Below are 113,271 nucleotides of genomic sequence, written 5' to 3' on the forward strand. Positions count from 1 at the left end.
AGTGTCGACGAGGGCGAAACCGCCAGAAGCTCGGGCGAGCCGCAGTGAAAGTCGATGCAGGTGCCGTCGGCATCCATCTCGAGCACCAGTTCCGGCGTCGCCGCGAGGGTCGCGCGCAGCCGCTCCAGCGTCGAGGCCTGCTCGCTGCGCGACGCCTGAAGCTCGCATTCCGTCCGCCGCCGACCCAAAGCGGCCAGAATGCCATCGGCCAGCGACTGGATCAGCCACAAGTCGCGCGTCGAGCCACAGCTGGGCTGCTGGATATAGTCGAGCGCAATCAGCCCGCTCAACGTAGCGTCTTGCAGCATCGGAATGACCACCGACGAGCGAATGCCACGCACCTCAAGCGCCGTGCGCAAAGGCCCTGCCGGCAGAGAGCCAACGTCCTGCAAGGCCATGGCTTCGCCCGCCGCAAAGGCGTCAGGGTCACGCACCAGACACTCCAGCGGCACGACAGCGCCGTCCTGCAGCGGGCCGTGACTGGCGCACCAGCCGGTGCCTTGGGGCTGGTACAACACGCCGCAATCGGCACGCGCCATCACGCAAAGGCGCTGCAAGATCTGGGTGATTGTTGCATCGAGGTCGCCCGGACTGCTACGCAAAAGCTGCCCCAGAGCGTCAATGACCAGCTCTTGGGCAGTGTCAGGAGAGCGGTGAGAAGGGCTCGATTGCCGAGAACCATCGTCCATCGGGTACTTTTCCAAAGGCGAACACGTTAAACGAGCATAGCAGGGTCTCCGGCAGCTTACATCTTGAATTTGCCTGTTTCTGTGACTCTTGCGTAAAGGCCTCACAACAGCCACGCTGGCGCAGCAAGCCCGAGGTCCGCATGACAGCCCCACCGCCACCCCACGCAGCACCCCCGGCACCGGCCGATGTCCCGGCCGATGCTGCGGCACGCCGCGCGGTTGCACCGGTGATCTGCTACCCGACGCAGGCGTTAGCGCAGCCGCCGCTGGACCTGTATGCGCAGGCGCGCGCGCTGGCCCGCCCGATTTCGCACTGCCATGTGCCGGCCCGCGACGGGGCGGCGTTCCGGGTTCCGGCCGGCGGGTTCTTTCGCATCACCTGCACCGGCGGGCCGCAGGTGGGCGATCTGAACCTGTTCAACGCCACCAACCCGCATGAGCGTTTCTACTCAGGCAAAACCCGCGCTCTGCATGGCACCCACCTGAACGTCGGCGACAGGATGTGGTCCGGCTTTCCCTTCCTGCGCCCGATGGCAACGCTGGTCGCGGATACATTGGGCTGGTACGGCGTCGATGACTTCGGCGGCAGGGTGCATGACGTGATCGGTTCGCGCTGCGATCCCTACACGCATTGGCAGCTGTCGGGGGGCGATCAGTATCACCATTGCTGCCATTCGAACCTGACCCGGGCACTGGCCGCCGAGGGCGTCCAGGACGCGGAAGCGCTGGTGCATGATGTGCTCAACGTCTTCATGTGCACGGGGTTTACGGCAGATACCGGGCAGTATTTCATGAAAGCCAGCCCGGTGCGTCCCGGGGATTATCTGGAATTCTTTGCCGAGATCGATCTGCTGGGGGTGCTTTCGGCCTGCCCGGGCGGCGATTGCGGGGCCGAGCATTCTTCGGATGCCGCGTCGTGTCATCCGCTGTTGGTCGACGTCTTCGCGACGCCGCCGCAGGCGCTGGCCGGCTGGACGCCGCCGGAGCCCAATGGCTACGACCGCAGCCACGGGGCGTAGGCGCGGTTTCGCCCTCGGCCGAGACGGCTGTCGCCGCCGCGCCCTCGGGCGACCGGGCAGGGGGGCCTTGCCCCCCTCTTGGCCTGCGGCCAATTCACCCCCCAGGATATTTAAGGACAGATGATAAGACTTCGTTAACCCTGTTTCATTTTCTGTCTGAAAGCATCCACGGGGGGATTTTAAAGGGGGCGCGTGCGCCCCCCTTTAAGCAGGTTTGGGCGGCAGCCCACGCGGCGCGAGGGGGCTCGATGCCCCCGAGCGCCGCAGTTCCTGGCTCACCGTATGTCGCGGAAGCAGCGGAAGCCGAGGTGATAATTCGCATGGCTCGAGCGCGACAGCACGCGCGTGCCGTGCCAGAAGGGCGCGCGCCAGCGGGCCCAGTGTTCATGCGCGCGGACCTGATCCCAGATGAACCACGAGCCCTTCATCTCGGTCACGCCCAGCGAGGTCGACCCGCGCGAGGCCATCTGATCCGGCGCCAGCGGCAGGTTCATGTGTTCTGCCGCATTGCCGTCGATGTCATAGACCCCCAGCGGCGAGTGGCATTGCGGGAAGCTGCCCGCCGGATAGGTGTTCGACCCGCAGCCCGAAAACGACCCGCCATTGCAGCCCGGCGTCTTGGAACTGCCCGTCGCGCAGACGCCCGAGCGCCACTGGCCGATCGAAAACTGGTTCGACTGGTTGGCGTAATGCCGGTTGTGCCACGCGCGCATCGCCTGTTGGCTGCCCAGCTGGAACTGGTAGTCCGGCGGCAGGAGCTGGCCGGCGGCAGCTCCTTCCCATTCATGCGCATCGCCGATGCGTGCGCCCTCGGCGGCGCAAAGGGCCACCACCTGATCCGCGCGCACCCAGGTCACCGGGTAGGCCAGCGGCACGTTGGGATATTCGAACATGAACGCGCAGACGCTTGCGTCTTCGGGCGTCTCGGTTTCGGGGTTGTAGAGCGGCACTTCATAGGGATGCCCGCAGATCCGCTCAAACCGCGCGTTGCGATAGGCGCGGCGCACCGAGTCGACACTGCCGCCTTGGCGCTGTGCTGCCTGTTCCGGCGTCATCGGATGGCGGGTCACGGCCGGGTTGCCCTGACCCATGATGTTGGACTGCGCAAAGATCGCGCGGATGCGCTCGATCGTGGCGCCGGAGAGCCCGCGCCATTCACGCATCTCGGCGAACATCGTTTCGTTATTCTGCGCCAGGCTTTGCGCCTGAGACGTCACCGGCGTCAGGGCAAGACCCAGAACCAGTGCCAGTTTAACCAGCGGTTTCATGAAAGTGTCCCCTCTCAGCGGCGGAGCAGATAAAAGAAGTCGCGGTTGTCGGAAAACTCGATGAAGCGGCCCATCGGTGTGCCATCGCGGTGGCGCGAGTCGCTTTCGGCCATGCGGCGGTCCAGGTGCACGATCGAAAACTCTTCGGACCCCGGCAGGCGCGGATAGATCGCCGAATAGGTCAGGTCGAGCGAGTTCATGTCGAGCAGCATCGCCATGTCGCAGTGATAGGCCTGAAACACCCGCGTCATCGCCGAGGGTGTCGCCGACATGAACACCGCATAGATCAGGAACTGCCGGTCATCGACCGTGCGCATGCACACGCCCGAGCGCAGGGTGCGCAGCTGCGCCTCGGCGCTGCCTGACCAGTTGCCGCCCATCCAGCTGCGCACCTGACTGCCCGGCACGCCCACGCCGTCAGCGTTACGCTCGACCAGCGGCGTGCCGTTCTGGCGGGCAAAGCGGATATGGGGCAGCATGAAGTCCAGCTGTTCGGACCAGATGTCCATGTGGACCGTGCCGTCCTGCAGCACATAGAGCGTTGCCAGACCCGGCTGCAGCCGCGACAGCACCACCCCGTTGACCACAAAGCCGTAATGGTGGCCGTGGTTGGTATAGGCGTAATCCGTCAGCCGCCACGCACCATGGTCGCGCTTGAAGCCCCCGGCGAAGATCCCCGCCAGACGGTCCATGAACACCGGGTTCATCATCCCGGTCATCTGCAGCGGTTCGACCGTGCCAAAGCCATCGGGCCCCGGCAGGTTATAGTCGCGGCCTGCGCCGGAAGGGCGGGGCGACCAGTCAACCTCGGGGTGCGAGGTGCCGATCTCGTAGCGCAGATCGAAGCGCGACATGTCGAAGGCCCACATATGCACGTCCGAGCGGTTCTCGACCCCGTCCATCCCGTTCGCCCCGGGCACCGCCATCACCTCCTGGCTCACCATGCCGGGCTGCACGGTGCTGGCGTAAATGCCCGGCGCGTTCTGCACGGCATACCAGGCGCCTGCCTCCATTTGCGTGCTGTCGGCACCGACCAGATCGACCCGCAGGTTCGAGCGCATCACCGGATGCGCGCGCAAATCGGCCTGACCCAGCGCGTTGACCACCGAGCCCGCTTCGGCCTCGTCCATGGTCTGCGCGGTGGTGAGATAGGCGTCTTCATACAGCGTGTCCTTGATCACGTTGATCAGGCTTTCGCCGAAGGGCACGTAATCGCGCAGGAATTCGGTCACTGCCTCACGCGTGGTGCGGCTGCCCGAGCCGCGGTTGCGCAAAAACATCCGTTGCTCGCAGATCGGCGAATAGGGCAGCCCGCTGTCGCGCGCGCTTTCCAGATCGCCCTCCCACGGCGCACAGCTCACGGTGCCCGCTTCGCTCTCGATGACCAGCGAGCGCCCGTCCGCGCCCAGCGAGACGGTGAACAGCTCTGGCGCTGCGTTCTCCAGATGCCATGCGCGCGCGCTGCGCCCCTCGCCGGTTTCCAGCACGAACCACGCGTTCACATACGGATTGAGCGAGGTCAGCCGCAAGGGCGTGCCATCCGCCCCGATGCCGGTCAGTTCAGCGCGGAACGGCTGAAATTCAACGACGCTGCGACGGTAATCTTCGCGGAAATCGGCAAATTGCGCGGCGCGGGTCGCGGCGGGGGCATACCAGGGGGCCATGGTGTCGGCGCCAGCAGGCAGAATCGTGGCCCCCAAGCCCAGCGCCGCAACGGTTGCAGCAGCGCCCAGGCGGGCCAGGAAGTCTGTCGTTGTCAATGTATTGCTCCTGAAAATCGAGTTTCCCCGCACCGGGCAGGGCCTATTTTTGCCACGTTGCAACAATCCGTCGATTCAGGCAACAGGGCCGCCCCAACTGTGATGCAGTCTCAACACATGGTGATCAAAGGGGACTTGACGGCAAGAAGCAGCCGAGACGTTTCAGTGGTTTGCATACAAAGGTATGCCGATTGATTTTCCCGCGCGCTCTGGCTAAGAGGGCGCAAACCCATGCAGGAGAGTGCCGCCATGACCGCCACCCGCACCGAGACCGACAGCTTCGGTCCGCTGGAAGTTCCCGCCGACAAATACTGGGGCGCGCAGACCCAGCGCTCGATCCTGAACTTTCCCATCGGCTGGGAGCGTCAGCCGGTGCCGATCATCCGCGCGCTTGGCGTGGTGAAAAAGGCCTGCGCGATGGCCAACAAAGAGCTGGGCACGATGGACGCCCGCATCGCCGACACCATCATCGAAGCCGCCGGCGAAGTGATCGACGGCAAGTTCGACGACAACTTCCCGCTGGTGGTCTGGCAGACCGGTTCGGGCACCCAGTCGAACATGAACGCCAATGAGGTGATCTCGAACCGCGCGATCGAGATGCTGGGCGGCGAGATGGGCTCGAAAAAGCCCGTCCACCCCAATGACCATTGCAACATGGGGCAGTCCTCGAACGACACCTTCCCGACCGCGATGCATGTCGCCATCGCCATGCAGGCGCGCGATGTGCTGCTGCCGGGGCTGCGCAAACTGCACGATGCGCTGGCTGCCAAGTCGGAAGAGTTCAAGGATATCATCAAGATCGGCCGCACCCACACGCAGGATGCGACCCCTCTGACGCTGGGTCAGGAATTCGGCGGCTACACCCATCAGGTTAAGAAGGGCATCGAGCGGGTCGAGTCCTGCCTTGGTGACATCTACGAGCTGGCGCAGGGCGGCACGGCGGTCGGCACCGGGCTGAACACGCAAAAGGGCTGGGCCGAGATGGTCGCCCGGAACATGGCGCAAATCACCGATCTGCCCTTCGTCACCGCCCCCAACAAGTTCGAGGCGCTGGCCGCGCATGACGCCATGGTCATGTTCTCGGGCGCGCTGAAAACCGTCGCCGCCTCGCTGTTCAAGATCGCCAACGACATGCGCCTGCTGGGCTCCGGCCCGCGCTCGGGTCTGGGCGAGCTGATCCTGCCGGAAAACGAGCCCGGCTCGTCGATCATGCCGGGCAAGGTCAACCCGACGCAGGCCGAGGCGCTGACCATGGTCTGCGCGCATGTCATGGGCAATGACGCGGCGGTGGGTTTTGCCGGGTCGCAGGGTCATTTCGAGCTCAACGTCTATAACCCGATGATGAGCTATAACGTGCTGCAATCCATGCAGCTCTTGGGCGACTCGGCATCGGCCTTCACCGACAACATGGTGGTGGGCACGCAGGCCAACATCGCGCGCATCGACAAGCTGATGAAGGAATCGCTGATGCTGGTCACGGCGCTGGCCCCGACCATCGGCTACGACAACGCCACCAAAGTCGCCAAGACCGCGCATAAGAACGGCACGACGCTGAAAGAGGAAGCCATCGCTCTGGGCTTCGTCGACGCCGAAACCTTCGACCGGATCGTCCGGCCCGAGGATATGATCGGCCCGAAGGGCTGATCTGACGCGAAAGACAGGGAAGGGCGGTCCGTGCGGCCGCCCTTTTGCATGCGCAGGAACCGCAAGGCCTGTCCCGGCGTTTGACATTCACCGGGGCTGCGGCAACATGACCCCCGCAGGGTGGAGAAACCGAACATGCAATGGCGCGGCAAGAGAACCAGCAGCAACATCGAAGACCGCCGCCGCTCAGGCGGTGGGCGCCGCTCGGGCGGGTTGCCGGGCATCCGCATCGGTGGCGGTGGCGGTCGGCGCGGCGGTGGGCTGGGCATCGGTGCCACGATCATCGTCCTGCTGATCGGCGCTTATTTCGGTGTGGATGTGTCAGGCCTTGTCGGCGGTTCGGGCAGTGGCCCGGTCGCCAGCGCGCCGCAGCAAAGCGGGCCGAACACCATCGACGACGATCAGGAAGCCTTTGTCGCCACCATTCTGGCCGAGACCGAACAGGTCTGGACGGGGATCTTCCAAAGCTCGGGCCAGCGCTATACGCCCACCACGCTGGTGCTATATCAAGGCGGCACCGCCTCGGCCTGTGGCATGGCGCAATCGGCGATGGGGCCGTTCTATTGTCCCGGTGACCGCAAGGTGTATCTGGACACCGACTTTTTCCGCGTCATGGAGCAGCAGCTGAACGCGGGCGGCGAGTTCGCCAATGCCTATGTCATCGCCCATGAGGTCGCGCATCACGTCCAAAACCTGACCGGCATTCTGGGACAGGTGAACGCCCAGCGCGAACGCGCCAGCGAACGCGAGTCGAACGCATTGTCCGTGCGGATCGAGCTGCAGGCCGATTGCTACGCCGGGGTCTGGGCGCATGGTGCCGCCGACCGGCTGGCGGTGACCGAGGCCGACATCCGTCAGGCGCTGGCCACCGCCGCGCGCATCGGTGACGACGCGTTGCAGCAGGCATCAGGGGGCCGCGTGGTGCCCGACAGCTTCACGCATGGTACGTCCGAGCAGCGCCAGAACTGGTTCTTCGCTGGCTACCGCGCGGGCGATCCGGCGCAATGCGACACGTTCCGCGCTGCGAGCCTGTAATGGCCAAGGTGATCAACCTGCGCACCCGGCGCAAACAGGCCGCACGCGACGAGGGCAGGGCGCAGGGTGCCGTTTCCGCTGCCAAGCACGGGGTGAGCAAGGCGCAGGCCTCGCTTGAGGCGGCGCGGGCCGACAAGGCGCGGCGCGATCTGGACGGGCATAAACGCGAACAGGACTGACACGGCTCGGGCAGACAGCGGGTCAGGGTGCGCGTCGGACTTCCTCTGCGCTGACGCTCACGGCATCCCTGAAGACGCGTATAGGGCAGCAGGCCCGTTCGGGCGAAGCTCGCCTTACAGGACAGTCCACCTTGAGAATGTCGGGATGGATGACGCGACGCTCATAGCAGCAATTAACCCAAATAGGGGATGCAGCTTTTGATCTGCCCTCGAAAGATGTCTGGAACAGTCAATCTTTGGAGGCCTTTATGGATCGTCGACTTTTTACCGCCAGCGCATTTGCCACTTTTTTGGGGGGCACCGGATTTGGTGTGGTCGCACTGAGCCCGCGTGCGGCATTTGGGCAACGTCGTGACGTGAACCCGATTGCGACCGTTTCGGTCAGAAGCGCGCGGTTTGAGGCCACGATTTATCAAGGACGCACCGCGAGCGAGGCGTATCTCATGACGCGCTCGGGCGGGCGCGAGCAATGGCAGGTGATCACGCTCCCAAGCGGTGCGCAGCAAGCGGCGCAGGTGATGCTGAATGAAGGCGGGGTGACGCTGACCGTTGGCGCCGGGGCTGCGAGTCAGGATCTGCAAGCGGCGTTTCGGATGCGGGGCGCGGACCTGCAGTTCACTCTCAGCGGCGGCGACAGTCGGTTCGACGGCGTTGTGAGCCCGGTTCCGGGGGCCGAGCCATCCGATCAGTTTCTCGGACTCATCATCGCGATGATTATTGGCGCGATCCTACCCTTTGTGTTTACACACGGCATGATTGCGATCGACGATTACATTCAGTCGAGATCGCGCTGCCGGGGCGTCGGGTGCTCGATGCAATATCCTCCTGCCCGCTATGTGCCCAGCCCAATTCGCTGATGTGCCAGAGCCACCGCCAGACTGTCTAACACATGGCATGGCGGAAACCGGCATGATGTTCTCCGCGGCCAGCGAACGACTGGCCGCGGGGAGGCTTAATCCTTCCAGCGCTTTGTCGGTGAACGCACCGCCGGTACGGATGCCCGATAACTTCGCCGTGAGGAAATTTCAGGGGATTTTCGGAGTTAACCATCGTCCAGCGGTCTCAGCGGCTTTGCTGAAGCGTCGGCGCGGCGCGGCGGTCCGTACACTCGGTCACCGCGCTCAGATCGCGACCCGGGATCAACCGCGCCAGCAACGCGCGCCCCGCCGCCCCGCGCGGATCATTGCCCAGACGGACCAGCAGCGGATCCGTGCCGTCAAACACCATCTGCAGCGGCAGATACCCGGCGCCGCCGACCTGTGGCCCCTGAACCCCGGCGCAAAGATCCAGCCAGACCAGCGGCGCGGTCGCCTGTTCCAGCGCCGTCTGGGCCGAGATGAAATTGCCGGTCGAATAGATCACCGGAACAACGCCCGCAGGCCCGTCGATCATCTCCCACGGTTGGGGCACATGCGGATGCGTCCCGATCACCGCCATCGCCCCGGCCTGTACCAGCGCACGGGCGAGGCTGCGTTGCTGCGCGTCCGGCTCCAACGCGTATTCCCGGCCCCAATGCGGGAACACCATCACCCCGGCACCGCGCGCAACCTCCGCCCGCACCGTCGCCAGCAGCCCCGCCCGGTCGTCGTAACAGCGCGGCACCTGACCGCGCGGATCGGCAAGGCCGTTGGTGGAAAAGCTGCAGCCGATCAGCGACACCACGCCCACTGGCGTGCGCAACCGCAGCGGTTGCCAGCGCGTCTGGCCGCCGCGAGCCGACCCGACATGCGCCATGCCTCCCGCATCCAGCGCATCCAGCGTCGCCTCCAGTCCCGCCGGACCCCGGTCCAGCGCATGATTGTTGGCCGTTGTCACGATGTCGACCCCGGCCTCTCGCAACGCCGAGATCAGCATCGGGTGATAGTTGAACACCGGATATTCGGTATAAACCTCGCCATCGAACACCGGCCCCGGATCGGCCACCCGCCTCCCGCCGCGCGCAAAACCGGCGGCGACCGGCCCCTCCAGATTGGCCAGCGCCAGATCCGCGCCCCGCAACAGGGGCACCGCCGCCGCCCAGAGCGTCTCGAACCCCCGCGCATAGCCGCGCCAGGCCAGCGCCTGATGCACCAGCACATCGCCGACAATCGCCAGACTGACATGCGCACCGCCCGAACAGCTATTCACCGCAGGCAGCGCGCGCGGCGCACAGACCTGCGCGCCAACGGGCGAGGCAAGGCAAAGGAGAAGGGCGAGCAGACGCATCGCCCAACAGGACCATCTCCCCCAATCCCGTCAACCGCGCCCATCATCTGTCCCCAAATATCCACGGGGGTTTCCAAAGGGGGAGCGTGCTCCCCCTTTGGCGAGGGGGCCCGGGGGGCGAGCAGCCCCCCGCCTTCTCTAAAAGCAACGGGGCGAGTAGCCCCCCGCCTTCTCTAAAAGCAACGGGGCTGCGCGCGCCCCCCGCCTTTTTCCGCAAACAGGGGGCGCGCGCAGCCCCCGCTAAACCCGGTGCAGATAAAGCTCGTACTCAAGCTCGGGGATCGCCCGCGCCACCCGCGCATATTCCGCCGCCTTCACGGCGGTGAAGGTCCGGTGCATCTCGTCCCCCAGCGCGTCCTTCAGGAACGCCGATCCCTTGGCCGCCTCTATCGCGCTGCGCCAGTCGCGCGGGATGCCGCCCGCGTTGCGGTCATAGCCATTGCCGGTCGTCTCGGCCCCCGGATCACACCGCTGCGCGATCCCCAGCCGGATCCCGGCCAGCACGGTCGCGGCGACCAGATAGGGGTTTGCGTCCACCCCGGCAGGCCGGTGCTCGATGCGCCGGGCCTTGCCATCGCCTGCCGGAATGCGCAACGCGACGGAGCGGTTGTTGACCCCCCAGGTCGGCGCGACGGGTGCATAGGACTGGTTGGCAAACCGCCGCCACGAATTGGCGTGCGGGGCAAAGACCAGCATCGATTCGCCCATGGTTTGCAACAGCCCGCCTATCGCGTGGCGGATGGTGTCCGTCCAGCCCGCGCCGGGGGCTTCGGCGAACACATTGCGCCCGGTCTCGTCGCGCAGCGACACATGCAGATGCATGCCCGAACCTGCATGATCTTCCATCGGCTTGGCCATGAAACAGGCCACCACCCCATGCCTGCGCGCCTGCGCGCGCACGATGCGCTTCAGGCGCACCAGATCATCCGCCGCACGCAGCGGATCGTCGCGGTAGCGCAGGGTCAGTTCGTATTGCCCCGGCGCGTATTCCGAGATCAGCGTCTCGGCCACGATCCCGGCCAGTGCCGCCCCGGCGTAGATGTCATCAAACAGGGGCTGCATGCCGATCAGATGATCGACCGAATACACCTCGGTCCGCGTCGAGCGCCGCCCGTCCACCACATCACCCGCAGGCTGCACGCGGCCCTGACCGTCGCGCTCGGGCGCGAGCAGGAAGAACTCCAGCTCGAACGCTGCCGAGGCGTGCAAACCCATCGCCGCCAGCGCCTCGACCTGCCGGTTGAGCGCATGGCGGGGGGCCGACAGCATCGGCGTGCCGTCCAGATGGTACTGGCCCAGCAGCAACTCGCCGCGCGCCGGGTCGGTGCCTTGCTGCGCCGTCAGCGATCCCGGCACCGGCCAGGCGCGCAGATCGCCGTCGCCTGCCTCCCAGATCAGGCCGGTTTCCTCGACGTCCTCGCCGACAATATCCAGCCCAAGGATCGAGATCGGCAAATGCCGTCCGCTCTCATAAATGGCCATCAGCTCATGGCGCCGAATGATCTTGCCGCGCGCGATGCCGTTGGAATCGTGGAGCAGGATATCAACGGCCTGCACTTCGGGGTGAGCCTCGAGAAAGGCGTGCGCTTCGGCAGGGGTGGCACCCGAGGGGCAGGTCTGGGTCATGCGGTCAACTCGCTGAGGATTTCATCAAAACCGGCAATCAGCCGGTCGATTTGCCGCTGTCTGGTCACCGGCGAGACCAGCATCATGTTATGGAAGGGCGCGATCAGGCAGCCGCGGTTGAGCAGACCCAGATGCAGCGCCGCCTCCAGCTGCGGCGCATGGGCGGCAGCGGCGTCCGCGCCATTGCGCAGCGGGCCGGGGGCGCAGATGAACTCGACACGCGCGCCGACCCGCGCCACATGCCAGGGCAGGGCGTGATGCGCGATGACGCCGCTGAGCCCGCGCGCCAGGCGCCCTGCACCGGCCTCCATCGCCGCATAGGCCTCCGGCGTCATCACCTCGGCCAGGGTAGCCTCCAGCGCGGCGAATTGCAGCGGGTTGCCCGACAGGGTCGTGCCCATGCCTGAATGGCCCGACGGGCGCGCGGCATCATAGGCGGTGAAGGCCTCGGCCACCGCCTCGGTCATGCCCCAGACCGCCGTCGCCACACCGCCCGCCACGCATTTGCCGACGACGAACAGGTCGGGTGACAGCCCGTGTACGCGGGTATAGCCGCCAAGCCCCGAGGATTGCGTGTGCGTCTCGTCGATGATCAGCAGCGTGCCGTAACGCTGGGTGAGCGACTTGAGCCCGCGGTGAAATCCGGGCGCGGGCAACACCATGCAGGAGTTGGTCATCACGGGCTCTGTCAGAACCGCCGCCACCTCGCCACTGGCAAGGGCCGCCTCAACGGCACCCAGATCGTTGAATTCGACGCAGACCGCCTCGGCCGCGATGTCGAACACCTGACCGACCAGGCCGGGCCGCGCCACCGTCCGGCCGCCCTCCAGCGCCACCATCGTGTCCTGCAAGGTGCCGTGGTAGCAGCCGTTGAACACCAACACCTTGCGCCGACCGGTCACCGCCCGTGCCACGCGCAAGGCGTTGCGGTTGGCGTCGCTCGCGGTGGTGGCGATCTGCCAGACCAGAGGGCCAAAGCGCTCGCACAACAACCGCCCGGCGCGCAACGCGGCCTTGGAGGGCAGCATATAGGTCAAGCCGCACCGCGCCTGCCGCCGGATCGCCCGCGCGACCGGGGCTGGCGCGTGCCCGAACATCGACCCGGTATCGCCCAGACAGAAATCGTCGATCTCGAACCCGTCCGCATCGGTGAGTCGCGCTTTCTGAGCGCGCTTGACGACCAAAGGAAAGGGCGAGGGCCAGTCACGCATCCAATGCATCGGCACACCGCCGAGCCATGCCTGCGCGCCCTGATCCAGCAAGCGCCGGGTCTTTGGCCGCGCACGCGCAAATCGCGCGCTCTCGCGGTCCTTGAACGCATCGAGACGCTCTGGCGATACGCCATGGATCGGCAAGTGGGGATCAGGGGACATGGGACTCTCCAGCGCAATAAATTTGATCATATTGTACCGCGCGAAACTTGCAATGGTCTGCTTGGCCCGCGTGCAGCGCCCGATTGATACCGGGCAAGGGGGCTAGCCCCCCTCTGCGCGCAAGCGCGCATTCACCCCCAGGATATTTGCAGAGCAAAGAGGGGCATTAAGGCTTTGTTAACCTGCTTCTTTGCTCTGCAAATATCCTCCGGGGGATCCAAGGGGGTGGAAAACCCCCTTGGCCTAGAGTGCCGCCTGGACCCGGTGCCCGGGGGCATAGACCAACCGCACCCAAGTGATCGGCCCCTCGCCGCGGGTTTCGCGGTCGAGAGCCAGGAGTGCGTCGCCTTCACGGCATCCCAGTGCGCGGGCCAGATCCAGCGTCGCCGACACGGCGTGGAACGCCAGCGTTCCTTCGGCGAAGCTGACATTGCCGACCAGCCATTCATTGGCGCTGAGTGTCTCGAAACTGACCCCCTCGACCAAGACCGGATTGAGCCAGCGATCCTCGAGGCAAAAGCCCGCGCCGTCAGCGGTATGCAGGGCGGTGACATGCCGCAGCGGTCCGTCGCCCATCCGGCTGCGCAACCACTCGGGCGCGGGTTCCAGCCTGTCGCCCAGCACGCGGTATCCGGGCACCTGACCGCGTGCCTCGATATCCTGACGGATGATCGCGATGCTGAAGGTCGCCTTGCGCACCGGCGTCAGCGGGACACGGGTGCCGCCCTTTCGGCGGCGCTCCAACAACCCGGCCTCGGCCAGATCGCGCAGCGCGCGGTTTACCGTGGCGCGCGCGCAGCCCAGTTCCTCGGCCAGCGCGGCCTCGTCCGGGATGCGGTCCCCCGGTGCCCAGATCCGCGCGCGGATGCGTCGCAGCGCCTCGTCGCGTACGTCCTGCCAGCCGGTTCCACCGCTCATCACACCGCCTTCAGCCGTCGCATCACCCTGCGGTACCCCGCTTCGATCGCGTCACGCGCCACATGCCGTCCGGCCTGCACCACAGGCCGTCCGCCCGACCAGACATCGCTCACCGCACGGTCGTCGCCCGCAAAGATCCACGCATCGAGCAGCGCATCGCCCGCGCGTCCCTCGAGGTCAACCCCGCCCGTGTCCAGCGCCAGCAGATCCGCCAGCGCGCCCTCGCGCAGCGCCCCCGCATCGCGCCCTGCCGCCTGCGCGCCCCCTTGCGCCGCGCCGTCCAGCAACACCCGCCCGGTCGAGTGCTCCACCGTCGCCAGTGCCGCCCGCGTATGGTCGCGCAGGCGCTGCGAATGGTCCAGAACGCGCAGCTCCTCGCTCAGCGTGATGCGGATGTTGCTGTCCGATCCGATGCCGAACCGCCCGCCTGCCTGACCCCAGGCCACGCCGTCAAAGATCCCGTCGCCCAGCGAGCTTTCGGTGATCGGGCACAGCCCCGCAACCGCCCCCGTCGCCGCCAATGCCAAGGTCTCGGCCCGCTGCATCTGTGTGCAATGGATCAGACACCAGCGCGCATCCACCGAGGCATTCGCCAACAGCCACTCCACCGGCCGCGCGCCATGAAACGCCTGTACTTCCTCGACTTCCGCGATCTGTTCGGCCAGATGCATGTGCAGCGGCGCGCCGGGGCGCAACGCCGCGCAGCCTGCCAGCTCCTCGGGCGTCACGGCCCGCAGCGAGTGTGGCGCGATGCCCAGAGCCGCGTCACCGGGCAGGGCGCGCAGCGCCGCCTCGGCCCCCTCGACCAGCCGCGCGAACCCGTCCAGATCGTTGCCAAACCGCACCTGACCCGGTCCCAGCGCCCGCCCGTCGCAGCCGCCCTGACTGTAGAGCACCGGCAGCAGCGTCAGCCCGATCCCGCTTTGCTGTGCGGCCGCCACGACCCGCGTCGCCATCTCGGCCCGGTCGACGTAAGCCACACCGCCGGGCGCGTGGTGCAGATAGTGGAACTCGACCGAGGCGCCATAGCCCGCCTCCAGCATCTCCATTTGCACAAACGCCGTGATCGCCTGCACGTCATCGGGCGTCAACTGGTCCAGAAACCGGAACATCAGCTGGCGCCATGTCCAGAAACTGTCCTGCGCCGAGGGGCCCCGCCGTTCGGTCATCCCCGCCATGGCGCGCTGAAAGGCATGCGAATGCAGGTTGGCCGGCGCGGGAAGCAAGACGCTCAGCCGCTGGTCGCCGGGGACCGGGGCCACGCCGGTCTCGATCCGGGCGATGCGGGACCCGTCCAGGGTGACCGCGACGTCGCGCGCCCAGCCCGTGCTCAGAAGCGCCTGTTCGGCCCAAAGTCGGCTCATGCGGATTCTCCGTTGACGGCGTTATTAAGTATATACATATTATCCGCATCCCTGACGGAGTCGCAAGATGGAATCGCCAGACCTGATCCTCTCGAATGCCCGCCTCGCCCCCGGTTTTGATGACCGGCGTGGTGCCGTGGCGATCGGCGGCGGGCGCATTCTGTATGCCGGGCCCGAGGCCGGACTGCCACTGGACGGCCCGCGCCGTGACCTTGGCGGGCGGCTGGTGACGCCCGGTCTGATCGACTGCCACACGCATCTGGTCCATGGCGGCCACCGCGCGCGCGAGTTCGCTTTGCGGCTGGAGGGGGCGAGCTATGAGGCGATTGCGCGGGCAGGGGGCGGGATCGTCTCCACCGTTTCCGCAACCCGCGCGGCCTGCGAGGACGCGCTTTATGCACAGGCTGAACCGCGTCTGAAGGCGCTGCTGGCCGAAGGGGTGACAACGGTCGAGATCAAGTCCGGCTATGGGCTTGATACTGATACAGAGCTGAAAATGTTACGCGTTGCCAGAGCTTTGGGTCAACGCCTCCCGGTTCGTGTGCTCACCACGTTCCTCGGCGCTCACGCCTTGCCGGAAAGCCATAAAGAAAAGCCAGACGTTTATTTGTCTGACATCTGCATCCCCGCCCTGCGTGCGGCCCACGCCGAGGGCCTTGTCGATGCCGTCGACGGCTTTTGCGAGGGGATCGCCTTTACCGCCGACCAGATCGCCCAAGTCTTTGACGTCGCGCTTGAGCTGGGCCTGCCGGTCAAACTTCACGCCGAGCAGCTCTCCCACCTTGGCGGCACCGCGCTCGCCGCCCGCTACAACGCGCTCAGCGCCGATCATGTCGAATACGCCACCGATGCCGACGCCCGCCTGATGGCTGCCTCGGGCACCGTTGCCGTCCTGCTCCCCGGTGCCTTCTATACGCTGCGCGAGACGCAACTGCCGCCCGTCGCCGCTTTCCGCACCCACGGCGTCCCGATGGCCGTCGCCACCGACGCCAACCCCGGCACCTCGCCGCTGACCTCGCTGCTGATGGCGATGAACATGGCCTGCACGCTGTTCCGCCTCACCACCGACGAGGCCCTGCGCGGCACCACCGAACACGCTGCCCGCGCGCTGGGGCTGACCGACACCGGCCGCCTTGCCCCCGGCCTGCGCGCCGATCTGGCCGTCTGGGACGTGCACGACCCGGCCGAACTGGCCTACCGCATCGGCTTCAACCCGCTTCACACCCGTTTTCTGGAAGGCCGCGAATGCTGACCCTGACCCCCGGCGCCACCACGCTCGCCCAGCTCGAAACCCTGTTCCGCCAAGGTCTGCCCGCCCGCCTGTCCGACGACTGCCGCGCGCCTGTCGCCGCCGCCCACGCGCAGATCCAAGCCGCCGCGCAGGGTGAGGCTGCGGTTTACGGCGTCAACACCGGCTTTGGCAAACTCGCTTCGGTCAAGATCGCCGCGCGCGACACCGCCACCCTGCAGCGCAACCTGATCCTCAGCCATTGCTGCGGCGTGGGCGAACCGCTCGACGCGGGGACAACCCGCCTGATGATGGCGCTCAAGCTGCTCAGTCTGGGGCGCGGAGCCTCGGGCGTGCGCTGGGAAGTCATCGCGCAGATCGAGGCGCTTCTGGCCCATGGCATCACGCCCGTGGTCCCGTCACAAGGCTCGGTCGGCGCGTCGGGCGACCTCGCGCCGCTGGCGCATATGACCGCCGTGATGATCGGCGCGGGCGAGGCGCTGGTAGACGGCCAGCGCATGAACGCCGCGCAAGCCCTTGAAAGGGCAGGGATCGCGCCGTTGACCCTTGGCCCGAAAGAGGGCCTCGCGCTGATCAACGGCACGCAATTCTCCACCGCGCTGGCGCTGACCGGCCTGTTCGACGCCTGGCGTCTCGCACGTGGCGCACTGCTCACCGGGTGCCTGTCCACGGATGCGATCATGGGCTCGACCGCGCCGCTGCAAGAGGCGATCCACGCCCTGCGCGGTCACCGGGGCCAGATCGAGGTTGCCGCCACGATGCGCGGGCTGATGGCCGGATCGGTGATCCGCGAGAGCCACCGCGACGGCGACACCCGCGTGCAGGATCCGTATTGCATCCGCTGCCAGCCGCAGGTGCTGGGCGCGTCCATCGACCTGCTGCGCTTCGCGGCGACGACGTTGGAAACCGAAGCCAACGCCGTCACCGATAACCCGATCGTCACGCCGGAGGGCATTCTCTCTGGTGGCAACTTTCACGCAGAACCCGTTGCTTTTGCTGCTGATATCATCGCTTTGGCTCTGGCCGAGATCGGCGCGATCGCGCAGCGCCGTGTCGCGCTGATGGTGGATCCGACGCTCAGCCACGACCTGCCGCCTTTCCTGACGCCCGAGCCGGGCCTGAATTCGGGCTATATGATCGCTGAAGTGACGACTGCCGCTTTGATGAGTGAAAACAAACACCTTGCGAACCCTTGTTCAACCGATTCCACCCCTACCTCTGCCAATCAGGAGGACCATGTCAGCATGGCCGCCCATGGCGCGCGGCGGCTGGGCCGGATGAACGCGAACCTGTCGGTCATTCTGGGGGTCGAGGCGCTGTGCGCCGCCCAAGGCATCCACTACCGCGCGCCCCTGACCACCGCGCCGCGCCTTGGCCAAGCCATCGACGCCCTGCGCGCCCATGTCCCGCCGCTGGCCGCCGACCGCTACCTCGCGCCCGAGATCGAGACCGCAGCGTCCCTGATCCGCACCGACGCATTGGCGCAGGCTGCCGGGCTGGAGTTCGACCTGTGACCCCGGTCGAGGTATTTGAAGGCGACAGCCCGCTGATCCTCGGCCTGCCGCATACCGGCACCGATCTACTGCCTGAGATCTTCGCCAAGCTGACCCCGCGCGGTCAGCTTCTGGCAGATACCGACTGGCATATTCACACACTGTATGAAGGGCTTATCCCCGACGCCACCACCGTGCGCGCCACGTTCCACCGCTACGTCATCGACGCCAACCGCCCGCCCGACGGCGAAAGCCTGTACCCCGGCCAGAACACCACCGGGCTGGTCCCGCTGACCGATTTCGACGGCGAACCGCTCTGGCTGACGGCGCCGGATGCCGCCGAGATTGACGCCCGCAGGCAAGCCTACCATGCGCCCTATCACGCCGCACTGGCAGCGCAGGTAGCACGCGTCAAGGCGCGGCACGGGGTGGCGATCCTGTATGATTGCCACTCGATCCGGTCGCGCATCCCGTACCTGTTCGACGGCGTGTTGCCGGATTTCAACATTGGCACCGTGGGCGGCACGTCCTGCGATCCGCTGATTGAGTCTCAGGTTTCGGATCATTGCACCGAAGCAATGGGTTACACCGCGATCCTCAACGGTCGCTTCAAGGGCGGCTGGACCACGCGGCACTACGGCCACCCCGCCCAAGGCGTACACGCCATCCAGATGGAACTGGCCCAATCCACCCATCTGGCGACCGAAGCACCGCCCTTTGCCTATGACCGCGCCAAGGCCGAGGCCCTGCGCCACCACCTGCGCGCGATCCTTGGCGATCTTGTCGCTCTCGCCCCCAAACTTCGCGCTGCAACGCGCTGAACTTACGAGGTTTCCGCCATGACCAACCCCCGCCACAACACCCGCGACATCTTTGCCCCGACCGGCCCCGAGATCACTGCCAAATCCTGGCAGACCGAGGCTGCGATGCGGATGCTGATGAACAACCTGCACCCCGACGTGGCCGAGAACCCGCATGAACTGGTGGTTTATGGCGGGATCGGACGGGCGGCACGGACGTGGAAGGATTTCGATCAGATCGTCAGCAGCCTGAAATCGCTGGAGAATGATCAGACGCTGCTGGTGCAGTCCGGCAAGCCGGTCGGCGTGTTCCAAACCCATGCCGATGCGCCCCGCGTGTTGATCGCCAACTCGAACCTCGTGCCGCATTGGGCGACGTGGGACCATTTCAACGCCCTCGATAAGAAGGGGTTGATGATGTATGGCCAGATGACCGCCGGGTCGTGGATTTACATTGGAACTCAAGGCATTGTGCAGGGAACTTACGAGACATTTGCGGAGGCCGGACGCCAGCATTTTGGCGGCGATCTGACCGGAAAATGGATCCTGACCGCCGGTCTGGGCGGCATGGGCGGCGCGCAACCACTGGCGGCAGTGATGGCCGGGGCCTGCTGTCTGGCGGTGGAATGCGACGAGACCCGTGCCGATTTCCGCATCCGCACGCGCTATTGCGACGCCAAAGCCCATACACTGGACGAGGCGCTGGCGCTGATTGCCGACTGGACCGCCAAGGGTGAGGCGAAATCGGTCGCCCTGATCGGCAATGCCGCCGACATTTTCCCCGAACTGGTGCGCCGGATGAAAGCGGGTGACGTGCGGCCCGATATCGTCACCGATCAGACCTCGTCCCACGATCCTGTCCATGGATACCTTCCGCAAGGCTGGAGCGTCGCCGAGTGGCGCGCCAAGCAGGAAAGCGATCCCAAAGCGGTGGAGCGCGCGGCGCGGGCGAGCATGAAGGTCCAGGTCGCGGCGATGGTGGATTTCTGGAACGCGGGCGTGCCGACGCTGGATTATGGCAACAATATCCGTCAGGTAGCGCTGGATGAGGGGTTGGAGGATGCCTTTGCCTTTCCCGGTTTCGTGCCCGCCTATATCCGGCCGCTGTTTTGCAAGGGCATCGGGCCGTTCCGCTGGGTGGCGCTGTCGGGTGACCCCGAGGATATCGCCAAGACCGATGCCAAGATGAAAGAACTCTTCCCCGACAACACCCATCTGCACCGCTGGCTGGACATGGCCGCCGACCGCATCGCGTTTCAGGGCCTGCCCGCACGGATCTGTTGGATCGGGCTGGGGGACCGGCACCGGGCGGGTCTGGCCTTCAACGAGATGGTGCGCAAGGGCGAGCTGAAAGCGCCGGTGGTGATCGGGCGGGACCATCTGGATTCAGGCTCGGTCGCCTCGCCCAACCGCGAGACCGAAGCCATGCAGGACGGCTCGGATGCGGTGTCGGACTGGCCGCTGCTGAACGCGCTGCTCAACACCGCGTCAGGCGCGACCTGGGTGTCGCTGCACCATGGCGGCGGGGTTGGCATGGGGTTCTCGCAGCACTCGGGCATGGTGATTGTGTGCGACGGGACGGCGGATGCCGACCGGCGACTGGCGCGGGTGTTGTGGAACGATCCGGCGACCGGGGTGATGCGCCACGCGGATGCGGGGTACGAGATCGCGCTGGACTGCGCGCGGGAACATCAGCTGGCGCTGCCAGGGATTTTGTGAGGGCAGGTGCCGGGGGGCTGCCGCCCCAGGTTTACGGGGAGTGCGGGGGACTGCCGCCCCAGGTTTACTGTTAGTGCGGGGGGCTGCCGCCCCCGGGCCCCCGCTTCAAGGGGGACGCACGCGCCCCCTTGAAAATCCCCCCGTGGATATTTTCGGACAGAAAATGCGCTAGAGCGTGACGACGACATTGCCGTGTTTGTGGCCGGTTGAAGCGTGCAGGTGCGCCTGTTGGATGTCGGTCAGAGGCAGCGCTGTGATCGGTGGGCGGTAACCTTGGGCGTGGAAGGCCAGCGCGCGCGTGAGGGCGGCTGGGGTTTCCTTTGTGACGCCCGCGAGAAGCTGGTGCGTTCCGCGCCGTGGACGCAGGTTCGCGCCGAGTTGGCCCTTCAGGTCTGCGGTGATCAGGGCAAGGCGGCCACCATCGGCCAGCAGCGGTTTGGCCCGGGAATAGGGCAGGGTGCCTGCCACATCGAGAACAACGTCAAAAGGTCCGGCGGGCAAGGGCCGGGCGTAATCGGCGGTGAGGTCGGCGCCGAAGCGACGGGCGAAATCGTGGTTCGCGGGGGAACACACAGCGGTCACCTGCGCGCCCAAGTGTTTGGCCAGCCAGACGGCGGCGATACCGACAGCACCGCTGGCGCCGTTGATCAGAACCCGCTCGTCAGGCTGCAGCTTTGCCTGGTCGAGGAGGAAATCCGCAGCGGTGAGCAGGCCGAAGAAATACCCGGCGGCCTCCTCGGGCGTCAGCGTGTCGGGGCGGCGGGTCAGCCGACCATCTGCGGGCATGGTGCAATACTCGGCCCCCGCGCTCAGGCGCATGCCCGGCGTGATGCCCATCACCGCATCGCCGACCGTCCAGCCGGTGACACCGTCGCCCAAAGCCGCCACAACACCGGCAAACTCACGCCCCTGAATGGGGCGGCGCGGGCGGGTCAGGCCGAAGATCAGCCGCATCAGCCCGCCCATGCCGCGGGGTACATCAAGACCGCGGATGCGGGCATCGCCCCGGGTGACGCCAAAAGCGGCGGTCCTGATCAGCAGCTGCCCCGGTCCGGCCACCGGGCGCGGCAGGGTTTCGATTGCCATCACCTCGGGCCCGCCATAGCGGCGGGCGGTGGCGGCGCGCATGGTTTCACTCGACATAGGTAAACACCTCCTCCAGCGGGCGCTCAAAAGCCCGGGCTATGCGAAACGCCAGATCCAGCGTCGGCGCGTATTTGCCCGCTTCAAGGGCGTGGATCGTCTGGCGGGTGACACCGACGCGCTCGGCCAGTGTTTTTTGCGTCATCTCGCCCGCGTCAAAGCGCAGGCGGCGGATGGTATTGGTAATCTGCGCCACGCTTCAGCCCCCAGCCCATAGCGCAGCAGCTTGGCGGCATTGCCGCTCAGATCGCCCAGGGCGAAGGCGCCCAGCATCAGGTTCAGCGCCAGAAAGGCGCTTGCCCCCCAGGCCAGTGCCGCCAGCGCTGCAACGAAGCCGGCCGAGATGACGATCGCCGTCACCTTCCAGCCCCAGCCGGTGATCATCCGGTCCCGCTCGTCGACCAGATCATCGAATTTGGCGCGGGTGGTGGCGTGATAAACGACGGCCAGCAGGACGGTAACCACGATGCTGACACCAATCGAAGCGGGGATCATCCACAAGACCTGACGCGCCCAGAGGGTCAACCCCTCGGGGCCGTCGAACGCGCCGGCGGCGTGGCGGGTGACGATCATCCAGGCGAACAGCGCCACCACGATCAGGGACGATACGAGTTCAGCGACGATGCTGCGTTGGGTGAAGGACATGGGGGCGCCTTTGGTGTCGAATCAACGCGACATCAGGTAATGTCAGGCGTACACAATGTAAAGTGAAACGTACACAACACAGCCGTGATCCCGTCCCCCCTTGACCAGACCGGGCTTTCAACCGACTTTGCGCACGCCTCGCGCAGAGCCCTGCGCCCCCTCGCCGGAAATCCCGTCTCATGAGCGCCAAGACCCCGCCCTTCGCCGCCTTCGAATGGACGATCGCCTGGCGCTACTTGCGCGCCCGCCGCGCCGAGGGCGGTGTCAGCGTGATGACCGTGATCTCGCTGGTCGGCGTCGCGCTGGCGGTGTTTGCGCTGATTGCGACGCTGGCGGTGCGGTCGGGCTTTCGGTCGGAATTTGTCGATACCATCCTGGGCTCGAACGCCCATGCGACGGTGTATTATTCGACCAGCGTGACCGAGAACGGCCAGACCAGCCGCACCATCGACGACTTTGCCGATCTGGCCGAGCGGCTGGCGGCGGTGCCCGGCGTGGTCGGCACGGCGCCTCTGGTCAAGGGACAGGTCATGGCGACCAGCGATGGCCGCAATGCGGGGGTCGAGGTGTTCGGCATCCGCTATGACGATTTGCTCACCATCCCACGCATCGCCCATTCCGACCGGGCGCGCGGCGACATCACCCGGTTTGATGAGGGGATCGCCATCGGTGAGGGCGTCGCGCGTGAGTTGCAGGCGTCGGTCGGTGACCGCATCCGCATCATCTCGCCCGAGGGGGCGCGCACGGCGTTTGGCACCTCGCCGCGGGTGAATGCCTATGAGGTGGTCTATATCTTCAGCGCCGGGCGCTATGATATTGATCGCACACGGGTTTACCTGCCCTTCACCGAGGCGCAGAGCTTTTTCAACCGCGACGGGGTGGCGGATGAGATCGAGGTGATGCTCGAGCGCCCCGAAGACGTCGAGTCGATGGTCTATCCGCTGATGCAAGCCGCAGGCCCGCGCGCCATGGTCTGGACGTGGCGCGACAGCGCCGGGTCGTTCCTGCGCGCGCTGGATATCGAGGATAATGTGATGTTCATCATCCTGTCCATTCTGGTGCTGATCGCGGCGATGAACATTATTTCCGGGCTGATCATGCTGGTGAAGAACAAGGGCCGCGACATCGGCATCCTGCGCACGATGGGCCTGTCCGAAGGTTCGATCCTGCGGGTGTTTTTCCTGTGTGGCTCGCTGGTGGGGGTCGTCGGCACCGGGATCGGGGTGATCGCGGGGTGCCTGTTTGCGCTTTATATCGATCCGATCTTTGGCTTCGTGAATTACCTCTCGGGTGGGGGTGTCTGGGATGCGTCGATCCGGGGCATCTATGCGCTGCCGGCGGAGCTGAGGCTGGTTGATGTGCTCAAGGCGGTGTCGCTGTCGCTGGGTCTGTCGTTTATTGTCACCATCTTCCCGGCCCGTCGCGCGGCACGGATGAACCCGGTCGAGGCGCTGCGCTATGAGTGAGACAACGCTGCTTCTGGACGGGATCTCGAAAAGCTACAAAGGCGCTGTGGGCGGGCCGGTGACGGTGCTCAAGGAAGCCTCGATCGCGCTGAAACGCGGCGAGGTGGTGGCGCTGGTGGCCCCCTCGGGCGCGGGGAAATCGACGCTTCTGCATATCGCGGGGCTGCTGGATACCTGCGATGCCGGGCGGGTGGTGATCAACGGGACCGATATGACCAGGCTGGGCGACAACGCCCGCACGGCGGCGCGGCGGCAGCAGGTCGGGTTCATCTATCAGTTTCACCATCTTCTCCCTGAATTCACCGCCGCCGAAAACATCATCCTGCCGCAACTGGCCAATGGCGTGCCCAAGGCCCAAGCCCGCGACCGCGCCGCCGACCTTCTGGCCAGCGTCGGCCTGTCACCGCGCGCAGGGCACCGGCCCGCGCAGATGTCTGGCGGCGAGCAACAGCGCGTGGCTTTCTGCCGGGCGATGGCCAACCAACCCAGCGTGCTGTTGGCCGATGAACCCACGGGCAATCTGGACCCTGACACCTCGGATCAGGTGTTCAGCGTGCTGATGGAGCTGGTGCGCGACACCGGGCTGTCGGCGCTGATCGCCACGCATAACCTGCAACTGGCTGCCAAAATGGACCGCGTTCTGCGGCTGGATGCGGGCAGAATTGTCACGGCGCAGGCGTAGTTAAGCGAAAAACCGCCTGAAATCTTGACTCCTCCCCCTGTGATTACCGAACTGGACCCAGGCGCTGCCACGCCTTTATGAGTCCCAGTCTTCAACCGGGGGGTTGATATGAAGTTAATTTTGCAGGCCGTTTTTGCGGCCAGTGTCTTTTTTGCGCCGATTTCCGCCAAAGCCGAAGCCATCGTTGCCCGCGTCAGCGTCGAGGCGCAAACGATGCATGTCTATATCGACGGCATGCTGCGCTATGAATGGCCGGTGTCCACGGCGCGGTCGGGCAAGTACACGCCGCGCGGCGAATGGACGCCGCAATGGCTGTCGCGCTGGCACCGCTCGTCGCTCTACAACAACGCGCCGATGCCCTACGCCATCTTCTACAGCGGCGACTATGCCATCCACGCCACCGACGCCGTCAGCCGTCTGGGCCGCCCCGCCAGCGCTGGCTGCGTGCGCCTGCATCCTGACAACGCATCGTTGCTGTTTGCGATGGTGCAGGAGCAGGGCATGGAGAACATGCGTGTGGTCGTCGTCGACTGAGGTTTGAGTCCCGATTGCAAAAGGCCCGCGACCCTGATCTTGGGCCCGATCTGGGGTTCGCCTTTTTGCTCTACCCAAGGTTTCGCGGTTTCCCTATAGTCCAAGTGGATTTGCTGACACCCACCCCGAGGGAGAGTTCATGCGCTGCCCGTTCTGCGGAAACGTCGATACCCAGGTCAAAGACTCCCGTCCCGCCGAGGACCATGTGTCGATCCGCAGGCGGCGGTTTTGCCCGGCCTGTGGTGGCCGCTTTACGACCTATGAGCGCGTGCAGTTGCGCGATCTGGTGGTGGTGAAATCCTCTGGCAAGCGCGAACCGTTTGATCGCGACAAACTGGAACGGTCGATCCGCATTGCGATGCAGAAGAGGCCCATTGAGCCGGAACGCACCGAGCAGATGATTTCCGGCATCGTGCGACGGCTGGAAAGCATGGGCGATACCGACATCCCCAGCCGGGTGATCGGCGAGATCGTCATGGAAACGCTGGCCCGCATCGACACCGTGTCCTATGTGCGCTTTGCCAGCGTCTACAAGAATTTCCAGGCTGCGGATGATTTTGACAAGTTCGTATCGGAACTGCGTCCGCCGGTTCTGAACGAGGATTGAGGGGGCAAGGGGGGCCTTCTGCCCCCTCTTCGGCTGACGCCGAATTCACCCCCGAGCGTATTTTTAGCAAGATGAAAAGGCGCGGTTATGAGCGAGACCGATCGCAGATTCATGCGTATGGCGCTGTCACTGGCGGCGCGCGGGTTGGGCAGTGTCTGGCCCAATCCGGCGGTGGGTTGCGTGATCGTCAAGGACGGGATCGTCCTGGGGCGCGGCTGGACGCAGCCCGGTGGGCGGCCGCATGCCGAGGTGCGCGCGCTGGCGCAGGCGGGGCGCGCGGCGCGCGGGGCGACGGTCTATGTGACGCTGGAACCCTGCGCGCATCACGGCGTGACCCCGCCTTGCGCCGAGGCGCTGATTGCCGCCGGGGTAGCGCGGGTGGTGAGTGCCTTGACCGACCCCGATCCGCGCGTGGCGGGGCGCGGTCATGCGATGCTGCGGGCGGCGGGAATTGCGGTGACCGAGGGTGTGGAAGAGGCGGCAGCACGGCAGGCAAATGCCGGGTTCCTGAGCCGGGTGACGCAGGGCCGCCCGGTGGTGACGCTGAAGCTGGCGCTGACGCTGGATGCGCGGATTGCCACCGTGACCGGCGCCTCGCGCTGGATCACCGGACCCGAGGCGCGTCGCCGTGTGCATCTGATGCGTGCCACGCATGATGCGGTGCTGGTCGGCGCGGGCACGGCGCGGGCGGACGATCCCGACTTGCGCATCCGCGATCTGGGCATTCTGCGCCAGCCGGTGCGGGTGATTGCCGACAGCCGTCTGGGGCTGTCGCCCGACAGCCGTCTGGGGCGCAGTGCCGCTGACAGCCCGGTCTGGATCCTGCATGGTCCGCAAGTGCCCATCGGTGCGCGCGCGGCATGGGTCGAGCGGGGGGCCGAGCTGATTGTCTGTCAGATCGACGCGATGGGCCGGATCGACATCGCCGATGCGCTGACCCAACTGGGCGCGCGCGGGCTGACGCGTGTGTTGTGCGAAGGCGGGGGCGGGCTGGCGGCGTCTTTGGTGCGCGCAGGGCTGGTGGATGAGCTGGCGGTGTTCAGCGCGGGGCGGCTGTTTGGCGCGGATGGCACCGCAGGGCTGGCCTCACTTGGCGTCACCCAGATCGGTGCCGCCGAGTGGAAACTGCTCAGATCCGAGCCCGTGGGGGACGATTTGCTGCACCATTGGCGCCGGGTTGCGCCCGTCGCCCGACCGCGCATCCCTTGAAAACGTTAACCTTTTGGTGACTCATTCCCAAAAGCGCCCAAGTCGGCGCAAACTTGTGCCACACTGGTCGCTCAAGGATACGGCATGGGAGTGTTACAGGATGTTGAATTTTCCATCCGTTGGTACCAGATATGTTTGTGAACGGGATCGCCCGCACCCATCCCTAGGGGCAACACGGGCGACTGAAACGAGTTGAGGTCAGGTATGACGAACCCAATCAAAGCCTACGCAGTCCTGCCGCTGCGCGATATGGTCGTGTTTCCGCACATGATCGTGCCGCTGTTTGTCGGTCGCGACAAGTCGGTGCGCGCGCTGGAAACCGTGATGCGCGACGACCAGCAGATCCTGCTGGTGGCGCAGCGTGATCACGCCGCCGAAGATCCGGGCGCGGATGGCATGTATGAGGTTGGCGTTCTGGCCAATGTCCTGCAACTGCTCAAGCTGCCCGATGGCACGGTTAAAGTGCTGGTCGAGGGGAAAACCCGCGTCAAGATCGGCAGTTTCGTCGAGAATGAAAACCATTTCGAAGCCGAGGCCGAGGTGCTGCCCGAGGCTCTGGGCGACGCCGATGTCGTCGAGGCGCTGACCCGCGCCGTCTCGGACGATTTCGAGCGCTACGCCAAGATCAAGCGCAACATCCCCGAAGAAGCGCTGACCGCCATCTCGGATGCCGGGGAGCCCGCGCGTCTGGCCGATCTGGCCGCTGGTCATCTGGGCGTCGACGTCCCGCGCAAGCAGGAACTGCTGGAGACGCTCACCGTCGCCGAGCGGCTGGAAAAGATCTATGGGCTGATGGAGGGCGAGATTTCCGTCCTGCAGGTCGAGCGCAAGATCAAGAGCCGCGTCAAGTCGCAGATGGAACGCACCCAGCGTGAATACTATCTGAACGAGCAGATGAAGGCCATTCAGAAGGAGCTGGGCGAGGGCGAGGATGGCGCGAACGAGCTGTCCGAGCTGGAAGACCGCATCAAGACCACCAAGTTCTCGAAAGAGGCGCGCGAAAAGGCCGAGGCCGAGCTGAAAAAGCTCAAGTCGATGTCGCCGATGTCGGCCGAAGCCACGGTGGTGCGCAACTATCTGGACTGGCTGCTGGCCCTGCCATGGGGCGTGAAAAGCCGCGTCAAGAAAGACCTCAACCGGGCGCAGATGGTGCTCGATCAGGACCACTACAGCCTTGAAAAGGTCAAGGAGCGCATCGTCGAGTATCTCGCCGTGCAATCGCGCTCGGCCAAGCTGAAGGGGCCGATCCTGTGCCTCGTCGGGCCTCCGGGCGTGGGCAAGACCAGCCTGGGCCGGTCGGTGGCGAAAGCTACGGGGCGCGAGTTCATCCGCATCAGCCTTGGCGGCGTGCGCGACGAATCCGAGATCCGCGGCCACCGTCGCACCTATATCGGGTCGATGCCCGGCAAGATCATTCAGGCGCTGAAGAAGGCGAAGACCACCAACCCGCTGATCCTGCTCGATGAAATCGACAAGATGGGGCAGGACTTCCGTGGCGACCCGGCCAGCGCGATGCTCGAGGTGCTTGACCCCGAACAGAACGCGACCTTCACCGACCACTATCTTGAGGTCGAGTATGATCTGAGCGACGTGATGTTCATCACCACGGCGAACAGCTACAACATGCCCGGGCCGCTGCTGGATCGGATGGAGATCATCCCGCTCTCGGGCTACACCGAGGACGAAAAGGCCGAGATCGCGCGCCGTCACCTGATGCCCAAGGCGATCAAGAACCACGGGCTGCGCAAATCCGAACTCAGCGTGTCCGATGACGCGCTGACGGCGATCCTGCGCCATTATACCCGCGAAGCCGGGGTGCGGAACTTTGAGCGTGAACTGAGCAAGATCGCGCGCAAGGCCGTCACCCAGATCGTGCGCAAGCAGGAAAAAACGGTCGAAGTCACCGCCGAAAACCTGTCCGACTATCTGGGCGTCGAGCGGCATCGCTATGGTCTGGCCGAGAAAACCGATCAGGTCGGCGTGGTCACGGGTCTGGCCTGGACGCAGGTAGGCGGCGATCTATTGCAGATCGAAGCGCTCAAGCTGCCGGGCAAGGGCCGGATGAAGACGACCGGGAAACTGGGCGATGTGATGAAGGAATCCATCGACGCAGCGTCGAGCTATGTGCGCTCGATCAGCCCGCAGATCGGCGTCAAACCGACGATGTTCGAATCGATGGACATCCACGTCCACGTGCCCGACGGCGCCACGCCCAAGGACGGGCCCTCGGCCGGTCTGGCCATGGTCACGGCCATCGTTTCGGTGCTGACCGGGATCCCGGTGCGCAAGGACATCGCCATGACCGGCGAGGTTACGTTGCGCGGCAATGCCAGCGCCATCGGCGGCCTGAAGGAAAAGCTGCTGGCGGCGCTGCGGGGCGGCATCACCAAGGTGCTGATCCCGATCGAAAACGCCAAGGATCTGCCCGAGATCCCCGACAACGTGAAAGCGGGTCTGGAAATCGTGCCGGTCAGCCACGTCAGCGAAGTGCTGCAGCACGCTCTGGTGCGCCAGCCCGAGCCGATCGAGTGGGATGAAGCCGCCGAGGAAGCAGCCCAAGCCGACCGCATGGCGCATGCCCGGGCCCATGGCACGGGTGCCACCGCGCATTGAGCGGGCTTGAACGCTGAAAGTGCCCGCCCCCGCGACGCCGGGGGCGGGTTTTTTCGTGCAGCGTTCTGCCCGCCACGGGGCCGCGCGGCGCTGCTTGCGGCACCCCCTCTGATGCCGGGACATTTTGCTGCCCCAACCCGCGAAAACCCTCTTGAGCCTGCCCGCGTGAGCAGCTAAAGACGCGCACGGGGGCGATTAGCTCAGCGGTAGAGCGCTTCGTTCACATCGAAGATGTCAGGGGTTCAAATCCCTTATCGCCCACCATTCCCCTTCTTTGTTGCGCCGGGTCAGCCTGCGCGCGCTTGCCGCGCGGGGTAGGGTGCGCTTCAGCGCACCAATCCTGCCACGGTGCGCTGAAGCGCACCCTACCGCTGCGAAACCGGCAGCCCCTTTTGATGACCTCTTGCGCGCGTCGTGAGGCGCGCTACGCTCGGTGCAAACACAGCAAAAGAGCAGGGTCATGGTCACGATATACGGGGTGCTGCGGTCACGGGCGACGCGGCCCATCTGGCTGATGAAGGAACTGGGCGAAGCCTTCGACCATGTCCCGGTCATTCAGGCGTACCGCCTGTCCGACCCGCAGGCGGCTGATGCGCCCTTCAATACCGCGTCGCCGGCGTTTCTGGCGATCAACCCGCAAAGCCAGATCCCGGCGATGACCGATGGCGATCTGGTGCTGACCGAATCCATGGCCATCGCCCTGTATCTGGCGCGCAAATACGGTGGGCCGCTGGCGCCGGCCTCAGTGGCGGAAGAGGGCGAGGCGCTGCAATGGGGCTTTACCGCGATCTCGGCGATCGAAGGCCCCGCGCTCGACATCCTCTATACCTACGCCGCCAAGGCGCAGGAAACGGCGGAAGGCCAGGCCAGACTTGCGACACTGACCCAAACGCTGGCGCGACCGATGGCCCGGTTGAACGCGCATCTCGCGGCCCATCCCTATCTTATCGGCGACCGCTTCACCGTGGCCGATATCCTGATGGCCGAATGCGTGCGCTACGTGCAACCACACGGTCCCGCCATGGCACCCTATCTTGCCGTGCAGACATGGATCGACCGGCTGCATGCGCGCCCGGCCTTTGCGCAGATGATGGCCGAGCGCAACACCGAGCCGATGTAGTCCCGGCTCACAGGCTCGCCAGAAACCCGTCGATCAAGCGGCCGATGGCCTGCCAGTCAGGGGCCGGGCGGGTGAATTCATGGTTTGTGGCGATCTCTTCATAGCGGATCGCCGCTGACAGCGTGACCTGCGACAGCCGCGTCGGCGTGCCATAGACATCCTGCTGGCCCTGCACGATCAATGTGGGCGTCTCCAGCGTGGCAAGATGCTGGTAGCGATGCGGCTCGTCGGGGCGGTTGGGGTTCTTGAACGGATAGCCCAGCACGATAATGCCGCTGATCAGCCCCGGCACATCCGCCGCCAGCTGCGTCGCCGCCACCCCGCCCGAGGACCGCCCGACCACCACCGCGCGCCGCCCCGGATGCGACAGGATCTCGGCCTTCAGCGCCGCGATACGCTGGGGCAGGGTGATCCAGCGCCCCGGCGTCACCCGCCGCGCGACAAGATCGGCGAACGGCACAAGCTCGACGGGCCGCAGCGCGACAAAGGCGTCTTCGATATACTGGTCGGCAGGAAAACTATCGCCCATCATGCTGTAAAACAACGCCGCCTCGCTCACATCCGCTCTCCGCTCCGGGCCACCGACCCCAGTTTGCGCATCACCGCCCCGGCTGTCCATCGCACCCGTGCAAGCGGGCCACGATCAGCCGTGGTCACGCGCCCGCGTTCCCCCTATACCTTGCGCCCCCATCAAGCGAATGGTCTATTGGGCGGCAACTCATCAAGACCAAGAATCGAGCAGTGCAATGACCGATTTCCTCTCGGGCCAGCCCGAAACCTATGACGCCTCCTCAATCGAGGTGCTCGAAGGGCTGGAGCCCGTCCGTAAACGCCCCGGCATGTATATCGGCGGCACGGACGAGCGCGCGCTGCACCACCTTGTGGCCGAGATCCTCGACAACTCGATGGACGAGGCCGTCGCCGGCCACGCCAACCGGATCGAGGTCGAACTCCACGCCGATTACTCGCTCACCGTGCGCGACAACGGGCGCGGCATGCCGTTTGATCCGCACCCCAAATTCCCCGGAAAGTCCGCGCTGGAGGTGATCCTGTGCACCCTGCACGCGGGTGGCAAATTCTCGGGCAAGGCGTATGAGACCTCGGGCGGTCTGCACGGCGTCGGGGCCTCGGTGGTCAACGCGCTCAGCGATGTGATGATCGTGCAGGTCGCCCGCGACCGCAAACTGGTCGAGCAGCGCTTTTCACGCGGCATCCCGCAAGGCCCGGTGGTCGAGATCGGCTCGGCCCCCAACCGGCGCGGCACCACCACCACCTTCCACCCGGACGAGCAGATCTTCGGCCAGCTGCGCTTTCGCCCGGCGCGCCTGCTGAAAATGGTGCGCTCCAAGGCCTACCTGTTCAGCGGCGTTGAAATCCGCTGGAAATCGGCGGTCGAGGATGCCGACACGCCGATGGAAGCCATCTTCCACTTCCCCGGCGGTCTGGCCGATTACCTGAACGAACAGCTGGGCAAGGACTTCACCTACGCCGACAAACCCTTCGCCGGGAAGGTCGGCTTTCAGGAGAAATTCGGCGTCCCCGGCTCGGTCGAATGGGCGATCAACTGGACGCCTGCCCGCGACGGCTTTGTGCAAAGCTATTGTAACACCGTGCCCACGCCCGAAGGCGGCACGCATGAGGCGGGCTTCTGGGCCGCCATCCTCAAGGGCGTGCGCGCTTACGGCGAGCTGGTCGGCAACCGCAAGGCCAAGGACATCACCCGCGAGGATATGGCGGCGGGCGGCTGCGCGCTGGTCTCGACCTTTATCCGCGAGCCGGAATTCGTCGGCCAGACCAAGGACCGCCTCGCCACCACCGAGGCCGCGCGTCTGGTCGAGGGTGCCGTGCGCGACCATTTCGACAACTGGCTGGCCGGTGATCCCAAATCCGCCGGTGCCATCCTTGACTACCTGATCCTGCGCGCCGAGGAACGCCTGCGCCGCCGTCAGGAAAAGGAAACCCAGCGCAAGACCGCCACCAAGAAACTGCGCCTGCCCGGCAAGCTGGTCGATTGCTCGGCCACCAGCCGCGAAGGGACAGAGCTGTTCATCGTCGAGGGCGACTCGGCCGGTGGCTCGGCCAAGATGGCCCGCGACCGCAAGAAACAGGCGCTCTTGCCCCTGCGCGGCAAGATCCTCAACGTGCTGGGGGCGGCGTCCGGTAAGATGGGCGCGAACGCCGAGATCAACGATCTGTGTCAGGCGCTTGGGGTCTCGATGGGCACCAAATTCCGCGTCGATGACCTGCGCTATGACAAGGTCATCATCATGACCGACGCCGACGTCGACGGCGCGCATATCGCGGCACTCTTGATGACCTTCTTCTTCACCCAGATGCGGCCCATGATCGACCACGGCCACCTGTATCTCGCCTGCCCGCCGCTGTTCCGCCTGACGCAAGGGGCCAAGCGCGTCTATTGTCTGGACGAGGCCGAGAAAGAGGAATGGCTGGCCAAGGGGCTGGGCGGCAAGGGGAAAATCGACGTGTCCCGCTTCAAGGGTCTGGGCGAGATGGACGCCAAGGACCTGAAAGACACAACGATGAACCCCGAGTCCCGCAAACTGATCCGCGTGTCGATTGACGAGGATATCCCGGGCGAGACGGGGGATCTGGTCGAGCGGCTGATGGGCAAAAAGCCGGAACTGCGGTTCCAGTATATTTCCGAGAACGCGCGGTTTGTTGAGGATGTGGATGTTTAATGACGGATTAAAAGTAAGTTCCAGGCGGAGATAAAGAATGGTAAATGATGCGGCGCGTGGAGACCTAAGCAATCTAATCGGCAGAGCGTTAAGTGCTTCAAATTCCACTGACGAAGGCCCGTTATCAAAGGCAGACTATGATGAGCTGAACTCGCTTTCTGTGGTATTGCAGGAATCGCTCCCAAAGCAGTTCTCGCGTATTCTGAGAGAAGAAGGGTACGCATTTAAGAGTTATCAACAAAGAGAGCTTGGGGAGCGCTTGAAGCGGTCGATAGATTTTTTGAGAAGTACGGAGAGCCTGTCTCAGAAAATGAGCAGTTAAGTCTTGATCCATTGTATTCTTTGGAAGAACCGGAAAGAATTAAAATTCTTGATCTATGTACCGCGATGCGCAAGATTATATTTGTTTCCGTGTTCTTTGATGATCCGCATAAGACGCGATTGCTGAATCGCATTGCAGCTATTGAGCGGGAAACTCACCGGAAAAAAGGTAGGCTTGATGTAGTGCTTGGCGGGGTTGTGGATATTGGTGATGCGCTCGGAAAGTTCGGTGAGAAAGTTGAGCCTTTGACGAAACGTATTCAAGAGATAGCGCGGATAGCGCGCGGAGGCTCGCGTGAATATGATCAAATCCCCGCACCAGAAGAACTGAAAAAGCTACCGGCACCCGACAAAACTGACTCAGAATAGCCTTTGGCTTGGATTCGTGCAGCCAGCCGTAGGATGCGCATTCATTGCGCACCATCCCCACGCCGGATTGGTGCGCAATGAAGGCGCGCCCTACCTGTAACACGCTTTGATCTGGCGGCCCATTTGCCGCAAGCTGTGCCGTCATCCCGTAGGGCGGGGTTCACCCCGCCATGTCGTCGTCGGATGGTGGGGTGAAACCCCACCCTACATCCAACCCATTCGGTTTTTCTTAACCCCTCCCTGCCACCCTCGGGCTCATCACCCTTGGGGGCCCCATGCGCCTTGTCCTGCTGTTCATCGTTCTGGCGACGCCGCTCTACGCCGACCCTTGCGCCGATCACTTCCGCGCCGGGCTGCGGGTGGCCCGGCCGCTCGACGTCTGGCTGGCCGAAACCGAAGCGACGCTCTACGCCGGTCTCGACTGGGTGACCCGCGCCCGGGTGATGGAGCGGCTGGAGGCGCGCTCGGCCGTCACCAGCGCCTGTCAGGAGGTCGCCACCCTGCGCCGCGCTCTGCACGCCGCGCAGGATCGCCTCATCGCCGCGCAGCGCAGTTTTCAGCTGGCGTCGGCGCTTTGTTGGGACGTCAACCGCGCCCGCGCGCAGGGCAATCTGGCGTCGCTGGATGACCACGCCACCGCCCTGCGGGATCTGGCGGGGTACATCGCATCGCTCGACGAGCGATGTCCCGGCTGATCCAACCCCGGCGACAGCCGTTGCCACAAGGTTAACGCGACCTGCTAACGGGTTGAAAACACGCAACCCGCTGCTCTGTCCCATCAGGGGACATCACCGTGGCACGATGGTTTTCCCCACCGGCCACAGCGCGAACCCGGCCAGCTTCAGATGCGCCCAGGCGAAGGGCAGGCCGATGATCGTCACCGCCATCAGCACCGCCGAGATCAGATGCCCCAGCGCCAGCCACCACCCGGCCAGCACCAGCCACAGCACGTTCCCCAGCGTCCCCAAGGCGCCCGTGCCGATATCCGGCCCCGACACCTCGGTCCGGTCGACCGCCTGCATGCCGAAGGGCAGCAGGCAGTACCCGGCCATCACCACCGCCGAGCGCGCCCAGGGCAGCCCCACGATACTGATCGCCATCAGCAGCGCCGCGAACAACCAGCCAACGGCCATCCATACGCCGCCAAAGACAAGCCACAGAACATTCAGGATCAAACTCATGCCGGGTCTCCTTTCTCATCACATGGGGACGCCGCCGCGCCGTTCAAGCCATCTTGACCCCGGCACGGCCCCGCGCTAGCCCCCGCGCATGGCACCCGCACCCCTTTTGCAACTCTCCGGGATCTCGCTGACTTTCGGCGGCAATCCCTTGTTCGACACCCTCGATCTGGTGATCCAGCCGGGCGACCGTCTGGCGCTGGTCGGCCGCAACGGGTCGGGCAAATCGACGCTGATGAAGATCATGGCCGGTCTGGCCGAGGCCGACAAAGGCATCCGCGTGCTCACGCCCGGAACGACCGTCGGCTATATGGAGCAGGACCCCGATTTCAAGGGTTTCGCGACCTTGGGCGATTACGCGCTGTCGCAGCTCGACCCGTCCGAAAGCTACAAGATCGAGATTGCCGCCGAAGGCTTGGGCTTTGATCCCGATGTCGCGGTCGAGACCGCCTCGGGCGGTGAACGCCGCCGGGCTGCACTGGCCAAGCTGCTGGCCGAAGCGCCCGAGCTGATGCTGCTGGATGAGCCGACCAACCACCTCGATATTCAGGCCATCGGCTGGCTGGAAGAACGCCTGCGCGAAACCCGCGCGGCCTTTGTGATGATCAGCCACGACCGGGCATTTCTGAATGCGCTCAGCCGGGCGATGCTGTGGGTCGACCGCGGGCAGGTACGCCGGCTGGAGCAGGGGTTCGCCGCGTTCGAGGATTGGCGCGACAAGACCTGGATGGAAGAGGACGACGCCCGCCACAAGCTGGATCGCAAGATCAAGCACGAGGCGAAATGGGCGGTCGAGGGCATCAGCGCGCGGCGCAAACGCAATCAGGGCCGGGTGCGCGCGCTGCAGGAGCTGCGCTCGGAACGCTCCAGCCAGATCCGCCGTCAGGGCACCGCCGCCATGGCGCTGGATGCCGGGCAGCAGTCGGGCAAACTGGTGGCCGAGGCCGTGGGGATCTCGAAAACCTTCGACGGTGTGCCGATCCTCAAGGATTTCAGCCTGAAGGTGCTGCGCGGCGACCGGGTGGCCTTTGTCGGCCCCAATGGCGCGGGCAAAACGACGCTGCTCAAGATGCTGACCGGCGAGATGGAGCCTGATGAGGGCACGATCCGGCTGGGCACCAATCTGGATATGGCGCTGTTCGACCAGACCCGCGCGCGGGTCGATACCGAGATGACGCTGTGGGAGAACCTGACCGGCGATCCCGAAATGCGGGTCAGCGGGCAGGCCGATCAGGTCATGGTGCGCGGCGTGCCCAAGCATGTCGTGGGCTATCTCAAGGAATTCCTGTTCGACGAGGCGCAGGCCCGCGCCCCGGTGCGCAGCCTGTCGGGCGGTGAGCGGGCGCGTTTGCTGCTGGCCAAGATCATGGCGCGCGAGAGCAACCTGCTGGTGCTCGACGAGCCGACCAACGATCTGGACGTCGAAACGCTCGATCTGCTGCAGGATATCCTGGGCGAATACCCCGGCACCGTGCTGCTGGTCAGCCACGACCGCGATTTCATCGACCGGGTGGCGACGACAACGCTGGCCTTTGAAGGGCAGGGCAAGGTTGTCGCCTATGCCGGGGGCTGGTCGGATTACCAGGCGCAAAAGGCGCTGACCGAGCCGAAGCCGGTAGCGGACAAAGGCGGGTCCAAGCAAGCGGGAAAGGCCGGTCAGAAGTCGGCCAAGTCCACGGCGGCGCCGGTCAAGGGACTGACGTTCTCCGAGAAGAAGCGCCTGGAAGCGCTGCCCAAGGACATCGCGCGGCTTGAGGCCGAGATCGGCAAGCTGACCGAGCTGTTGTCAGACGCCGCGATCTACACGCGCGAGCCGGTCAAGGCCTCCAAGGCCAGCCAGATGCTGACCGAACGTCAGATCGCACTGGGCAAAGCCGAGCAGGAATGGCTGGCGCTGGCCGAGCGGGATGAAGGTTAAGGCGCTGGTTTGTGCCACTTTCGGCGCACCAGCACCCACCCCAGCAACACCGTCACGGCAAGGGAAGCCATCAGGCCCGAGGCGTTGCTCAACGCCTCGCCGATTTCGGTGATCGAGCCCCCGGCCAGATACCCGACACCGACATAAACCAGCACCCAGACGCATTCCCCTGCGATCCCGGCGGCGGTGAAATGGAGCCATGTCATGCCTGCGCCCCCGGCCAGCAGGTTGACATACGGCCCCAGAACGCTGAACAGCCAGCGCGACAGGAACACCGCCACCGCGCCGCGCCGATTGACCGAAAGCCGGGCGCGTTCGAGGACGGCTGCGCGGGTGTGATTCTGGTTCAGCCAGACTGCGGTGCGTTGATAGCCGACCCGTCCCAACTGATACCCGGTCTGATCGCCCAGAATCGCACCGATCAATGCCGCGCTCATGGCAGGCACCAGGTCCAGATCGCCTGAGGCGGCAAAGGCGCCGGCAGCCAGCATCATCATAGAGGAGGGCACCGGCACCGCCAGACAGGACAGGAAGGTCACGATGGCCAGCGCCGTGGCGCCCCAGTCCGCGACCAGCGCGAGCATCCACTCAGTCATGTCCATGCTCACGATACGCATGGATACCATCCTCGATCCGCGCGATCAGCACCGACAACGGGATGCCCTCGTCTCGCGCGATCATCTCAAGGCTGCGGCGCGGACGGTTGTTGCCGGTCACCCCGGCCGCCTCCATCATCACCGCGCGCGGGACGTCCCACGAGCGGCCGACATAGCCAAGGGGCATCCAGCCTTCCATCGTCTGATCGATATGGGCAGGGTTGGTCCAATAGAGGGCGTTAAGCGCCAGCCGGGCGCCAAAGAACAGCGTCAACCCCAGCGCCAGCACGAAAGCTGCACGCAGCAGCCAGCGGATCTTGGGGTGTTGCTTGGGCATGTGGGCCTTAGGGTTGGGCGGAGTCCCGGGGGATCAGCCGGATAAAGGGCACGCCCCAGGGGCGCGCGACGGTGAGCATTTCAAAATCGAACAGGGCGAGTTCGGGTTTCACGCGCTCATCCAGAAACGAGGTCTCAAGATAGCGGCGAATGGTGTCGCTGTCCCAGTCCTCGGCCCCGTCGGGGACGCGCAGATACTCATACGAAGACAACAGGGTGAATCCGTCGGTATAACTGTCGCGCAAAAGGCGGCCGTGATGCAGGGCGTCCAGACTTTGGGCGTCGCCGGCAAAGACAAAACCGTGACGGACCGGGAAGTCGAAGGTGAAATTGATCATCCCGTCGCCAAATTCCATCACGCGCGGGTTTGGCTCCTGTCTGCGGATCGCGGCTTCTGTCTGCGCCCGCGCCAGCCAGAAATCGCGTTGCGCCGGTCTCAGCGCATCGGTGGTCAGCGTCGCCGACCAAAGGCTGGCATGCAGCAGGCTCATCCCGCCCAGCACCAGTGCCGCAAGGGCAGCGGTCCCGCGCGACTGCAGGCGGCGGGCGACAGGAGCAAGCAGGATTGCCGCCCCGGCGCTCATCATCGCCATCGACAGGGCGTAGTACCAGGTCGCCTGATGCCAGTAGTTGACGTTGACGAAATTATAGAGCGCTTTCAGAAGGATGCCGATGCAGATCCCGGCCATCAACGGCGCCCAGGTCTGCCCGCGGTAGCGTTTCAGGATCGCAAAGAGGAACCCGGCGGCAAAGAGCGCGGGGATCACCAGTTCGACCACCCGGAACGCCCCGCCCAGCAGGCCCGCGCGGTCGGCGGTGTAGCTGGTCAGCGCCGCGCGCAGATCGATAAGCGGGGCGAAAAACGTCGCCAGCGTAACCCAGGCATTCTGCAACAGCGCGCCTTCTCCCTTGGCCGCGCCGCTGACCGGGGCGAGCATGCCCGTGGTCCAGACCGACCAGCCAACATAGAGCGCGACCGCGATGGCGGTGGGCGCGACAAGGAGTGCGGCGTCGGTGATGCGGCGGGCAAAGGGGCGGCCGGGCCAGAAGGTGACGCACAGGGCGATCCCGGCGGGCACGAAAATCTCATCCAGCCGGGTCAGGACCAGCGCGGCGATGACCAGTCCGAGGGTCAGCGGGTGAGTCGTCCGCCGAGCGACCAGCCAGAGCAACAGGCCCGAGATCAGAAAGGCCAGCCCCGCCTCCATCCCGTCGAAGAATCCCCAGACCGGCAAATTGTGCAGGCTCTGGCCAATGGTCAGGTAATAGACCCCGGGCACCGTCAGCAGCGCCAGCAGCCACGAGCCGGTGAAGCGCTGGATCGCCGCCCCCAGCGCCAGCACGCCGCCCAGTGTGCAGGTAATGGCGCTCCACGCCACAAGGGTCATCGCGCCCAGCGGGTCGCCGGTCATCGCGGTGGCAAGGCGCACCCAGACCTGCCACGCCGGGTGAAACCCGTTGGTCGGGCGCAGGCCGTCAAAGCTCATCGCCGGTCCCTGCGAGGCCTGGCCGATCCCCAGATAGAGATAGGCGTCGCCGGCCAGAAACCAGAAGGGGGCCATCGCCCCCATGGTCCACGCAACAACCAGCGCGGGCATCAATGTGGTAAACGACGCAAAGGCAAGAAAGCTGATGGCACGCATAACGAGGTCTTTGCAGTTTGGCAGGCTGGAATGGGGCAGGGTACGACCGATGGACGGTCGCAGCATCGAATTAACCAGATGCAGGCCGTGCCGAAAACCCCGGACGGCAGTGGCAAGTGCGCCAATTGTTTCAACATCTGACAAAGCCCGGAGATTCAGGAAACATTCTGGACAGGTGAAGGAATTGCGGGCAGCATCGCGGCATTCCTGGGTCTGTTCGATGCTGGCGATCTTTTGTGATCATTGGGCCGGCGGGCCAAGACAGGAGGTATTAACGCGATTGGAGGATCGAATGATCAAACGTTTCAAACTGTTCATTGCTGCGGCTATCGCCGCCACGACGCTGGGCGGTGTTGCGACCACTGCCGCTGCGCAAAACTTTTCGCTGGCCCCGTCCTATGGCAGCGCCACGCTGAACGCAGGCTTCCTGCCCGATCCGCGCTCGGTCCGGGTGCGCGCCGGAGGGGATTACCATTTCGGCGGCAGCGGCGGTTGTCCGGGGGGCGGCTGGTTTGCCAATGCGCCCGATTTCCGCCTGCACTACCGCGCCGGGGGGTTCCCGCTGACGATTTATGTCAGCGCGCCGGGTGACACGATGTTGCTGATCAACGATCCGTCGACAACCTGGTACTGCAACGATGACTACAACGGGCTTGACCCGCTGATCCGCTTCTCGAACCCGCGGTCGGGCCAGTATGATATCTGGGCCGGGACCTATAACCGCTCGCGCGTGCGCAACACGATGATCTATATCAGCGAGCGGTGATCGCTGGTGACCCATGCGAAAGGCCGGGCGATTGCCCGGCCTTTTTGCTTGCAGATAAGGAGCTTAGCCCAACAGTGCGAGGATCCGTTCGGCCTCTAGCGCGCAAGGCGTCAGCGCGCTGGTATCCTCGCCGGGGAAGAACCGGGCGCGGGTCGCGGTGGGCATCGGCGCAGGCATGTCGATGATCACGCGCGGCGCCCCTTTGGCGGCCAGACTGGCGTTTTCAGCTGCCCAGGCACGGGCAAAGGCGATCTGCGCGGCCTTCGAGGCGCCGTAGGCGCCGAAGAACTTGGTAACTCCGTCACCATCATGCCAGCTCGGATCGTCAAAGAACAGCGCGGTGCCGCGCGGGCTGGGACGCAGAAGCGGCTCGATCAGCGGGATCAGCGCGCCGGTCGCCCGGACGGTGACATTGATCGTCTTGTCCCAATCCTTGGCCGCGACATGCCCGGCGGGGGACAGCGGCGGGACATGGACGGCGCAATGCGCCCACAGATCGACCTTGCCCCAGCGTTCATAGATCGACAGGCAGATCTGGCGCATCGCGTCGTCATTGGTGATGTCGACAGGCACAAGCGTGGCGCTGCCGCCCTTGGCCTTGATGCGGTCGTCCAGTTCTTCCAGGGCACCGGTGGTGCGGGCGAGGGCGACGATATGCCAGCCGCGCGCCCCAAGCGCCTCGGCCAGGGCTGCGCCCAGACCGCGCGACGCGCCGGTGATCAGCGCAATCGGGGCCTCAGGGGCGGCGGTTGATTCGGGTGTGTCAGGGTTCTGGCTCATGCTGCGCTCATGCCATCGCGTCCCGTGCCATGCAAGGCGGCGATGGGAAGCGCCCGCGACAAGAGGCCGGAGAGCGCGGATTCGCGCCCGGTCCCGTTTGCGAAGTTTTGAAATTTGCAGGTACTGGGGTTTGCAAAGTCAACGCGCAGTAAAGTGGCCGAGGTCGCGCGCGCCGCTTGACCCGACCGCGCCGACACCGGATAAACACATCAACTTGGACCGACGAACAGGGAGACCCTCATGGCCCAGCAAACTCTTCTTCAGGCCTCTTTTGGCACGCAATCGCTGCTCACCAAATTGCTCGCCGTTGTTGGCGGCTCTGCGGTGATCGCTCTGGGCGCGCAGGTCAGCGTACCGATGCTGCCGGTTCCGATGACCCTGCAAACGCTGGCCGTGCTCATGGTCGGTCTGGTCGCGGGCTCGCGTCTTGGCGCGGCGGCGGTGCTGACCTATCTGGCCGAAGGTGCCATGGGTCTGCCGGTGTTCTCGAACGGTGCTGCGGGTGCGGCCTATCTGTTCGGGCCGACCGGTGGCTTCCTGATCGGCTTTGTTGCCATGGCCTATGCCGCTGGCCTGCTGGCCGAGCGCGGCGTGGCGCGTGGGTTTCTTGGCACGGCTCTGGGTGTCGCGGCGATCTCGGCGCTGCTGTATGTGCCGGGCCTGATCTGGCTGACCGCTGTGACCCCGCTGGATCTGGGCGGCGCTGTGTCGCGCGGGATGCTGCCGTTTCTGGCCGGTGATCTGGTCAAGTCGGTGATCGCGGCGCTGATCGTCACGGGTGCCTGGACCACGCTGCGCGCCCGTCGCGGCTAAACTGCCGCCGATTGCCTGAAAAACAGCCCCCGGACGCCGCGCGCGTCCGGGGGTTTTTGCATGTCTTGCGGGGGCCTTGGCCGCGTGTCATCAACGGGGGAAGAAAAGGAGATTGCCCATGTCCGATACCCCTTCGCTGGTTCGCCGCACGCCGTGGCCGGCCAGCGCCTCGCGCCCGGTGGTCACGCCGCTGCAGCCCTCGGTGGTCTATGCCTCGCCCGATCCCGATACGCTGGACGCGCAATACGCGGGCACCAATCCGGGCTTTACCTATGCGCGCGAAGGGCACCCCAACGCGCAGGTGCTGGCCGAGAAAATCGACATGCTGGAAGGGGCCGAGGGCGGGTTGATCACCGGCTCGGGCATGGCGGCGGTGACGGCGGCGCTGATGGGTGTGTTGAAAGCGGGCGATCACGTTTTGGGCGGCGATCAGCTTTATGGCCGCTCTTTGCGGCTGATGGGGCAGGACCTGAACCGCTTTGGCATCGCGACCTCGCTGGCCGATTCGACCGATGCGCGGGCCTTTGCCGCGGCGATCCGGCCGGAAACGAAAATGATCCTGCTCGAGGTGGTGTCGAACCCGACGCTGCGGGTGGCGGATATCGAGGGCATCGCAGCGGTGGCGCGCGAGCGGGGGGTGTTGCTGGCGATCGACAACACCTTCACCACGCCGCGCGGGTTCCGGCCGTTCGAGCATGGCGCGGATATCGTCATTCATTCGGTGACCAAGATCCTGTCAGGGCACTCGGACGCCACGCTGGGCTATACGGCGACCAAAGACCCGGCGCTGCGCAAGGCGATCTATGATTTCGCCGTGACCACGGGGATGACGCCCAGCCCCTTCGATTGCTGGCTGGCCGAGCGCGGGCTCTATTCGTTCGAGCTGCGTTACGACCGGGCCGAGGCGAATGCGGCGGCGCTGGCCGATCATCTGGCGACGCTGCCGGGGGTGAAGAAAGTGCTGTATCCGACGCGCTCGGACCATCCGGACCAGAACCGCGCGGTGTCGCTGCTGGGTGAGCGCGGCGGGCATATGGTGAGCTTCGTGATCGAGGGCGACCGAGCCCAGGCCAACGCCCTGACCCGTGGCGCGCCGGATCTGGCCTTTGCGCCGACGCTGGGCGACATCGGCACCACGCTGTCGCACCCGGCCTCGTCCTCGCACCGGGCGCTGGCACCCGAGGCACGGGCGGCGCTGGGGATCACGGAAGGGTTCTTCCGGGTGTCGGTGGGGATTGAGGATATCGGGCTGCTCAAGAGCGAGTTTTCAAAGGCTGTGGCGGCATCGCAGGCGGTTTGAGCCTATCGGCGCCGGGGGCTGCCGCCCCAGGGCTACTATTGGTTCGGGGGCTGCCGCCCCAAGGCTTACTATTGGTTCGGGTGGCTGCCGCCCCCGGGCCCCCCGCTTCAAGGAGGGTACACGTACCCTCCTTGAAAATCCTCCCGTGGATATTTTTAGACAGATGATAGACAAAAGGCGCGCCTTGTCCGGGCGCGCCTGTTGGATTGATGTCGTACTGGCGGGTCAGTTGGCGAGGGCGAGGAGCTGGCGGTTCGAGATCGTGCCTTCGGCGCTGACCAGCCCGGCAAGGCGGCTGTCCGAGAGCAGATCGCGCAGATCCACGGCGCGGCCATTCATATAGGCGCGGCGGGCGACCAGCCGGATGCCGTGGCTGTAATCGGCGTATTGCGCGCCGTGGACGGTGCTGAGCGGCTGGATCGCCTGTCCGTTGCGCCGGTGCCAGCCATAGATGGCGACGCGGCCCGGATTGGACTGCAGGCGGTTGGTCAGCACGAGGTCTTTCTTGTGACCCGAAACGAGTTGTCCAAGATGGCCGCCTGCCTGACGGCGCTGGCCTTCGACCGTGGCGTTGTGGCGCAGGAAGTAATTGGTCGAGGCCATCTGTGCAGTCGGATCCATCGGCGCGGGGCTGAGGTGGATGGCGGCTTGCTGGTAGATCGCGTCGACCATGCGGGTCGTCGGCAGCACCATGTCGAAGCGTTCAGCCACGCGCATCGCAGCGGGCAGGCCCAGTGGCACGCGGACGAAATCGCTGTCCGAGCCGACGGCGAGGTAATCGGGCGTGACGCAGATGGTGACGCGGGTGGGCTGGCCGTTCGCGCCGGTGCCGTTGAAGGTCACGGGCACCAGATCACGCAGAAAATCGGGGATATTGCCGGCGAGAACCTCGGAAATGACCGCGTTGTCACGCTCGCCACCGCCGGTGCCGGTCAGCCGCCCGATCACGCTGCTGCCGTCACCGGCGCTGCGCGCGCGGCGAGGGATGGCGCGGGTGAGGGTGCTTTCGCAGCGGTCGGATTGCCCGGCGATGGCCGAAGTCAGCGGCGGAACCGAGAGCGACGGGGCGGGTGCCTGCGCGCGCGGCGTGATCGGTTGTGGCGTATCGAGCGAGGCGCTGGCGAGACGGGTCACGGCCTCAGGGCGCGGTTGTGGAAGGCGTGAGCGGATCAGGCTGGTTGAGTCGCCGCCGAGGCTGGCCAGAACGATCTGTCCGGGCGCGGCCTGGGTTTCGGCGGGCGCTGTATCGGCCACCGGCGCCGTGAACGGCCGCGCGCGCGGCATGGGCGAATGCGTCGGTGCGCGCAGGGCGGCGAGTTGTTGGGCGTCGAGTTGCTGGGCGTCGAGCGGCGGCACTTCAGTGGCCACGGCGTCGGGCTGCGGGGCAACTTGCGGGCGGGGCGGGGGCACCGCGCGGGGTGCCCGCAAAATAATTTGTGCCGGGGCGGGAACCGGAACGCGTGTGGTGCGTTCCCCTCGTGTCAGCAAGCTGCCTTCCGGCGCAGCGACGACCTCGGGGGCTGCGGTTTCCGAGGCGTCAGCTGCCGGGGCGGCAGGTATCGGAGGTCGGACAGGCTGCGGCGTCCGGCGGGGAAAGACCGCCTCATCCGCGTAGTCATGCGCGGCGAAGCCTGTCACCTGCGGAGCGTTCAGCGACGCCAGCCAGACCTGCGGCGCAGGGCTGCCCGACGCGGCGGGTTGGGTGCCTGCAGAGCGTGGCACGTCGCCTGCCGCTGCATGCGTTGCTTGCGGCGCCGGTTGCCAGAGCATCTGGGCACTGACCGCCACCAGGGCGAGCGCGCTCAACCCCGTAGCAACCAGCGTCAACGGCCGAGCAGCCGCGTTCAGGCGCATCTTTGCGGTGCGCAATTCTTGTGTGTCCCTCGTCATACTTATCCACATACCGGCGATTGTCTTAACCGGCAATGAAGGCATCTTGGATGTCGCGACGCATCGGCGGGGCCTTGCCGACCTGCGCAGCACCTGCGCGAAGGGTAGCACGGGACTCGCGGTATGGGTGCAAAAATCTCCAGCACGATTTCAGGCGGCATGCTACGCTCATGCCCGGTTCCGCCCCGCGGGAGGCGTGGCGCAACCCGGGAGAGAGTATCATGGTCAAGGTGTTGATGTGGCTTGCAGTCGCAGCCCTCGGCATGGTGGGAGCGCCGGCGTTTTTGCAAGCGCAGACGGTGGCGCATTTTCTGGAAATCGAGGCGGCACCGTTTCACGCCTGCGGGCGTGTCGCCGATGGCTCGGTTTTGTGCTGGGGGGCCAATGATCAGGGCCAGCTTGGCTCGGGTAAGGTGAGAGACCGGCGTTTTGCGCGCCGGGTGCACGGGATCTGGTCGCCCGTGACGGCAATCGGCACGGGTGAGTCGCACAGCTGCGCGATCGCGGCGCTGGGGCGGCTGCGGTGCTGGGGACGCAATGCCGAGGGCCAGTTGGGCAATGACACACAGACCGGACAGCTGGTGGCCGGTCCTGTTGCCGGGCCAAGACGGCGTTTTACCGCTGTGGCCGGGGGCATTGATCATAGCTGCGCACTGACGGCATCGACGCGGGTCTTTTGCTGGGGTGCCAACCCGACGGGCGCGGTGGGGGATGGCACAACGCAGAACCGCCTTGTGCCGACGCTGGTCGGCGGCTTGCCGCGCGGGCAGGTCGAGATCGGCACCGGCTACCGCTTTTCTTGCGCGCGCAACACGGTGGGAGCCGTGGCCTGCTGGGGCTCGAATGTCGCAGGGCGGCTGGGCAACGGACGCGCAGGAGACAGTGTGACGCCGGTGCGGGTAACCGGGCTCAACGCCGACGCTCAGGCACTGTCGGTGGGGGTTAACCACGCGTGCGCGCTTGCTGCCGCTGGCCTTGCGGTCTGCTGGGGGGCAACGACTTTGGCCAGATCGGTGACGGCACCGCAACGGAATCGGGCGTGGCCACGCCGGTGCCGGTTGCAGGATTGCCGCAGCCAGTCAGCCTGATCGAGGCCGGTGGCGGGCATAGCTGCGCTGTGGCGGACGGGGCGGTCTGGTGCTGGGGATGGAATATCCATGGCCAGTTGGGGGATGGGACCACCACCGACAGCGCCGTGCCCGTTGCAGTGCAGGGTCTGACCGGCGAGGTTGTCGCGCTCACCCTGGGCGATCTGTTCAGCTGCGCGCTGATGGCCGATGGCACGGCGAATTGCTGGGGCTCGAATGACCGGGGTCAACTGGGGGTGGGAACCACCGCGCCCTCAAGCGTGCCGATGCCGGTGCTGACGCCCTGAGGGACGTCAGCACTGCTCAGAGGCTGGTCTTTTTGAAGACCGCCTCGGGCAGCAGGCGGATGATGGTCATCACCAGCCGCCAGATGCCGCGCACATAGATCACGGAGCGGCCCTTGGCCTGCGCGGTCCAGATCGCGCGGGCCACCTCGTCGGGCTGGGCGGTCAGGCGGGGGTTCAGGTCCATGCCCTCGGTCATCCGGGTCGCAACGAAGCCGGGCTTGACGGTGATCACCTGCACCCTGGTGCGCGACAGCCGGTTGCGCAACCCGCTGAGGAAGGCAGTGAACCCCGCCTTGGCCGAGCCATAGACGTAGTTCGACGCGCGCCCCCGGTCGCCCGCGACCGAGGATATGCCGACCAGCGTGCCGGAATTGCGGTCCGCAAAGCGTTCGGCCAGCAGCCCGAGGATCAGCGACGGCCCTTCATAGTTCGAGCGCATCACCAGCGCTGCGGCCTGCGGGTCACGCTCGCTCGCGGCTTGCTCGCCCATGAAGCCTACGGCACAGATCACCGTGTCGGGCAGGATGGGCAGGGCTTCGATGAACCCGGCAAAGCTGGCGGTGTCGAGCACGTCAAAGGCGTGGCAGGTCACCGGAACGCGGTGGCGCAGGTGCAGGTCGGTGGCGTCGGCCTCAAGTCCAGCGGGGTCGCGGGCGGCGAGTTGCACGGCGTAGCCCTGTTTGGCGTAAAACTGCGCGCAGGCGCGGGCGATGTCCGAGCGGGCACCGAGGATCAGGACGCTGCTCATAGTCCCAGCCTTTCGCTTTGGGCCGAGGCGAAGGCCTGCGTCAGCCCCTGTTGGCGGCGCATCTCGGCGAAAGCCTGCCAGCGCGGATCGGTGCGGCGCAGGGTGTCGGCGTTCATGCGGCTGTCCTTGGCAAGGTAGAAACGCCCGCCATGATCTGCGGTGATACGGTCGAGTTCGGGCATCAGGTCGAGGCTCCGGCGGGTCAGGGGGAAATCGAGGGCAAGCGTATAGCCCTCCATCGGAAAGGAAAGGCGGCTGTCTTGCGGCCCAAAGCGCTTGAGGACGGCAAGGAAAGAGCCCGCGCCGGTGCGGGTGATCGCGTTGAGGATCGCGCGCAGCCCTTCGGCGTGGCTTTCCAGCGGCACGACGCATTGGAACTGCATGAAGCCCTTGCGGCCATAGATGCGGTTCCAGTTGCGGATCGCGTCGAGCGGATAGAAGAACGAGTCGATGCCGGTGATGCTGACCGGCGGCGTGCGCTTGCCCTTGACGTAGTAAAGCTCGTTGAACGCGCGGATCGACCACGGGTTCAGGGCAAAACCGGGAAAGTCGAACGGCACGCTCAGATCGCGGTGCAGGGCGGTGTCCAAAGGGCGCGGGCGGGCAAGGGGCGGGAGGTCGTCGCGCGTTGCATGCTCGCCGTTCATCACGATCGAGCGGCCCATCTTCGCCCCGGTCGCCGCGCAATCGATCCACGCCATGCTGTAGGTGGCGTCGTAGGTTTGCTCGAAGGCGGCCAGCGCCTCATCCAGATTGCGGGTGGCGATGGTGGTCTGGCGGATCCAGCCGCTTTCGACCTTCTTGAGCCGGATCGCGGCGCGCAGGATGATGCCGGTCAGGCCCATGCCGCCCAGCGTCCAGCGAAACAGATCGGCGTTGTCGTTGCGCGAGCAGCGGGTGACGGTGCCATCGGCACCCATCAGGTCGAACCAGTCGACGAAGACGCCGAAAGACCCCTCGGAATGGTGGTTCTTGCCATGCACATCCGCGGCAATCGCGCCGCCCAGTGAGACGAATTTGGTTCCCGGCGTCACGCTGAGAAACCAGCCGCGCGGCAGGAAGGCGTCGATGATCTCGCCCAGCGTCACACCGGCTTCGGCGATCAGCGCGCCCGTCGACTCGTCAAAGGCGATCATGCGGTTGAGGTGCCTGGTCGAGACCGCATGCGCCCCGATTGCCGGATCGCCATACGCCCGGCCCGAGCCGCGCGCGATCACCGGCCCATCGCCGAGCAGGGCAGCCACATCCTGCGCGTCGCGCGGGGTGCTTAACCGGGTTTCCTGATGCGGGTAACGGCCCCAGCCTGACAGTTCCATCACACGCCCTCGGCCAGCGGGGGTGAAGACGAACCGCTTGTCCAGCTGATACTTGACCATGTAGCCGACGGCCAGCCCCAGAACCGCACCAATCTCGCGCGCCGTGTGGGTGCCGCCGATCTGCCAGAACAGCGTCTCGCTGCCCCAGAAGATCGCCGTCGTCACCAGCCCCATCACCGTATAGAGCGCGAATTTGCGGCTGTTGGCCTTCACCCCCGTCTCAGGGTCCAGAAAGATCCACCGCTTATCCAGCGCGTATTTCACCACCAGCCCCAGCGCCGTGCCGACCAGAACCGCCAGCGCGAACAACGCGGGCGTTTCGCCCAAGCGCAACACCAGCCGCTGCGCCCCCAGATTGGCCAGCGTGGCGACAACGGCAAAGCCGCTGTATCGGACGATCAGCGTCCAGCCGGTGGGGGTCTGGCTCACAGCACTTTCGCTCCGACAAAGAGGCAGGCGATGATGAACACCACCAGCTGGCTGACCGGATCGCGCATGGCATAGACCACCGGGTCATCGTCCATCTGCCCGCGCTGCGCCACCAGTACCATGCGCGCGATCCAGTACAGCATCACCAGACAGGCCGCCCACAGCATCAGCGGGTGGTGGTAAAGCGTCAGCGTCGCGGGCTCATTCAGATACAGCATCAGCACCAGCACGGCGACAAAGCCCGAGGCCGTGGCCATCTGTGTGATCACCGGCAAATCGCCCACGCGGTAGCCGCGCCCGGCGGCCTGATCAACGCCGCGTTGGGCCAGGTCGACCAGCTCGGCCTGTCGTTTGACGGCGGCGAGCGAGAAGAACAAAAACGCCGAGAACGCCAGCAGCCAGACCGACAGCTCGATCCCGGTTGCGGCACCGCCTGCAACGACGCGCATCGTGTAAAGGCTGGCCAGCGCGGCGATATCGAGGATCGGCTTGCGCTTGAACCACAGCGAATAGGCGATGGTCAGGCCGTAATACCCGGCCATCACCAGCATGAAGATCGGCGGCAACAGCGCCGCCACGGCGATCCCGATCACCAGCAGCAACGGCACCATCGCCATCCCGGCTTTCAGCGGCAGCGCGCCTGATGCCAGCGGTCGGTTGCGCTTGCGCGGATGCGCGCGGTCCGAGCCGATGTCGAGCAGGTCGTTGAGCAGATAAACCGACGACGCCATCAGACTGAACGCGATAACCGCCAGAATCGTCTGCCCCAGCGCCAGAAGATTGAAATCATGCGCGGCCACCATCGGGAAAAACACCAGCGCATTCTTGGCCCATTGGTGCGGCCGCATGGCGCGGAACGCTGCGGGCAACAGCGACTGTCTGGGGGCCAGATGACGGGTGCCGGGGCGCAGCGCCTCGACCTTGGTGCGCAGGCTGGCGTCCGCCCCGACCGTGACCGCGCCCGCGGCTTGCGACCAGACCGCCAGATCGGCGGTGCTGTCGCCCGCGTAGATGAAGGCCCCGCTGCCAAAACGCTCGCACAAGAAGGCGGCCTTGGCCGGGCCCTTGAGATTGGTTTCGCCGTTCGAACCATGCACCTCATCAAACAGCGTGAGGTGGTCGGCGATGGCATCCGCGATGGACTGATCCGCTGCCGTCACCAGCGCCGTGCGCCCGCCCGATGCGCGCCAGTCGCGGATTTCGTCCAGAACTTCAGGGGTATAGGGCAGGGTAGCGGGATCGGGCATGCCCAGTGCCGCCAGCCGCGCTTTCAGCGCCGCTTTGCCGTGCAGCAGGCCGGCCACCGCCCGCATCGGCGTGCGCCAATCGCGCGAGAACGCCGACCAGAAGGTCTCGTACAGCATATCCGAGCGGATCAGCGTTCCGTCCAGATCAACGACCAGAACGGGCCGGGTGTCTGTGACCTGATCCATATGTGCAACCGACCCTGTAACCATGCCTACGCGCCTTACTGTGGTGAAAATGGCATGTCAGGCGAATGCGGCGCAAGGGGGCTGCGGCGGGCCAAGTTCTGGGCGGCCCTGGACTCGGCGGATGCGTCGGTGAGGGGGCCTTTTGGGCGAGACGCCTGGTGATGTACGCTATCATAGACGGTGACCCCTTCCGATCTCGTCAAGAATGGTGGCGGGATCCTTTTGAGTTCCTAGGGTCCAGACTCATTGATCGTCAAAGCCAGAAGATGACAGTTGCGGCGAGGGCGACGGCGGAGAGGAAGGTCTTTGCGCATCGGTCGTAACGGGTTGCGATGCGGCGCCAGTCTTTCAATCGGCCGAACATGATCTCGATCCGGTTGCGGCGCCGGTAACGTCGTTTGTCGTAGCGGACTGTCTTGCCGCGCGACTTCCGACCGGGGATGCAGGGGCGTATCCCCTTGTCTTTCAACGCATCCCGGAACCAGTCGGCGTCATAGCCCCGGTCGGCGAGCATCCATTCGGCCGCGGGCAGACTGCCCAGCAGAGCTGCTGCGCCGGTGTAGTCGCTGACTTGGCCTGCGGTCATGAAGAATTTCAGCGGACGACCCTTGGCGTCCGTGACAGCGTGCAGCTTGGTGTTCAACCCACCCTTGGTCCGCCCGATCAAGCGCCCGCGCTGGTCGTCAGGCCCCCCTTTTTCGCCCGCAGGCTCGAAGCCGTGCGATGCGCCTTCAGGTAGGTCGCATCAATCATGATGGTCTTCTGCTCGGTGCCTTTCGAGGCCAGCCCCTCCATCATCCTGGCGAAGACCCCCATGTCACCCCACCGCTTCCATCGGTTATAGAGCGTCTTCGGGGGGCCATACTCCCGAGGCGCATCGCACCACCTCAAGCCATTGCGATTGATGAAGATTATGCCGCTCAAAACCCGCCGATCATCGACGCGCGGTTTGCCATGGCTCTTCGGAAAGAACGGTTTCAGCCGCTCCATCTGCTCGTCCGTCAGCCAAAATAAATTTCTCATCATCACCCCCGTCAGCTCAGGGCCTTGAATCACGCAGCGACGGCAGCCTCAAGCAGATCAATGGGTCCTGACCCTAGGCTGCCATCGTTGCAGCCGGTGCGGGAACCGGATTCTCCGCATCTGGGGGTATTAACACGATGAGTGTCGTCTGAATTCGGGGGGGCATGGCTTTAATCGTGCCAGATACACCCGAGATCCGTTGCGTGACGTTTGGGAAGGTGCGACGTTCAAGCGAGAGTATTCGATCACCATAGCTGCCGCCGTGAATGGAAAAGATGGTGGGGTGTCGTGCAGGCAATCTGTCGGTTGGGAGCATGTGCGCTTGCCAAGTGCCGGAGTCGCAGAAACATTCTTGCCGCCTGATCGGGTATCAATGCCCGCGAGGATGCCTGCTAGCAGAGGTGTCTCTCTTTTAGCGAGAATTTTGATCGATTTAAATAAAAGTTTTTGAAGTCGCATGAGGGAAAGTCGCGTTTAGGTTGGGAAAGGCAACGCGATTCCCGTTCCGCGCTCGCCAGATCCTTCCGAATTTTCAGCATTTGCCCGGAAAAGTCGCTGGCACTTGCCTCTTTGCCTTGCTACGTTGCCTAACGCTTGTTTTCACGTTCACTGAAGGACCCTCGTTTGCGCACAGTCATCCTACATTACCACCTCTTCAAGAATGCAGGCACGTCGGTCGACAGCATCTTTCAGGCGAATTTCGGTGAGCGTTGGGTGACGCGTGAGTTTCCGGCAATGGACGGCAATAACACAAGCCTGGTAAAGACATGGATAGAAGAGACGCCAGAGGCTGTCGTTTTCTCATCCCACACGGCCGCGGGTCCGCTGCCACAGATCCCTGGCGTGCAGATCATCCCGATCCTGTTTCTGCGCGACCCGATCGCGCGCATTGAATCGGCCTATGCGTTTGAGCGGGTGCAACAGGCCGAAACCTGGGGTGCCGAGCTTGCGCGCACGCATGATCTTGGCGGCTATGTCGATGCCCGTCTGGCGCGCCTTGGTGACCGGCAATGCCGCAATTTTCAGGCGGCCCGACTGGCGGCCTTTTTCCCCGGACCCGAAGGTGAAGTCGAACGCGCGACCAAGGCGCTGGCGCTGCTGAACCAGACCGGGGTGGTGGGGATCGTGGAAGACTTTGATACGTCCCTTGCGCGGATCAATGCGCGGTTGCAGGGCCTGTACCCTCAATTTCAGGGGGTTAGTGCGCATAAGAACGTCACTTCGAAAGAGAAGAACGCGATCAGCCCCGCGCTGCGTAGCCAACTGAATTCGGCCAATGCCGATGATTTCACGCTGCTTCGGGCCGCGAAAGAGATGATCGCCGCCTGATCCGGTTGGCGGGTCAGCCCGGCGTGGCCTCTGCACGTCGCCTTTTGGCGAGCAGATCGCGCATGATGACCCCGGCTTCATTCGTTTCGGCGCTTTGGCTGTAAAGCCGGCCTGACAACAGCTCGGCGATATCGGCCTGACGGTCGTAATGCGCGAGTTTAAGAAAGGCGAGCGGGAATTCCCAGAACGTATCAATCAGCGTTTTGACGCGCGCTTGCGCGCGCGAAACACTATCAGCGTAGGTGTGAATAGGGTTCATCCTGTCGACGCTCGGGGCGGTCAGATAACCGTCGATGGCGTCCGCGGCCAAAGATGCCTCCTGAACGGAATTGGAAACGCCAAATGAGAAGATGGGATCGGTGAATTGATGCGCGTCGCCAATGCACAGGTATCCGTCACCGGCGAAATCGTCGATGTGATACGAGTAATTCGACGTTGACCATGTTTCGGATACCGGCTGCGCGTCCCTCAGGCGCTCGGAAAGCTCGGGGTGCAGGGACGCGAGCTGCGCCGTCAAATATTCCTGCACCGACTGGCCCGATGCTTTGAACAGCGCGCCCGGCGTCACGACGCCGATGCTGGTGACCGTGCTGCTGATCGGGATGAACCAAGCCCACAGGTGCCGCGCGGCATAGAAGATATGGGTGGCCCCATCGTCGGGCGCGAGATCTCGGCGGGCCCCTTCAAACTGGCCGTAAAACGCGACCTGCTTTTCGTACCCGCCCCTGTGTCGCGCACCGCACACGCCCGAACGGCTGAGGAACGTCTGCAAGCCCGACGCATCGGCGACGAAATCCGCTGCCAGATCGCTGTCTTTGCCGGTTTCGTCCCGCAGGCGCAGGCCACTGATCCGGCCATCACGGCGCAGGACACCCCGGGCCTCGGCCCGGATCAGTTCTGCGCCCTCGGCAAGAGCGCCGTTCAGCAACAGGCTGTCGAACTCGGGGCGTCTGACCTGCCATGTTTGGCCGGGGATGATCACACCATCCTCACCCAGCCGCTGCACGGGAACGCGAAAGCGGTTGAGTTTGTTGGGGCCATGGACGGTGACTGCGCGTTTGACGGGAAACCCTGCGGCGTCCATCGCGTCGCCAAAGCCCATGTCGCGCAGCACGATCGCGCATTCGCCGGTCAGCGATTCACCGATGTGTTCGCGCGGAAACGCCGCTTTCTCGACCAGCACCACGCGGTAGCCCAAGCGGCGCAGCCGAACGGCAAGCGTTGTGCCGCCCGGACCGGCCCCTACGATGGCCACCGTTCTTGGGGGGATAGCACTGGTCATCGCATCATCCGGCCCGAAGGCGGTCGAGCATCTGGACAATGCTGCCGACGGTTGCAAAATTCTCGCCGATCACGTCTTCAAGCGGGATGGTGATCCCCAGATCGGACTCAACCGCCATCGTCAGATCCATGATCTTGAGCGAGATCCAGAACGCCGCTTACCAGCAGTTCTGATGTGTCGGTCAAGTCGGTTGTTGAAAGATCCGTTTCGGCCGCCAGCCAAGCGGCAAGATAGTCTCGGTTCGCAGCAGGCATAGATATTTCTTAATCCCGTTCAAGGTGGTCTGTGGCACGTTGGCGTAGCGCATTGCGGTCTATCTTGCCGGAAGAGGTGAACGGAAAGCTAGGCACAAAAAAAACGGTATCCGGCAGCGCGTGTCGCGGCAAATGCGTCGCCAGACTGGCTTTTATCGCATTTGGGTTGATGGTGTCATCACAGGCTATCGCGCAGAGCACAAGCTTGGGACGCTGTGGATCGGTTTCGATCAGCACGGCGCAGGCGGCTTGCAGCAGTCCGGTGGCGAGGGCTTGCGACTCGACCTCGGCCAGTTCCAGACGGTGGCCGCGGATCTTCACCTGATGGTCGCGTCGCCCCAGAAATGTCAGGCTGCCATCGGGGGTAAAGCGCCCGAAATCCCCGGTGCGATAGCTGTCACCTTTGCCTGCAACGCGTGCGTCTTGGGTCGCCCGAGGCCGGTTCCAGTAGCCCAGCATGACACTGGGTCCGTGAACACAGATCTCGCCCTCGGCGCCGACTGGAAGGGCGACGCCGTCAGGATCGCGGATGGTGATCCGGCTGTGCGCACAGGGCAGGCCGATCGGTGTTGTCGGCAGGCTTGGATCAACGGGTCCGGCGATGTGGCAACTGATGACATTGGTTTCTGTCGGGCCGTAGAGATTGGCGATCCTTGTGTCGGGCAGGGCTGATTTCAGGCTGGTCACCAGCGCGGTGGGCAAGACCTCGCCGGCCGAAAGCAGCCAGCGCAGATCCGCGCCGACGCCACCGCTGAAGGCCTTTAACGTGGTCATCATGGTCAGGACGGTGGGCACGGTATAGGCAATCGTGATCCGCCTTTCCTGCAGGGCTTTGGCGATGGCGCCGGGAAAGCGGGTTTCGACCTCACCGAGCAAATGCACCGACGCGCCGATCATCTGGCTTCCCAGCAGATCAAGTGTCGAGAGGTCAAAGTGAAACGGCGCGATGCTGAGAAACCGGTCGGCGCGGGTCAGGGCGAAATGCGCAACCGCCCAGTGCAGGAAGGTCGTCACGTTGCGATACGACAGCACGACGCCCTTGGGCGTGCCGGTCGATCCCGATGTCGGCAGGATAAGCGCCGCCGTGTCGACGGGCCGGTCAAAGCGCCCGAGGGGGCGGGGGCTGTGGGGCAGGGTGGCGGGATCGTCCGGCGTGACGGCGATCAGGCGCAAGGTCCGGGGCAGATCGGCGCGGCGCTCGTCGGTGGTGATCACAAGGCCGGGTGTTACCTCGCTTAGCAGGTCGGTGGTCCGTGCCGCCGGGGCGTGAAAGTCACACGGGACAGCGATGACACCGGCGGCCAGACAGGCCAGCAGCGCGGTGGCTGCGGTCGGGCCTTTGGGCAGCAGTACCGCGACCCGGTCGCCGTGCCTCAGCCCGGCGTCAAACAGCCAGCTGGCCAGCCCGGTAACCCTGTCATGCAAGGCGCTCTGGTCGATTTGTCCGCCTGTCCAGCTGAGCGCTGTGGTGTCGGGATCAGGGTGACGCAGCAGATACTGCCCGATGCAGGTCTCGTCCGGGCTCATTTGCGCGCCAGCCTCGCGCCGATGGCGTTGAGCTGCACAAAAGTCGAGCCCGAGGCGCTGAGCGTGCCCATGACATCGGCCAGACCCGAGGCGATCCCCAGCGTGTCCAGCCAACCGGCCCCGGCCATCACCTCTTGCAATGTGCGCGCAGCCGAGACGATGGCACGGCTGACCACCAGCTTGCTCGCCGCCGGGTGGAAGATCGGATCTTCCCCCTGATCAAGCGCCCAGGCGCTGCGGTAGAGCGTCCATCGCGCGCTTTCCAGCGACGCGCGAACCTCGGCGAGGCTGTGCAGAACTGCCTGATGCCCCAGAACGCTGCCCTTTGAATCACGTCGGGCTGCCAGATGGCCGGTGACCGCGACCAGATCGCGGTCGGCGGCGCCCAGAAACCCGGCCAGAATGCAGCTGCGCTCCCATTGCATCGCCGACAGGATGACGGGCAGGGCGCGCCCTTTTCCCGCCAGATACGCGGTCGCGGGAAGGCGCACGGCGTCGAAGGTGACACGCCCCATCGGCGCGTCACGCAGACCCAGAGACCCGGTCGCCGGCGCTACCGATACCCCGGGCGTGTCGCGTGGCACGCAGAGCGCGGCATTGTTGAGGGCCGAGCGCGCGCCGTCCTGCCGGGCGCTGACGATGAAGAGATCGGCCAGCGGCGCGTTCGAGACCAGCGTCTTGACGCCGTTCAGGATCAGCGCCTCGCCATCCTCGGTGATCGTGCAATCCAGATCGGCAAGGTCCGAGCCGCCCTCGGGCTCGGTCAGGGCCAGTGCCCCGACCGCGTTGCCCCGTGCAAGCCGGGGCAACCAGTGCTGCTGGTCCACCGCACTGGCGTGATTGGCCATGACCATCGCACAGCCGAACAGATGCGCACCCATCGCGAAAAGGGCCGAGCGTGACACACCCGCGCGCCCCAATGCCTCGACCGCCAGAACCGTGGTGAGCGCGTCGAACCCCGCGCCGCCTGCCGTTGTGGGCAGGCAGTATCCCAACCAACCGTTGGCCCCCGCCGCTTGCCAGAAGGCCTGTTCGGCCGGGCGCAGCGCGGCATCGAAGGCCAGCGCCTGTGCGCGCGCATGTGCCACGGCGTCGCTCTGTGCGGGTGTCTGGCCGAAATCCATGGTCAGACCATTCCGTGTGGCGCTGTGTGGCGCGGAGCGTTTGAGAACGGGATCAGGTTGCCCAGTTGGATCATCTCTGGTTCCCGGCGCCACCAGTCTTCAAGATAGGTGGTATAGCGCTGAACCATCGTTGAGACAGCCTCTTTGCGATCAAGCTCTTTGGGGATGTCGCCCAGTTCCTTGCCAAAGCGGATGATCAGTTTGCCGCTCTCATCCACGCTGCTGTAGGCCGTGATCAGGGTGTCTGCATGGGTATAGGCCAGATGGGCAAACCCGTCTGAAATCATGCATTCGCGGGTCAGAAAGCGACGCTTCGGGCCAGAGTTTGTCTGGGCATCCGGCAGGATATTGACGATCCCGGGTTTCTTGAGAAACCGCGCTGCCTGAATGGTCACACCGGCGGCAAGTCCATCCGCGAGAGCTGCAATCTCCAGGTCGGGGTGCTTCAGAAGCACGAGATTGGGAAAGCCGCGCGTGACAGCGACAGTCAAGACGCGGAGCGAGGCCCGCAGCAATGTCTGGACGATGGACCAGGCATGTCCCACGTGGGCATTGACCATGACGATCCGCGCGCCGCTGTCCAGGGCATCGCGCACAAGATCCAGCCCCTGCACGTCGACATGCTGCCCAAAGACCGGGTCGGGCAAATCGCCGATCCGCAAGGCGTACCATAGCTGAAACATCTCGCTTGTCAGGGTCTGGCAGAAAGCGGCGTGTTGCGGCGATACGTCTGCCTTCGGCGCGATCTCTGGGAGCAAGCGGTGAAAGAGCGGCATGTCAGCTTGCAACATGCCCTTTGTTGCCTGAACGGTGGGCGCAGCGTGGGTTTTTTCGCGGATCGTTGACAAAACCACGTCCATGGGCTGGGTCATGATGTCGCCGATTTCGTGTCGCGTTAAACCATGCTTCATGAACAATCCCTGATTTTGGTTGATGCTGGACAACCGCGAAATTTCTGCTTCGGAATTGGGTTTGAGCTGCTCCGCAAGGGGTTTACGCTTGGTCGCAGGATGGGGTTGTGTGTCAAAGAAGCCGGTAGCGGGATCGAGCGTCGAAAGTTTCGGGTGCGGCAGGCGGCCTTCCTGATGCCCGAGCAAAATGAAATGGGCGAACGTGTTCAAGACGGCCTCGCTGACGTCCGGGTTCGATGCACGGTAGAAGCGGGTTGAAAACCCCGGGTGAGGGTCCAGTCCAGCGGCTTCACCATCGGTGACAAAGTGATCAAGCAGGTCGTAGACATTGGCGTCATCGGACAATTGCGCGCGGTAATGTTCGGCGTCGAAATAGGGGCTGATCAGGGCTCCCAACTGGTTCGGATGCAGGCCGGTTGCAAGGACGTTCTCGGCGGGTCCGGGCGCACGGTTGGCGGTATGGCGGGTGCGCGGCAAAACTGTCTCGACCGCGAGGTTGCCGCCCGCAGTAACGAAATGGACGAGCGGGTTGACGCGCGTGTTTGCCAGATCCGGGTGGCGACGGAAATAGGCGGTGGCGGAGAAACGCGGACTGGGATCGCGCGCTTCGATCCAGCCGTGCTGACAATAATGCAGCAGTGGATCCATACCCGACGCGGCGACATCCGGGTTCGCCCGCAGGTAAAACTCTGCGTCAAACTGTTCGCGGATAAGGGCCATATCCTGTTGAAGTTTGCTGACACCGCCGCCTTTCTTTGGCTTTGGCTGCGGGTCAGGACGCAGTTTTCGTCCCTCGGCCTGTCCGTACCGGACATAGTGGACCAGGGGATTTATCTGTGCGGTGGCAACATCAGGATTGGCGCTGAAATACCCTTCAGTTGAAAATTCCGCTGAGGGGTCGCGGTTCTCCTGCCATCCTGTGTCGAGGTAATGTTCAATGGGGTCCAAACCGGCTGCGCGCACATCCGGATAAGTCGACAAATAAAACGCTTCGTCGAAAAAAGGGCTATCAGCCAGTATTTTCGCTGCCGATTCTTTCGTCGCTGCCACAGGTATTCCCCAAAGCTTGCAGGTATCGTGCGCGGAGCACCGGCATCAACGTTGACACCTGTTTTATATCACGGTTTATCAGCCACAGCCCTGATCGCAATGGAAAGTCTGCCATGTCTCGTCTGATCCTCCACGTGGGGACCCACAAGACCGGAACATCGTCGGTTCAGCGCGTTCTGTACGACAATCGGGCGCAACTGGCCGGGTTGGGGGTGGTGTATCCGGACCCGTATTACGGCGTCGAACATCACGCCATGGTCGGACGATTGACCGAGCTGGCCCCTGCCTATCTTCCCCCGAACGGGCGTCTGTCCCTGTGGGAGGCGATGGCGGACCAGTATGCCGGAACCGACGCTTCGGTCATCATCAGCAGCGAGTTGCTCTCTGTTGCTGCCAATGCCGAGGAAGATCTTGTTGCACAGATTGCACAGGTGGCACGGCGTTTTGACGACGTTGTGGTTGTGTGTTTTTACCGAAATCAGGTGTCCTTCGTGCAGGCTTCCTATCTGGAAGTGATAAAAAAGCGCGCAGGCCACCCCATCATTGATACAGTCGCCGTAGCGCTCCGTAACGCCGATTTTCGGGGAGCATTCTATCATAATCGCGCAACTCACGCCGCGTTGAAGCGTAGTTTCGGCACACAAGCGATGCGACCGCTGAGCTATGACGCTGTATCGGTCACGCCGACCGGAGTTCTGGACGCGATTCTGGCGTTGACCGGGCGCCCGGTTCGCGCCGCTCAGCTTGACAGGCTGGAGGGATTGAACTCGAACCGGTCGCCCGATCCCTTGGCAACCTATGTTGCCCGGCAGGTGTCGGATGTGCCAAATATCCCGCAGTCGGTCATCGATCTGGCGCAGAAAGCTCTGGATCAGCATTTCGGTGCAGGACGCGCCACGACCTTGCTGACACGGGCGGAAATTGTCGCACTGACCAAAAAATTTACCGCCAGCAATGAGTTGATGAATGCGGACCTTCGTCACGATGGCCACGAGCCGCTTGCGTTGCCGTTCCCCGATTGGTCCGATCGTATCCACCGTGAGGACCTGCGCGCCGGCTATTGGCTTGAGCTGGCGCGCGTGATGGCTCTGGCACTTGCGTGATGTCGGCTTGCGGTGCTTTTGGCGTGTTGCGGACACGCAGACGTTTTGCGCAGGTGCGTGTTTGATGTGGCGTTCATGACTGTAAATCAACGGATTACCGTGGCAACATCTGTCCAAGGCCCTCCGCCACGTGCCGAAACGGTGCGGGGCGAATGGTACACGGATAGTTGGACAACACCCTATCTCTGTCTTGTGTTCCCCGAGGTTCCCGCCAGCCACACGCGTTTGCATCTCAGAGCATACCGGCCGGCCGTGTCGCCGGATTTCGCGCTTCGGCAGGATATTGTCGTGCGCTCGGGCACCGAGTTCCTGACCGAGTTCACTTTTGAGCGTCTGTCGTCGCAGGTTCTGACCCTGAGCATCCCGCTACCGCCGCGCGCCTCATCCGGCCCGTTGCCGATTTCCCTGCGCGCCTCGCGCCCCTTGAGCCCGGGGTTCCCGGACACGAGGTCGCTTGGCGTCGTTCTGCTTGACCTCTATCCTGTGTGCCATGACTGATTTTCTACCCGATATTTCGCAAATTGAAGAACGGCTTGGTCTGGGCGAAAACGAAAGCCTGCAAACCATCGACCGTGTTGTCGTTGACGGTGCGTTCTTGCGCTTCCTCCTCAGTCGGATCGCAGAAGGGTTCGCGCTGGATGCGCGCGCCTATCGCAAAGAGCATGGCCTGAGCACGGGCGCGGACTGGGATGGCTTGGCGTCGGCATCCGAACATTTTGCCGCGACCGGATTTCTGGCGGGTCTTTCGGCGACACCGCGCAACTTTGACGAAGACTGGTATCTGAGCACCTATCCCGATGTCCGCGCTGCGATTCGGGAGGGCGGCTATGAGGACGGCTTGGCGCATTACCTTGCCGTCGGACGCAGGGAGTGGCGCTTGCCAAATCCGGCGGTGTCGGAGGCTGTACACGACTGGCGTCGCATCCTGCGCGCTGCCAAGGAAGACCCGGTCCGCGCGGCACCGGTCAATGACACCCCCGGGCCTGACGGGGCATCGTGACCCAACTGGCGAAACCGCACCGAGCGGCTGTTGAAGCGTGGCTTGCCAGCGGGCTGGTGGCAGCGCACCGCGCTGTCGGCGCGCCGATTTATTATGTCGACGAGTTCATCGACCTTTTCGTGCACGTGCCGCCAGACCGGCGGGCACTGTTGTTTCCGCTGATCGAGCCCGAGCATTACGCGCGGCTCTACGGCGTGACCGGAGCCCTGGAGCAGCTGGAGGATTTTCTGACGGCGGGTCCGTTGGCGCGCAAATGGCCGCATCCACTGGTCCGCCTCGATTTCGCGCTGGCGCTACGCCCTGACCTTGCGCGTGAAATGCGCACTGCCGCCGGGTTGTTCGCGCTGATCGGCGACGGTGTCGTGGCCCTCAGCCCGTGGCTGTCGGTCCATCCCCGGCGCGCCTTGGCCCAGTTGTGCGACCGGCAGCTAGATGCGTGCAGTGCGGCTTGGATCGACCCGCAATTCCTGCGCCGCCAATACGGCGATTGTGTCGGCAGCGACTGGGACGCGATCTTGCACTATGCCTCGCTCGGCGATGCGCGCGGGGATTGGCCCTCGGCCAGCTTCAACACCCATGTCTGGGCCGAAGACGCGGCGCTCACCGGACCGTTGCCCTTGCAGCCCTTCGCGCATTTTCTGTGGCAAGGTCGGATTGCCGGCTTCCCTCCGCTCGCGCCTTTTTTGGGCAGCGGTCTGGCCGCCAGCGCAATGCTGGTCGATGCTGACCGTCACAGCCTGCCGTCAGACCGGCGCTTTTTTCAGGTCACCGCGCAGTCCGGTGACGCAGCGAGTGGTGCACCGACCCGGCCCACGCTGGCCGTCGCCCTGCATATCTTTTACCTTGATGTCTCGGAAGCGATCCTGCTGCGTCTGGCGCGAACTGACTGGCCGATGGCGCTGTATGTCACCACCTCTGCCGCGCTGGAAGACACGGTACGCGCGCGTCTTGACGCAACCGGATTGCCTTATGCGCTGTCTGTCGTCGAAAACCGCGGGCGCGATGTCGCCCCGTTCCTGACGGTTCTGCCCCGGATCGTCGAGGATGGGCATCTGTTTGTGCTCAAGCTTCACACCAAGAAATCCTCCCACCGACTGGATGGCGATCATTGGGCCAACCATCTGTTCGACGCGCTCACCAGTCCCGACAGTCTTGAGGCGGCGATCACCGCGTTGGTGACCACGCCCGATATCGGCTTTGTCGGGCCTTCCGGCCATGTGCTGCCGGTCGGGGATTTCATCGGCCCCAATGACGCGCAGGTCGGCCGGTTGCTTCAGCGGCTCGGGTTGCGGCTGGACAGCTGCCGGTTGCAGGGGCATTTCGTGGCGGGCACGATGCTGCTGGCCCGCGTGTCGGCACTGGCGCCCCTGATGTCACTGGGTCTGCGGGTCGAGGATTTCGAACGCGAAGCAGGCCAGCTCGACGGCACGCTTGCGCATGCGGTCGAGCGCATTCTGGCTGTGTCGGGCTGGTGCGTGGGCCAAAAGCTGCTGGTACAGGGGGGAGGGGCCGAGAACCTGAAGAACCGGTCACGGTTCTATGGGGCCCCGGGATGAGGTGACCAGGGCGTTTGGCGTCACTCTGGTCAGTGTCCACGCCTGGCGGACAGCGCCACGCAGAGCATCCCGTTCGCCGCGCCGCGCAGGCCCGCCATCAAGTGACTGACGGCGGGCCCGCGCAAGGCGATCCGGCCGTTAATCCAGCGAGCGGTACATATCGACCGCCTCGAGCGCAGCGCGCATCTGGCGGCGGCCGCGCTCGAACGAGAAATTGCGCCGTGCCAGATCAATCCCGTTCTTGCGGATCTTCTCCCACAAGACGTCATCGTCGGTCAGCTGCGTGATCTTTGCGACCCATTCCTGCGGCGTCTCGGCGATCAGGCAATCTTCGCCATCGCGCAGCCCGATCCCTTCGGCCGCGACGGGCGAGAGCACGGTGGGAATGCCCGCCGCCAGCGCGTTCAGGACTTTTCCCTTGATGCCGGCCCCCGACAGCAAGGGCGCGACAAAGACGCGGTGGCTGTCGTAGGCGTCCTCGACCGTTTCGATATAACCGATGGGCCGGATCGTGGGCGACTCCAGCTTGCGCATGTCATCGCCCATCCGCGAGCCATAGACCGACAGCACGATATCGGGCCGTTTGGTCGACAGCAGGCTCATGACTGACTGTGCAAACCAGGTCAGCCCTTCGACGTTGGGATGATGCGCAAAACTGCCCAGGAAGGAAACGCCTGCGCGCCCCTCGCGCCCCGGCGTGGTGTCGGGGACGTCCAGCACCCAAGGGCATTTGCTCAGCTTGATCGAGCCTTCGGACATGGCCTGAATGATCGACATCTCGGTGTCATTATACGAGACGACCAGATCCACACTGCCCATCGCGTTGAACTCGTCGATCCGCACGCTGCGCGCTTCCTGAATGTGGCTTTCGTTGTTCGCCGACAGCCCCCGGCGCAACAGCCGCAGGTAGTGCAGGTCAGCACCATTCATGATCACCTTGGCCTTGGGCGCACGCTCGCGGATGATTTTGATCATCGTGTTCACCACATGGTAGCGGGTGATATAGACCAGATCGAATTCATGCGCGCGCTGCTCAAGAAAGCTTTGCGGTGTCGCATGGAAAGGGGCGGTGATCACCTCGACGCCGGACTTTTCCAGATCGGTGGTGTAGCGGCCCATATACGCAAGGTTCTCGGGCATGAAGGTGACCTTGTAGCCCAAGGACTGCATCAGCCGGATTTCCTGCAACGCCGCATAGCTGCCCGCATCGCGGTCCGGCGATGGTGTGGTATAGTCGATGAACAGCACGCGCCCGACAATGCCGCGATCCTTCTCAAGATCGGGCGCGGTGCCGACCGGGCTGAACCCGGCGCAGGCGCGGGCCCAGCGTTGCTTGAACTTGGGTCGGTTCACTTCCTGATATCGCTTGAAGCCGGTCGAGACATCGGTGCCGCTGGACATGCCTTCGTAATGATAGACCTCGGAGGCCGGGACATACCATGTGGTGTAGCCCGCATCGCGGACCTTGAAGGCGAAATCCGTGTCCTCGAAATACATCGGTTCAAGGTAGCTGCTCAGACCGCCGACCTCATCCCAGATGGTCTTGGTCGTCATCATCGAAGCGCCCGACAGATAGTCCGCCTGACGCGCATAGCTGAAGCGCGGATCGGCCGGGTTCTGCAGACGGCCATAGTTCCACGGATCGCCCGTGCCCCAGATGATCCCGCCCGCTTCTTGCAGGCGTCCGTCCGGGTAAAGCAGCTTGGAGCCGACAAGCCCGACATTGCTGAACCGTGCGAACGCGTCGATCAGTTCATCCAGCCAGCCGATCGTCGGCTCGGTGTCGTTGTTCAGCAAGACGACATACCTGCCCTTGGCCACAGCGACCCCGGCGTTGCACGCGCCGATAAAGCGTTTGGGCGCGGCGTTGTGGATGACCGTGATGCCCGAAACGATGCTCTCCAGTTGCGCCGTTTCATCGGTCGACCCATCATCGACCACGATCACTTCAAACGACGCCTTGTTATGCGCCAGCAGCAGCGCACACAGACAGGCATAGGTCACCTTGACCTTGTTATGCGCCGGGATCACCACCGAAACGTCAGGATGGCTTACCTTGGGAAAGGCAAGGGGCTTGATCTTGAGCGCGGCATAGCCTGCTTCCAGCGCATCAATCGCCTGTGTCAGCTGCTGCAGCACCTTGCCCGATGCACCGGCGTCGCAATGCGCCCGCAGGGCCCTGAAGCGCTGCGGGCTTTGCACAAACAGGTCCGGCTGGTAGGGTGCGCGGCTTTCGCGGCGCAGGTGGTCGACCGTGGTCAGTTGTTTGGGGGCAAGGAACCAGCTGTGCCACAGCGTCTGCACGCCCATCTCGTCGCGAAGCTCGATCTTGCGGTGGGTGCCGTTCAGGAATTGGCTGGGAATGCGCACACTGTTGTCGCCCGGCGCAAGGTCGGTGCAAAGCGCAAAGGTGCCGTCAATGTAAATCGCGCTGCGGAAGGGCGTGTTGCTTGAGAACTCAAGCACATGGCCCCAGTCGGCGGTGAGTTTCACATGGATGGGCGAGGGGGCGATCAGCTCGAATTTCTGCGCGTCGATGATCAGCGAAACGGCCGAGCCCGCGTCGCGTGCCGACAGGGGCAGGGCACTGACATGCCAGATCGGGTGCGCCACATCGTTCAGGAAATACACGTAGGGATGCAGTCTGGATCCCACGCTTCCGACGACCGACACCCGGGGTTCGGCGATGAAAAACACCGTGCCGTCGCCAACGTGGTCAACGAAAGGCTCTCTTTCCAGATACAGTGAAATCTGCGTTTCGCCGCGCTCGGCCGGGAAATCAATGCTGACACTCTGATAACCGGCGGGCTGCGAGCCGCCCTCGAACCGTGCGTCATAGGGGATCTTCAGCTGCCGCGTCGTCTTGCCCTGCGCATCGGCAATCACCAGCCCCAGATGACCGGCGCCGCGATGCAGCGCCAACTTGGCGTCAAAGCGGAACGCCTCGCCGGGGGCCGTCAGCCGCAGCGTGCCGGTCAGCGGAATGCGCCGGTTGTCGGCGATGCCGCTGGCGCCAATGCGATAGGTGGTCCATCCATCGACCTGCCATTCGTCCAGCCCATCCTTTTGCGTTGGCCAGCCGTTGGGATCTGCCTGGATCGGAAAGTTCACCGGTGGCAGGTCGCGCAGCGCAACAGAGGACGGGCGTTCCAGCTCATAGGCCACGCCATTGGCGTCGATATGAACGGCCTTACCGTCAAGATCGCTGTTCGAGCAGACATAGACCCGACCGTCCATCAAGGCAAAGCCGCTGATCTCGACGGGGTTGGACAGATGCCGCGACCCGGCGGGGGGCGTGTCGAAAAAGACCCTCGGGCGCAGGCGGGGTTCGTCCGACAGGGTCCGGTCGCTGTCAGCCTCATCGGTGCTTTGCGCGGCATCCTCGCGGCGTCGGGTGAGCCGCGCGCGTGCCTCGGTCAGCCAAAGCCGCTCGTCGTCGGTCAGCTGGGCGATGAACAGATCCGCGCCATACTCGGCAAGCTCGTCGTCATAACCGCGACCCGGCGCGTGCTCGATCTTCACTGTGGTGTCGCGCAGAACGCTCAACCCCTGCGTGCGGCAATACGAGATCGCGGCCCAATCGATGCCCCAGCCGAATTTGTTCTCGTGGAAATCGAGGTCGTGCAGCCGTGCCAGGACAGGGGGTGTCAGTGCCAGCACCACACCGTCGGTCTGTTCGACCGCCAGCAAACCGCTGTCCCCAACGCTGTCTTCGCCGACCAGCGTGCTCGGCCAGGGGGTGTTGTCCAGATCGGGCGCCCACAGGCCAAGGTCTTCGCTGGTCTCAAGTGCCAGTCGCAGGCGGGCGACCAGCGCGGGCCAGTCGTGATAGGCCGCATCCGCATGGATCACCAGCAAGGCGTGCTCGGCGGGGTTCAGAATGATGGACTGCTCGAACTTGAGACCGAAATACCAGTCATGCGACACACGGTGCCAATCGCCCGCACCGGTTTCACGCCGGTTGCTGGCGTTTGAATAGATCACCGAAAGCTTGTCGACCACGCCGTCGAGGGCGTCGGCGATACCCGCTGCTTGGGCGCCAAGGCCATCCCAGCTGATGATGGCCGCATGAATCCGTAAGGGTGCTGTCACGATCTGTGTCGCCTTCAAGCCTAAATGGTAACATCGGTTTGCCAACCGGATGCAGGGGGAACGGAACCACAAAAACTCGCGGCAAAGTTGTCTTACTGGCCGGCGCCTGTATAGAAGAATCTATGGGCTTCGGCGTTAACAAACGACGGTGGTCGCGGTTCCTGTTTTGCATTTCCGTTCTTGAAATGCAAATAAGTTACCCTGGTTTTTTATCGCCAAAATATGCCTGTTTTCTGCAGTTAGAACAGGTTGAGCGTCATCGTCGGGATTTAACGTGGTATTGTTGCTCATTCACGAAAGAACGGCGGAAAGCTAGACGCACCGATTTGAGGTGGGTACACTTTAGCGCGAGTTGCCCCTGAGCCGGCAACACAGAAAAGCGGTGATCGGATGAGACAGTCCCTGGCGGCGTCCTGCGTTGCCCTGATGCTGGGAGCGGGTAGCGCCAGCGCCCAAGCCCGTCCTGACGGGGATCTGGCAGCGATCCACGCCATCGCGCAGGAGCAGATGGATCAACACGCGTTGAACGCGCTGATCCTTCAGGTCCGTATCGGCGGTGAGGTGCAGGTCACGCTGGCATTGGGGCAGGCGATGACCGGTGTGCCCGTGACCCCCGAGGTCCGGTTTCGCAACGGGGCGGTGGCGCTGGCCTATGTCGCGGCGCTGGCGCTGCGGCTCGCCGAAGATGGCGTGGTCGATCTGGATGCACCGATCGCGCGCTGGTTGCCTGAGCTGCCCGACAGCGACACCGTCACCCTGCGGATGCTGGCGAACATGACCGCAGGCTATCCCGACCATGTCGCGAATGAAGCGGCTTTCGTGGCGCCTTTCCTTGCCGATCCTTTCGCGGCGTGGAGCCCGCAAGCGTTGATTGATGTCAGCCTGTCCACGCCACGCCTCTTCGCGCCCGGGACAAACTGGGACTACTCGCACACAGACTATGTCATTCTGGGGCAGGTGCTTGAAGCCGCAACCGGCCAGCCCTTGCACGAGGTGATGGCGCGCTATGTGCTGATCCCGCTCGCGCTGACCGGGACCGCCGGTTTTGACACCGCCCAGATCCCCGCACCGGTCCTGCACGGGTTCACCGCAGAACGCGGCGTGTGGGAGGATGCGACCTTCTGGAACCCGTCATGGACCCTGCCCAGCGGCGCCATTCAGGTCACCACCATTTCGGACATGGCGCGCAGTTTTGACGGGATCGTCGGCCATGACGGGTTCCTGACGCCGGCGTCGCGCCGACAGATGATCGAACCGTTGCTCATCGGCTTTGGGTCGCCGTTGCCCGGCTGCCCGACCTGTCACCAGATGACCGAAAGCTTCAGCTACGGGCTGGGCGCGATGTTGCAGGGCGACTGGGTGTTCCAGACGCCGTCCTTTGGCGGTTATGCGGCCTCGGTCGGCACATTGCCTGACGAGCATGCGCCGCAGGGCCGGATCACCATCGCCGTGGTGGTCACCCATACCGAGGCCTCGTTCGAGGACTGGAGCGCGGCAATGCCGAACTGGGCCGATCAGACCGTCCGGCGGATCGGCGCGTTGCTCAGCCCCGGAACCCGCCACCAATGCGCTGAACGCGCCACCCTGACCGCTGACTGAGGAAGCTCGATGTTGCATCATTCCAAACCGGGGCGGTCGCGTCCCCTGGCAGTGTCAGCAGCCGTTCTGGTGGCGATGAGCCTGCCGCTGCAGGCGCAAACCCCGCCGCAGGCCACGGGGTCGCCCGCGCAGTATTCCGCGGTGCCGGTGACAGCGGCGCAGATTGATCACGCGGTTGCCAATCTGGACGCCCTGGCCGCAGATATCCTTGAACGCAGCGGGATCCCGGGACTGGCGGTTGCCGTGGTGCGCGATGGTGCGACGGTCTATGCGCGCGGCTTCGGGCTGCGGCGGGTCGATGCGGCTCTGCCCGTTGATGCCGACACTGTCTTTCTGCTCGCCTCGCTGTCGAAACCGATCGGCGCGACTGTGGTTGCCACACAGGTCAGTGCCGGGGTGGTTGGCTGGGACACGCCGCTGGTCGATCTGCTGCCGTGGTTCGCGCTTTCCGATGACTGGGTGACGCGGCACCTCACCATCGGCGATCTGTATGCGCATCGCTCGGGCTTGCCGGACCATGCGGGCGACGATCTTGAGGATCTCGGCTATGCGCGCCGTCAGGTTCTCGAGCGGCTGGCCCTGCTGCCGCTGGCACCGTTCCGCGCGACCTATGCCTACACCAACTTCGGCATGACCGCCGCTGCGGAAGGGGTCGCCGTCGCGGCAGGCACCGACTGGGCCAGCCTGTCGCGGAACGCGCTCTATGGGCCGCTGGGCATGACCGCAACCAGTTCGCTGAATGCCGAGTTCATGGCCCGCGCCAACCGCGCCTCAAGCCATGTGCCGGTTGAGGGCGGCTATAGCGTCGCCGATCTGCGCCAGCCCGACGCGCAATCGCCCGCCGGGGGCGTCAGCTCCAGCGTCAACGATGTCGCGCGCTGGATGGCCCTGATCCTTGAAGGCGGCGCACCGCTTATCGCCGCCGACGCGTTGCTGCCCGCTGTGTCCCCACAGGCGATCGCGTCACCGCCGGGGACGATGGACGCGCGCGGCGGAACCTATGGCTATGGCTTCAATGTCGGCGTGCAGCCCTCGGGCCGGGTGATGCTCAGCCACTCGGGCGCTTTCGCGCTGGGGGCGGGGACGACGGTGTCGATGATCCCGTCGCTGGGCGTGGGCATTGTGGTGCTGACCAACGCGTCGCCGCTGGGCGCGGCCGAGGCGATCAGCGCAACCTTCATGGACGAGGTCCAGTTCGGCCATTCGACGCGCGACTGGTTCGCGGCGTATCGCCCGATGATCTCGGCTCTGATGGCACCGGTCGGGCATCTGGCCGAGGTTGAGCGACCAGAGACTGCCGCGCCGCCGCGTGCGACTGCGGCCTATCTGGGCACCTATCAGAACGCCTATTTCGGGCCGGCAGAGGTGGTCGAGCAAGACGGCGGCCTGGCGCTGATCCTGGGTCCGAACCGTCAGGTCGAGGTGCTGACGCCGTGGGATGGCGATGCCTTCACCTATTTGCCCTACAGCGAAAATGCCCCGGACGGGTCTGTTTCCGAGGTGGGTTTCGCCGCGTTCACCGATGAGCAGGCGCAAGAGATGCGCATCGAGCATCTTGATGCCTTCGGCTTGGGCACGTTCCGCCGCTGAGCGTTTGTCAGTCCAGCGCCAAAGCGTCAGCGGCGCACCTACAGCGCCAGATCGAACAGCAGCGCCTGCCCGTCGCTTTGCCATTCCAGCGCGGGCAGGGTGTCCCGCGTGACCTGAAGGCCATCGCCCTCGACCAGTTTCTCGCCCTGCATCAGGGCTGATCCCGCGACCATTTGCACAAAGAACTGGCGGTTTTTCCCGTCTGGAAATGTCGTCACCGCCCCGGCCTGCGCCGAGACAATCGACACCCGCGTGTCCGACCACAGATGCAGCGGGGCTGCACCCTCAACCCCGCTGGCCAGAACCTGCCAACTGCCATCGCCCTGCGGCAGCGCCGCGCTCTGATAGCGCGGCGCGTCGCCGGTGCGGTCGGGGATCAGCCAGATCTGCAGCAGATGCACGGTCTGCGTGTCCGAGGCGTTCTTTTCGGAATGCGCGATGCCACTGCCTGCCTGCATCAACTGCACCTCGCCCGGTGTGATCACCGCCGCGTTGCCCAGACTGTCCTCATGCCGCAGCCCGCCGCTGAGCACGATGGTCAGGATGTCCATCTCGGCATGGTCATGACGACCAAAACCCGCGCCCGGGATGATCCAGTCCTCATTGATCACGCGCAGCGCGCCAAAGCCCATGCGCATCGGATCGCGAAACCCGCCGAACGAAAAGCTGTGGAAACTGTCCAGCCAGCCCCTCTGCGTGCGGCCCCGGTTCATGCGGTCGTGGATCAGGATGCTCATCTCAGTCCTCGCGTTGCAAAAGGGCCGCGACGGCGGTGAACTCCTCTGGCCGGACCTCATGCCCGCCATCCTGCAGCACCACCGTCAGGTCGGCATCTTGCCGCTCGTAGTAAGCGGCGAGCGCCTCGGTCAGTGGCAGCGGGCAGATCGGATCGCGGCGGCCGCCGGTGATCAGCACGCGGCGACCGGCAAGACCCGGTTGATCCGCCGGGGTCCAGGGGATCAGCGGATGCAAAAGGGCGATCCGGTCGAAGAGGTCGGGGTGCTCGAAGGACACCGCCGCCAGAATATTCGCGCCGTTCGAATAGCCCAGGGCGTAGACCGGCGCATCGGGATGCTCGGCCCGGTGCGCCGCAATGAACGCGGCCATCTGCGCGGTGCGTTGCGCGAGGTCGGCCCTGTCATAGACGCCTTCGCCGGTCCGCTTGAAGAAACGGTTCGCGCCGTGTTCGGACACATCCCCGCGCGGCGCGACAAGACCCGCGTCCGGCAGGATCTGCCGGACCAGCCCGGCAAACTGGTGCTCATCACCGCCGGTGCCGTGAAAGGCAAAAACCAGCGGCGCGCCTTTGGCGGGGGGCGTGATCAGGGCGTGATAGGTGGACAGGCTCATGACGGGTCTCCAGTCAGCGGATGGCGTCGGGCCGGGGATGGCCCGACGCTGTGGTGCGCTCAGTCGGTGATCGGCGGCAGGAAGTCTTCGATCCGCGCCCGCAACGCTTCGTGTTGCGTCGGCAGTTTCAGCGCGGTGCCCAGATTGGCCAGATCCTCATCCCGGTCAAAGCCCGGCTCGGCGGTGGCCACCTCGAACAGCACGCCGCCGGGGGTGCGGAAATAGATCGCCCAGAAATAGTCGCGGTCGATGACCGGGGTGACCTGATAGCCGGTGTCCATCAGCGCCTTGCGCACCTCAAGCTGCGCCGCGCGATCCTTGACCGAAAAGGCCAGATGGTGCACCGACCCTGCGCCTTGCTGGCCACGGGCCAGACCGGGCTGCACGTCGATATCGACAACATCCGCGCCATTCCCACCGCTGAGGCCGTAGCGCGTGACGCTGCCGTCGCTTTCACGCTTGTCATAGCCCATGAAGCGCAGCAGTTCCGCTGTCGCATCGCCATCGCGCAGCCGCAGGCTGACGCCCTGAAAGCCGCGCAGGGCTTCGGCGTTGCTTACACCCGCGCCGGTCCAGCCCTCGCGCGTGTCATTGTCGGTTTCGATCAGGGCAAAGATGTCGCCATCGGGGCCGGTGAAGCTGAGGCGTTTTTCGCCAAAGGGGGTGCTCTGGGACAGATTGCTGACGCCTTGCGCGCCCAGCCGTTCCTGCCAGTAGCCCAGCGCGCCCTTGGGCACCGAGAAATGCGTCTCGCCCACTTCGCCGGTGCCCAGCACCGCTTTGCCGATGCCTCGGAACGGGAAGTAGGTCATCACCGAACCGGGCGTGCCTTTTTCGTCGCCGTAGTACAGGTGATAGGTTTCCGGGCTGTCAAAGTTCACCGTTTTCTTGACGCGGCGCAGGCCCAGCGTCTTGGTGAAGAAGTCGTTGTTTTGCTGAGCGTTCGAGGCAATCGAGGTGACGTGGTGCAGGCCATTGATCGGCAGGGACATGATCGTATCTCCTTTCGGCCATCGGAGGCCGTGATGGTTATGGGACCAAGATGGGGACAAAAGGCTTCGCTGAGAATGGGAATAAAGTTGACTTGTCCATTCCATTTTTCGCAATAATCGCGCCATGAGCCTTCAGAACACCATCGAGATCTTCCTGGCCGTGGCCGAGCACCGCAGCTTTGTCTCTGCGGCTCGCCATCTGGCGATGACCCCGCCCGCCGTCACCCGCGCGGTCAGCGCGCTGGAGGAGAAACTCGGCGTGCAACTGCTCTTGCGCACCACGCGGCAGGTCTCGCTCACCTCAGCCGGAGCGGCGTATGCCGCGCGGGTGGCACCGTTGATCACAGGGTTGGCCGAAGCTGCCGCCGAGTTGCACGAAGGCCACGGACAGGCCGCCGGGCTGATCCGCATCAACGCGCCGATGTCGATGGGCGAGCGGGTACTGCCCGATGTGATCTCGCAGTTCCGCACGCTGTTCCCGCAGGTCTCGCTGGCGTTGACGTTGACTGACCGACACATCGACATCGTGTCGGAAAATGTCGATCTGGCGATCCGCATCTCGACCCAACCCAAGGACAAGCTGACCATTTGGCGCAAGATCACCGAGATCCGCCGCTGTTTTGTCGCCTCACCGCAGTATCTGTCCCGGTTCGGCACACCCGAAAGCGTCGATGATCTGAGCGGCCATTGCCTGCTGTCCTATGACGCCGAGGCTGGCCCCGAGACGTGGGATCTGACCAACGGCCCCAAGCGGCGGCGGGTGGTGGCGGGGGATGTGCTGTCGTCCAACAACGGCGACCTGATCGCCAAGCTGGCGGTCAACGGTGAGGGGATCGCCCTGCTGCCGCAGTTCATCATCGACGAGCCGCTGAAAAGCGGCGCGCTGGTGCAGGTGTTGCACGACTGGCAACCGCCACAGCTGTGGTTGACGCTTTACTACCCGCCCTATGACAAGCTGCCGATGCGGCTGGTGACGTTCTCGGATTTCTTCGAGCGGTATGTGACCGAGGCACGGCCGGTTTGAGCTGCGCGGCCTCTGCCACCGCCGTCGCTTGCGTGCTATCGAGGAAGGGCGGTGCTTGCCCTTGCCGCAAGAGGCGCACGCGTTGAGCGGCGGACACGAGGGCGCAGGTGTGCCGCGATGATCCAGCCGAGCAACGACCCGCCACCCAGACCACCCCGGTTGCCCGCCGTGGTCTGGTGGGGTCTTGGACTGGCGGTCTGTGTGGCGCTCAGCGTCGGCGGGCACAGCGTGTTTCTCTGGCTTGCTGCCGCGCTCGACCTGTCGCCCGATCGGGTGGGTGCGATGATGAATGGTCGGCTTTTTGTGAGCGTGCTGGTGCTCTACATTCTGCTGCTGGCGATCCCGTTTGTGCCCAGCACCGAGCTGGGGCTGTTTCTGTTGGCCGTCTTCGGGGCCAAGGCGGCGCTGCCGGTGTACGGTGCGACGGTTGCAGCGCTGATCCTCAGTTTCCTCATCGGACGCGCGGTGCCAGTGGCGCGTCTGGTCGCGGGGTTGCAGGCTATGGGATTGCGGCGCGCGGCGGCCCTGCTTGCACCGGGCAGCCCGCTTGCGGCACTGGACGCGCCGTCTGACCGGCCCAAAACCGTGCTCGCCCGCGTGTTGCGCTATCGCTGCATCGCGCTGGGGCTGTTGTTCAACACGCCCGGCAATTCACTGATCGGCGGCGGCGGCGGGATCGCGCTGGCTGTCGGGGCCAGCCGGTTGCTCAGTGTGCCGCAATTCGTCGCGACGGTGCTGATCGCCGTTGCCCCGGTGCCCGTGGTGGTGCTGATCGCGGCAGGCATGGTTGATTGACCCGCCTCGACGGGGCCGGATTCATCAAGAACGCCCGGTCATCACGGGCGACCCGTGGCACCATGCGCGGCATCACAGGGATTTCAGCGCGAGACACGCGGATTGTCATACTGAGCACCTATATGAAGGACAGCACCGCCCGGCCTTGGGGCAGTCCTTGCAGGCAACACGAGCGTGGCCAACCCTTCTGCGAGCACAGGCTCTATCGTTTCGATTTTCGCGCGTATATGGTCTGCGGATATCGCGTCACTTTTGGCCCAGAATGCGCTGTGCGGCCCGAATTGCTGGAGATCACCGACGCCCTTGCCCATCCGATACTCTCCGCGCGCCCGAGCACAGCCGGATTTGGCACTTCTGCCAAAAGCGGGCACGGCAGGTAGCAGACTGCCGACGCCTTCAGTCCCGATGGCGGCTATGTCGGTAGGCAAGTTTTTCCCGGCGACAGCGGTGGTTGCCCAGCCGACCCTTGGCTCTGGCGGGGTCGTCCGCGACCACCGCAGCCTCAGAACCCCCTCATGAAAATGGAGCAAGACTATGAACCTGAACGATAAAGTCTGCATCGTCACCGGTGGTGCCAGTGGCATCGGCAAACGCATCGCCGAGCGCTATGTCGCCGACGGCGCTTGGGTGGCGATCGCTGACCTCAAACTCGAAGCCGCGCAGGCGACGGCAGACGAGCTGACCGCCAAAGGCCCGGGCAAGGCCATGGCCGTCGCGATGAATGTGACCGATGAGAAGATGGTCAACGACGGCGTGGCCGCCGTGGTCGCGGCATGGGGCGGGGTCGATGTGCTGGTCTCAAACGCCGGGATCCAGATCGTTCACCCGTTGCAGGATTTCCCGTTCGAGGATTGGAAAAAGCTGCTCTCGATCCATCTGGACGGGGCTTTCCTGACCTCGAAAGCCGTGCTGCCGCATATGTACAAGGCCGGGTCAGGATCGATCATCTTCATGGGTTCGGTCCACTCGAAAGAGGCTTCGGAGCTCAAATCCGCCTATGTGACGGCCAAGCACGGGCTGATGGGCCTGTCCAAGGTCATCGCCAAAGAGGGCGGCAAGAAGGGCGTGCGCTCGAACGTGATCTGCCCGGGCTTCGTCAAGACGCCGCTGGTGGAAAAACAGATCCCCGAGCAGGCGCGCGATCTGGGGATTTCCGAGGAAGAGGTGGTCAGCAAGGTCATGCTCGGCGGCACGGTTGATACCGAATTCACCACCGTTGCGGATGTCGCCGAAATCGCCTGGCTTTTCGCCGCGTTCCCGACCAATGCGCTGACCGGTCAGTCGCTGAATGTCAGCCACGGCTGGTCGATGACCTGACCCTTGGTGAACCTGTCAGGCGGCGGTGTCGCCGCCTGACTAGGGCCGGTCACGCCACCCGCGCGCCGTTCACCCAGGTGCCACGGACAGCGGCAGCGGTGCCAAAGCGGTGGACGCGGATCAGGTCCGCCCGCAGGCCCGTCTCCAGCCGTCCCCGGTCCGACAGGCCCGTTGCCTGCGCCGGACGGGCGGTCACGGTGGCCATCCCCCGCGCCATGTCGCCCCACACATCCCCCAGCATCAAAGCACTGCTCAACAGCGCCGAGGGGACGTAGTCCGACGAGACGACATCAAGAAACCCCGCCACGGCAAGGTCTTGCGCGGCGACGTTACCGGAATGCGAGCCACCCCGGATCAGGTTCGGCGCGCCCATCATCACGGCGATCCCCTGCGCGGCACAGGCCTCGGCGGCGGCTTTCGTCGTCGGAAACTCGGCGATCGCCGCACCATGGCGGGCCGAAGCCTCGACCTGCTCGACCGTGGTGTCGTCGTGGCTCGCCAGCGTCGCGTTCAGCAGCCGGGCGGTGGCCACCGTCGCCTCTTCATGCACACCGCGCACGCGGTTGCCCAAGGCGGTCTGCACGTCGACATGGGCGAGGAATTCGTCCTCGGTCAGCCCGTATTTGCCGCGCAGATAGCGGCGCAGCTGTGCAAGATCGGCGAACTGGCGCTGGCCCGGCGTGTGGTCCATCAGGCTGACGATGCCGACCGCGTCCTTGGGTCCGAACTTGGCCAGCTCGTCGATCAGCGTTTCCGAGCAGACCTCGGCGCGCAGATGGATCAGGTGGTTCACCCGCAGCATCCCGGCCTTGCGCGCCGCCAGGATCTCATCCGCCATCCCGCGCGCGTATTCGCGCGCCCCGCGATCGCGCGACACCAGCGAGCCGACGCGCAGCGCGTCGAACACCGTGGTGATGCCCACGCCCGCAAGCTCGGCATCATGCGCGATGATCGCCGGACCATGCGGCCAGTCCACGCCGGGGCGCGGCTGGATATGGCGTTCCAGATTGTCGGTGTGCAGCTCGATCAGGCCGGGCATCAGCAGATCGCCCTCGCAGTCAATCGCGCCTGCCGGAACGCCCGCCCCGGTATCGATGCGCGCGATCAGCCCGTTCTCGACGGCGAGCGACCCGTGCTCTACACGGTCGGGCAGCACAAGGGTCGCATTGGCAAAGATCGTGGTCATTGGGTATCCTGAGGCAAGGTTTGGGCTGAGAGATGGACGAAGATCGTCACGGAACCGTGACACGACGCGGGCAAGGTGGACGCATGAAACGATATGCTCTGTATTACGCGCCCGACACCGGGCCCTTCGCCGATGCCGCTGCACACTGGCTGGGCCGCGACGCGGCGACCGGACAGGCTGTGGCGCAACCGGATGCGATGCTCCCGGCGCTGACGGTCAGCGCCCGGCGCTATGGGTTCCATGGCACGCTCAAGGCACCGTTCCGGCTGGCCGATGGCGTGTCCGAGGACGATCTGATCGCCGCTGTCGAGGTCTTTGCCGCTGGCCGCAGTTCCGTTGTGGTTGACGGGCTGCGGGTGGCGTCGCTGGACGGGTTTCTGGCCCTGATCCCCGAGGGCGACACCACGGCGCTGGACGATTTCGCCGCCAAGGTGGTGACGCGCTTCGAGCGGTTCCGCGCGCCCCTGACCGAGGCCGAGGTCGCGCGGCGCAAGCCCGAGCGGCTGAGCGCGCGCCAGCGCGCCTTGCTGGAAACCTACGGCTACCCCTATGTTCTGGACAAGTTTCGCTTTCACATGACGCTGACCGACCGGCTGGAAGCCGGGCAGAAGGCGGTTCTGCAACCGATGGCCGAGGCGCTGTTCGAACCGCTGTTGCCGCGCCCCTTTGCCTTCAAGGCCTTGAGCGTGTTTGGCGAGGCCGAGGATGGCAGCTTTCATCAGCTCCTCCGGGCCAGATTGGGCTGAAGCGCAGCCTTGAGCCGGGCGATGCCCTCGGCGGGTGCCGCGTCGTTGACGATCTCGATCACCGGCAGATGCGGCGGCAGGGGGGCAACATCACGCGCCAGACGCTCGGCGATCTGCCCGGCGCTTTCGCGGCCGCGTCCGGCAAGACGGGTCGCCAGTACCGCGACGGGGGCGGTGACCACGATCACCTGCAACGCGGGAAACGCCGCCGCCGCCCGCTCCAGCGCCGCGCGCGAGCCGTTGAAGACCACGTCGCGTCCGGCCTCGAGCGGGGCCAGTTCCGACGCCGGGATGCCGTAAGCCAGCCCATGCGCGCGCCAGGTCAGCGCGAAAGCGCCGCTCGCGTCGCGGCGGTCAAACTCGGCAGCGTCAACGCCTTCGAACGGCTCGCCACCCGCGCTGGACGGGCGGGTGATCACCCGGCGCACCCAATGCGGACCCGTCCCGCCACAGACGCCCGCCAGCAAGGTGTCCTTGCCCGCGCCCGAGGGGCCGACGACGGCGAACAGACGCCCCCTCATGGCGCGACGGCGAAGCTGGTCACATCGACCTCGCGGTCGCAGACCTGCGCGCGTGCCGCCTCGTCGTGAAAGATCCCCAGAATGGCCGCGCCGCGCGCCTTGGCCTCGGCGATCAGCGACAGCACCACCGCGCGGTTGCCGCCATCCAGACTGGCGGTCGGTTCGTCCAGCAACAGCGCCGGCCAATGGTGCACGAAGCCGCGGGCGATGTTGACCCGCTGCTGCTCGCCGCCCGAGAAGGTGGTGGGCGACAGCGACCACAGGCGTTCGGGGATATTCACCCGCGTGAGGATTTCTGCCGCCCGCTCGCGGGCCTCGGCCTCGTCGATGCCCAGCGCCAGCAGCGGCTCGGCCACCACCTCCAGCGTCGGTACGCGCGGCACGACGCGCAGGAACTGGCTGACATAGCCCAGCGTTGCCCGGCGCAGCGCGATGATCTCGCGCGGCTCGGCCCCTGATACCGCCACCGATCCCACGCGGATGGTGCCGCCATCGGTGCGGTAATTGCCCCAGATCATCCGCATCAATGTGGACTTCCCGGCACCCGAGGCCCCGATCAGCGCCACGCATTCCCCCGGTGCTACCGATAGGGAGGCACCCGCCATCACCTGCAACACGGCGCCGCCTTGTGTGTGCAGCGTGAATCTCTTTTCGACGTCCTGAACCGCGATCATGCGTTGCCCTTTCATCTTGCCTTAAATACGCCCTTGCCCGGCCGCAGCCCGGCACCCGGTCTCAGACCTGCAGCACCGAGCTGACCAGCAGCTGCGTGTAGGGGTGTTGCGGATCGTCAAGCACCTGATCGGTCAGCCCCTGTTCCACGATCCGTCCGTCCTTCATCACCACCAGCCGGTCCGCCAGCAGGCGCACCACGGCCAGATCGTGGGTAACGATCACCGCACTCAGCCCCATGCGGCGCACCAGCCCGCGCAGCAGGTCCAGCAGTCGTGCCTGCACGCTGACATCAAGGCCCCCGGTCGGCTCGTCCATGAAGACCAGCCTTGGCCCGGTCACCAGATTGCGGGCGATCTGCAACCGTTGCTGCATCCCGCCCGAGAACTGGCGGGGTTTGTCGTCGATGCGGTCGGCGTTGATCTCGACCCGGCCCAGCCAGTCGGTCGCCTGTTCGCGGATCTGCCCGTAATGGCGCGCACCTACGGCCATCAGGCGTTCGCCGACATTGCCGCCCGCGCTGACCCCCATGCGCAGCCCGTCGCGTGGGTTCTGGTGGACAAAGGCCCAGTCGGTGCGCGCCAGCATCCGGCGCTCGGGTTCGCTCATCGCCAGCACATCGCGCGGGCCGTCAGCGGCGGTGTCAAAGATCACGCGGCCGGTGTCAGTGGTCAGATGCCCGGCCAGACAGCCCAGCAGGGTGGATTTGCCCGAGCCGGATTCGCCCACGATCCCCATGACCTCGCCGGGCCACAGATCGAACGAAACATCGGCGCAGCCGATCCGCCCACCGTAGGATTTGCCGATGCCCTCAACGGCCAGAAGCGGGGTAAGGGTCATGCTGCATCCTCCTGCGGGGCCAACTGGCCCCGGTAGCCAGCGTCACGGCGGGTTTCGCAATGGTCGGTGTCCGAACACACGAACATACGCCCGCCGTGATCATCGGTGATCACCTCGTCCAGATAGGTCGTGTCATCCGCGCACAGATCGCAGGCGTGCGGGGCTTTGCTGGCCTCGAACGGGTAATCCTCGAAATCCAGACTGACGATCTGCGTAAAGGGCGGGATCGCGTAGATCCGCTGTTCACGGCCCGCGCCGAACAGTTGCAGCGCGGGGGTGTTGGACAGTTTGGGGTTGTCGAATTTCGGGATCGGGGAGGGGTCCATGATATAGCGTCCCTCGACCTTGACCGGATAGGCATACGAGGTTGCGATCGCCCCATTGCGGGCGATGTCCTCGTAGAGTTTGACGTGCATCAGCCCGTAATCCTCAAGCGCGTGCATGCGCCGCGTCTCGGTCTCGCGCGGCTCCAGAAAGCGCAGCGGTTCGGGGATCGGCACCTGATAGACCAGGATCTGCCCGTCGCTCAGTGCCGCTTCGGGGATGCGGTGGCGGGTCTGGATGATGGTGGCCTTGGCGGTATGGGTGCTGGTCGCAACCCCCGCTGTACGCTCAAAGAACTTGCGGATCGACACGGCGTTGGTGGTGTCGTCTGCCCCTTGATCAATGACCTTCAGCGTGTCGTCGGGCGTCAGGCAGGCCGCCGTGACCTGCACGCCGCCGGTGCCCCAGCCGTAAGGCATGGGCATCTCGCGGCTGGCGAAGGGCACCTGATACCCCGGCACGGCGACGCCTTTGAGGATCGCGCGGCGGATCATCCGCTTGGTCTGCTCGTCCAGATAGGCAAAGTTATAGTAGCTCATTCTGCGGCCTCCTGCGCGCCAGCACGCAAGCGGCGCACCAGCTCAAGCTCGGACTGGAAATCGACGTAATGGGGCAGCTTGATATGCTCCAGAAACCCCGTCGCCTGAATGTTGTCGGCATGCATCAGCACGAATTCGGCGTCCTGTACCGGCGCGCCGGTGTTGTCCTCGCCCAGCTCTTCCCAGCGCAGCGCGCGGTCCACGAGGCTCATCGAGATTGCCTTGCGCTCGGACTGGCCAAAGACCAGCCCGTAGCCGCGGGTGAACTGCGGGGCCTTGGTTTTCGAGCCGGTGAACTGGTTGACCGTCTCGCATTCGGTGACGGTGATCTCGCCGATCTCGACCGCGAAGCCCAGCTCGGGAATGTCCATCTCGACCGCGACCTCGCCGATGCGCAATTCCCCGACGAAAGGATGCGTGCGCCCGTAACCGCGCTGGCTGGAATAGGCCAGCGACAGGACAAACCCCTCATCGCCCCGCGTCAGCGCCTGCAGGCGCAGCGCGCGGTCGGCGGGCAGTTCCATCGGTTCGCGGGTCAGATCGCGGGGCGTGGCATCGCTGTCCGGCTCGGCCTCGATCAGGCCTTCGCGGTCCAGAAACCCGGTGACGCGCGGCACGGGGCCCAGCGGTTCGGCCTGCGGTGCGCGCGGGGCTTCGCCCTCGGCTGCCAGCGCGAAGTCGATCAGCCGGTGGGTGTAGTCGAAGGTCGGTCCCAGAACCTGCCCGCCCGGCAGATCCTTGTAGGTCGCCGAGATCCGCCGCACCGCCGCCATCGCGCCGGTATCGACCGGGTTGGAGTGGCCCAGTCGGGGCAGGGTGGTGCGGTAGGCGCGGATCAGGAAGATCGCCTCGATCAGATCCCCGCGCGCCTGTTTGATCGCCAGCGCCGCCAGATCGGCGTCATAGAGCGAGCCTTCGGCCATCACCCGGTTGACCGCCAGCGTCATCTGCTCGCGGATCTGCGCAACGCTGAGTTCGGGGACCGCAGGGTCGCCCCGGCGCTCTTGCGCCAGCAGCGCATGGGCATTGTCGATGGCGCGTTCGCCACCCTTGACGGCGACATACATCAGCGGCCCTCCACAATGGTGCTGCGCGGCAGACCGGCAAGCTGGTCGCCGCAGCAAAAGAGCGTATCAAAACCCAGCGGGAACAGCGCCCGGTTGGCGCGGAAGGCATCGGTTTCGGGCAGCGACAGCCGGGCGCTGCCGTCGATACCGGGGCCGCGCAGGGTGATGCCGTCAGCGGTCAGCTGATCGCACTCGACGATCAGCGTGGCCGCCCGGTCAGGGTATTCCGGCGTGCCGATGGCAAAACGGGTGACCGGCGACAGGGCCTGCCAGCTGCCGATGGCGAACAGCGCGTCTTCGGCGGCCACAAGCGGTGCGCCGGTCTGAAAGGTGATCCAGTCGCGCAGGGCCGGGCAATCATGCGCGCCTGCCAGATGCACGGGCGTTGTCCCGTCCAGCAGCACCAGTGCGACAGCACCGGCAGCGGGCGACAGCGGCGCAGGCGGGGTCGCGCCCGAGAGCGTGACGATTTCACCCGGCTGCGACAGGGCGCGCAACACGGCACGGAACCCATGCGCGGCTTGCACCGGCGCATCGGTGAAGCCGCCGGTCATGGCCTTTGCATTCATGGACAGCGCTGTCATCAGTCGTCTCCTCGCACCATGGTGAAAAACTCGACCTTCGTCGCGGCGGCCTTGCGGGCACGGGTTTCGCGCCGGGCAGTTTCCTCGGCGGCGAGAGGCGACAGGACGGCGCGGGTCAGGGCCTCGGCGTCCTGCGTTTGCAGCAGCGCGTCGAGCACCGCGGCGCGGCGGGCATGCGCCTTGTCGCGGCCCTGCACATGGGCGTGGCCCACGGTGCCGCAGGGCAGTTGGACCGAGCAGCGGGTGATCGTCACCTCGCCCAGATTGAACGGCGCGCCGGTGCCGCCTTGTCGCCCGCGCACCATCACCGCGCCTGTTTCGGGACCGCGCAGCAGGGTGCTGTCGGGCATGTCGGGAAAGACGGCGGCCAGGCGGTCAGGCCGGGCGCGGGCCAGCAGGCCCATGGCGGCTTTTCTGTCGGAGAGTGTGTGTGTGGACATCTTGCCAATTTGTCTAGATAACTATACAACTAGACTTGTTCTAGCTTTCCCTCGACCCAAGGTCACGTGAAATTTCGATGACAGACCGCGATCAACCCCTGTGGAGCCGCATCGCCGACAGGCTCGGGCACGAGATTGCCGCAGGCCTCGCCCCCGGTGCCAAACTGCCGACCGAGGCGCAACTGGCCGAACGGTTCGGCGTCAACCGTCACACTGTCCGCCGCGCGATTGCGGCGCTGGCCGAACGCGGCATCGTCTATGCACGGCGCGGTGCGGGGGTGTTTGTGGCAGCCAAGCCGACCGAATACCCGCTCACCCGCCGCATGCGCTTTCACCGCGCGCTGTCGGCAACGGGCCGCGTTCCGGGGCGCAAGGTGCTCAGCGTGCAGGGGTTTCCGGCGAGTGAGGACGAGGCATCAGCCCTGCATTTGGCTGTCGGTGATGAGGTGCTCAGAGTTGAAGGGCTGACCCTGTCCGACGGGGTGGTCATCGGCCATTTCCGCTCGGCCTTTCCGCAGGCGCGCTTGCCCGGGATGGCGGGGGCGATCGGTTCGGGGCTGGGCGTGACGGAGTCGCTTCGGGCCTGCGGGGTGCCCGACTACACCCGCGCCTGGACCAAGATCACCGCCAGCGCAGCCGACGCCCTGCTGGCCGGTCATTTGCAGCTGCGTCGGGGTGATCCGGTGATCCGGGCGGAGTCGCTCAATCTGGGGCCTGACGGGGCGCCGGTCGAATATGGTCTGGCGCATTTCGCCGGAGAACGGGTGACATTGAGCGTCATCCCCGACTGACCGTCACCGCGCTGTCACCGACGCGCGGGATAGAGGGCGCGACCATTGGAGACCCCTATGCCCTTGCTTCCCCCGATCCGCCTGACGGGTGCCCGCGTCCTGAACGACGGCATCCTGCACGATGCCCCCCTGACACTGGCCGAGGGTCGCGTCGCCGACGGCCCCGCGCGCGAGATTGATCTGCGCGGCTTTCTGCTTCTGCCCGGTATCGTCGATCTGCACGGCGACGGGTTCGAGCGTCACCTGACACCCCGACCCGCCGCGCCGTTCGACAAGGTCCGCGCCCTGCGCTCGGTGGCCGCCGAGCTGGCGGCGAATGGCGTGACCACCGCCTGGCTGGCGCAAAGCTGGAGCTGGGAGGGTGGTTCTCGCAGCGCCGACGCGACCGAGGCGTTGTTGCAGGCGGTTGAAGCCATGCGCGCCGATCTCATGGCGGATATCCGCGTGCAGATCCGGCTGGAAACCCATGTGGTGGACGAACATCCCCGCCTGTTGGCTGCCGTGAAACGCTACGGCGTGGATTATGTGGTGTTCAACAATCATCTGTCCGAAGCTCTTGAGATGGCGCACCACAAGCCGTTGCGCTTTGCCGGTTGGGCCGCGCAGCAGGGACGCAGTGCGCGCGCATTGCTGACGATTGTCGAGCAGGCGCAGCTTTGGGACGCACAGGTGCCGCAGGCGCTGTGTGAACTGGCGGCGGGTCTGGGGGCCGAGGGCGTCTCGATGGGCTCGCATGGCGACGGCGACGATGCGGTCCGCGGGTTTTTCCGCAGCATCGGCGCACCGATTGCCGAGTTTCCCACCACGGTTGCGGCGGCCAGATCCGCGCGCAAGGCAGGCGAACCGGTGCTGATGGGCGCGCCCAATGTGGTGCGCGGTGGCAGCCAGTCGGGCAATATCGCCGCTGAAGGGCTGATTGCGGACGGTCTGTGTGACGCACTGGTATCGGACTATTACTACCCAGCGCTGTCGCAGGCTGCGTGGACCCTGGCCGAAAACGGCACCCTCGGGTTTGGCGCCGCCTGGGAGATGATCTCGACCCGCCCGGCGGCGATTCTCGGGCTGACGGATCGAGGGCGGCTTGAGGCTGGGCAGCGCGCCGATCTGGTCGTGATGAACCCTGACACTCAAAGCGTCGAGGCGACAATTTCGGGCGGGCGACTGGCCTTTGCGCAGGGCAGGGCCGGTCGGCAGCTTTTCTCGGCCGGTGCCGCCTAGCCGCCGTGCTTTTCAAGGAAGGCTTCGGCGGGCAGGCTGCGAAAGTCGCTCAGGGCGGTGCGCAGCGCTTCATGTGGCCAGTCCCACCATGCCAATTCCAGCAGCCGGTCGATCACCGGCTGCGCGAACCGCGCCCGCAGCGGTGACGCAGAAACGCCCGCAACGATCATGAAAGGTGCCACGTCCCTGGTGACAACGGCACCGGACGCAACAATTGCGCCGATGCCGATCGTCACCTCGGGCTTGATGATCGCGCCGTGACCGATCCAGCAATCATGCCCCAGCACGCAGCGCCGCGCCGCGCGCCGCTGAAAGAACGCCTCGTCTTCGGTGGTATCGTCCCAATAGCAGGCAGAGCGATAGAGGAAGTGATGCTGCGCCGCGTTCTGCAGCGGGTGATCGGTGGGGCCGATCCGGGTGAAGGCGGCGATATTGGCAAACTTGCCGACGGTGCAATTGGCGATATCGGCATAGCGGTCACAATAGGCATAATCGCCAAACGCGCTGTTGGTGACGCGGCTGCCGCGCCCGACCTCGCAATAGGCCCCAAAACTTGCATTGCTGATTTCGCAGTCAGGATGGAGGAACGGTTCGGTGGCCGACAATCTGGGCATGGGGTGACTCGATACGAGAGGGGTTAACGACCGCTGCCGTCGCCTTTGATCAACCGGCGGCGCAGCCAGCCCGACAGGGCGTCCATGGCAAACACCATCAGCACGATCAGGATGATGTAATAGGTCACCTTCTCCCAATCCGCCGTGGTCTGGATCGCTTGCGTCAACAAAAGACCGATGCCCCCGCCGACGATGGCCCCGATGATGGTGGCTGAGCGGGTGTTGGATTCGAACATATAGAGCACCTGGCTCAGCAGCACGGGCAACACCTGCGGGATCACGCCGAAACGATAGCGCTGGACGACATCGGCACCGGTCGAGCGGATACCCTCGATCTGCTTGTCATCCACGTTTTCAAGCGCTTCCGAGAAGAGCTTGCCGAAACTGCCGGTATCCGTGGTCAGGATTGCCAGCGCGCCGGTCATCGGTCCGGGGCCAAAGGCGCGCGACAGGATGATGGTGAAGATCAGACCGTCAACGCCGCGCACAAAGTCGAAGATCCGGCGCATGACGAAGCGGATGGCACGCGAGGGCGCGAAATTGCCCGCTGCCAGAAAGGCCAGCGGCAGTGCGATCATGGCCGCGCCAAACGTCCCGAGGAAGGCCATCAGGATCGTCTCGCCCAGCGCCCAGACCACGTCGCCATGCCGCCAGATGGTGTTGTTCCAGATGTTCGACACCATCAGCGAGACGTTGCTCTGCGCGGGATCAAGACGCTCTCCGACCAAGACGGTCGAGGCAACCTGAGCCCAGCTCATCCCCCAGTACGGGCTGGCGAGGTCGAAGAAGAACAGCTCCCAGCCCGGAAAATAGCGCAGGGTTTCGGTGCGCGAGCGGGTTACTGACAGCCGCCCGGCGGGGGTGGTGATTGCCACCCGCGTGGACGAGGCGTTGATGAAATCGGGCACTTCTGGCGTTGGCAGGTCCAGATGGATACCATTGTCCGACGTGATGCGGATCACGCCATAGCCCGGATAGTCATAGCTGACCACCGGCCCGTCATAGGTCACCGAATGGCCCTGCGGCAGGTCGATCTGGACGATATCACCGTCAACCTGCACCCAGTCGGGGCGCTGGTTGGCGGCAAAGGTCATCCGGCGCGACCCCTCGATGGACACCGACATCTCGCCGCTGCGGTTGTCGCGGGTGACGTGGACCTTGTGGGCAACCGCATCGCTCATCAGGATCGCCGCGTTGTCGAGCCGGGCACGCGAGGCAAGGCCGGGCAGGTCGAAGGCGAAGAAGACATAGGTCAGATAGACCAGGATCAGTGCCGGAAGGGCGAAGGACCGAATGCGCTTGCCGCGAAACCGGGCAAGAAGATCGCTTTGCATCGCTGCGGTGGCGGCCATGTCAGGCGTCTCCATACGTGAGGCGGTGGCGGATCACGCCGGACAGCTGGTCGAATATCACGATGGTCGCGAAAAGCACGATGAAGATCCCGGCGGCCTCATCCAGCTTGCCCTGACCAAAGGTCATGGCATTCTTCAGCTCATACCCAATCCCGCCTGCGCCGACGAAGCCAAGGATGGCCGAAGCGCGGATGTTGATCTCGAAACGCAGCAGCGCGTAGCTGAAATAATTCGGCGCAACCTGAGGCAGGACACCCAGCATCATGCGCTGAACCCAGCCCGCGCCGACCGAGGCGAGGCCTTCAACCGGCTTGAGGTCAGCGTTCTCGTTCACCTCTGAAAACAGTTTTCCCGTCGCGCCCGCCGTGTGCAGGGCGATGGCGATGGCGGCAGGCACGGGGCCAGCGCCCAGCACAAAGATCAGCACCAGCGCAATCACGATCTCGGGCACCGCGCGCAACACGTCCGAAAGCCGGCGAAACACCACGATCAGGCGTGGCCACGCGGCCAGCCCGCGGGTCGATGCCAATGCCAGCAGCCCGCCAAGCAGCGTGCCGATCAGCGTGGACACCGCCGCGATGTTGATCGTCTCGATCAGCGGGGGCAGGGCGTCCCAGATATGGCCGGGCAGATTGCCCGCCTTGGCGATCGCCTCGTCGACGATATCGGCGGGAAAGTCGAAAATATGGGTGATACCGTTCAGGAAATCACCGGCGTTCCGCGCCTGGGCGATCTGAAAGCCCGAGACCATCAGCGCCACGAAGAGGATCGTCAACAGGCCGGAATACAGCCGTCTCCGCTGGACCTGAGCGAGATACGCGTGTCGCAGATCGGCTGTGCCGCGGGCACCGGTGGCGAGGAATGTCATGCAGGATTTCCAATAAAAAGCGGGCCCGCGCTGGACGCGGGCCCCTTTGTGGTATCGGCTCAGTTCATCTGTGCGCGGCGCACTTCGATGATGGTCTCATAGGCTTCGTGCGAGATCGGGGTGAAGCCCGCCGTATCGCCCGCCGCGACGCCATAGGCGCAGGTCGGATCGGTGGCGTAGAGGTTCTCGGCCAGTGCGGTCACGGTGTCGCGCACGTCCTGCGGCAGCGAGCTGCGGACCACGACCGGACCCTCGGGGATCGGGCGCGAGCGCCAGATTTCGACCAGATCGTTCATGTCAACCAGACCGGCATCGACGGCGCGACGCAGCGCGCCCGAGTTATAGCCGTCTTCCCACGCGCCCAGACCATCGGCCCAGGTCACACCCGCGTCGACGCTGCCGTTGTTGACCGCGATGATGGTCTGCTCATGGCCGCCGGTGAACACGACTTCACCGAAGTAATCGCCGTTTTCCATCGTGTGGCCGGTGATCTGCGGGATCTCGACGGACGGGATCAGGAACCCCGAGGTCGAGTTGGGATCGCCAAAGCCAAAGCGACGGCCCTGCATGTCGGTCAGCGCGGTGATGCCGCTGTCAGCGCGGGCAAAACCGATCGAGAAATACGAGAACGAGCCATCGAGGTTGGTCTTGACCAGCACCGGCTCGACCGCTTCGGGATCGGCCAGATACACGGCAGCATAGGCCGAGGCACCCAGCCACGCCATGTCCAGATTGCCGCCCAGCAGGCCCTGGATCACGCCGTTGTAATCGGCGGGCGCGAACAGGGTGGTCGGTACGCCCAGCGCTTCCTCGACATAGGTGCGCAGGCATTCGTTGTTGGCCAGACGGTCCTGAGCGTTCTCGCCACCCAGCAGGCCAATTCTGAATTCGGTGATTTCCTGGGCTTGGGCAACGCCGGTCAGGGCGGTGGTCAGAGCCAGTGCGGCAGCAAGCGTCTTCATCGGTTTTCTCCGTTGCGACATGAGGCCCGAAGGGGCCGGAAAAAAGGGGGTAAAGGTTACTGCGCGGCCATCGGCAGGACGTGCAGATGGGCGACCTTGTCGGCGGGCAGCGACGTAGAGGTCGCGTCCTCGTTGAAGCTTTCATCCGCGCCATAGATTTCGCGTGCGGCGTCTGTCGTCAGATCGGCGGGCACACCGTCGAACACGATCCGCCCGTCGCGCAGCCCGATCACCCGGTCGCAATAGCGCCGCGCGGTATCGAGCGTGTGCAGGTTGGCGATGACCATGCGGCCATCCTCCGTGTTGATGCGCTTGAGCGTGTCCATGACGATCTGCGCATTCATCGGGTCGAGGCTGGCGATCGGCTCGTCGGCCAGAATGATCTTGGGATCCTGCATCAGCGCGCGGGCAATCGCGACACGCTGCTGCTGGCCGCCGGACAGGGCTTCGGCCCGTTTGGGGGCCTGCTCGGCGATGCCCAGCCGGTCCAGAATGTCCAACGCCTGCAGGATGTCGGCGCGGGGCCACATGTTGAAGATCGTGGTCAGGGTCGACCGGCTGTTGAGCTTGCCGTGCAGCACGTTCGAGGCCACGTCCATGCGCGGCACCAGATTGAACTGCTGAAAGATCATCGCGCACTGGCTTTGCCACGCACGGGCCGCAGCGCCGTTCAGCGCAAGGATGTCTTTGCCATCGACAAGGATCTGCCCGGAAGTTGCCGTCGTCAGCCGGTTCATCATGCGCAGGAACGTGGACTTCCCGGCACCCGAGCGACCGATGATGCCGATGAACTGCGCGCCGTCCACGCGGAAACTGATGTTGTCCACGGCCGTACGTTGGCCAAAGACCCGAGAGACATTGCGAACTTCAAGCATCAACCGCACCCATCTGTGTGTTGCGGGACAGATGCAGGTCTTCGACGACAGAAGGGTGACTGATTTGAATCAGTTTAGTGAAAGGCGCGGTCGGGGTCGAACAACGCCGGTTTGGCAGGGCGTTCCGGCCATCTATAGAATCTGCAAATGGTTAACATTAGAAAGATCAATTTCTCAAATGCCCTCGGCACCCCTATCCACACAAGACAGAGTGCCAGCACCGATATGCGTCGGGATGCTGCGCTGCGATGCCTGAAGGCGCCCTTCGGGGGCCTTGGGGATCATCGCGGCCAGTGTTGCAGTCCTGCTGCGGCCATCCTTGGGAGGGGAATACAGAATGAAACTGGGGATCATGGGCGTTGCTGCCCTGCTTGTGGCGCATGTGGCAGGTATGCTGGATCTGGTGGCGCTGCCTGTCTGGGTCGGCGCGTTGCGCGACCGATTCGGGTTTTCGCTGCAACAGGCCGGTGCTTTGCCGACGCTGTTCCTGCTGGGGGCCGTGCTGGCTTCGGTGCTGTTCGCCGCACGGGTGAACCGTCTCAGCCATAAGCTGGTCGCCACTCTGGGCTTTGCGGTTGCGGCAGCGGCCTTTCTTGCGGCCTCGACGCAGACCGGTTTTGGCGTGCTGGCCGTCCTGCACGTCGTCGCCGGGGTTGCGGTGGGCTCGGGCCTGTCGATGGTCCATGGGGCCATCGGGCGCTCGCAGAACCCGCACCGTCTGTTTGCCATGGCCGGGATCTGCCTTGGCATCTTCGCGGTGGTGTTTCTGGGCGCCGTCCCGCAACTGCTGATCGCCTTTGGCGGCGCGGCAATGTTCGTGTGCTTTGGGGCGCTGATGGCGGTGGCTGCGGTTACCAGCCTGCTGTTTTTCCCCAAGACCGATCTGGTCGAGATGCCGTCGCAACTGCCGCCGCTGTCACGGCCGGTGTGGTTCCTGATCTTCGGGATCAGCCTGATGACCTTCAATCAGGCGATGGTCTTCTCGTTTGTCGAGGTCATCGGCGGTGTGCGCGGCTTTCCCGTCGAAAGCGTGCTGGCGGTGCTGATCGCGATGGGTCTGGTCAATCTGGTCTTTCCGGCCCCGCTGGCGATCTTCCTTGAAAAGCGCGTCTCGGCCTACCGGGTCGTGCTGGTCGGACCGATGGTTCAGGCAGCGCTGGCGCTGGTGGTGACCATGGTGACGGTTCTGCCGGTCTGGGCACCCTCTGCCGCGGTTTTCGTCGCGGTGCAGATTTTCACCCACACCTTCGCCTTTGGCCTGCTGGCGCGCATTGACCGGACCGGTCGCGCCGTGTCGGCGACGCCGGCCATGCTGATGATCGGCGCGGCACTGGGGCCGTTCATCGGTGGCGCGCTCAGCCAGAACTTCGGCTTCCCGGCACTGGGCATTGCGGCTGTGGTCGTTGCGGCGGTATCGTGCTTCTTCTTTGCCCAATCCAAGGCCCGCACATGACAGAATTTCCAGCAATCCACCGCGTCGTGACCGGGCATGACGCGGAGGGGCGGGCGGTGATCTCGCAAAACGGGCCTTTGCCCACGGTGATCCCGCTGGCCTCTATCCCCGGCACCGTCTTTCACGAGGTCTGGGCCACGCTGCAAACGCCGGTGCCCGTCGGGAACGAGGCCGATCCGACGCTCGGCCCGCTCACCCTGCCGCCGCCTGCGAACGGCACGCGCATCCGCTTCGTCGATATCCCGCCCGACACCGAGGATTTTCTGCAGACCGGCGCCGCCAAGATGGGTGCCGCGTTTTCCGAAATCGGCGACAAGGGCGCGTCTACGGTCACGGCGACAAGCCCGCATCCGCTGATGCACCGCACTGAATCGGTGGATTATGGCATCGTGATCTCGGGCGAGATGACCCTGGTTCTGGATGAGGGCGAGGTGGCGCTGAAGCCCGGCTCCGTGGTCATCCAGCGCGGGACCAATCATGCCTGGGCGAACAGATCGGGCGCGATGTGCCGCATGCTGTTTGTGCTGATCGACGGCACCTATGCGCCCGAAATCGCCCTGACGGCTCAGGCCGATTGACCCGGTATGGCAGATCTCTTTGACCTGACGGGAAAGATTGCTCTGGTGACCGGTGCCACCGGCGGGCTTGGAGCGGCGCTGGTTGACGCGCTGTCGCAGGCGGGTGCCCATGTGGTGATCTCGGATCTCGACCCGGAGCGCTGCGCGAGCGCGGCCGAGGCCCTGCGTCAGCGGGGCGGGTCGGCCACCGCCCTTGCCGCCGATATGGCATTGGCGGACAGCCGTGCGGCTTTGGTTACGGCGCTTGACCGTGCGGGCCTGCGCCCCGATGTGCTGGTCTGTAACGCGGGCCTGCAAGGGCCTGCCGGGCCCATCGCTGCGGTGACCGATGCTGAGGTGGATGCGGTGTTCGAGGTCAATCTGCGCGCCGCGATGGATCTGACCGCGCGGCTGATCCCGACCATGGCCGAACGCGGCGGCGGCAGTGTGGTGCTGATGGCCTCGATCGCCGGGCTGCGCGGCAACAAGGCGATCGGGCTTTATGGTCTGTCCAAGGCCGCACTGGCCCAGCTCGCGCGCAATCTGGCGGTGGAGTGGGGGCCGTCGAACGTGCGTGTCAACGCCGTGGCCCCCGGCCTGATCCACACGCCCTTCGCGGAAACGCTGATGGAGAACGCGGCCTTCATGGAGCGTCGGCTGGGCCTGACACCGTTGCGCCGCGTGGGTGAGCCGGACGAGATCGCCGGGGTCGTCGTGATGCTTGCCAGCCGGGCGGGCGGGTTCATCACCGGGCAAACGCTGGTGGTCGATGGCGGCACAACCCTGTCGGACGGAAGTCTGTGATGCGGGTGCTGATTACCGGCGCGGGCGGGTTCATCGGGCAGGCTCTGGCGCAGGCGGTGGCGGACCGCCGCCCGGATCTGTCGCAGCTGGTGCTCACCGATCAACACATCACCGAGGGTCCGCAGGGGGCAGCGCTGCAACCGGGGGATCTGACCGATCCGGGGTTCGTGGATGCGCTTCTGGCACCCGGATTCGATCTGGTGTTCCACCTCGCCAGCCTGCCCGGTGCCAGGGCCGAAGGCGCGCCTGACCTCGGCCACCGTATCAATCTGCTGGCCCCGATTGCGCTGGCGCGCGGGGTCGCGCAGCGCAGACCCGGCGCGCGCTTCGTCTTTGCCTCGTCGATTGCGGTCTACGGCGCCTTGCGCGAAACGGTGGCGCCCGCCACACCCTGCGAGCCCGCGCTGAGCTATGGTGCGCACAAGCGCATGACCGAGGTGCTGCTGGCGGATCTCACCCGGCGAGGCGATCTGAACGCGGTCAGTCTGCGGTTGCCGGGCGTCGTCGCCCGGCCTGCGACCGAGACCGGCCATGGCTCGGCTTTCATGAGCCTGCTGTTCCACAAGATTGCCGCAGGGCAGGGGTATGACTGCCCTGTGCCAGACACTGCCCGCTGCTGGTGGCTGTCACGCCCGGCCTGTGTCGACGCGTTCCTGCACGCCAGCACGCTGGACGGGGATGCGGTGATCCAGCCGCCGGTGTTGCACCTGACCACCGGCGCGGTCGCGCAGGCGGTGGCCGAGGTGACGGGGCAGACCAGCCGCGTTATCTGGGGCGATGACGCCCGGCTGACCGGGCTGTTCGGTGCCCTGCCTGATCTCGATGCGTCCCCCGCGCTCAACGCCGGGTTTCGCGCGGATGCCGATGCCCGCGCGCTGGTGCGCAACGCGCTGGCCTGAGGGCTCAGTTCACGCGAACGGCGGTCATCGCCCAGGGCGCGAAGTCGCGCATCACCTGCGCCACGGCGGCATCGAAGGCGTCCACCAGCACCGGCGTGTCGCTCGATGCGGCGGGCACGCTGGCGGTAAACGTCCGCGAGGCGACGATGCCCAGATCGCGTTCGCGCACGATGCGGGCGATCAGGCGGACCTCAACGGTGGCGCTGTTGGCATCGGGGGCCAGATCAGCCTGAAAATCCACCAGTTCGCTGACGATGGCGAAATCGCCGCTGGCACCCAAGGGCCGCCGACCGACGTAACGCAGCCCCTGCGTGGCATCCAGCGTCCGCAGCATCAGCGTTTGTACCATCACCGGCGTCGGCTCGCTCCAGCGCACATCGGGTAGGTATTGCGCCTGCAAGGGGCTGGGGCGCACCATGATCCGGTCGGTGGCCAGCGCGCCGCCCGAGGTCGGCAGCTCGATCACCACATCGCGTTGCAGCGCCCGTCCGGTTGCGACCGGCAGATCGGCAGGCACGCGCAGTTCATAGACGTCCAGCGCCGCCGTGGCACCGTTGATCGCGGATATCGCCCCGCAGCCCGAGAGCAGGGGCAGGCAGACAGCCAGCAGAACTGTCCTGATGGAAGAGGCATAGGTCATTCAAGTCTTACCTTCTGAAGGTCGGGACGTCCTGGTCCAGAAAGAACCGGGCCGGAGAGCGCGAGATCTGCTGCGTAAGCTGGTCGAGATTGTCTATCAGTTCGCGCGTCTCCTGGGCTAGACGCGTATAAAGCGGCAGGCCTGTCGTCGCAAACTCGCGCACACCGGGGGCCGAGGAATCCACAAGCCGCTGAACCTGCGCGAAGGTGTCCGCCGCCGATTGTCCGGCTGCCCGCAGGTTGGCCGAAATCCCCGGCAGATCGGCTGAAACCTGACCGACAGCCTGATTGACCCCTTCCACCGTCGCGCGCAGCTCCGTCATCAAGCCGTCGATATCCTCGTTCAGGAAACGGTCGGCGCCGGTGAAGGTGCTCTCGGCAGCGGCAAGGGTCCGCTCGCCCACGGCCAATGCGCTGTTGATGGCGCTCAGGGTCTGGTTGGCATCGCTGAAGGTGGTGGTGATCTGCGTCAGCGTGGCGCGCGCATCGGTCACGACACCGCCGACTCCGTCCGCCGCTGTGGTCAGTGTGGTGCCCAGATCGGCAATCACCGTGCGGGCGTTTTCGACCGCGGCCTGAACATTGGCGATGGTTGCGGGCAATTGCGTCTGCGTCACGGCGTTGACCGAGCGGATGGTCTGCGTGGCCTCGGCCACCGCGACCCGCGTTTCCGCCAGAAGCGGCGCGGCGTCGCTTTCGATCAACCCGTCGATGCGCGTGGCGACATCGGTGACCGATCCCGCGGTTGTCTCCAGTCCGGTCATCAGCGCCTCGGCCCGGGTGAACAGCGCCTGAAGCTCTTCCAGCCGCGCGGTCGCCGTCTGGCCGGTGGTGTCGAAGGTGGTCATCAGCCTGTCGGCGTCAGCACTCAGCGTTGCAAGCTGGGTGTTCAGATCGACCAGGGTGCTGCGAACGGTGGTGGTGACCGGGGTCAGATCTTCGGTGATATAGCGCTCGGCCTCGGCGACGGCGGCTTCGATCGACACGACGGCAACGGTGCCGTTGTCCACCAGAACGGTCGAGCGCGCGGCGAGTGTGGTGATGGATTCAAGCGTCTCGTCCGCCGTTGACAGAACCCCGGTCAGACTGGTGGTGAGCGTGTCCAGCGTTGTGTTGAACCGGTTTATTTGCTGCGCAAACTCGTCAACCGTTCCGGCGACGCCAGAGAAGCCTTGCAACGCGGTGGACAAGCCTTCGGACGCGGTTTCCGCATTCGTCAGGATCGCCTGAATACGCTGCTGGTTTTCGTCACTCAACAGCGCGCTGATCCCCTCCACCACACGCAGCGTCTCGTTGACCAGTTGCGGCCCGTCCTCGGACAGGGTTTGCAGGATCGAGCGCCCGGCGGTGATCTCGGGCACTGACTGGCGTGCGGTGGGAACCAGCAAGGGCTCGGTCGAGGTGCCCGCGCTGATGCCCACATAGGACACACCAGTGACCCCCTGCGATTCGATGGTGGCAACACTGTCAGCACGGACCGGCGTATCGGCGGCAATTTCCAGCCGCACGGTGATGCTGCCATCGTTGTCCGGCGACAGGCGCACCGCGACGACCTGACCAACCGGCAATCCGCTGAAGCGCACGTCAGACGCGTTGCTCAACCCCGACACCGAGTCAAAACGCACGTCGTAATAGGCGAACTGGCGGTCCAGCTCGACCTGTGCGAACCAGATAAAGAACCCCAGAAGCCCGACAATTCCGGCGATGGTGAACAGGCCGATAAGAACGTAATTGGCTTTCGTTTCCACTTAGTCGCCCTTCCCGGCAGTCTGGCTGTTGGCGTGGTCCAGTGCGGCGCGTGCGCGCGGACCGTGAAAATAACTGTGCACCCACGGATGATCGACGCTGAGCATTTCTTGCATCGTGCCGGTGACCAGAACCTTGCGTTCAGCCAGAACGGCGATCCTGTCGCAGATAGCATGTAGCGTATCCAGATCGTGAGTCACGAGGAATACGGTCAAGCCCAGCGATCGGCTGAGGCCCTTGATCAGCTGATCGAAATCTGCGGCACCAATCGGGTCAAGCCCTGCTGTGGGCTCGTCAAGAAACACGATATCGGGGTCCAGCGCCAAGGCCCGCGCCAGACCGGCCCGCTTGCGCATGCCGCCTGACAGCTCGGACGGGTATTTGTCGCCCGCCAGATAGGGCAGGCCGACCATCGAAATCTTCAGATCGGCCAAAGCCCGCACGGTTTCGCGTGACAGACCCGGCACGCTGCGCATCGGCACCTCGACGTTTTCGCGCACGGTCAGCGAGGAAAACAGCGCGCCGTCCTGAAACATCACGCCCCAGCGCGCCTCGATGGCTTTGCGCTGGTCTTCGGTCGCCGTGCTCAGGTCGGTGCCCAGCACGGTGATGGTGCCGGCAGCGGGCTGCTGCAATCCGGCGATGGTGCGCAGCAGCACCGATTTCCCGGTGCCGGAACCGCCGACCACACCCAGAATTTCGCCGCGCCAGACATCAAGGTCAAGAGCGTCATGCACCAGATGCGTGCCGAACTGGTTGCGCACGCCGCGCACCGTGATCACCGCATCCGAGGGGGCGTCAGTCATTGTCAGAACCCGATCTGTGCGAAGAAAATCGAAAACGCGGCATCGGCGACGATCACCGAGAAGATCGCCATCACCACGGCTTTCGAGGTCATCTGCCCCAGCGATTCCGCGTTGCTTTGCACCTGCATGCCCGACCGGCAGCCGATCACGCCGATGATCAGCGCAAAGACCGGGGCCTTGATCACACCGGCCAGAAAATGGCTGACATCCGTGCCTTCGACCAGCCGGGTCCGGAACATGGCAGGCGAGATGCCCAGCTCGACCCATGCCATCAGCGCGCCGCCGAATAGCCCGGCGATATCGGCGATCAGGCCAAGGATCGGCAGCATCAGCAACAGCGCCAGAATGCGCGGCACGAACAGCGTCATGCCGGGGTCCAGCCCCAGCGTGCGCATCGCGTCGATCTCTTCGCGCATCTTCATCGAGCCGATGGCGGCGGTGAAGGCCGAGGCCGTGCGACCGGCCACGATGATCGAGGTCAGCAGAATGCCCAGCTCGCGCAGGATGGACACGGCGATCAGGTCGACGACAAACACCTCGGCCCCGAACTGCCGCAGCTGCGAGGCACCCTGAAACGCCAGAACCACGCCGATCAGAAACGCCATGAGGGCGACGATGGGAACCGCCTTGAGCCCGACTTCTTCGCAATGATGCACCAGTGCCGTCAGGCGGAATTCACGCGGGTGGCGGAAGGCGCGGGCAAGCCGCGCCAGAAACATGCCGAAATACCCCAACAGGCTGAGCAGCAGGCTGACGCCGCCAACCACCGCCGCGCCGATCCCGGCAACCAGATCGGCAAGGGTCTTGCGCTCGGCGCTCGCGGCCTCGGGGTGTGGCATCGCTTTTTCGACGCTGTCGAGAAAGCTCTGGGCTTCGGGCGCAAGGCCGCGAACCTCGAACCCGGCACCGCGCGCGGTGATCTTTTCCCTGAGCGTCGTCACGAGCCATGCACCGGCTGTGTCCAGCCGCGTGACCTGCGTCAGATCGAGCGACACATCCGGCCCTTCGGGAAGGTTGGCAAGCTGCGTCTGGACCGCGCTGAGCGAATAGATCGTGACCTGCCCGCGGATTGCCACCGTGGTGGACGCAGGCTCGGCGACGACAGTAATCTCGGGGGCAAGGTCTGGCGGCACCGTCATGAACTCCGTTCAAGCGCATTTTGCTTGAGGTTACAAGGATAGCGCGGCTGATCTGATAGAACAGAGCCCGGCGAGAGAGTAAAGCCAAGGTGCACCACCCCTTGGACAGATTGTGATCGCCATGCCTGCAACTGCGGCATTGTGTGCGGGGCGACTTGTCGGCACCATAGGCGAAAATGAAAAAATGGTGGGCAGAGTGATGCAGATGAACAGACGCCTCTTTGGTCTGGGGCTGGGCAGCCTTGGGTTGGCGGCTTGCTCGCGGTCGGTGACAGCGCGCATGAGTACGGCCGAACCAGAGGGCCTTCCCGCCGACCTTTTGCCCGCGTCCAACCGGGCCTATGACGCCTGGGTGGTGTCGTTCCGTGAGCGGGCGATGGGGCAGGGGATCACCAGCGCCACCCTGAACACGGCGTTTCAGGGGGCAGGCTTTTTGCCCGGCGTGGTGACGCGCGATCAGAACCAGACCGAATTCCGCCGCACGCTTGAGGATTACCTCGCCATCGCCGCCTCGGATGAACGGGTCGAGAAGGGCCGCGCCGCCTATGCCCGCCATCGCCGGACGCTGTTTGCGATCGAAGAGAATACCGGCGTCGATGCCAAGATCGTCACGGCAATCTGGGGGCTGGAAAGCTATTACGGCGAACGTCAGGGGCTGATCCCGGTGATCTCGGCCACCTCGACGCTGGCGTTTGAGGGAAGACGTGGGCGGTATTTCGAGCGCGAGCTTATTGCCGCGCTCAGGATCGTGCAGAACGGCGACATTCAGGCCAGCCGGATGACCGGCAGTTGGGCCGGGGCGATGGGGCACACGCAGTGCATGCCCACGGTCTTTCAGGAATACGCGGTGGATTTCACCGGCGACGGCCGGCGCGACATCTGGTCCGAGGATCCCTCGGACGCCTTGGCGACGACAGCGGCCTATCTGGAACGTCACGGCTGGGTCCGGGGCATGAGCTGGGGACGCGAGCTGGTCAGCGGATCGCCCAGCGGCACGGTGATCCAACCGCAGGCGGGTGGGCCGCAGTTCGACACCACGCGCAATTTCCGGGTGATCAAGCGCTATAACCCGTCGGAAGCCTATGCGCTGGGGGTCGGGCATCTGGCCGACCGGATCGGCGGCGCCGGGCCGCTGCGTGGCAGCTTCCCGCCCGATGCCAATGGCCTGACCAAGAACGACCGCATCGCCCTGCAAGAGCGCCTCACCGCGCGCGGCTTCGACACGCAGGGCGCGGACGGCGTGATCGGGTCGAACACCGAAAGCGCGATCAGCGCCTATCAGGCCAGCCGTGGCTTGCCGGTCACCGGAACCCCGTCACAAGCGCTGCTGCAAAGCCTGCGCTGAGGGGAGAAAACCACAGCGGGACAAAACCCCGCCTGCCAACCAGAAGGGAATGACCATGCGCCTTGTCTCAGCCAGTTTCCTGCTGCTCTGCGGCTCGGCCTTGGCCGCCCATGCCCAGCAAGCCGCCGATACCGTGGCCCCGGAAGCGGCGACCTCTGCCGGGGTCTGGGCGCTTGGCGAGGCGTCGCAGGCCGCGCTGGCAACACGGGATGCGGGGCTGCCGGTGACAGCCGAGCACTGGATGGTCGCCGTCGCCAATCCGCTGGCGGCTGAGGCCGGGGCAGGCGTCCTGGCCGCCGGTGGTACGGCGGCCGATGCGATGGTGGCGGTGCAGACGGTGCTCGGACTGGTCGAGCCGCAAAGCTCGGGGCTGGGCGGCGGCGCGTTTCTGGTCTGGTATGATGCGCAAACCGGCGCACTGACCACGCTCGACGGGCGCGAACGCGCGCCGCTTGCCGCCGATCCGACGCTGTTTCAGGTCGATGGCGCGGCCATGGGGTTCTGGGATGCGGTGGTCGGCGGGCGCTCGGTCGGTGTGCCGGGCACGCCCGCGCTGATGCAGATGGCGCATGACCGTTGGGGACGGGCCGACTGGTCGGATCTGTTCACGCCCGCGATCACGCTGGCCGAGGACGGCTTTGCCGTCTCGCCGCGCATGGCCGAGTCCATTGCCGCCGATGCCGAACGCCTGTCGCGCTTTGCCCCGACCGCTGATTATTTCCTGCCCGGCGGGGTGCCGCTTGCGGCAGGCGCGATGCTGACCAACCCGGCCTATGCCGCGACCCTTCGGGCTTTGGCGGCTCAGGGTGCTGGCGTCTTCTATCACGGTGACATCGCGCAAGGCATTGTCGATACAGTGCAAAACGCGCCGGGCAATCCGGGTCGGCTGGCGATGATCGACCTCGCCGCCTATGAGGCGGTCGAACGGCCCGCCGTTTGCGCTGCGTATCGCAGCTATGAGGTCTGCGGCATGGGGCCGCCCTCGTCGGGGGCGCTGACCGTCGGGCAGATCCTCGGACAGCTCAGCCATTTTGATCTGGCCGCGATGGGCCCGGGCGATCCGCAGACCTGGCGGTTGATCGGCGATGCCTCGCGTCAGGCCTTCGCCGACCGGGAACGCTATATGGCCGACCCCGATTATGTGCCGGTGCCGACCGCTGGGCTTGTCGATCCTGCCTATCTGTCGTCGCGGGCCGAGGCGTTGCGGGGTGATCGGGCGTTGGAGAGCGTCGAGGCCGGAATGCCGGTGTTCGAGCACGCGCTGAACTGGGCGGATAACGTGCCGATCGAAATGCCTGCCACCAGCCATATCTCCATCGTTGATGCCTATGGCAACGCGCTGTCGATGACGACCACCATCGAGAACGGCTTCGGCTCTCGCCTGATGGCGCCGGGCGGGTTTTTGCTCAACAACGAGCTGACGGATTTCTCGTTCCGCAGCCATGACAACGGCGTGCCGATTGCCAACCGGGTCGAGCCGGGCAAGCGGCCCCGGTCGTCGATGGCGCCAACCATCGTGATGCAGGACGGCGCACCGGTTCTGGTCATCGGCTCGCCGGGCGGCAGCCAGATCATCGGCTACGTCGCGCAGGCGATCATCGGGTTTCTGGATTGGAATATGAACGTGCAGGAAGCCGTCGACATGGCGCATGCGGTGAACCGCTTTGGCCGCTATGATCTGGAAGAAGGCACCGTCGCGGCAGATTTTGCCGGTGCGCTGAGCGAGCTTGGTTACGCGGTGCAGGTGGGGGCGATGACCTCTGGCCTGCAGGCAATCGAGATCACGCCCGACGGTCTGTCGGGCGGCGCGGACCGCCGCCGCGAGGGGATCGCGCTGGGAGGATAGCGGCGCGCACCACGCGACTCTGGCGTGCTTTTGTGCGCCTGAATCTTTCCTAATGCCATGAAAAACAAAAGGTAAATCTGCTTCTGTGGCGGGAAGACGCATGACCCTGCCAAGACCGCACACGGCACATTGACAAGCCTTGGGCCTTTGGCGCAGGTTGGGCGCACTCACCCGGGGGGTCTCGACAAGAGGCTGAGATACTGATCGTGCCGCAAGGCGCAGCGCAGTGACCCGATGAACCTGATCCAGTTCATACTGGCGTAGGGATGGTGCACCGGCTGCGCGGCTCTTGCCGATACGTCACAGGCGTATTCCGTTCAGCCTTTCTCCATTCGACGCGGAACTGGGTCTCCAACGCTTTGAGCACTGGAGGCTCTGACCGATGAAAGACCTTACCCCCCGCGTGACGACGGGTCCGCTGCCCGCATCGCGCCGCGTCTGGCACGCGGGCGTTCTTCACCCGCAGATCCGCGTCCCGATGCGCGAGATTGACCTGCACCCCAGCGCGGGCGAACCACCCGTGACGGTCTATGACAGCTCGGGCCCCTATACCGATCCGGCGTTGGACATTGCGATTGATGGGGGTCTTGCGCGCATCCGGGAGGCTTGGGTCGCCGCGCGCGGCGATACCGAAAGCTATGAGGGCCGCCATGTCCGGCCTGAGGATAACGGCTTGGCTGAGGGCGCGCGGCTGGTGCCCGAATTCCCCGTCCGCCACGCCCCGCGCCGGGCGACCGGGGGCCGGTCTGTCACCCAGATCGCCTATGCCCGCGCCGGGATCGTCACGCCTGAGATGGAGTTCGTCGCGATCCGCGAGAATATGGGCCGCAAGGCGGCCAAACAGGCGCTGCTGCGCGATGGCGAGAGCTTCGGCGCTGACATCCCCGATTACATCACGCCTGAATTCGTGCGGGACGAAGTGGCGCGGGGCCGGGCGATCATCCCGGCCAACATCAACCACCCCGAGGCCGAGCCGATGGCCATCGGGCGCAATTTTCTGGTCAAGATCAACGCCAATATCGGCAACTCTGCCGTCACCTCGTCGATGGAGGAGGAGGTCGAAAAGATGGTCTGGGCCACCCGCTGGGGGGCCGATACCGTCATGGACCTGTCGACGGGCCGCAACATCCACAACATCCGCGACTGGATCCTGCGCAACAGCCCCGTGCCTATCGGCACCGTGCCGCTCTATCAGGCGCTGGAAAAGGTGAACGGCATTGCCGAGGATCTGACGTGGGAGGTGTACCGCGACACGCTGATCGAGCAGGCCGAGCAGGGGGTGGATTATTTCACCATCCACGCCGGTGTGCGCCTGCACATGATCCCGATGACGGTGAACCGGGTGACCGGGATCGTCAGCCGCGGCGGCTCGATCATGGCCAAATGGTGCCTGCACCACCACCGCGAGAGCTTTCTGTACGAGCATTTCGACGAGATCTGCGACATCGCGCGGGCCTATGACGTGTCGTTCAGCCTTGGCGACGGGCTGCGCCCCGGTTCCATCGCCGATGCCAATGATCAGGCGCAATTCGCCGAGCTGGAGACGCTGGGCGAGTTGACGCAGATTGCCTGGGCCAAAGACTGTCAGGTGATGATCGAAGGCCCCGGCCATGTGCCGATGCACAAGATCAAGGCCAATATGGACAAGCAGCTTGCGGTCTGCGGCGAGGCGCCGTTCTACACCCTCGGGCCGCTGACCACCGATATCGCGCCGGGCTATGACCACATCACCAGCGGTATTGGTGCTGCGATGATCGGCTGGTTCGGCTGTGCCATGCTGTGCTACGTCACGCCCAAGGAACATCTGGGCCTGCCCGACCGCGACGACGTGAAAACCGGCGTGATCACCTACAAGATCGCCGCCCACGCAGCCGATCTGGCCAAAGGCCACCCCGCCGCGCAGATCCGCGACGACGCGCTGAGCCGCGCGCGGTTCGAGTTCCGCTGGGAGGATCAGTTCAACCTGTCGCTCGACCCCGATACCGCGCGCTCGATGCATGACGAGACCCTGCCGAAAGAGGCGCACAAGACCGCGCATTTCTGCTCGATGTGCGGGCCGAAGTTCTGCTCGATGCGCATTTCTCACGACATCCGCGCCGAGGCGCAAAAAGAAGGCATGGCCAGAATGGCCGAGAAATTCCGCGCAGGCGGGGATCTGTATATGCCGCTGGAGGACACGAAATGAGCCAATCACCCGGAACCCTGCTGGCCGCCCTGCGTGCCGAACCGCCGCTGGTGCAATGCATCACCAATTATGTCGCGATGAACATCGCCGCCAATGTACTGCTGGCGGCGGGGGCGTCGCCGGCGATGGTCTCGGACGCCGAGGAAGCGGGCGAGTTCGCGCAGATCGCGGGGGCGTTGACGGTGAACATCGGCACGCTGTCGATGCCCTTTGTCGACGGGATGCGCGCCGCGATTGGTGGCGCACAGCAGGCCAAGCGGCCTTGGGTGCTGGACCCGGTCGCCTGTCAGGCCACCGCCCTGCGCCGCCGGGTTGCCGCCGAGCTGGTGGCGCTGCGGCCGACGATCATCCGCGGCAATGCCTCGGAAATCCTGTCGCTGGTGGGTGAGGCCAGCCGGGGGCAGGGCGTCGATGGCCGCGATGCCGTCGCTGCCGCCGAGGACGGCGCGCGCAGGCTGGCACAGCAGACCGGCGGCGTGGTGGCCGTCACGGGCGCGGTGGACTTTGTGACGGACGGCACCCGCGCTGTTCGGATCAAAGGCGGCTCGCTGTGGATGCCAATGAACACGGCGCTGGGGTGTTCGCTGACCGGCCTGTGCGGGGCCTATGCGGCGCGGGCAGCCGATCCGTTTGACGCGACCGTCGCGGCGCTGGCGCATTTCGCCGTCGCCGGGCAGCGGGCGCATCCGGGTGCGCAGGGGCCGGGCAGCTTTGCGCCTCGGTTCCTCGATGCGCTGCACGCGGTGACGCCCGAGGCGCTGGACGCCGAGGCGGTGATCCACAGCGCCGAGGATGTCGCGGCGTGAAAGCGTTCGATCTATCCGTCTATCTCGTGCTCGATCCCGGCCTTTGCGCCGGGGTCGGCATGGTCGAAACCGCCCGCCGTGCTGTGGCGGGCGGGGTGACGATGGTGCAGCTGCGCGACAAGCGGGCCGATACGGCGGCGATGATCGCGACCGGTCGGGCCTTGCAGGCGGCGCTGGCGGGCAGTGGCGCGCGGCTGATCATCAACGATGATGTCGCCGCGGCGGTGGCGCTGGGGGCGGACGGGCTGCACATCGGGCAGGGCGATATGTCGGTGGCCGAGGCGCGGGCGCGCCTCGGGGCCGGGGCGATCCTTGGCCTGTCGGTCGAGACGCCGGCGCTGGCGGCGGCGGCTGACCCCGCGCTCGTGGATTACATCGGCGCGGGGCCGGTCTTTGCCACGCCGACCAAGACCGACCACAAGCAGCCCATCGGCTTTGACGGGCTGGCCGCGCAAGTGGCCGCAAGCCGCCTGCCCGCCGTGGCCATCGGCGGGCTGAAAGCGGCGCATGTCGCGCAGGTGATTGCGGCGGGTGCGCAAGGGCTGGCCGTGGTCTCGGCCCTTTGCGGGCAGCCTGATCCTGAGGCGGCGGCGCGGACGCTCGCGCAGGCCGTGGCGCAGGCGCGGCGGTCAGTCTGAGGGTCAGCGTTCCGCCGCTTCCCGTCGCGCCACTCTCAGAAGGCGGTGACCAAAAGCTTGATCGCAAGGATCGCAAGCAGGCCCAGGATCACGCGATCAAAGACTTCCTTGGGCAGATGCCGCACCAGACGCGCGCCCAGAGGCATCGCCGCGGTCAGCGGGATCAGTGCGGCCGCCGACAGCAGCGCGCGCTCGGGCGTCAGGAACCCGTAGCCGATCAGCATCGGGATCTGTACCACCCCCAGACCGATGAAAAACGTCGAAACGGTGGGAATGAAGGCCGCGCGATCCAGTTTCATCGCGCTCAGAAACGTGACCGATGCCGGGGCGGACAAGCCGGACGCGGTTTGCAGCATCCCGGCGATAAACCCGACCGGCGGGGCCAGTTTCACGGCCTTGGGGTAGGGCAGAATCCAATGCGGGCGCAGAAGGCGAAAACCGATGTAGAGAAGGACAGCACCCGCGACGCCGAGCGGTAGCAGATCCGTGGGGGCATTGGCCAGAACCCAGGTGCCACAGGCCGCGCCCAGCATGCCAGCCAGCGTGAAGGGCACGACAAAGCGCAATGGCAACAGCGTCTTGCGATAGGCCCATGCCTGCCAGATGTTGGGCAGGATATTCGGGATCGAGAAGATCACGATGGCAAAGCGCACGTCGAAATAGATCGCCAGCAACGGCACCGCGATGATCGGAGCGCCGACGCCGGTCGCGCCTTTGAGAATACCGCCTAGCGCGAAGCCGATGGCGATGACGGTAATGGTTTCAATCAGTTCCAGTGTCATGAAGGCTCGCTGCTATGCCCTGCGGCACGGGTGAGAATCCGGGTGGCATCCGTGGCATCGCTGCCCGACCAGGCCACATAGTGATCCGGGCGCACGAGCACCAGCGGCGCTTCATAGCGCGCGCCAGCCGCGCCGCCGTGCGGCTGTTGGACAAGGGTCAGCGGGATGCCTGCCGCGTCGGCGGCACGGCGAAAGGCCTGCGTCGCCTCGGGTGGGGCACCGAAGGCCAACAGGGTGAACCCGCGGCCCAATGTGTCGAAAACCGCGCGCCCATCGTCCAGCGTTGCCGGTGCAAGGTGATGCCCGCCCCGGGTGGCAAACTGATGCGTCCCGCGCGCGTCCGGGTGTCCCGGCGCGCCGGTCACGAGGGGCGAGCCCTGATAATTGGGCGCGAAAGACATCACTTCGCTCGATCCCTCGTTCCGGCTGTCCCACGCCTTGCGGAAGGCCGCCTCGCCCTGCTCTTCGGGGCTGTGGGCGTTGAGGAAATCGCGGTCTTCGCGGATGAAACGCTCGATGAAATGCTCGGCTGTGCCCTTGAAAACCGGCTGGCGTTCCGCGCTGTAGCTGTCGAGCAAGGCGTCCCCGGCCCAGCCTTCAAGCGCGGCGGCCAGTTTCCAGCCCAGGTTGCGCGCGTCTTCCAGCCCGGTATTGACCCCGTAGCCGCCATAAGGCGGGTGCGAATGGCAGGCGTCGCCCGCGATGAAAACGCGCCCTGCGCGGTAGGTGTCTGCCAGCGCGATGCGCAGATCCCAAAAGCCGATATGTTCGAACTCGACACCAATCGGCGCGCCGACCGCCTGTTCCAGATAGGCCTTGAAGTCGAAGTTCTCTCGCGTCGTGCCGACCGGGACCGGCGCGTGGAAAAACCACGTCGTGCCCAGATCGACCCGGCCAAAGAACAGCCAATAGCCTTCAAGCGCGCGGTCCAGCACGCAATAGAACTGCTTGCCGGGATAGCGTTTGAGGTGATCATGCAGATCGGTCGATTTGAACACCAGCAGGACCATCAGCTTGTCATGTTCCGAGCTGGTTTGCACGATGCCGACGGCCTCGCGGATCGCTGAGCGTGCGCCGTCGCACCCGACGACGTAGCGGCCTGTCACTGTGGCGGGGTTGCCTTGGGCATCGGCGAGCGTGATCGTCGCACTCTCGGCGGTCTGCGCGACATCCCGGGCGGTCCAGCCAAGCGCCATGTCGACGCCCGGCAGTTCAGCGGCACGCGCGCGCAGGACGGCTTCGGTCTGGTACTGCGGCAGGCGTTCATTGGCGGCGTTGTAATAGGGCGCGACCAGATCGCGTTGCAGCCAGTCGTAGTGATACCCCGACAACAGTGTGCGATACGCGGTCATGCCGCCAATCGCATAGCCCTGAGGCACGGTGCGGGCCGCGCGGATCTCGGCCTCGCATCCCCAGGACTGAAAATGCTCCATCGTCCGCTGTGTCAGGTTCTGGCCCCGGGGCACCTGATGGAGTGTGGCGTGGTGTTCGATCAGGGCGACCGAGTGGCCGCGTTGTCCCAGCTCGATGGCCAGCCCGGTGCCGACCGGGCCGCCACCGACAATCACCACGTCATAGGTTTTTGAGAAATCAATCATGGCTTGGTCCTGTTTCAGAGTTTCAGACCCAGAAGCGCCACGGCATTGTCCTGAAACAGTTTGCGGCGCAGCGCATCGCTGATCTCCATGTCTTCGATGATGCGGATGGTCTCGCGGATATACATTGGCCCGCCTTCGGGATCGAACGGCGCATCCGAGGCAAACAGCACCCGGTCCTCGCCAAAGAAGGAAATCGCGTGCTCGATCGCCTGACGGGAGCCAAAGGTGGCGGTGTCGGCGTGGAACTCTTTGAAATAGTCCAGATGCGGTCGCTTGAGGGATGTCAGCACCGGCTTGAGATCGCGGTCCGTGGTGCGTGCGCCCATCTGATCCCAGCCCGGCCCGACGCGCCCTTCGAAATAGGGCACCATGCCGCCTGCGTGATGGGTGATGACTTTCAGGCCGGGAAAGCGGTCGAAGAACCCCGAAAACACCATGCGCGCCATCGCGGCCGAGGTTTCATAGGGCCAGCCAAAGGTCCACCAGATCTCGTATTCCGAGCGGGTCTCGTTCTTGTAATCCGAAAACCCCATCCCGCGCGCGGGATGCAGCCAGACCGGCTTGCCTGCCTTGGCCATGTAGTCAAAGAACGGGGCGTATTGCGCCAGATCCACCGGGTCACCGGCGATGTTGGTAAAGATCTGCATGCCGACAGCGCCCAGATCTTCGATGGCGCGGCGGCATTCGTCGATGCAGGCGTCCATGTTGTTCATCGGTGCGGTGCCGATAAAGCCGGGAAAGCGGTCGGGGTATTTCTGGCACAGCTCGGCCATCGCATCCGAACCGATCCGGCTCAGTTCGAGCGCCTTTTGCGGACCCGCCAGCAGTTCCAGCGGCGGCGACGCCAGCGACAGGATCTGCACGTACTCAGGCCCGAACAGATCCATCACCGCGAAGCGGCGGTCGAGATTGGTCATCATCGGAACCTGACCCGAACGGTTGGTGATATCGCTCATCGTGCCGATGTGATCGATCAGCGCCTCGTAGAAGGGCGTGGGCCAGATATGGTTGAAGACATCGATCTTTTTCATGGTCGCTCCGTTTCGGACATTGGTCTCAGGCATTGGCCGCCCGGCGCGGGGGATCCTGATCCGTGCGCCGCTGGCCCAGATCGGCGGACAAAGCCGCAGCATGGCGCATGATGTCCGAGGCGATCGCATCCAGCCGCTCAGGCGTCACTTCATGCCCGGCGATGGTGACCGTCAGCGCTGCAATCGGTGCTTGCCCCGCGTCAAAGACCGGGGCCGACACACCGATCACGCCGGGTGTGACCTCGCCATGGGCGGTGGCAAACCCCGCGCGGCGTACCCGGCGCAGCGTGGCCAGCACCTCGTCGGTGGTGCGACCCAGACCGACGCTCGACATTTCGGCCAGATTGTCCTCGACCATCGTCTGCAGCTGGCGGCTTGGCAGCCATGCCATGATCGCCCGGCTGATCGCACCCCGGGCCAAGGGCATCGGCCGTCCGCGCGGATACGAGGACAGCGGATGCGGGGTCGAACACTCGGACGCGACGCACAGCAGTTTGCTGCCATACCAGCGCACCAGAAGGGCCGAACAGGGGTAGGCTTGCGTCAGGGATCGCAGGATGGACTGCCCGGACGCGACCAGTGGATCGGATTTGCGCATCAGATAGTCCAGCTCGACCATGCGCGGGCCCAAGGTAAAGCCCGCTCCGGGCTGCGAGATCAGCAGCCCAGATTCGCGCAGGGACTTGAGATAGCGATAGAGCGTCGGGCGCGAATAGCCCAAGGCGGCCATCAGATCCTCAGGCGTCCATTCCAGACGATCCTCGGTGAACAGATCGAGGATCGCAAGAATGCGGTCAGCGCTGTTGGTGCCGCTCATGCTGCCCCCGGTGGCGAGCCGTTTGCGTTTGATGATCTCGAAGGCCATCACCGCGATCCCGCCAGCGACGCCGAACAGATCGGACACCTCGGCCCCCGGGAACGCCCCTGCAGGGATCAGCGCGAGCAGGCCGAAGGCGGCAAACAACCCGCGCATCGTCCCCGACAGCCGCCGGGCAAAGTACCCGGCGAACGCAGCCGAGATCAGCCAGACGCCCATCACGGCAGTGATGATCGCGATGGCGATATCGACAGGGGCGCCGATCATGATCAGCGTCGGCGAGAACACGAACAACACCGGGATCACATAGGCCGACCAGCCAAACCGCATCGCCGCCCAGCCCGTCGCCATCGCCGGCGCGCGCGCAATCGAGGCTGCCGCAAAAGCGGCAAGCGCGATGGGCGGGGTGATCATCGACATCATGCCGAAGTAAAGCACGTACAGATGCGCGGCGATCGGTTCGATGCCAACCTGCACCAGCGCAGGCGCAACCAGAGCGGCAAGCAGCACATAGACGCCCAACGTCGGCAGGCCCATGCCCAGAATGATGCACACGATGGCCGAGAGTGCCAGCAACGCGATCACCGACCCGCCACCGACCTGCACCAGCAGATAGGTCAGGTTGAACGACAGGCCGGTCACGTTCAGCGCCCCGATCACAAGGCCCGAGGCGGCGGAGATCAGGATGATCTCGACCACTGCGTGCCCGGTCGAGGCCAGCGTGCCGATCAGCGCGCCGATCTTTGGCCGCTCGCCCTGATAGCCAAAGACCAGCGCCGTCAGCATCAGCGACAACGCGCCCAGCAGCGCCGCTTTCTCTGGCTGCCAGCGCATCACGAACAGCGCATAGATCAGCACGGCAAAAGCAAAGACGAAATGCAGGCCAAAGATCACGCCCTTGCCCGAGGGCAGGGAGTCCTTGGGGACCGGGGCGATGTTCAGCCGCGCGGCCTCAAGATCGGCCTGAATGAACAGGGCGACGTAATACAGGATCGCCGGGACAAGGGCGGCGACGACGATGGTCGAATAGGGCACCGACAGGAACTCGGCCATCAGAAAGGCCGACGCGCCCATCACCGGCGGCATCAGCTGCCCGCCGGTTGAGGCGACGGCCTCGATCGCGGCGGCCTTGTGCGCGGGGTAGCCGTCTTTCTTGATCATCGGGATGGTGATCACGCCGGTTCCGACCACATTGGCCACCGCCGAGCCCGAGATCGAGCCGAAAAGCCCCGAGGCCAGAACGGCGATCTTCATCGAGCCGCCGCGAAACCGGCCCATACCCAGCATCGCTGCGTCGGTGAAAAAGCGGGTGCCGCCAGTCGTGGCCAGCAACGAGCCGAACAGGATAAACGTGATCACCACAGTCGCGGCGACCGAAATGGGCAAGCCAAGGATGCCATTGGAATCAAACGCCATATACCCGGCCAGCAAATCCCAGGGCTGGGCACGGCCCTGCAGGCGTCCGGGGATGTAATTGCCGAACATGGCATAGATCAGAAAGGCGGCGATGATGATCACCAGCGCCCAGCCCGTGGCCCGGCGCAAGGCTTCCAGCACCAGAAGCGTCACGATCAGACCCGGCAGCCAGACGGCCATGGGGCGGCTGAAGATCTGAAGCACCAGTTGCGGGTAGTTGACGGTGATATAGAGCATCGTGGCCATGGCCAGAACCGCCAGCGCCAGATCATGCCAGGGCAGGGTGATGCGTTGTGACGTGCGCCGTGCAGGATAGCTCAGGAAGGCCAGCGGCAGTGCCATCGACAGGATCAGCGCAAAGAATTGCTGCGGGTAATAGCTGACACCCAGATAGCGCGGCACGTTCAGCGCCCACGCGCAGGCGATGAGGATCAGCAGAGCGGCCAGCCCGTTGGCCACAGGACGCCAGAGCTGGGGAGAGAGGCCGCGAACGGCCCCTCCGGTACTGGTTTCGGACATCTGCCGCCCTCAGTTCAGGCCGGCTTCGGTGAAGAACCGAAGCGCACCCGGGTGGAACGGAACCACGCCGGGATCACCGTGCATGCTTTCGGGGTCGAAGGCGCCAAACGGCGGGAACACGGCGATCATGTCGTCGCGCCCTTCGTACATCGCCCGGGCCATGGCGTAGACCACGTCATCGGACACGCTGGCATTGGTGAAGAGCACTTGCGGGAACGAGATATAGACGCCGTCCTCAAGCACACCGGGCGCGGATCCGGCCGCCATCGTCACAAAGGACGCGGTGGGCCAGAAAGCCCGCGCTGCCGCGAGCCCGGCCTCGGACGAGATCCGTTACGGTCAGAGCGCGCAAGCCGCCAACGGCCGCATCCGCCTCGCGAACCTTGCCAGCGCCATGGGCAAAGATGAAGCCAACGGCGTCACCCGAGATGAAGGCATCGGCACCGGCAACCACCGATGCGACGTTGACGCCGGTCATCTCGTCCCGCGTCATCCCGGCAGTTGCATAGATCGCATCGAGCTGCGGCAGGATGGTGTTCTGGGCAGTGTAGCCATCCGTCATCGGCTGCCCGCGCAGGTCTTCCAGCGTCATGATATCGCTGTCGGCCCGCACAAAGATCGCTTCATTGAGCGGCATCAGCATGCCGACGATCCTGAGGTTGGGGTTCTGCACACCGCTCCACCACGCCTCGCCAGAGAAGGCGTAGTTGACCTCTTGCAGGTTGGCGACGCCGAATTCGATCCCGCCCGAATTCAGGTAGGGAATGAACTGGTTGGGGCTGGTCGCGGGTTGGATGGTGGTGTTGAGCCCGGCATTGTTGGCCGCGTTCGCGACGGCGGTGCCAATGTTGTAAAACAGCGACCCCGGGTTCGAGGTGGCGATACCGACGGTTTGACCGGACGCCACCGTTGCAGCCAGTCCAAGTCCCAAGCCCGCCGCGATGAGTGTTCTGAGCATGTCTTCCTCCCTAGTGTTTTCGTTGACCGAGAATTCGGCAAGAATCTCCCCCGGTGAGACTGGAAGACTACCGGTGTTGGCCTTTTAGGCAAGCTTGAATCCGTCTCACGCAGGGAACGCTGCGGGCGAGGTTATGGTATGGTGCGATTTTGGGGTCGAATTTCACACCGAAGGGGCCACAATCGGACCCGACGCGCAAGGTCTGGTGGGGATTTTGCCGAGGGAGGTAGCGTCAAAAATCTTGATAAATGAGATTGAGAAGGGCGTGCATGGGCTGCACCAAAATCACCAACCCCATGTCGGCGCGAAGCTTGTCAAAGGAGTTTGGTGTTTCCCGCGCCGGATAGTGCGTCGGTGCAGGACATTAAGCCGTCACACATCGCTCGACCCTGGCGGTGAAGAACCGCGCCGCCGCGCGTCTTGTTCTTCCGACCAGCTTGGATACGTGCGCGCTGTCGCGCCCTTACAACGTTCAGCCTGCAATGCGCAGCGGGCAGGACGCTTGACGGTCAACTAAAGGGGGTGCCGAAAAAATGTTCAAGACCAAGGGTGTGGCTGACATCGCCAGTAGCCGAGAGCATCGGCAGATCGTCGCGGATCGTGCGACGGCCCCACAGGCGCGACACGCAGGGCTCCACCACTACTGGTGTCGCCAAGGCGTTCATTTCACACAAGGAATGAGTTGGCTGGGGCGGTAGGATTCGAACCTACGGTACACGGTACCAAAAACCGATGCCTTACCACTTGGCCACGCCCCAACTGCGGCGGTATTTACCCAACAGGCATGGGGGCCGCAAGAGGGGCTTGGGAAAAAAATGTGACAGTTTGTGCGACGGCACGGGCGTCGCGCTGCGCGGCCCTGAGAAACTTGGAAAAGAACGCGGCCTGGGGGCGCAAATTTTTTGCCAGGGGGCGACAAACTGGGGGTCTGTCACCCCGGTCAACCCGCTGAAAAGCGCCGACACAGACCCGCGACCCACGCGAATCTCTTCCATCACCTGCGGCTGGACTTCGCTTTGCCCACAACCCGCCGTCGCGTGACTGTTCAGTCACGCCTGCGCAGTGTACGAGGGCGCGATTGTTGGAGGCAGTAGCAATGTGGGATGTGATCGTACTGGGCGCAGGGGCCGCGGGGCTGATGTGCGCCATCGAGGCAGGGCGTCGTGGGCGGCGCGTGCTGGTGCTGGATCACGCCAAGGCACCGGGCGAGAAAATCCGCATCTCGGGCGGCGGGCGGTGCAATTTCACCAACCTGCAGATCGCGCCCGAGCGTTTCTTGTCACAAAACCCGCGCTTCGCCCTGTCCGCCCTGCGCCGCTACACCCAGCGCGATTTTATCGCGCGCATGGATCGGGCGGGAATCGCGTGGCATGAAAAGACGCTGGGCCAGCTGTTCTGCGACGGCTCGGCGCGGCAAGTGGTGGACATGCTGCTGCGCGATCTGGCCGAAGCCGGGGGCGAGCTGCGGCTGGGTGTTTCGGTCAAGGCTGTGCGGCCGGGGTATGAGGTCGAGACGGATCAGGGCGTGCTCAAGGCTGCGTCTGTCGTCGTGGCGACGGGCGGCAAGTCGATCCCCAAGATGGGCGCGACCGGTATGGGTTACCAGATCGCCGAGGCTTTCGACCTGCCGATCATCGAGCCGCGCCCCGGTCTGGTGCCGCTGACCTTCACCGATGCGCAGCTTGACGGGATGAAGGCGCTGGCGGGCGTCAGTGTGCAGGCGCGCGTCGGGGTCAAGGGGGCGAAGATCGCTTTCGAGGAGGGGATGTTGTTCACCCACCGGGGCTTGTCCGGCCCGTCGATCCTGCAGATCTCCAGCTACTGGCGCGAGGGGCAGGAGATCACCGTCGATCTGGCCATGGGCCGCGATCTGGGGGCAGAGGCGCAGGCGGCACGCGCTGAGCGCGGCGCGCGTGAACTGGCGAATGCGCTGGATCTGCCCGACAAGCTGGCGCGCGCGATCACCGAGCGCGCCGGGCTCTCGGGCAAGCTGGCCACCCAGTCCAAGGCCGCGCTGCACAGCCTGAGCGACGCGACCCACCGCTGGCACCTGACCCCGGCGGGCACCGAGGGATGGCGCACCGCCGAGGTCACGCTGGGCGGCGTGGATACCACCGCGCTGGACGCCAGGACGATGCAGGCGCGCGCCGTGCCGGGCCTCTATTTCATCGGCGAGGTGGTCGATGTGACCGGCTGGCTGGGCGGGTATAATTTCCAGTGGGCGTGGTCCTCGGGCTGGGCGGCGGGGCAGGCGGTCTGAGGCGCGCTTTGCCGCGGCGCGCTTGCTTGCGCGGCGGCGCGGGCGGCTGTAAGCGGGCAGGATGAAGGTGAACACGATGAAAGAGCTGTCGACCGAGCTGGGGCAGGTGCCTCTGGTGGTCCTCACCCGCCCGCAAATGGGCGAGAACATCGGCGCGGCGGCGCGGGCGATGCTGAACTTTGGTCTGGAACACATGCGCCTTGTCGCGCCGCGCGATGGCTGGCCGAATCCTGCCGCCAC

103 protein-coding genes, 2 tRNA genes and 1 riboswitch (2 of these 106 running past the window's edge) are annotated in these 113,271 nt (G+C 65.0%); of the genes, 50 read left to right on the plus strand and 55 right to left on the minus strand.

The features are described from left to right. On the minus strand, nucleotides 1–689 hold the 5' portion of the coding sequence (locus tag OKW52_RS12645; RefSeq protein WP_264506029.1) for a PAS domain S-box protein. The gene continues 3,349 nt to the left of window position 1, outside the view; 689 of the gene's 4,038 nt are visible here — the first part of the coding sequence; it begins with the start codon at nucleotides 687–689; its stop codon lies off the left edge, out of view. 140 nt (nucleotides 690–829) lie between these two features. Here OKW52_RS12645 and OKW52_RS12650 point away from each other — a divergent pair, with 140 nt between their 5' ends. Further along, nucleotides 830–1,708 carry an urea carboxylase-associated family protein gene (locus tag OKW52_RS12650; RefSeq protein ID WP_264506030.1) on the plus strand — a complete coding sequence of 293 codons (879 nt, stop codon included), beginning with the start codon at nucleotides 830–832 and terminating at the stop codon, nucleotides 1,706–1,708. Between the two features lie 275 nt (nucleotides 1,709–1,983). On the opposite strand, the gene OKW52_RS12655 is transcribed toward OKW52_RS12650, so the two are convergent. Then, entirely contained in the window at nucleotides 1,984–2,976 is a 993-nt protein-coding gene (locus OKW52_RS12655) for an SUMF1/EgtB/PvdO family nonheme iron enzyme (RefSeq protein ID WP_264506031.1), read from the minus strand. 14 nt (nucleotides 2,977–2,990) lie between these two features. Further along, complete coding sequence (locus OKW52_RS12660; protein ID WP_264506032.1) at nucleotides 2,991–4,736, minus strand: hypothetical protein; 1,746 nt, start codon at nucleotides 4,734–4,736, stop codon at nucleotides 2,991–2,993. 249 nt (nucleotides 4,737–4,985) lie between these two features. Here OKW52_RS12660 and fumC point away from each other — a divergent pair, with 249 nt between their 5' ends. The 4 genes from fumC (at nucleotide 4,986) to OKW52_RS12680 (ending at nucleotide 8,451) form a co-directional block, all read left to right on the plus strand. Next, nucleotides 4,986–6,380 (plus strand): class II fumarate hydratase, encoded by a 1,395-nt coding sequence (gene fumC / locus OKW52_RS12665; RefSeq protein ID WP_264506033.1) that lies wholly within the window; start codon nucleotides 4,986–4,988, stop codon nucleotides 6,378–6,380. A 135-nt stretch (nucleotides 6,381–6,515) separates the two neighbouring features. Continuing rightward, entirely contained in the window at nucleotides 6,516–7,415 is a 900-nt protein-coding gene (gene ypfJ / locus OKW52_RS12670) for a KPN_02809 family neutral zinc metallopeptidase (protein ID WP_264506034.1), read from the plus strand. Beyond that, nucleotides 7,415–7,594 carry a DUF4169 family protein gene (locus OKW52_RS12675; protein WP_264506035.1) on the plus strand — a complete coding sequence of 60 codons (180 nt, stop codon included), beginning with the start codon at nucleotides 7,415–7,417 and terminating at the stop codon, nucleotides 7,592–7,594. The genes ypfJ and OKW52_RS12675 overlap by 1 nt, the downstream gene beginning before the upstream one ends. Nucleotides 7,595–7,842: 248 nt before the next feature. Next, nucleotides 7,843–8,451: a hypothetical protein gene (locus OKW52_RS12680; RefSeq protein WP_264506036.1), complete on the plus strand. Its 609-nt coding sequence runs from the start codon at nucleotides 7,843–7,845 to the stop codon at nucleotides 8,449–8,451. 205 nt (nucleotides 8,452–8,656) lie between these two features. Here the strand turns inward: OKW52_RS12680 and OKW52_RS12685 are convergent, their stop codons facing one another. From OKW52_RS12685 to OKW52_RS12705, 5 genes are all read right to left on the minus strand, one after another. Beyond that, the gene (locus OKW52_RS12685) at nucleotides 8,657–9,799 is read right to left on the minus strand and encodes a CapA family protein (RefSeq protein ID WP_264506037.1); all 1,143 of its coding nucleotides are present in this window, start codon (nucleotides 9,797–9,799) and stop codon (nucleotides 8,657–8,659) included. Between the two features lie 240 nt (nucleotides 9,800–10,039). Further along, nucleotides 10,040–11,425, minus strand: coding sequence for a glutamine synthetase family protein (locus tag OKW52_RS12690; RefSeq protein WP_264506038.1), 1,386 nt, complete (start codon nucleotides 11,423–11,425; stop codon nucleotides 10,040–10,042). Beyond that, a complete protein-coding gene (locus tag OKW52_RS12695) occupies nucleotides 11,422–12,798 on the minus strand; it encodes an aspartate aminotransferase family protein (protein WP_264506039.1) in 1,377 nt (458 codons plus the stop codon). The genes OKW52_RS12690 and OKW52_RS12695 overlap by 4 nt, the downstream gene beginning before the upstream one ends. Nucleotides 12,799–13,041: 243 nt before the next feature. After that, complete coding sequence (locus OKW52_RS12700) at nucleotides 13,042–13,716, minus strand: GntR family transcriptional regulator (RefSeq protein WP_264506040.1); 675 nt, start codon at nucleotides 13,714–13,716, stop codon at nucleotides 13,042–13,044. After that, nucleotides 13,716–15,080: a formimidoylglutamate deiminase gene (locus tag OKW52_RS12705; RefSeq protein WP_264506041.1), complete on the minus strand. Its 1,365-nt coding sequence runs from the start codon at nucleotides 15,078–15,080 to the stop codon at nucleotides 13,716–13,718. Before OKW52_RS12705 ends, OKW52_RS12700 begins: the two co-directional genes overlap by 1 nt. 82 nt (nucleotides 15,081–15,162) lie before the next feature. Here OKW52_RS12705 and hutI point away from each other — a divergent pair, with 82 nt between their 5' ends. From hutI to hutU, 4 genes are read left to right on the plus strand one after another with little or no spacing between them, the layout of a single operon-like run. Continuing rightward, nucleotides 15,163–16,332: an imidazolonepropionase gene (hutI, locus tag OKW52_RS12710; RefSeq protein ID WP_406622303.1), complete on the plus strand. Its 1,170-nt coding sequence runs from the start codon at nucleotides 15,163–15,165 to the stop codon at nucleotides 16,330–16,332. Further along, entirely contained in the window at nucleotides 16,326–17,843 is a 1,518-nt protein-coding gene (gene hutH / locus OKW52_RS12715; RefSeq protein WP_264506042.1) for a histidine ammonia-lyase, read from the plus strand. Before hutI ends, hutH begins: the two co-directional genes overlap by 7 nt. After that, nucleotides 17,840–18,643 carry an N-formylglutamate deformylase gene (gene hutG, locus OKW52_RS12720; RefSeq protein ID WP_264506043.1) on the plus strand — a complete coding sequence of 268 codons (804 nt, stop codon included), beginning with the start codon at nucleotides 17,840–17,842 and terminating at the stop codon, nucleotides 18,641–18,643. Before hutH ends, hutG begins: the two co-directional genes overlap by 4 nt. Nucleotides 18,644–18,661: 18 nt before the next feature. Then, nucleotides 18,662–20,341, plus strand: a complete 1,680-nt coding sequence (gene hutU, locus OKW52_RS12725) for a urocanate hydratase (RefSeq protein WP_264506044.1) — start codon at nucleotides 18,662–18,664, stop codon at nucleotides 20,339–20,341. 168 nt (nucleotides 20,342–20,509) lie between these two features. Here the strand turns inward: hutU and OKW52_RS12730 are convergent, their stop codons facing one another. The 3 genes from OKW52_RS12730 to OKW52_RS12740 are packed head-to-tail and all read right to left on the minus strand — an operon-like array spanning nucleotide 20,510 to nucleotide 22,129. Next, nucleotides 20,510–21,484, minus strand: coding sequence for an NAD(P)-dependent alcohol dehydrogenase (locus tag OKW52_RS12730; protein ID WP_264506045.1), 975 nt, complete (start codon nucleotides 21,482–21,484; stop codon nucleotides 20,510–20,512). Then, complete coding sequence (locus tag OKW52_RS12735) at nucleotides 21,474–21,629, minus strand: helix-turn-helix transcriptional regulator (protein ID WP_264506046.1); 156 nt, start codon at nucleotides 21,627–21,629, stop codon at nucleotides 21,474–21,476. Before OKW52_RS12735 ends, OKW52_RS12730 begins: the two co-directional genes overlap by 11 nt. After that, nucleotides 21,626–22,129: a hypothetical protein gene (locus OKW52_RS12740; protein WP_264506047.1), complete on the minus strand. Its 504-nt coding sequence runs from the start codon at nucleotides 22,127–22,129 to the stop codon at nucleotides 21,626–21,628. Before OKW52_RS12740 ends, OKW52_RS12735 begins: the two co-directional genes overlap by 4 nt. A 179-nt stretch (nucleotides 22,130–22,308) precedes the next feature. Here OKW52_RS12740 and OKW52_RS12745 point away from each other — a divergent pair, with 179 nt between their 5' ends. The 8 genes from OKW52_RS12745 to OKW52_RS12780 all read left to right on the plus strand — a co-directional run bounded on the left by OKW52_RS12745 (nucleotide 22,309) and on the right by OKW52_RS12780 (nucleotide 30,360). Continuing rightward, nucleotides 22,309–23,595 carry a lipoprotein-releasing ABC transporter permease subunit gene (locus tag OKW52_RS12745; RefSeq protein WP_264506048.1) on the plus strand — a complete coding sequence of 429 codons (1,287 nt, stop codon included), beginning with the start codon at nucleotides 22,309–22,311 and terminating at the stop codon, nucleotides 23,593–23,595. Continuing rightward, complete coding sequence (locus OKW52_RS12750) at nucleotides 23,588–24,277, plus strand: ABC transporter ATP-binding protein (protein WP_264506049.1); 690 nt, start codon at nucleotides 23,588–23,590, stop codon at nucleotides 24,275–24,277. The genes OKW52_RS12745 and OKW52_RS12750 overlap by 8 nt, the downstream gene beginning before the upstream one ends. A gap of 108 nt (nucleotides 24,278–24,385) precedes the next feature. Continuing rightward, nucleotides 24,386–24,811 carry a L,D-transpeptidase gene (locus OKW52_RS12755; RefSeq protein ID WP_127103894.1) on the plus strand — a complete coding sequence of 142 codons (426 nt, stop codon included), beginning with the start codon at nucleotides 24,386–24,388 and terminating at the stop codon, nucleotides 24,809–24,811. Nucleotides 24,812–24,950: 139 nt separating this feature from the next. Further along, nucleotides 24,951–25,418 carry a transcriptional regulator NrdR gene (nrdR, locus tag OKW52_RS12760; RefSeq protein WP_264506050.1) on the plus strand — a complete coding sequence of 156 codons (468 nt, stop codon included), beginning with the start codon at nucleotides 24,951–24,953 and terminating at the stop codon, nucleotides 25,416–25,418. 87 nt (nucleotides 25,419–25,505) lie between these two features. Next, entirely contained in the window at nucleotides 25,506–26,627 is a 1,122-nt protein-coding gene (gene ribD, locus OKW52_RS12765; RefSeq protein ID WP_264506051.1) for a bifunctional diaminohydroxyphosphoribosylaminopyrimidine deaminase/5-amino-6-(5-phosphoribosylamino)uracil reductase RibD, read from the plus strand. Between the two features lie 204 nt (nucleotides 26,628–26,831). Further along, on the plus strand, nucleotides 26,832–29,240 hold the full coding sequence (lon, locus tag OKW52_RS12770) for an endopeptidase La (RefSeq protein WP_264506052.1): 2,409 nt from the start codon (nucleotides 26,832–26,834) through the stop codon (nucleotides 29,238–29,240). Between the two features lie 189 nt (nucleotides 29,241–29,429). Continuing rightward, nucleotides 29,430–29,504: transfer RNA gene (locus OKW52_RS12775), tRNA-Val, on the plus strand. Between the two features lie 196 nt (nucleotides 29,505–29,700). Continuing rightward, nucleotides 29,701–30,360 (plus strand): glutathione S-transferase family protein, encoded by a 660-nt coding sequence (locus OKW52_RS12780; RefSeq protein ID WP_264506053.1) that lies wholly within the window; start codon nucleotides 29,701–29,703, stop codon nucleotides 30,358–30,360. A gap of 7 nt (nucleotides 30,361–30,367) precedes the next feature. Here the strand turns inward: OKW52_RS12780 and OKW52_RS12785 are convergent, their stop codons facing one another. After that, the gene (locus OKW52_RS12785) at nucleotides 30,368–30,919 is read right to left on the minus strand and encodes an alpha/beta family hydrolase (protein ID WP_264506054.1); all 552 of its coding nucleotides are present in this window, start codon (nucleotides 30,917–30,919) and stop codon (nucleotides 30,368–30,370) included. Between the two features lie 187 nt (nucleotides 30,920–31,106). Between OKW52_RS12785 and parE the strand changes: the two genes are divergently transcribed. From parE to OKW52_RS12800, 3 genes are all read left to right on the plus strand, one after another. Further along, the gene (parE, locus tag OKW52_RS12790; protein ID WP_264506055.1) at nucleotides 31,107–33,059 is read left to right on the plus strand and encodes a DNA topoisomerase IV subunit B; all 1,953 of its coding nucleotides are present in this window, start codon (nucleotides 31,107–31,109) and stop codon (nucleotides 33,057–33,059) included. Nucleotides 33,060–33,401: 342 nt separating this feature from the next. Further along, nucleotides 33,402–33,749: a hypothetical protein gene (locus OKW52_RS12795; RefSeq protein ID WP_264506056.1), complete on the plus strand. Its 348-nt coding sequence runs from the start codon at nucleotides 33,402–33,404 to the stop codon at nucleotides 33,747–33,749. A gap of 275 nt (nucleotides 33,750–34,024) precedes the next feature. Continuing rightward, complete coding sequence (locus OKW52_RS12800; RefSeq protein ID WP_264506057.1) at nucleotides 34,025–34,444, plus strand: hypothetical protein; 420 nt, start codon at nucleotides 34,025–34,027, stop codon at nucleotides 34,442–34,444. 93 nt (nucleotides 34,445–34,537) lie between these two features. Here OKW52_RS12800 and OKW52_RS12805 read toward each other — a convergent pair whose 3' ends face one another. Next, nucleotides 34,538–34,930, minus strand: a complete 393-nt coding sequence (locus tag OKW52_RS12805; protein WP_264506058.1) for a YccF domain-containing protein — start codon at nucleotides 34,928–34,930, stop codon at nucleotides 34,538–34,540. An 88-nt stretch (nucleotides 34,931–35,018) separates the two neighbouring features. Between OKW52_RS12805 and OKW52_RS12810 the strand changes: the two genes are divergently transcribed. Beyond that, nucleotides 35,019–36,845, plus strand: a complete 1,827-nt coding sequence (locus OKW52_RS12810) for an ABC-F family ATP-binding cassette domain-containing protein (RefSeq protein WP_264506059.1) — start codon at nucleotides 35,019–35,021, stop codon at nucleotides 36,843–36,845. Here the strand turns inward: OKW52_RS12810 and OKW52_RS12815 are convergent. Genes OKW52_RS12815 through OKW52_RS12825 form a run of 3 tightly spaced genes read right to left on the minus strand, consistent with a single transcriptional unit; the run spans nucleotide 36,842 to nucleotide 39,420 of the window. After that, nucleotides 36,842–37,462, minus strand: a complete 621-nt coding sequence (locus tag OKW52_RS12815; RefSeq protein ID WP_264506060.1) for a DedA family protein — start codon at nucleotides 37,460–37,462, stop codon at nucleotides 36,842–36,844. The genes OKW52_RS12810 and OKW52_RS12815 overlap by 4 nt on opposite strands. Beyond that, a complete protein-coding gene (locus OKW52_RS12820; protein ID WP_264506061.1) occupies nucleotides 37,434–37,778 on the minus strand; it encodes a hypothetical protein in 345 nt (114 codons plus the stop codon). The genes OKW52_RS12815 and OKW52_RS12820 overlap by 29 nt, the downstream gene beginning before the upstream one ends. 7 nt (nucleotides 37,779–37,785) lie before the next feature. After that, nucleotides 37,786–39,420, minus strand: coding sequence for a hypothetical protein (locus tag OKW52_RS12825; RefSeq protein ID WP_264506062.1), 1,635 nt, complete (start codon nucleotides 39,418–39,420; stop codon nucleotides 37,786–37,788). Between the two features lie 292 nt (nucleotides 39,421–39,712). Here OKW52_RS12825 and OKW52_RS12830 point away from each other — a divergent pair, with 292 nt between their 5' ends. After that, on the plus strand, nucleotides 39,713–40,186 hold the full coding sequence (locus tag OKW52_RS12830; protein WP_264506063.1) for a peptidase S1: 474 nt from the start codon (nucleotides 39,713–39,715) through the stop codon (nucleotides 40,184–40,186). A 63-nt stretch (nucleotides 40,187–40,249) separates the two neighbouring features. Here OKW52_RS12830 and OKW52_RS12835 read toward each other — a convergent pair whose 3' ends face one another. Beyond that, the gene (locus OKW52_RS12835; protein ID WP_264506064.1) at nucleotides 40,250–40,966 is read right to left on the minus strand and encodes an SDR family NAD(P)-dependent oxidoreductase; all 717 of its coding nucleotides are present in this window, start codon (nucleotides 40,964–40,966) and stop codon (nucleotides 40,250–40,252) included. Between the two features lie 240 nt (nucleotides 40,967–41,206). Between OKW52_RS12835 and OKW52_RS12840 the strand changes: the two genes are divergently transcribed. Together OKW52_RS12840 and OKW52_RS12845 are read left to right on the plus strand one after the other, a co-directional pair. Next, a complete protein-coding gene (locus tag OKW52_RS12840) occupies nucleotides 41,207–41,779 on the plus strand; it encodes a biotin transporter BioY (RefSeq protein WP_264506065.1) in 573 nt (190 codons plus the stop codon). A gap of 118 nt (nucleotides 41,780–41,897) precedes the next feature. After that, complete coding sequence (locus tag OKW52_RS12845) at nucleotides 41,898–43,079, plus strand: trans-sulfuration enzyme family protein (protein WP_264506066.1); 1,182 nt, start codon at nucleotides 41,898–41,900, stop codon at nucleotides 43,077–43,079. A gap of 225 nt (nucleotides 43,080–43,304) precedes the next feature. On the opposite strand, the gene OKW52_RS12850 is transcribed toward OKW52_RS12845, so the two are convergent. Continuing rightward, nucleotides 43,305–44,969, minus strand: coding sequence for a hypothetical protein (locus OKW52_RS12850; protein ID WP_264506067.1), 1,665 nt, complete (start codon nucleotides 44,967–44,969; stop codon nucleotides 43,305–43,307). 221 nt (nucleotides 44,970–45,190) lie between these two features. Between OKW52_RS12850 and OKW52_RS12855 the strand changes: the two genes are divergently transcribed. Then, complete coding sequence (locus OKW52_RS12855; protein WP_264506068.1) at nucleotides 45,191–46,057, plus strand: RCC1 domain-containing protein; 867 nt, start codon at nucleotides 45,191–45,193, stop codon at nucleotides 46,055–46,057. Then, on the plus strand, nucleotides 46,009–46,344 hold the full coding sequence (locus tag OKW52_RS12860; protein WP_406622256.1) for an RCC1 domain-containing protein: 336 nt from the start codon (nucleotides 46,009–46,011) through the stop codon (nucleotides 46,342–46,344). The genes OKW52_RS12855 and OKW52_RS12860 overlap by 49 nt, the downstream gene beginning before the upstream one ends. A 16-nt stretch (nucleotides 46,345–46,360) precedes the next feature. On the opposite strand, the gene OKW52_RS12865 is transcribed toward OKW52_RS12860, so the two are convergent. The 4 genes from OKW52_RS12865 to OKW52_RS12880 all read right to left on the minus strand — a co-directional run bounded on the left by OKW52_RS12865 (nucleotide 46,361) and on the right by OKW52_RS12880 (nucleotide 51,293). After that, nucleotides 46,361–47,092 carry an SDR family oxidoreductase gene (locus tag OKW52_RS12865; protein ID WP_264506070.1) on the minus strand — a complete coding sequence of 244 codons (732 nt, stop codon included), beginning with the start codon at nucleotides 47,090–47,092 and terminating at the stop codon, nucleotides 46,361–46,363. Beyond that, nucleotides 47,089–48,837, minus strand: a complete 1,749-nt coding sequence (locus OKW52_RS12870; protein ID WP_264506071.1) for a GtrA family protein — start codon at nucleotides 48,835–48,837, stop codon at nucleotides 47,089–47,091. Before OKW52_RS12870 ends, OKW52_RS12865 begins: the two co-directional genes overlap by 4 nt. After that, complete coding sequence (locus OKW52_RS12875) at nucleotides 48,834–50,270, minus strand: UbiA family prenyltransferase (RefSeq protein ID WP_264506072.1); 1,437 nt, start codon at nucleotides 50,268–50,270, stop codon at nucleotides 48,834–48,836. The genes OKW52_RS12870 and OKW52_RS12875 overlap by 4 nt, the downstream gene beginning before the upstream one ends. 253 nt (nucleotides 50,271–50,523) lie before the next feature. Next, nucleotides 50,524–51,293, minus strand: a protein-coding gene (locus tag OKW52_RS12880; protein ID WP_264507632.1) for an IS5 family transposase whose coding sequence is annotated in 2 segments (ribosomal slippage) — nucleotides 50,524–50,957 and nucleotides 50,957–51,293 — 771 coding nt in all. Because the reading frame shifts where the segments join, the coding sequence is not laid out codon by codon here. Between the two features lie 624 nt (nucleotides 51,294–51,917). Between OKW52_RS12880 and OKW52_RS12885 the strand changes: the two genes are divergently transcribed. Further along, complete coding sequence (locus OKW52_RS12885) at nucleotides 51,918–52,622, plus strand: hypothetical protein (protein WP_264506073.1); 705 nt, start codon at nucleotides 51,918–51,920, stop codon at nucleotides 52,620–52,622. Nucleotides 52,623–52,635: 13 nt separating this feature from the next. On the opposite strand, the gene OKW52_RS12890 is transcribed toward OKW52_RS12885, so the two are convergent. The 5 genes from OKW52_RS12890 to OKW52_RS12910 all read right to left on the minus strand — a co-directional run bounded on the left by OKW52_RS12890 (nucleotide 52,636) and on the right by OKW52_RS12910 (nucleotide 58,770). Next, nucleotides 52,636–53,904, minus strand: coding sequence for an NAD(P)/FAD-dependent oxidoreductase (locus OKW52_RS12890; RefSeq protein ID WP_264506074.1), 1,269 nt, complete (start codon nucleotides 53,902–53,904; stop codon nucleotides 52,636–52,638). A 4-nt stretch (nucleotides 53,905–53,908) separates the two neighbouring features. After that, nucleotides 53,909–54,034, minus strand: a complete 126-nt coding sequence (locus tag OKW52_RS12895) for an acyl carrier protein (protein ID WP_264506075.1) — start codon at nucleotides 54,032–54,034, stop codon at nucleotides 53,909–53,911. A gap of 133 nt (nucleotides 54,035–54,167) precedes the next feature. Beyond that, nucleotides 54,168–55,685 carry an amino acid adenylation domain-containing protein gene (locus OKW52_RS12900; RefSeq protein WP_264506076.1) on the minus strand — a complete coding sequence of 506 codons (1,518 nt, stop codon included), beginning with the start codon at nucleotides 55,683–55,685 and terminating at the stop codon, nucleotides 54,168–54,170. After that, on the minus strand, nucleotides 55,682–56,809 hold the full coding sequence (locus OKW52_RS12905; RefSeq protein ID WP_264506077.1) for an acyl-CoA dehydrogenase family protein: 1,128 nt from the start codon (nucleotides 56,807–56,809) through the stop codon (nucleotides 55,682–55,684). Before OKW52_RS12905 ends, OKW52_RS12900 begins: the two co-directional genes overlap by 4 nt. 2 nt (nucleotides 56,810–56,811) lie before the next feature. Then, entirely contained in the window at nucleotides 56,812–58,770 is a 1,959-nt protein-coding gene (locus OKW52_RS12910; RefSeq protein ID WP_264506078.1) for a lysophospholipid acyltransferase family protein, read from the minus strand. 113 nt (nucleotides 58,771–58,883) lie between these two features. Between OKW52_RS12910 and OKW52_RS12915 the strand changes: the two genes are divergently transcribed. From OKW52_RS12915 to OKW52_RS12930, 4 genes are all read left to right on the plus strand, one after another. Continuing rightward, nucleotides 58,884–59,873 (plus strand): hypothetical protein, encoded by a 990-nt coding sequence (locus OKW52_RS12915; protein WP_264506079.1) that lies wholly within the window; start codon nucleotides 58,884–58,886, stop codon nucleotides 59,871–59,873. A gap of 252 nt (nucleotides 59,874–60,125) precedes the next feature. Then, entirely contained in the window at nucleotides 60,126–60,371 is a 246-nt protein-coding gene (locus tag OKW52_RS12920) for a hypothetical protein (RefSeq protein ID WP_264506080.1), read from the plus strand. Continuing rightward, nucleotides 60,364–60,873, plus strand: coding sequence for a hypothetical protein (locus tag OKW52_RS12925; protein WP_264506081.1), 510 nt, complete (start codon nucleotides 60,364–60,366; stop codon nucleotides 60,871–60,873). Before OKW52_RS12920 ends, OKW52_RS12925 begins: the two co-directional genes overlap by 8 nt. Continuing rightward, the gene (locus OKW52_RS12930; RefSeq protein ID WP_264506082.1) at nucleotides 60,870–62,429 is read left to right on the plus strand and encodes a rhamnan synthesis F family protein; all 1,560 of its coding nucleotides are present in this window, start codon (nucleotides 60,870–60,872) and stop codon (nucleotides 62,427–62,429) included. The genes OKW52_RS12925 and OKW52_RS12930 overlap by 4 nt, the downstream gene beginning before the upstream one ends. A gap of 138 nt (nucleotides 62,430–62,567) precedes the next feature. Here the strand turns inward: OKW52_RS12930 and OKW52_RS12935 are convergent, their stop codons facing one another. After that, a complete protein-coding gene (locus OKW52_RS12935) occupies nucleotides 62,568–66,521 on the minus strand; it encodes a glycosyltransferase (RefSeq protein ID WP_264506083.1) in 3,954 nt (1,317 codons plus the stop codon). 390 nt (nucleotides 66,522–66,911) lie between these two features. Between OKW52_RS12935 and OKW52_RS12940 the strand changes: the two genes are divergently transcribed. Continuing rightward, nucleotides 66,912–68,120, plus strand: a complete 1,209-nt coding sequence (locus OKW52_RS12940; RefSeq protein ID WP_264506084.1) for a serine hydrolase domain-containing protein — start codon at nucleotides 66,912–66,914, stop codon at nucleotides 68,118–68,120. Between the two features lie 9 nt (nucleotides 68,121–68,129). Continuing rightward, the gene (locus OKW52_RS12945) at nucleotides 68,130–69,710 is read left to right on the plus strand and encodes a serine hydrolase (RefSeq protein ID WP_264506085.1); all 1,581 of its coding nucleotides are present in this window, start codon (nucleotides 68,130–68,132) and stop codon (nucleotides 69,708–69,710) included. Nucleotides 69,711–69,748: 38 nt separating this feature from the next. Here the strand turns inward: OKW52_RS12945 and OKW52_RS12950 are convergent, their stop codons facing one another. Genes OKW52_RS12950 through OKW52_RS12960 form a run of 3 tightly spaced genes read right to left on the minus strand, consistent with a single transcriptional unit; the run spans nucleotide 69,749 to nucleotide 72,052 of the window. Beyond that, complete coding sequence (locus OKW52_RS12950) at nucleotides 69,749–70,447, minus strand: pirin family protein (RefSeq protein WP_264506086.1); 699 nt, start codon at nucleotides 70,445–70,447, stop codon at nucleotides 69,749–69,751. Nucleotide 70,448: 1 nt separating this feature from the next. Next, entirely contained in the window at nucleotides 70,449–71,060 is a 612-nt protein-coding gene (locus OKW52_RS12955; RefSeq protein WP_264506087.1) for an alpha/beta hydrolase, read from the minus strand. Between the two features lie 59 nt (nucleotides 71,061–71,119). Continuing rightward, the gene (locus OKW52_RS12960) at nucleotides 71,120–72,052 is read right to left on the minus strand and encodes a VOC family protein (protein ID WP_264506088.1); all 933 of its coding nucleotides are present in this window, start codon (nucleotides 72,050–72,052) and stop codon (nucleotides 71,120–71,122) included. Between the two features lie 124 nt (nucleotides 72,053–72,176). Here OKW52_RS12960 and OKW52_RS12965 point away from each other — a divergent pair, with 124 nt between their 5' ends. From OKW52_RS12965 to OKW52_RS12975, 3 genes are all read left to right on the plus strand, one after another. Beyond that, nucleotides 72,177–73,076, plus strand: coding sequence for a LysR family transcriptional regulator (locus tag OKW52_RS12965; protein WP_264506089.1), 900 nt, complete (start codon nucleotides 72,177–72,179; stop codon nucleotides 73,074–73,076). A gap of 117 nt (nucleotides 73,077–73,193) precedes the next feature. After that, a complete protein-coding gene (locus OKW52_RS12970) occupies nucleotides 73,194–73,871 on the plus strand; it encodes a hypothetical protein (protein ID WP_264506090.1) in 678 nt (225 codons plus the stop codon). 534 nt (nucleotides 73,872–74,405) lie between these two features. Further along, a complete protein-coding gene (locus tag OKW52_RS12975; RefSeq protein WP_264506091.1) occupies nucleotides 74,406–75,188 on the plus strand; it encodes a 3-hydroxybutyrate dehydrogenase in 783 nt (260 codons plus the stop codon). A gap of 49 nt (nucleotides 75,189–75,237) precedes the next feature. On the opposite strand, the gene OKW52_RS12980 is transcribed toward OKW52_RS12975, so the two are convergent. Further along, on the minus strand, nucleotides 75,238–76,374 hold the full coding sequence (locus OKW52_RS12980; protein ID WP_264506092.1) for an alpha-D-ribose 1-methylphosphonate 5-triphosphate diphosphatase: 1,137 nt from the start codon (nucleotides 76,372–76,374) through the stop codon (nucleotides 75,238–75,240). 83 nt (nucleotides 76,375–76,457) lie between these two features. Here OKW52_RS12980 and OKW52_RS12985 point away from each other — a divergent pair, with 83 nt between their 5' ends. Continuing rightward, the gene (locus tag OKW52_RS12985; RefSeq protein ID WP_264506093.1) at nucleotides 76,458–77,120 is read left to right on the plus strand and encodes a DUF1045 domain-containing protein; all 663 of its coding nucleotides are present in this window, start codon (nucleotides 76,458–76,460) and stop codon (nucleotides 77,118–77,120) included. Here the strand turns inward: OKW52_RS12985 and phnN are convergent. The 7 genes from phnN to phnG form a co-directional block, all read right to left on the minus strand. Further along, complete coding sequence (gene phnN, locus OKW52_RS12990; RefSeq protein ID WP_264506094.1) at nucleotides 77,093–77,641, minus strand: phosphonate metabolism protein/1,5-bisphosphokinase (PRPP-forming) PhnN; 549 nt, start codon at nucleotides 77,639–77,641, stop codon at nucleotides 77,093–77,095. The two genes, OKW52_RS12985 and phnN, sit on opposite strands and share 28 nt — an antisense overlap. Next, on the minus strand, nucleotides 77,638–78,315 hold the full coding sequence (gene phnL, locus OKW52_RS12995; RefSeq protein WP_264507701.1) for a phosphonate C-P lyase system protein PhnL: 678 nt from the start codon (nucleotides 78,313–78,315) through the stop codon (nucleotides 77,638–77,640). Before phnL ends, phnN begins: the two co-directional genes overlap by 4 nt. Nucleotides 78,316–78,376: 61 nt before the next feature. Continuing rightward, entirely contained in the window at nucleotides 78,377–79,153 is a 777-nt protein-coding gene (gene phnK / locus OKW52_RS13000) for a phosphonate C-P lyase system protein PhnK (RefSeq protein WP_264506095.1), read from the minus strand. Further along, nucleotides 79,150–80,016 (minus strand): alpha-D-ribose 1-methylphosphonate 5-phosphate C-P-lyase PhnJ, encoded by an 867-nt coding sequence (locus OKW52_RS13005; RefSeq protein WP_264506096.1) that lies wholly within the window; start codon nucleotides 80,014–80,016, stop codon nucleotides 79,150–79,152. Before OKW52_RS13005 ends, phnK begins: the two co-directional genes overlap by 4 nt. Next, a complete protein-coding gene (locus OKW52_RS13010) occupies nucleotides 80,013–81,083 on the minus strand; it encodes a carbon-phosphorus lyase complex subunit PhnI (RefSeq protein WP_264506097.1) in 1,071 nt (356 codons plus the stop codon). Before OKW52_RS13010 ends, OKW52_RS13005 begins: the two co-directional genes overlap by 4 nt. Continuing rightward, nucleotides 81,083–81,667 carry a phosphonate C-P lyase system protein PhnH gene (phnH, locus tag OKW52_RS13015; protein WP_319800471.1) on the minus strand — a complete coding sequence of 195 codons (585 nt, stop codon included), beginning with the start codon at nucleotides 81,665–81,667 and terminating at the stop codon, nucleotides 81,083–81,085. Before phnH ends, OKW52_RS13010 begins: the two co-directional genes overlap by 1 nt. Continuing rightward, nucleotides 81,667–82,107 carry a phosphonate C-P lyase system protein PhnG gene (gene phnG, locus OKW52_RS13020; protein ID WP_264506098.1) on the minus strand — a complete coding sequence of 147 codons (441 nt, stop codon included), beginning with the start codon at nucleotides 82,105–82,107 and terminating at the stop codon, nucleotides 81,667–81,669. Before phnG ends, phnH begins: the two co-directional genes overlap by 1 nt. 77 nt (nucleotides 82,108–82,184) lie before the next feature. On the opposite strand from phnG, the gene phnF reads away from it, so the two are divergent. Next, nucleotides 82,185–82,898, plus strand: a complete 714-nt coding sequence (gene phnF / locus OKW52_RS13025) for a phosphonate metabolism transcriptional regulator PhnF (RefSeq protein WP_264506099.1) — start codon at nucleotides 82,185–82,187, stop codon at nucleotides 82,896–82,898. Between the two features lie 57 nt (nucleotides 82,899–82,955). After that, entirely contained in the window at nucleotides 82,956–84,116 is a 1,161-nt protein-coding gene (locus tag OKW52_RS13030; RefSeq protein WP_264506100.1) for an alpha-D-ribose 1-methylphosphonate 5-triphosphate diphosphatase, read from the plus strand. Here OKW52_RS13030 and OKW52_RS13035 read toward each other — a convergent pair. From OKW52_RS13035 to phnC, 5 genes are read right to left on the minus strand one after another with little or no spacing between them, the layout of a single operon-like run. Further along, on the minus strand, nucleotides 84,113–84,730 hold the full coding sequence (locus OKW52_RS13035; protein ID WP_264506101.1) for an LbetaH domain-containing protein: 618 nt from the start codon (nucleotides 84,728–84,730) through the stop codon (nucleotides 84,113–84,115). The two genes, OKW52_RS13030 and OKW52_RS13035, sit on opposite strands and share 4 nt — an antisense overlap. A 23-nt stretch (nucleotides 84,731–84,753) precedes the next feature. Then, a complete protein-coding gene (gene phnE, locus OKW52_RS13040) occupies nucleotides 84,754–86,082 on the minus strand; it encodes a phosphonate ABC transporter, permease protein PhnE (protein ID WP_264506102.1) in 1,329 nt (442 codons plus the stop codon). A gap of 1 nt (nucleotide 86,083) precedes the next feature. Further along, the gene (gene phnE / locus OKW52_RS13045) at nucleotides 86,084–86,950 is read right to left on the minus strand and encodes a phosphonate ABC transporter, permease protein PhnE (RefSeq protein ID WP_264506103.1); all 867 of its coding nucleotides are present in this window, start codon (nucleotides 86,948–86,950) and stop codon (nucleotides 86,084–86,086) included. 59 nt (nucleotides 86,951–87,009) lie between these two features. Continuing rightward, entirely contained in the window at nucleotides 87,010–87,912 is a 903-nt protein-coding gene (gene phnD / locus OKW52_RS13050; protein WP_264506104.1) for a phosphonate ABC transporter substrate-binding protein, read from the minus strand. Between the two features lie 56 nt (nucleotides 87,913–87,968). Then, the gene (gene phnC / locus OKW52_RS13055) at nucleotides 87,969–88,787 is read right to left on the minus strand and encodes a phosphonate ABC transporter ATP-binding protein (protein ID WP_264506105.1); all 819 of its coding nucleotides are present in this window, start codon (nucleotides 88,785–88,787) and stop codon (nucleotides 87,969–87,971) included. A gap of 337 nt (nucleotides 88,788–89,124) precedes the next feature. Between phnC and OKW52_RS13060 the strand changes: the two genes are divergently transcribed. From OKW52_RS13060 to OKW52_RS13075, 4 genes are read left to right on the plus strand one after another with little or no spacing between them, the layout of a single operon-like run. Then, nucleotides 89,125–90,240, plus strand: coding sequence for an MFS transporter (locus OKW52_RS13060; protein WP_127103838.1), 1,116 nt, complete (start codon nucleotides 89,125–89,127; stop codon nucleotides 90,238–90,240). After that, complete coding sequence (locus OKW52_RS13065) at nucleotides 90,237–90,818, plus strand: cupin domain-containing protein (RefSeq protein WP_264506106.1); 582 nt, start codon at nucleotides 90,237–90,239, stop codon at nucleotides 90,816–90,818. The genes OKW52_RS13060 and OKW52_RS13065 overlap by 4 nt, the downstream gene beginning before the upstream one ends. A gap of 6 nt (nucleotides 90,819–90,824) precedes the next feature. Further along, nucleotides 90,825–91,601, plus strand: a complete 777-nt coding sequence (locus tag OKW52_RS13070) for an SDR family NAD(P)-dependent oxidoreductase (RefSeq protein ID WP_264506107.1) — start codon at nucleotides 90,825–90,827, stop codon at nucleotides 91,599–91,601. Next, on the plus strand, nucleotides 91,601–92,500 hold the full coding sequence (locus tag OKW52_RS13075) for an NAD-dependent epimerase/dehydratase family protein (RefSeq protein ID WP_264506108.1): 900 nt from the start codon (nucleotides 91,601–91,603) through the stop codon (nucleotides 92,498–92,500). The genes OKW52_RS13070 and OKW52_RS13075 overlap by 1 nt, the downstream gene beginning before the upstream one ends. Before the next feature lie 4 nt (nucleotides 92,501–92,504). On the opposite strand, the gene OKW52_RS13080 is transcribed toward OKW52_RS13075, so the two are convergent. The 4 genes from OKW52_RS13080 to OKW52_RS13095 are packed head-to-tail and all read right to left on the minus strand — an operon-like array spanning nucleotide 92,505 to nucleotide 96,830. After that, on the minus strand, nucleotides 92,505–93,140 hold the full coding sequence (locus OKW52_RS13080) for an ABC-type transport auxiliary lipoprotein family protein (RefSeq protein WP_264506109.1): 636 nt from the start codon (nucleotides 93,138–93,140) through the stop codon (nucleotides 92,505–92,507). Between the two features lie 7 nt (nucleotides 93,141–93,147). Then, on the minus strand, nucleotides 93,148–94,887 hold the full coding sequence (locus tag OKW52_RS13085) for an MlaD family protein (RefSeq protein ID WP_264506110.1): 1,740 nt from the start codon (nucleotides 94,885–94,887) through the stop codon (nucleotides 93,148–93,150). Continuing rightward, complete coding sequence (locus OKW52_RS13090) at nucleotides 94,888–95,691, minus strand: ABC transporter ATP-binding protein (protein WP_264506111.1); 804 nt, start codon at nucleotides 95,689–95,691, stop codon at nucleotides 94,888–94,890. Between the two features lie 2 nt (nucleotides 95,692–95,693). Beyond that, a complete protein-coding gene (locus OKW52_RS13095; RefSeq protein ID WP_264506112.1) occupies nucleotides 95,694–96,830 on the minus strand; it encodes an ABC transporter permease in 1,137 nt (378 codons plus the stop codon). Between the two features lie 199 nt (nucleotides 96,831–97,029). On the opposite strand from OKW52_RS13095, the gene OKW52_RS13100 reads away from it, so the two are divergent. The 5 genes from OKW52_RS13100 to thiE all read left to right on the plus strand — a co-directional run bounded on the left by OKW52_RS13100 (nucleotide 97,030) and on the right by thiE (nucleotide 103,650). Next, the gene (locus OKW52_RS13100; RefSeq protein WP_264506113.1) at nucleotides 97,030–98,175 is read left to right on the plus strand and encodes a lytic murein transglycosylase; all 1,146 of its coding nucleotides are present in this window, start codon (nucleotides 97,030–97,032) and stop codon (nucleotides 98,173–98,175) included. A 49-nt stretch (nucleotides 98,176–98,224) separates the two neighbouring features. After that, nucleotides 98,225–100,021, plus strand: a complete 1,797-nt coding sequence (ggt, locus tag OKW52_RS13105) for a gamma-glutamyltransferase (RefSeq protein WP_406622257.1) — start codon at nucleotides 98,225–98,227, stop codon at nucleotides 100,019–100,021. Nucleotides 100,022–100,183: 162 nt separating this feature from the next. Continuing rightward, nucleotides 100,184–100,306: riboswitch (TPP riboswitch) on the plus strand. Nucleotides 100,307–100,403: 97 nt separating this feature from the next. Beyond that, a complete protein-coding gene (gene thiC / locus OKW52_RS13110) occupies nucleotides 100,404–102,206 on the plus strand; it encodes a phosphomethylpyrimidine synthase ThiC (protein WP_264506115.1) in 1,803 nt (600 codons plus the stop codon). Further along, on the plus strand, nucleotides 102,203–103,012 hold the full coding sequence (gene thiM / locus OKW52_RS13115) for a hydroxyethylthiazole kinase (RefSeq protein WP_264506116.1): 810 nt from the start codon (nucleotides 102,203–102,205) through the stop codon (nucleotides 103,010–103,012). Before thiC ends, thiM begins: the two co-directional genes overlap by 4 nt. Next, nucleotides 103,009–103,650, plus strand: a complete 642-nt coding sequence (gene thiE / locus OKW52_RS13120; RefSeq protein WP_264506117.1) for a thiamine phosphate synthase — start codon at nucleotides 103,009–103,011, stop codon at nucleotides 103,648–103,650. Before thiM ends, thiE begins: the two co-directional genes overlap by 4 nt. A gap of 35 nt (nucleotides 103,651–103,685) precedes the next feature. Here the strand turns inward: thiE and OKW52_RS13125 are convergent, their stop codons facing one another. The 7 genes from OKW52_RS13125 to OKW52_RS13155 form a co-directional block, all read right to left on the minus strand. Continuing rightward, the gene (locus OKW52_RS13125) at nucleotides 103,686–104,432 is read right to left on the minus strand and encodes a sulfite exporter TauE/SafE family protein (RefSeq protein WP_264506118.1); all 747 of its coding nucleotides are present in this window, start codon (nucleotides 104,430–104,432) and stop codon (nucleotides 103,686–103,688) included. Beyond that, nucleotides 104,429–106,030, minus strand: coding sequence for an FAD-dependent oxidoreductase (locus OKW52_RS13130; RefSeq protein ID WP_264506119.1), 1,602 nt, complete (start codon nucleotides 106,028–106,030; stop codon nucleotides 104,429–104,431). The genes OKW52_RS13125 and OKW52_RS13130 overlap by 4 nt, the downstream gene beginning before the upstream one ends. Before the next feature lie 14 nt (nucleotides 106,031–106,044). After that, nucleotides 106,045–107,061: an amidohydrolase family protein gene (locus tag OKW52_RS13135; protein WP_264506120.1), complete on the minus strand. Its 1,017-nt coding sequence runs from the start codon at nucleotides 107,059–107,061 to the stop codon at nucleotides 106,045–106,047. 25 nt (nucleotides 107,062–107,086) lie between these two features. Continuing rightward, nucleotides 107,087–109,813: a TRAP transporter fused permease subunit gene (locus OKW52_RS13140; RefSeq protein WP_264506121.1), complete on the minus strand. Its 2,727-nt coding sequence runs from the start codon at nucleotides 109,811–109,813 to the stop codon at nucleotides 107,087–107,089. Between the two features lie 9 nt (nucleotides 109,814–109,822). Beyond that, a complete protein-coding gene (locus OKW52_RS13145) occupies nucleotides 109,823–110,080 on the minus strand; it encodes a TAXI family TRAP transporter solute-binding subunit (protein ID WP_264506122.1) in 258 nt (85 codons plus the stop codon). Continuing rightward, nucleotides 110,049–110,771, minus strand: coding sequence for a TAXI family TRAP transporter solute-binding subunit (locus OKW52_RS13150; RefSeq protein ID WP_264506123.1), 723 nt, complete (start codon nucleotides 110,769–110,771; stop codon nucleotides 110,049–110,051). The genes OKW52_RS13145 and OKW52_RS13150 overlap by 32 nt, the downstream gene beginning before the upstream one ends. 683 nt (nucleotides 110,772–111,454) lie before the next feature. Next, nucleotides 111,455–111,529 (minus strand) — tRNA-Gln (locus tag OKW52_RS13155). Between the two features lie 338 nt (nucleotides 111,530–111,867). Between OKW52_RS13155 and OKW52_RS13160 the strand changes: the two genes are divergently transcribed. After that, nucleotides 111,868–113,031: a BaiN/RdsA family NAD(P)/FAD-dependent oxidoreductase gene (locus tag OKW52_RS13160; RefSeq protein WP_264506124.1), complete on the plus strand. Its 1,164-nt coding sequence runs from the start codon at nucleotides 111,868–111,870 to the stop codon at nucleotides 113,029–113,031. A 76-nt stretch (nucleotides 113,032–113,107) separates the two neighbouring features. Beyond that, on the plus strand, nucleotides 113,108–113,271 hold the start of the coding sequence (locus OKW52_RS13165; RefSeq protein WP_406622259.1) for an RNA methyltransferase. It continues 586 nt past the right edge of the window; the window shows 164 of its 750 coding nt (coding positions 1–164); the start codon lies at nucleotides 113,108–113,110; the stop codon falls past the right edge of the window.

Origin of the sequence: Pararhodobacter zhoushanensis, assembly GCF_025949695.1 — a bacterium.
Taxonomy (GTDB): Bacteria; Pseudomonadota; Alphaproteobacteria; order Rhodobacterales; family Rhodobacteraceae; genus Pararhodobacter; species Pararhodobacter zhoushanensis_A.

Bases quoted from the DNA above. Each gene is read 5' to 3' on its own strand.
- OKW52_RS12650 (WP_264506030.1), top strand. From the start codon at position 830: ATGACAGCCCCACCGCCACCCCACGCAGCACCCCCGGCACCGGCCGAT.
- OKW52_RS12655 (WP_264506031.1), bottom strand. From the start codon at position 2,976: ATGAAACCGCTGGTTAAACTGGCACTGGTTCTGGGTCTTGCCCTGACG.
- fumC (WP_264506033.1), top strand. From the start codon at position 4,986: ATGACCGCCACCCGCACCGAGACCGACAGCTTCGGTCCGCTGGAAGTT.
- ypfJ (WP_264506034.1), top strand. From the start codon at position 6,516: ATGCAATGGCGCGGCAAGAGAACCAGCAGCAACATCGAAGACCGCCGC.
- OKW52_RS12675 (WP_264506035.1), top strand. From the start codon at position 7,415: ATGGCCAAGGTGATCAACCTGCGCACCCGGCGCAAACAGGCCGCACGC.
- OKW52_RS12680 (WP_264506036.1), top strand. From the start codon at position 7,843: ATGGATCGTCGACTTTTTACCGCCAGCGCATTTGCCACTTTTTTGGGG.
- OKW52_RS12685 (WP_264506037.1), bottom strand. From the start codon at position 9,799: ATGCGTCTGCTCGCCCTTCTCCTTTGCCTTGCCTCGCCCGTTGGCGCG.
- OKW52_RS12690 (WP_264506038.1), bottom strand. From the start codon at position 11,425: ATGACCCAGACCTGCCCCTCGGGTGCCACCCCTGCCGAAGCGCACGCC.
- OKW52_RS12695 (WP_264506039.1), bottom strand. From the start codon at position 12,798: ATGTCCCCTGATCCCCACTTGCCGATCCATGGCGTATCGCCAGAGCGT.
- OKW52_RS12700 (WP_264506040.1), bottom strand. From the start codon at position 13,716: ATGAGCGGTGGAACCGGCTGGCAGGACGTACGCGACGAGGCGCTGCGA.
- OKW52_RS12705 (WP_264506041.1), bottom strand. From the start codon at position 15,080: ATGAGCCGACTTTGGGCCGAACAGGCGCTTCTGAGCACGGGCTGGGCG.
- hutH (WP_264506042.1), top strand. From the start codon at position 16,326: ATGCTGACCCTGACCCCCGGCGCCACCACGCTCGCCCAGCTCGAAACC.
- hutU (WP_264506044.1), top strand. From the start codon at position 18,662: ATGACCAACCCCCGCCACAACACCCGCGACATCTTTGCCCCGACCGGC.
- OKW52_RS12730 (WP_264506045.1), bottom strand. From the start codon at position 21,484: ATGTCGAGTGAAACCATGCGCGCCGCCACCGCCCGCCGCTATGGCGGG.
- OKW52_RS12735 (WP_264506046.1), bottom strand. From the start codon at position 21,629: ATGACGCAAAAAACACTGGCCGAGCGCGTCGGTGTCACCCGCCAGACG.
- OKW52_RS12740 (WP_264506047.1), bottom strand. From the start codon at position 22,129: ATGTCCTTCACCCAACGCAGCATCGTCGCTGAACTCGTATCGTCCCTG.
- OKW52_RS12745 (WP_264506048.1), top strand. From the start codon at position 22,309: ATGAGCGCCAAGACCCCGCCCTTCGCCGCCTTCGAATGGACGATCGCC.
- OKW52_RS12750 (WP_264506049.1), top strand. From the start codon at position 23,588: ATGAGTGAGACAACGCTGCTTCTGGACGGGATCTCGAAAAGCTACAAA.
- OKW52_RS12755 (WP_127103894.1), top strand. From the start codon at position 24,386: ATGAAGTTAATTTTGCAGGCCGTTTTTGCGGCCAGTGTCTTTTTTGCG.
- nrdR (WP_264506050.1), top strand. From the start codon at position 24,951: ATGCGCTGCCCGTTCTGCGGAAACGTCGATACCCAGGTCAAAGACTCC.
- ribD (WP_264506051.1), top strand. From the start codon at position 25,506: ATGAGCGAGACCGATCGCAGATTCATGCGTATGGCGCTGTCACTGGCG.
- lon (WP_264506052.1), top strand. From the start codon at position 26,832: ATGACGAACCCAATCAAAGCCTACGCAGTCCTGCCGCTGCGCGATATG.
- OKW52_RS12780 (WP_264506053.1), top strand. From the start codon at position 29,701: ATGGTCACGATATACGGGGTGCTGCGGTCACGGGCGACGCGGCCCATC.
- parE (WP_264506055.1), top strand. From the start codon at position 31,107: ATGACCGATTTCCTCTCGGGCCAGCCCGAAACCTATGACGCCTCCTCA.
- OKW52_RS12800 (WP_264506057.1), top strand. From the start codon at position 34,025: ATGCGCCTTGTCCTGCTGTTCATCGTTCTGGCGACGCCGCTCTACGCC.
- OKW52_RS12805 (WP_264506058.1), bottom strand. From the start codon at position 34,930: ATGAGTTTGATCCTGAATGTTCTGTGGCTTGTCTTTGGCGGCGTATGG.
- OKW52_RS12810 (WP_264506059.1), top strand. From the start codon at position 35,019: ATGGCACCCGCACCCCTTTTGCAACTCTCCGGGATCTCGCTGACTTTC.
- OKW52_RS12815 (WP_264506060.1), bottom strand. From the start codon at position 37,462: ATGCGTATCGTGAGCATGGACATGACTGAGTGGATGCTCGCGCTGGTC.
- OKW52_RS12820 (WP_264506061.1), bottom strand. From the start codon at position 37,778: ATGCCCAAGCAACACCCCAAGATCCGCTGGCTGCTGCGTGCAGCTTTC.
- OKW52_RS12825 (WP_264506062.1), bottom strand. From the start codon at position 39,420: ATGCGTGCCATCAGCTTTCTTGCCTTTGCGTCGTTTACCACATTGATG.
- OKW52_RS12830 (WP_264506063.1), top strand. From the start codon at position 39,713: ATGATCAAACGTTTCAAACTGTTCATTGCTGCGGCTATCGCCGCCACG.
- OKW52_RS12835 (WP_264506064.1), bottom strand. From the start codon at position 40,966: ATGAGCCAGAACCCTGACACACCCGAATCAACCGCCGCCCCTGAGGCC.
- OKW52_RS12840 (WP_264506065.1), top strand. From the start codon at position 41,207: ATGGCCCAGCAAACTCTTCTTCAGGCCTCTTTTGGCACGCAATCGCTG.
- OKW52_RS12845 (WP_264506066.1), top strand. From the start codon at position 41,898: ATGTCCGATACCCCTTCGCTGGTTCGCCGCACGCCGTGGCCGGCCAGC.
- OKW52_RS12850 (WP_264506067.1), bottom strand. From the start codon at position 44,969: ATGACGAGGGACACACAAGAATTGCGCACCGCAAAGATGCGCCTGAAC.
- OKW52_RS12855 (WP_264506068.1), top strand. From the start codon at position 45,191: ATGGTCAAGGTGTTGATGTGGCTTGCAGTCGCAGCCCTCGGCATGGTG.
- OKW52_RS12865 (WP_264506070.1), bottom strand. From the start codon at position 47,092: ATGAGCAGCGTCCTGATCCTCGGTGCCCGCTCGGACATCGCCCGCGCC.
- OKW52_RS12875 (WP_264506072.1), bottom strand. From the start codon at position 50,270: ATGGATCAGGTCACAGACACCCGGCCCGTTCTGGTCGTTGATCTGGAC.
- OKW52_RS12890 (WP_264506074.1), bottom strand. From the start codon at position 53,904: ATGACCAGTGCTATCCCCCCAAGAACGGTGGCCATCGTAGGGGCCGGT.
- OKW52_RS12895 (WP_264506075.1), bottom strand. From the start codon at position 54,034: ATGGATCTGACGATGGCGGTTGAGTCCGATCTGGGGATCACCATCCCG.
- OKW52_RS12900 (WP_264506076.1), bottom strand. From the start codon at position 55,685: ATGAGCCCGGACGAGACCTGCATCGGGCAGTATCTGCTGCGTCACCCT.
- OKW52_RS12905 (WP_264506077.1), bottom strand. From the start codon at position 56,809: ATGGATTTCGGCCAGACACCCGCACAGAGCGACGCCGTGGCACATGCG.
- OKW52_RS12915 (WP_264506079.1), top strand. From the start codon at position 58,884: ATGTCTCGTCTGATCCTCCACGTGGGGACCCACAAGACCGGAACATCG.
- OKW52_RS12925 (WP_264506081.1), top strand. From the start codon at position 60,364: ATGACTGATTTTCTACCCGATATTTCGCAAATTGAAGAACGGCTTGGT.
- OKW52_RS12940 (WP_264506084.1), top strand. From the start codon at position 66,912: ATGAGACAGTCCCTGGCGGCGTCCTGCGTTGCCCTGATGCTGGGAGCG.
- OKW52_RS12945 (WP_264506085.1), top strand. From the start codon at position 68,130: ATGTTGCATCATTCCAAACCGGGGCGGTCGCGTCCCCTGGCAGTGTCA.
- OKW52_RS12950 (WP_264506086.1), bottom strand. From the start codon at position 70,447: ATGAGCATCCTGATCCACGACCGCATGAACCGGGGCCGCACGCAGAGG.
- OKW52_RS12955 (WP_264506087.1), bottom strand. From the start codon at position 71,060: ATGAGCCTGTCCACCTATCACGCCCTGATCACGCCCCCCGCCAAAGGC.
- OKW52_RS12960 (WP_264506088.1), bottom strand. From the start codon at position 72,052: ATGTCCCTGCCGATCAATGGCCTGCACCACGTCACCTCGATTGCCTCG.
- OKW52_RS12965 (WP_264506089.1), top strand. From the start codon at position 72,177: ATGAGCCTTCAGAACACCATCGAGATCTTCCTGGCCGTGGCCGAGCAC.
- OKW52_RS12970 (WP_264506090.1), top strand. From the start codon at position 73,194: ATGATCCAGCCGAGCAACGACCCGCCACCCAGACCACCCCGGTTGCCC.
- OKW52_RS12975 (WP_264506091.1), top strand. From the start codon at position 74,406: ATGAACCTGAACGATAAAGTCTGCATCGTCACCGGTGGTGCCAGTGGC.
- OKW52_RS12980 (WP_264506092.1), bottom strand. From the start codon at position 76,374: ATGACCACGATCTTTGCCAATGCGACCCTTGTGCTGCCCGACCGTGTA.
- OKW52_RS12985 (WP_264506093.1), top strand. From the start codon at position 76,458: ATGAAACGATATGCTCTGTATTACGCGCCCGACACCGGGCCCTTCGCC.
- phnN (WP_264506094.1), bottom strand. From the start codon at position 77,641: ATGAGGGGGCGTCTGTTCGCCGTCGTCGGCCCCTCGGGCGCGGGCAAG.
- phnL (WP_264507701.1), bottom strand. From the start codon at position 78,315: ATGATCGCGGTTCAGGACGTCGAAAAGAGATTCACGCTGCACACACAA.
- phnK (WP_264506095.1), bottom strand. From the start codon at position 79,153: ATGACCCTTACCCCGCTTCTGGCCGTTGAGGGCATCGGCAAATCCTAC.
- OKW52_RS13005 (WP_264506096.1), bottom strand. From the start codon at position 80,016: ATGAGCTACTATAACTTTGCCTATCTGGACGAGCAGACCAAGCGGATG.
- OKW52_RS13010 (WP_264506097.1), bottom strand. From the start codon at position 81,083: ATGTATGTCGCCGTCAAGGGTGGCGAACGCGCCATCGACAATGCCCAT.
- phnH (WP_319800471.1), bottom strand. From the start codon at position 81,667: ATGACAGCGCTGTCCATGAATGCAAAGGCCATGACCGGCGGCTTCACC.
- phnG (WP_264506098.1), bottom strand. From the start codon at position 82,107: ATGTCCACACACACACTCTCCGACAGAAAAGCCGCCATGGGCCTGCTG.
- phnF (WP_264506099.1), top strand. From the start codon at position 82,185: ATGACAGACCGCGATCAACCCCTGTGGAGCCGCATCGCCGACAGGCTC.
- OKW52_RS13030 (WP_264506100.1), top strand. From the start codon at position 82,956: ATGCCCTTGCTTCCCCCGATCCGCCTGACGGGTGCCCGCGTCCTGAAC.
- OKW52_RS13035 (WP_264506101.1), bottom strand. From the start codon at position 84,730: ATGCCCAGATTGTCGGCCACCGAACCGTTCCTCCATCCTGACTGCGAA.
- phnE (WP_264506102.1), bottom strand. From the start codon at position 86,082: ATGGCCGCCACCGCAGCGATGCAAAGCGATCTTCTTGCCCGGTTTCGC.
- phnE (WP_264506103.1), bottom strand. From the start codon at position 86,950: ATGACATTCCTCGCCACCGGTGCCCGCGGCACAGCCGATCTGCGACAC.
- phnD (WP_264506104.1), bottom strand. From the start codon at position 87,912: ATGAAGACGCTTGCTGCCGCACTGGCTCTGACCACCGCCCTGACCGGC.
- phnC (WP_264506105.1), bottom strand. From the start codon at position 88,787: ATGCTTGAAGTTCGCAATGTCTCTCGGGTCTTTGGCCAACGTACGGCC.
- OKW52_RS13060 (WP_127103838.1), top strand. From the start codon at position 89,125: ATGAAACTGGGGATCATGGGCGTTGCTGCCCTGCTTGTGGCGCATGTG.
- OKW52_RS13065 (WP_264506106.1), top strand. From the start codon at position 90,237: ATGACAGAATTTCCAGCAATCCACCGCGTCGTGACCGGGCATGACGCG.
- OKW52_RS13070 (WP_264506107.1), top strand. From the start codon at position 90,825: ATGGCAGATCTCTTTGACCTGACGGGAAAGATTGCTCTGGTGACCGGT.
- OKW52_RS13075 (WP_264506108.1), top strand. From the start codon at position 91,601: ATGCGGGTGCTGATTACCGGCGCGGGCGGGTTCATCGGGCAGGCTCTG.
- OKW52_RS13080 (WP_264506109.1), bottom strand. From the start codon at position 93,140: ATGACCTATGCCTCTTCCATCAGGACAGTTCTGCTGGCTGTCTGCCTG.
- OKW52_RS13090 (WP_264506111.1), bottom strand. From the start codon at position 95,691: ATGACTGACGCCCCCTCGGATGCGGTGATCACGGTGCGCGGCGTGCGC.
- OKW52_RS13095 (WP_264506112.1), bottom strand. From the start codon at position 96,830: ATGACGGTGCCGCCAGACCTTGCCCCCGAGATTACTGTCGTCGCCGAG.
- OKW52_RS13100 (WP_264506113.1), top strand. From the start codon at position 97,030: ATGCAGATGAACAGACGCCTCTTTGGTCTGGGGCTGGGCAGCCTTGGG.
- ggt (WP_406622257.1), top strand. From the start codon at position 98,225: ATGACCATGCGCCTTGTCTCAGCCAGTTTCCTGCTGCTCTGCGGCTCG.
- thiC (WP_264506115.1), top strand. From the start codon at position 100,404: ATGAAAGACCTTACCCCCCGCGTGACGACGGGTCCGCTGCCCGCATCG.
- thiM (WP_264506116.1), top strand. From the start codon at position 102,203: ATGAGCCAATCACCCGGAACCCTGCTGGCCGCCCTGCGTGCCGAACCG.
- OKW52_RS13125 (WP_264506118.1), bottom strand. From the start codon at position 104,432: ATGACACTGGAACTGATTGAAACCATTACCGTCATCGCCATCGGCTTC.
- OKW52_RS13130 (WP_264506119.1), bottom strand. From the start codon at position 106,030: ATGATTGATTTCTCAAAAACCTATGACGTGGTGATTGTCGGTGGCGGC.
- OKW52_RS13135 (WP_264506120.1), bottom strand. From the start codon at position 107,061: ATGAAAAAGATCGATGTCTTCAACCATATCTGGCCCACGCCCTTCTAC.
- OKW52_RS13140 (WP_264506121.1), bottom strand. From the start codon at position 109,813: ATGTCCGAAACCAGTACCGGAGGGGCCGTTCGCGGCCTCTCTCCCCAG.
- OKW52_RS13145 (WP_264506122.1), bottom strand. From the start codon at position 110,080: ATGGCGGCCGGATCCGCGCCCGGTGTGCTTGAGGACGGCGTCTATATC.
- OKW52_RS13150 (WP_264506123.1), bottom strand. From the start codon at position 110,771: ATGCTCAGAACACTCATCGCGGCGGGCTTGGGACTTGGACTGGCTGCA.
- OKW52_RS13160 (WP_264506124.1), top strand. From the start codon at position 111,868: ATGTGGGATGTGATCGTACTGGGCGCAGGGGCCGCGGGGCTGATGTGC.